Raw genomic sequence first — 112,623 nt, 5'->3', positions numbered from 1 at the left:
CGCATCATCACCGTCGAGGAGGCCAACGTCCACGGCGGGCTCGGCAGCGCCGTCGCGGAGTTCCTCGCCGCCCAGGGCCCCGTGCCGATGAAGCTCCTCGGCGTGCGCGACGAGTTCACCCCGACCGGCAGCCCGGCCTTCCTGTCCGAGTACTTCGGCATCGACGCCGAGGCCATCGTCCGCGCCGCGCGCGAGCTGACCGGCGCCGGGCAGGGAGCGGCGGCATGAGTGCCGTGGGCAGAGGCGCCGTCCTCGCCGTCGACCAGGGCACCAGCGGGACGAAGGGACTGCTCGTCACGGAGGACGGACGGGTCGTCGCCACCGCGCACCGGCCGCTGACCCAGCAGTACCCCGAGCCCGGGTGGGTCGAGCAGGACCCGGCCGTCCTGTGGCGTAGCGTCACCGGGGTGGCCGAGGAGCTGGCAGCCCAGGCCGCCACCGCGGGCACGCAAATCGTCGGTCTGGGGCTGAGTGTCCAGCGTGAGGCCGTACTGGTCTGGGACCCGGACACCGGCGCCGCGCTGTCGCCGCTCGTGAGCTGGCAGGACCGGCGCACCGCCGAGCGGTGCGCCAAGCTGGCCGCCTCGGCCGAGGGTGAGCTGATCAGCGACCGCACCGGTCTGCCGGTCGACCCTATGTTCTCCGCGACCAAGGCCGAGTGGCTGCTCAACCGGCTCGATCCTGACCGCGAGAGGTCGGCCGCCGGCCGGCTACGCGTCGGCACGGTCGACGCCTGGCTGCTGCACCGGCTCACCGGTGGCGCCACCGACGCCACGGAGACCGGCTGCGCCTCCCGCACCCAGCTCGTGCGCCTGGACAACGCCGACTGGGACCCCGACCTGCTCGACCTCTTCCGCGTTCCCCGCGCGGCACTGCCCCGCATCGCCGCCTCGGACGGTGCGGACGAGGAGCTGGGCCACACCCGGAACGTACCGGGCCTCGCGGACGGGCTGCCCGTCGCGGCGGTGCTCGGGGACTCGCACGCCGCGCTCTTCGCGCAGAGCCATGGCCGGCCGGGCGTGGTGAAGGCCACGTACGGCACCGGCGCCTCGCTCATGGTCCTCAACCCCGAGGGCCGCCGGCCCGCCGAGGGCATCGCCGCCACCCTGGCGTGGCGGCGCACCCGGGACGCGGGCGCCGCGCACGCCCTGGAGGCGAACATAGCCTCCGCCGGCACAGCGATCCGCTGGGCCGCCCAGCTGCTCGGGACCGATTCGGCCGGCATCGCCGCCCTGGCGGTCGACGGGCGGGAGGACACCGAGGTGTTCCTGGTCCCGGCGTTCTCCGGACTGGGCGCCCCGTACTGGGACCGCGGCGCCCGTGCGCTGCTGGTCGGCATGGACTTCGACACCGGCCCCGCCGAAGTGGCACGTGCCGCGGTCGAGTCGATGGCCTTCCAGGTGGCCGACACGCTCATGCGTTTCGACACCGTCCTCGATGGCTCGGTCGCGGAGCTGCGCGCGGACGGCGGTCCGACGGGCAACGACCGCCTCATGACGCTCCAGGCCGAGCTGATCGGCCGGCCGGTGCTTCGGGCCGGCCGCCCGGAGGTGTCCGCCCTGGGCGTCGCGTATCTCGCCGGCACCGCGCTCGGCATCTGGGACGACGCCGACCTGCCCGCGCTCACCCCGCAGGGCACCCGCTTCGCCTCGCACGAGGACGACGCCTGGCGGAACCGCCGCATGGCCGGATGGCACGACGCGGTCGCCTGCGCCCGTGGGAAGAGGACCTGACACCGGCCGGGACCGGTAGGCCCACCCACGAGTCGCGATCTCACCCGCCGCCCGGGCATGCCGAGGTCAAACAGGCCAGGCACCGGCGCCTGTTCTCCCTCACCCGCTCCACCACTGTCGAAAGAGCCGCATCATGACCTTCACCCCCGAAGCGTTCTCCCTCAAAGACAAGGCCGCGTTCATCACCGGCGCGGGCAGCGGCATCGGCCGGGCCATCGCCCTCGGCTTCGCCGCCTGCGGCGCCGACGTCGCCTGCTTCGACCGCGACGCCGAGGCCGCCCGGGTCACCGCCGACCAGATCGTCGCGGCGCGCGGCAGGGCTGTGGGCATCGGTGGAGACGTCACCTCCGCCGAGTCCCTGGCCGAGGCCGTCCGCACCGCCGTCGAATCGATCGGCCCGATCCGTACCGCGGTCAACTGCGCGGGCGTGGCCGGCGCCACCGCCGCCGAGGACATGTCGGCCGAGGACTTCCGCCGTGTCGTCGACATCAACCTCACCGGTGTGTTCCTCAGCGCCCAGGCAGAGGCCCGCGTGATGCTCGCCCACGGCGGCGGCTCGATCATCAACATCGCCTCCATGTCCGGGACCATCGCCAACCGCGGACTGCTGCAGGCCCACTACAACGCCTCCAAGGCCGGTGTCATGCACCTCACCAAGAGCCTGGCCACGGAGTGGGCCGACCGCGCAGTCCGGGTCAACTCGATCAGCCCTGGCTACACCCTCACGCCGATGAACAAGCGGCCAGAGGTGGCCGAACGTCTCAAGGCGTACGCCGCCGACACCCCGCTCGGCCGGATCGCCGAGGTCGAGGAGATGGTGGGCCCCGCGGTCTTCCTCGCCTCCGACGCCGCGTCCTTCGTCACCGGCTCCGACCTGATCGTCGACGGCGGTTACATCTGCTGGTGAGTGATCAGGCCATCAAGGCCGCAGCCGTCTCCTGATCGGTCACCAGCACGTCCACCAGGCCGCCCGCCACGGCCGACTGGATCGCCTTGTGCTTACGGCTGCCGCCCGCCACCCCTATCTTCCGGCGGGCGGCAGCAAGCTGCTCACGGGTGATGCCGACGACCCGGGAGTCCAGCTCGGACTCAACCGGTCGGCCCTTGGCGTCGTAGAACCGCAGACACACATCGCCCACCGCGCCCTGCTTCTCCAGTTCGGCGCGCTCCTCGTCGGAGAAGGCGTTACCGCTGCGGGCGAGCGTGCTGGACGGGGTGATCTCGCCGATGCCCACCAACGCCACGTCCAGGTCGCCCAGCTCGCCCAGAGCCGCCGACACGAACGGATCCGCGCGCAACGCCTGCGCGCTCTCCGCCGACCCGGCCACACCGGGCGCCTGCAGATAGACCGCCTCACCGTTCACCAACTGCGCCAGCTGGCCGGTCATGCGGGAGGCGTGGCCCGCCGCGGCAGGGTCACCGATGCCGCCCACCGCCTGCACGATGCGCACGTCCTTCAATCCGGGGACCGGCTGCATTGCCTGGACCGTGGCGAGCAGGCTGGCGCTCCACGACGAAATGCCCACGGTGTCGCTCGAGCGCAACGTCGTCTGAAGGTAGTAAGCGGCGGCCGCGCCGAGATCGCCGAGCATCGTGCGCTCGTTGTCCGGAGCGGTGTCGACGACCAGGGCGAGCTTCACCCCGTACCGCTCCTGCAGGCCGTCCTCCAGGTCCGGGTGGGTGCCGGAGGGCGGCGTCACGGTGATCCGCACAATGCCACGGTCCTGCGCCTTCTTCAGCAGCCGCGACACCTTCGCCTGCGACAGATCCAGCCGCGCCGCGATCTCCGGCTGCCGGACGCCCTGAAGGTGATACAGCCGGGCCACGTGCGTCATCATCCGCAGTTCCTCGCCGACGATCGCCACCGGACCCCTCTTCTGTCGTCTTGTGCCATCCGAGCCGCCGGAGCGCACGCATGCCCACGCTTGCTTCGACAGCCCTGCATAGATATTCGCATAGGCCAGGGCGGAGTCGGGTGGGCGCAGAACAAACGCAGGCTCGGCGACTGTGAGCAGGTGCAGCCGGCCTACGCCGGTCCGGCATGGGTCAGCCGTGGCTGGGCTCTCGACGGCTCCGTCGCGCGCGGACGCTGCGACAACCGGTGCGGGGCCGGGTCTCGACACCAGGGCCCAGGAAGGCGGCGCAGGCGAGGACGACGAGCATGGCGGGGCGCAGGACAACGTGATCGCCGAGGTAGCCGAGGCCGGGCGGTCCGGCGAGCAAGGCGACTACCGTGAAGCGGTTCTCGCCAACTTGATCGTCCAGATCCCACGGACCGTTGTGTCCGTACGTAACGAGCAGCTTCTTCTCGTCACGCATCTTGTAGCCCGTGTTAAGGCAGTCGACGACACGGCCCAGCCGTTCCGCACGCAGGGTAAGGAGATTCGACGGCCACCCCCAGGACGACCTTGCTCACCCCAGGAAGCTCAACCGCACATGACGGTTGGTATTGGAGATGTTGGTGTCGACCAGGCACACCGACTGCCAGGTCCCCAACTCGAGGCGGCCCCCAAGGACCGGCAGCGTGGCGTGCGGAGGCACGAGCGCGGGGAGTACGTGGTCACGACCGTGACCGGGGCTGCCGTGGCGGTGCTGCCAGCGGTCGTCGGCGGGGAGCAGGGTGTGGAGGGCGGCGAGGAGGTCGTCGTCGCTGCCGGCTCCGGTTTCGATGATCGCTACTCCGGCGGTGGCGTGGGGCACAAAAATGTTCAGCAGGCCGTCGCGGTCGCCCGCCGCCTCACTGAGGAAGGCCTCGCATTCGTGGGTGAGGTCTACGACCGTCTCCGAGGAACCGGTGGCGACGTTCAGTACGCGGGTGTTGAAGGCATCGGACATGAGTCAATCCTGGCGCACCGGCCGGCTTCGGTGCCCGGCCGGTCTCCCGACTCGGGAAGATCCGGACTCCCAGTCGAGTTAGTAGAAGCGTGAACGAAACCGGGGTACCAGAAGCGGCACGAGAAGTCGACGTGGTCGTCATCGGCGCTGGGCAGGCCGGACTGTCCAGCGCTTACCACTTGAGGCGCACCGGTTACGAGCCGGAGCGGGACTTCGTGGTTCTGGACCATGCGCCGCAGCCGGGCGGCGCATGGCAGTTCCGGTGGCCCTCGCTCACATACGGCAAGGTGCACGGGATGCACTCGCTGCCCGGCATGGAACTGACGGACGCGGACCCGCACCGCCCGTCCTCCGAGGTCATCTCGGAGTACTTCGACGCCTATGAGCGCGCCTTCGGTCTTCGGGTGCGGCGACCCGTCGACGTGCGGACCGTACGCGAGGGCACAGGCGGGCGCCTCCTCGTGGAGACCTCGACGGGGACCTGGTCGACGCGGGCGCTGATCAATGCGACGGGCACCTGGGACCGGCCGTTCTGGCCCCGCTATCCGGGCCAGGAGACCTTCCGAGGACGGCAGTTGCACACGGCTCAGTACCCCGGCCCCGAGGAGTTCGCCGGGCAGCGGGTCGTCGTCGTGGGCGGCGGCACCTCCGGCACGCAGCACCTGATGGAGATCGCGCCGTACGCGGCCGAGACCACGTGGGTGACACGGCGACCGCCGGTCTTCCACGAGGGGCCCTTCGACGAGGGCGCGGGGCGGTCCGCGGTCGCGCTGGTGGAGGAGCGGGTCCGGCGGGGGCTTCCGCCCCAGAGCGTCGTGTCGGTCACGGGGCTGCCGCTCAACGACACAATCCGGCAGGCGATCGACGACAGGGTCCTGGACCGTCTGCCGATGTTCGACCGGATCACTCCGGACGGCGTGGAATGGGACGACGGCCGTCGTGTGGACGCCGACGTCATTCTGTGGGCAACCGGTTTCCGCGCGGCGATCGACCATCTGGCACCCCTGCGGCTGCGTGAGCCGGGCGGTGGCATCCGGGCCGAGGGGACGCGTGCGGTCGCTGATCCGCGCGTCCATCTGGTCGGGTACGGGCCGTCGGCCAGCACGATCGGCGCCAACCGTGCGGGGCGCTCAGCGGTACGGGACATCCGCCGACTGCTGGCACAGGTGCCGGTCGCCGCGTGAGGTCCGCTGCGCCGCGGCTCAGCGGGACGCGGACGCGCTCGGGTGGTTCCGGTTGAACTCGGCGACGTTCTTCTGGTGTTCCGCGTAGTCGGCCGTGAAGCGTGTGTCGCCCGGCTTGACCGTGACGAAGTACAGCCAGTCGCCCTGCGCCGGACTGACCGCGGCACGCATCGCGTCCTCGCCGGGGTTGGCGATCGGCGTGGGCGGCAGACCCATCCGCTGGTACGTGTTGTACGGGCTGTTGAGCTTCGTGTCGCGCTCGCTGGTGCGGAGCGTGGTGCGGTTCAGCGCGTAGTTGATCGTCGAGTCCATCTGGAGCGGCATACCGCGGGCGAGGCGGTTGTAGATGACGCGCGCCACCTTGCCCATGTCCGCCTTGGTGTCCGCCTCGGCCTGGACCATGCTCGCGACGGTGACGGTCTGATAGACGTTCATCGCGTTCCGCTCGGCCCCGGCCGTGACCGTGCCGCCGCTGAACTTCTTGTTCGCCGTAGTGACCATGTACGAGAGCAGGGACGCCGGAGTCGACTTCTCGCCGATCGGATATGTGGCCGGGAAGAGGTAGCCCTCGGGGTTGCCGCTCGCGTCCTCGGGGAGCTCGAGGCGGGCCTTGTCCAGCGACTTCTTGGTGGTGCCCGCGGGCAGGGCGAGAGCCTTGTCGACGGCCTTGTACACCTGGCGGGCGCGCCAGCCCTCCGGGACAACGAGTCGCTCAGGTCCCTGGGCTTCGTCCGTGCTCAGCAGCGGCACCGCCACGGCGGTGGCCGCCATGACGGCTCCGGTCGCGATGAGAGCGATCCGGCCTCGGCGCGTCAGTCGAATCGTTCTCCGTGGCGGAGTGTGGGTCTGCATGCGGGCACGCTAACCCGCATAAAGACATAAACCCGGCATATCTTCATTTTGTTGGCTCCAGTTGGGCGTCCCGCCGCACCAGTGCGGCGTAACGGCCCTCGTGCTCCAGCAGCTCCTCGTGAGTGCCGCGCTCGACCGCGCGCCCGGAGTCCAGGACCACGATCTGGTCGGCGCCCCGAATGGTGGACAGCCGGTGCGCGATGGTGAGCGTGGTCCGGTTGGCAGAGAGGGCGTCGATGGCCTCCTGCACGGCACGCTCGGTGCGGGTGTCCAGGGCGCTGGTCGCCTCGTCGAGGATCAGTACGGGCGGGTCGCGCAGGATGGTGCGGGCGATGGCGAGGCGCTGCTTCTCGCCACCGGAGAAGCGGTGTCCCCGCTCGCCCACCATCGTGTCGTACCCCTCTGGCAGGGACGCGATGTGGTCGTGGATCTGGGCGGCCTTCGCGGCGGCGTGCAGTTCCTCGTCGGTGGCGTCCGGCTTGGCGAAGCGCAGGTTGTCGGCGACGGAGGCGTGGAAGAGGTACGTCTCCTGGGAGACGACGCCGACCGCGCGCGCGAGGGTGTCGAAGTCGAGGTCCCGGACGTCGACCCCGTCGAGTGTGACGCGGCCGCCGGTGACGTCGTACAGCCGTGGCACGAGATAGCTGAGCGTCGACTTTCCGGCGCCGGTGGTGCCGACGACGGCGAGACTGCCGCCCGCGGGGATGGTGATGTCGATGCCGTCGAGTATCGGACTGCTCTTGTCGTCGTAGCGGAACTCGACGTCCTCGAAGCGGACTTCGCCCTTGACCTGGTCGAGGTGGACCGGGCGCTCGGGCTCGGTGATGTCGATGGGCAGGTCGAGGTACTCGAAGATGCGCTGGAACAGGGCGAGCGAGGTCTGGATCTGCACACCGGTGGACAGCAGGCTGACGGTCGGCCGGAACAGGCCCTGCTGCAGCGATACGAAGGCGACGAGCGTGCCGATGGAGACGGCGGGTCCGCCGAACTGGACCGCCAGGCCCGCGGTCCAGTAGATGACGGCCGGCATGGCGGCCATGACGATCGAGATGACGGCCATGCGCCAGCGTCCCGCCATGTTCGACCGCACTTCGAGGTCGACGAGACCCTCGGACTCGTCCGCGAAGGACCGGGTGAGCGAGTCGGAACGGCCCATGGTGCGGCCGAGCAGGATGCCGCCGACGGAGAGCGATTCGGTGACGGTGGCGGCCATCACGGCCATCTGCTTCTGCCGCTGGGTGGTGATCTTCTTGCGTTCGTTGCCGACTCTGCGGCTGATCCATACGAACAGGGGCAGCAGAAGCAGCGAGACGACGGTCAGCCGCCAGTCCAGGGCGACCATCGCGACGATCGTGGCGATGACGCTGGTGAGATTGGAGACCAGTGAGGTGGCCGTCGAGGTGACCGTGGCCTGCATGCCGCCGATGTCGTTCGCGATACGCGACTGGACCTCGCCCGTGCGCGTTCTGGTGAAGAAGGCGAGCGACATGCGCTGCAGCCGGTCATAGACGGCGGTGCGCAGGTCGTGCATGACGCGCTGCCCGACCGTCGTGGAGATGAGGGTCTGCAGAACGCCGAAGACGCTGGTGAGTACGGCACTGAGGATCATCCCGAGCGCGAGCAGACTCAGCAGGCCGGTGCGGCCCTGCGGGATCGCGGTGTCGAGGATCTCCTTCAGCAGGAAGGGCGTGGCGACCGACACCAGCGACGCGGCGCCGACGAGCAGGCCGACGACGGCGAGCCGGCCGCGGTAGGGATGGAAGAGCTTCAGGATGCGGCGCACCTGCCGCGGCTGTCCGGGCTCAGCGGGCGGCGGCATCCAGGGGAGTTGGTCGGGAGGCATGGGCTCCTACGGGATGTGGGACGAAGATTGACTGAGGGAGCATAGCTCATTGTTACCTATACTCACAATGCACTACGTCCTGATATTGTTCCCGCATGGACACCCCCGACGCCGACGGCGTGCTCGCCGAGCAGCTGCTGCGGTTGACCCGTCGTGTGCACCGCATCCAGAAGCGTCATCTTCAGCAGCGCGGGCTCGGTATCACTCCGGCCCAGTCACGGCTGTTGCGCACCCTCGCGCCCTACGCTTCGCCGCCGCGCATGACCGATCTGGCCGAGCGTCTGGAAGTGGTGCCCCGGGCCGTGACGACGCTGGTCGACGGTCTGGAGGCCAGCGGCAAGGTGCGTCGCGTACCCGACCCGACCAATCGCCGGGTGATACGGATCGAGCTCACGGACGACGGGCGCCGGGCCCTGCGCGAGCTGCGCGGCGCGCGCCGGGCCGCGGCGGAGGACATCCTCGCCCCGCTGACGGACGAGCAGCGCAAGGTGCTGGGCGGGTTGCTGGACACACTGGTCGACGGGATGCCCGCAGTGGAGGACTGAACAGAGCGGGGCCCGGCGTGCGGTGAACGCCGGGCCCCGCTCTCTCAACTCACGCAGCCCGCGGGCTACTTGGCCGGTGTCTTGACCTCGGCGTCCTCGGGAGCGGTGCTCTCGACAGCGGCGCCCTCGGGAGCCGCGCCCTCAGGGGAGGGCTTCCCCGTCTGCGACGTGTCCTCGGAAGCGGGTGCCTCCGTCTTCGGCTTGCCCTCGTCGGCCTCGTCTTCCTCCACGAACGCGATCTCACCGTCGAGCATCTTCTTGGCCCGATCCGTGTCGAGCGCCCCCTCCCACTTCGACACCGCGAACACGGCGACGCAGTTGCCGAGCAGGTTGGTGACGACGCGCATCGAGTCCATGATGCGGTCGACGCCGAGCAGCAGGGCCACGGCCCCGGCGGGGATGGCACCGAGCGATGACGCGGTCGCCGACAGGGCGAGGAAGGCCGAACCGGGGATGCCGGCCATGCCCTTGCTGGTCAGCATGAGGACCAGGACCACGGTGATCTGCTGGCTCAGGCTGAGGTCCACGCCGACGGCCTGCGCGATGAACAGCGTGCCGATGGAGAGGTAGATGGAGGCGCCGTCGAGGTTGAACGAGTAGCCGGTGGGCAGCACCAGGCCCACGGCGTCGTCGCGGGCGCCTGCCTGGCGCAGCTTCTGCATCATGCGCGGCAGGACGGATTCGCTGGAGGCGGTGCCGAGCGCGAGCAGCATCTCCTCGCGCGTGTAGCGCACGAACTTCCACAGGCTGAGCCCGGTGACCAGCTTCAGCGCGACGCCGAGCAGCACGAGGAAGATCGCGGCAACGGCGTAGCAGAGGATGATGAGTTTGCCGTAGGTCTTCATCACCCCGAGGCCGTACTCCCCCACCAGGTGAACCATCGCGCCGAACACGGCGAGCGGTGCCAGCTTCATGACGAAGCCGACGATGGCGAAGATGACCTCCTGGGCCTGCTCGATGGCCGGGAGGATCTTGGGCACCTTGGTGTGGCCGAGGTGGAGCAGGGCGGCGCCGACCAGGCAGGCCAGCACCAGCACCTGGAGCAGCGAGTTCTCGGCGAACGCGCCGATCGCACTCTGCGGCAGCGCTTCCAGGATGAACTCGGTGGTCGACGGCAGTGAACCGCCGGCGGTCTTGTCGTCGACCGCCGAGGTGTCTAGCTGCGAGGGGTCGACGTTCATGCCGGAGCCGGGGCTGACCACATTGGCGGCGATCAGACCGATGAGCAGAGCGGCCGTGGACGCGACCTCGAACCAGATCAGGGCCTTGAGCCCGATCCGCCCGAAGGCCTTGAGGTTGCCGGCTTTGGCGATGCCGACGACGACCACGCAGAACACGAGCGGCGAGATCACCGTTTTGATGAGCCGGATGAAACCGTCGCCGAGCGGCTGGAAGGTCGTGGCCGTGTCCGGCCACAACCTTCCGACGACGATTCCGAGCACAAGGGCGACGGCGACCTGCGCGAACAATGAGGTACGCAATATGCGTGCGACGCGTCGCGTGGGGGACGGTACAGACGGCGGCACGGGGGCACTCCTCCGAACGGGACTTCTGGCATGCGGAAAAACACTTCCGCGCAGATCACTATCGGGGGCGTTTACTACCGCTGACAACGTCCATGTCACGTCCATGTAAATGATGGAGCGTGTGACACGTCACACATGCCCTCGTCTCAGCAGCGCTCGCGATCCTCGGTGAGCGTCCCCTGGACGGTGATCACGCTCCGGTCGTAGCATCCGCCCGACCCTCCCCCACTCTCGACTTCGCTCGAGCGGGGGGACCCCCACCGTCGGTAGCGCTCGCTCGTCGTGCCGACCGCGTGCCGCTGGTCGCGCGGCACATTCGCCGTATACGTCGCGTCGCCCGCATAGCTGTCGTCGAGCCGTGACCACGCGGTGCGTCGGCCGCCACGCATCTCCACGACGGCGGCCCGGTCCCCCAGCGACATGACGGTCCGCAGCCGGTCCCCGGCGCCCAGGGTCGTGGTGCCGTCCATCGTGTAAGTGCGCTGCGTGCGGGTCGACTTGGCCGGTCCGCGACCGTCGACGGTGACCGTCTCGTCGTCGGTCCAGGTCGCCTTCAGGGCGTCGGTGTTCTCGCCGTCGGTCCAGCGGTGTACGGAGGCATGGTCGAGCGATCGCTTGACGGTGGTCGCCACGCGGCCGTGCGAGGTGTCGACGTACCCGGACACGGTCAGCCGGTGACCGGCCTCGGTGTCCAGCCGATGCTCCGAACCGGGCGTGTACGTCGAGGAGTTGGCGAGGCCACCCACATGGTGCGCGGTCAGCTTTCCGGTCACCTGCTTGCTGTGGGCATCCTGCTGGACGAGGACGTTCACCGGGGTGCTCCAGCCGGTCTGCCCCTCCGGAACGCCGACGACGGAGACCTCGATCCGGTGCGGACGGCCGTCGTTGAGCAGCCCCGCGAAAGGCGTCAGGTCGTACTCGATGGGCTTGATGTCGAAGGCGCGGGGCCCCGGAATCACGTACCAGAGGAAGGGATTGGACCAGCCGCCGGTCCATACGGTCGGGAACGGCGTGGCGATGCCCGCCAGTTGGCCGTCGACCTTGATCTGCACCTCGCGGTAGGGGCCGTCGTCCGCCTTGCAGGAGTACGGCGCGGCATCGGGCACCGTCAGATACCAGTACTCCTCGCAGCCGCCGCCCGATCCCGTGGCGTAGACCTCGGCGACGATGCGTTCGCTGTTGCGGGGCGTGGTGAGGGTGCCGTCCTGGAGGGTGAGGACGCGGTCGGGGGTGGTGGCCGCGGGCCCGCCCTCGTAGAAGGTCAGCGTCACCTTGACGTCGATGATGCCCGTGTACGTGTCGTCGACGACGTTCCCGATGAGCATCTCGACGTCCTGGCTCTGCCGGAACGTGTCGCTGTAGCGCGTGACGTCCTTCTCCACCGACCACTCGATGCCGTCCGGCGAGGGCTGCGGGGTGGACGTACGGAAGACCTCGACTCCGCCGATGTGCAGATAGCCGAGCCGGTCGAACTGCCGTCCCTTCACCTTGCCGTCGAGTCGCAGCACGACCTTGCTCCATCGGTCGCCGCAGCCGCTCGGGGGTGCGTACGTGCCCTTGTACGGCGTGAAGTCGCGGAACTGCGCTTCGGCGACCGTCACTTCGCAGGACTCCGCGTCGGGTCTGGTGACCGGCGGGGCGGCGGTCAGGGGGTCGTGCCAGTCGGTGCCGAACTCCGCGGGCGGGGCGGCGGAATCGGCGGCGAGGGTGTGGGATGGCGCAGCCGGGGCTGGGGGCGCGCCGAGGAGGGTGCTCGCCGCGAGGGTCACTCCGGCGAGCATGGACATGATGATCCGTCTTCTCATGGCCGGTGTTCTACGGGGAGTTGGCGCTGCTCGCAATGAGCCCTCGGGCGATGACTCAGCCCTCTCGACGGGCTACTGCCATGTCAGTACGGTGGTGCGACCGGTTGGCGAGGGGGCGCTATGGATCCGGAACGGGACGATGACGCACCACACGAGTTGCCTCGTTTCGCCACCGTTCCGGTCGCCTCTCTGGCAGTCGGTTTCGCCGCCGTACTGACCGCGCTGTCCGGCCGGTACGGCTACCACCGGGACGAGTTGTACTTCCTCGCGGCCGGCGATCACTTGGCGTGGGGGTACGTCGACCAGCCGCCGCTGACTCCTCTCGTCGCGCGGGCGGCCACCGCGCTGTTCGGGGACTCGACGGTCGGGCTGCGGGTCGCGGCGACGCTTGCTTTCGTCGCCGTCGTCTTCGTGGTCGCCCTCCTTGCAAGGGAGTTGGGCGCCGACCGGGGGGCGCAAGTGCTCGCCGCGGGGCTCGCGGGTCTGGGCGCGCAGCCGCTGGCGGTCGGGCACATGGTGTCGACTGCCACCTTCGACCTGCTGGTGTGGCTGGTGATCTGCTGGCTGGTGCTGCGGCTCCTGCGTACCGGGGACGGGCGGTGGTGGCTGCCGGTCGGTCTGTGCGTCGGGGTCGGTCTGCTGAACAAGTACCTCGTGGCGCTGCTGGTCGTGGCGCTGCTCGCGGCTGTGTTCGCCGTGGGGCCGCGGCGGGTGTTGCGCAGTCCGTGGCTGCTCGCCGGGGCCGCTGTCGCCCTCGCGGTGGCGGCGCCCAACCTGTGGTGGCAGGCCGGTCACGACTGGCCGCAGTGGACCGTCGCGAAGGGGATCAGCTCGGACGACGGGACCGAGAACCGGATCCTGTTCGTCCCCCAGCAACTCATCTATCTCTCACCGCTGTTCGTGCCCGTCTGGGTCGCGGGGTGGCTGCGGCTGTGGCGTGATCCGGCACTGCGCTGGGCGCGGGCGACAGCCGTGGCGTATCCGCTGCTGTGTGGGCTTGTCCTTGGGCTGGGCGGCAAGGGGTACTACGCCGTGCCGCTGCTGATCGTGCTGCTGGTGGCGGGCTGCGAGCCGGTCCTCGCCTGGACGCGTCGGCATGGCCGTACATGGCCCGTGGTCGCCGTCGTGCTGAGCGCGGCGATCAACGCGATGGTGACGCTGCCCGTGCTGCCGCAGAGCGCGCTCGCCGTACCCATGGCGCTCAACAAGGAACAGGGAGAACAGGTCGGTTGGCCCGCGCTGGCCGACGCGGCGAGTGAAGGGTGGTCCGAGATACCCGCGCGTGAGCAGGAGCGCGCCGTGATTTTCACGCAGAACTACGGCGAGGCGGGTGCTCTCGACCGCTACGGGGCCGCACGCGGCCTGCCCAAGCCCTACTCCGGCCATATGAGCTACGCCGACTGGGGTCCTCCGCCGGACTCGGCAGACGGACCTGTGCTCCTCGTCCGGCAGGAGGACGCGCGCGACATCGAGCGGTACTTCACCGGCTGCCGTCAGGTCGCCCACGTCGACAACGGGCACGGCGTGGAGAACGAGGAGCAGGACGCGGCGATCGTCCTCTGCTCGGGAACGACCCAGCCGTGGTCAGGGCTGTGGCCCTCGCTCCGGCACTACTACTGAGGGCTTGGGCTGAGGGCTTGGACTTGTGGCTGGTGAGCTGGTGGGGCCGTGCCGACGGGGAAGTCGACGAAGGGCTTGTCAGGCCTTGAGATTCGCCTTGTCGCCCATCACCACGACCGGGTGCTTGGCCGGGTCGAGGGTGCGCAGCAGGTACTCCATGCCCGACTTGGACAGGCTCACGCAGGCCGACGTACCGCTGCCGTGGTCCATGTGCAGCCAGATGCCGCCGCCCTTGGACTGGCCCTGGGGGCGGGTCGGGTCGTTGGGCGAGGTGCCCTTGACGCGGTTGTAGTCGATGGCGATGACGTAATCGAAGTCGTGCCAGTGCGACTTGGCCCAGTAGCGCGGGGCCTGGAAGCCCGCGGACCGGGTGTACGGGAGCCCCGCGCCCGGATCGGGGAGGACGCCGCCCGCGTCGCTGAGGGTGAACACGCCGACGGGGCTGCGGTTGTCGCCCTCGCGGTGGTCGGCGGTCCAGCCCTTCTTGCCGTTGTGCCCCTGCCAGCTGCGCGTCTGGTCCCAGGTGGAACCGGACTTCGTGTAGAGGACGATCCTGGACTCCGCCGAGTCCTTGCCCTCGCCGTAGACCGCCACGACTTGACGGGAGTTGGCCGGAATCTGCTTCCGCAGCCTGTCCCCGACGTCGGGAATGCGCTTGAGGTCGACGGTGCGCGCCTGCGCCTGCCGCGGCCGGTCGCTCGACTTCGCTCCGCTCTCGCCGTCCGAACCGCCGCAGGCCGTCAGGGACATGAGAACGGCACCACAGGCCGCGGCCACAACTGTCGTACGCATCGCACCGCCGAATCGCATGCGATCCATCGTCGCACCGTGTTCCGGACTCTTGCGCCCGGCACCGGGGTATCCCGGCCATATGCGGACGGTCAGGGCCGAATCTTTGCCAGGCGGCGGAAAACCGTTTGCCTGCGGACACGCTGTGACGCGAACCTTGCACGGTTTGTTGCCTCCCCCCACCCCGTTCTACGAGCCCCCTGGGACGTCATGCAGATTCAAGACCTTCCGTATCCCGACCCGGGTGTGCCCGACGCCCGCTCGGGTCCCCGATTCCTGGTGTGGCTCGGCCGGAATCAACTCGGCGGACAGCTGAAGTCCCTGGCCTGGGGACTGCTGCACTTCCTCTCCGTGTGCGGGCTGCCCTTCTGTGTCGGTTTCGCCATCCAGGCCGTCGTGGACCGCTCCGGCACACGGCTGGCTCTGGCGGGTGGGCTGATCGCGCTGTGCGGGCTCGGTATCGCGGTGGGCGACACCATGCTGCACCGGAGCGCGGTCACCAACTGGATCACCGCCGCCGCCCGCGTCCAGCAGCTACTGGCCCGCAGGACCGCCCAGTTGGGCTCCGCGCTGACGCGGCGCGTGGCAGCCGGTGAGGTGGTCGCCGTATCGACCGGCGACGTGGAGAAGATCGGCTGGTTCGTGGAGGCCGTGTCACGGTTCACCGCGGCCGCCCTGACCATCGTCCTCGTCTGCGTCGCCCTGGTCGTGTACGAGCCCGCGCTCGGGATCGTCGTCGCCGTGGGCGTGCCCGTCCTGGCGCTCGCGGTGCTGCCACTGCTGCCGCGCGCCACCAGACGTGCCGACTTCCAGCGCGAGAAGGCGGGGCGCGCCACCGAGCTGGCCTCGGACACGGTCGCGGGTCTGCGCGTGCTGCGCGGCATCGGCGGCGAGGAGCTGTTCCTGGACCGGTACCGCAGGGCCTCGCAGGAGGTACGCCACGCCGCGGTCCGAAGCGCCAGGATGTGGTCGCTGATCGCCGCGGTGCAGGTGCTGCTGCCAGGTCTGCTGCTGATCGCGGTCGTCTGGCACGGCGTGAACCTGACCCGCGAGGGCCGGATCACCGTCGGCGAGATGGTCACCGTGTACAGCGCCGTCATGATCATGTCGTATCCCCTGCACCACTTCGTGGAGATCGCGATGGCGTACTCCTTCTCCCGGCCGTCCGCGAAACGTGCGGCCCGGGTGCTGGCGCTGGAGCGGGCGATGGACAGCAACGGCTCGCGCGAGGCGGTCGCGCCCGCCGGGGATCTGTACGACCCGGCGACCGGACTGCTCGCTCCGGCCGGAGTACTCACCGCCGTGGTGTGCGGTGACCCGGACGCGGCGGGGGTGCTGGCCGAGCGGCTCGGCGGGCACGCCGCGGACTCCTCGGAACTGCCGTCCGCGCTCCTCGGTGGCGTACCGCTGGACGAGCTGCCGCTCGACTCCGCCCGCACGGCTGTCCTCGTCCAGGACAAGGACCCGGTACTGCTGTCCGGAAGCCTTCGCGAACTGCTCGACGTGCCCGCCTCGGGCGGCGTCAGTGCCGAGGACGCGCTGGCCGCCGCGCAGTGCGGTGACGTCCTGGACGCGCTCGCCCAGGGATCGCTGGACGCCGAGGACCCGATGGACGTCCGGATCACCGAACGCGGGCGCTCGCTGTCCGGCGGCCAGCGCCAGCGCCTCGCGCTGGCACGGTCCCTGGTCACGGACCCGGAGGTGCTCGTCCTGGACGAGCCGACGTCCGCCGTCGACTCGCACACCGAAGCGCGGATCGCCGACGGCGTCCGGTCGCTGCGGCAGGGGCGTACGACGGTGGTCTTCACCTCGTCCCCGCTGCTCCTGGACCACGCGGACCGGGTCTTGCTCGTCCATGAGGGCGAGGTCGCCGCGGTCGGCCTGCACCGCGAACTGGTGCACAACGAACCCAGGTACCGCGCCGTGGTGACCCGTGAGACCGACGACGAGGCCGCCGCAGGCGACATGGACCACCTGGAAGCACTCGAAGAAATCGAGGAGACCGCATGATCGGCGTGGCGCCACCGGCCTACGACCCGGCTGCCCCGACGACGGCGAACACCCTGCCCGTCGGCGCCCCCGCGACCGTACGCGCCTACGTGAGCGAGCTGTTCCAACGGCACCGCCGGGCCTTCCTGCTGCTCATCACCGTCAACACGGTCGCCGTCGTCGCCTCGATGGTGGGCCCCTACCTGCTGGGCTCCCTCGTCGAGCGCGTCTCCGACAGCGCCGGCGCGGCGCGCGAACTGCATCTGGAACGCACCGCCGCGATCTTCGTCCTCGCGCTGGTCGTCCAGGCCGTCTTCGTACGCCAGGTGCGGCTGCGTGGCGCCATGCTCGGCGAGCGCATGCTGGCCGACCTGCGTGAGGACTTCCTCGTACGGTCGGTGGGGCTGCCGCCGGGTGTCCTGGAGCGGGCCGGGACGGGTGACCTGCTGTCCCGGATCACGACGGACATCGACCGGCTCGCCAACGCCATGCGCGAGGCCGTGCCCCAACTGGCCATCGGCGTGGTGTGGGTGGCGCTGCTGCTCGGCGGGCTCGCCGTGACCGCGCCGCCGCTCGCCCCCGCCGTGCTGGTCGCCGTCCCGCTCCTTGTGGCCGGCTGCCGCTGGTACTTCAAACGCGCGCCGTCGGCCTACCGCTCCGAGGCCGCCGGGTACGCGGCCGTGGCCGCCGTCCTCGCCGAGACCGTGGATGCCGGGCGCACCGTCGAGGCCCACCGCCTCGGCGAGCGTCGCATCGATCTGTCGGACCGACGGGTCAAGGAGTGGACCGCCTGGGAGCGGTACACCCTGTGGCTGCGTTCGGTGCTCTTCCCGGTCATCAACATCACGCATGTCACGGTCCTCGGTTCGGTCCTGATGATCGGCGGGTTCTTCGTCCTCCAGGGCTGGATCGGCGTCGGCCAGCTGACGACGGGCGCGCTCATCGCGCAGATGCTCGTCGACCCGGTCGGCCTGATCCTGCGCTGGTACGACGAGCTGCAGGTGGCCCATGTCTCGCTGGCCCGGCTGGTCGGCGTCCGCGACATCGAGCCGGACGCCGGTGACGGGTCGCTGGACCCGGACGGGCGCGAGGTGCGCGCCGACCGCGTGCACTTCGGCTACCGGGAAGGCGTCGACGTCCTGCGCAAGGTCTCGCTGGAGGTCGCGCCGGGCACCCGGCTGGCTTTGGTCGGCCCGTCCGGCGCGGGCAAGTCCACGCTGGGCAGGCTGCTCGCCGGCATCTACGCGCCCCGCGTCGGCCACATCACCCTGGGCGGCGCCGAACTGTCCGGGATGTCCGCCGAGCGCGTCCGCTCCCATGTGGCGCTGGTCAACCAGGAGCACCACGTTTTCGTGGGGTCCCTGCGCGACAACCTGCTGCTCGCCTGTACGGATGCCGATGACGCCGAGCTGTGGGCGGCTCTCGGCGCGGTGGACGCCGATGACTGGGCGCGGGCGCTGGACGACGGTCTGGACACCGAGGTCGGCTCGGGCGGGCTTGGCCTCACCCCGGCCCAGGCCCAGCAGATCGCGCTGGCCCGGCTGGTGCTCGCCGATCCGCACACGCTGGTCCTGGACGAGGCCACCTCGCTCCTCGACCCGCGCGCCGCCCGCCACCTGGAACGCTCCCTGGCCCGCGTCCTCGACGGGCGCACCGTGGTCGCCATCGCCCACCGGCTGCACACCGCGCATGACGCCGACGTCATCGCCGTCGTCGAGAACGGCCGCATCAGCGAACTCGGCAGCCACGACCAGTTGGTCACTGCCGACGGCGCGTACGCCGCGCTGTGGCGGTCCTGGCACGGGTGAGTCGGCGCTTCTCCGATCCCCGGTCCGCCTGTCTTCGGGCGGACCGGGCACCGCCCGCACCGGTGGCCGGGCAAGGCCCGTGCCCTCGTGTGCGGCCGGTGGTCGGCTCCGTGGCGTTGCGGTGTGTCGACAAGGGGTGGAAGGCTGGATATCGGCACGGGCTCGGGCAGCGCACAGGCACCACCCGGTTCCGTATGAGCGAGGCCTGAGCCCAGCGGCCCGCGCGCCTGCCGCCGAACGCGGTGGCAGCGGGTCGGCCCGCATCACCTGGAGGTACCCGTGGACAGCGCCGACGGATGGGGAGACGACGTCTACCAGCCCGATGAATCCGAGGTGCAGGACGACTCGGGGCTCCTCGACACCGAGGACACCCTGGAATCCGACGGTGTGAGCGACCCCCTGGACCGGGGCTGGTCGCCGCCGGAGCGGCCGTGGGCCGTGGAGCGCAGGGACGTGACCGCGGCCGAACGGCTTCGCGGCGAGACGCTGGACGAACGCCTCGCGGAAGAACTGCCGGAGGTGGCACCTCTCGACGGAGACGGTATCGGCGACAGCCAGGACTCGGACGGCGAGGCCCTCGACAACGAGGTGGGCACTATCCGCTCCGGACGTCTCGTGGCTCCGGACGAAGGTGCGCACGAGGACGAAGAGAGCAGGCTCATCGCCACGGATGTGGGCATCGACGGCGCCGCCGCCTCGGCGGAGGAGGCCGCCATGCACATCGTGGACGAGGACGCCCAGTACGGCTGATCCATAGTCCCGGGCCACTGCCCGCGCAGCGACTCCCCATGCGAGGAGCACATATGCAGGACAAGCAGCCCGACTACCACCCGGTCGTCTTCCGCGACCGTGCCGCCGGCTACGCCTTCCTCACCCGGTCCACCGCGACCAGCGACCAGACGATCGACTGGGACGACGGCGGGACGTACCCCGTCGTCGATGTGGAGATCTCCTCGGAGAGCCACCCCTTCTACACCGGCAAGGCACGCACCGTGGACACGGAGGGACGGATCGCCCGCTTCGAGAAGCGGTACGGCGACGGGGGCCCGGCCCCGGGCGGGGACGACGCGGCGTAGATCGCTCAGATGACGTTGAGCGCCGCCGCGCAACCGACTCCGCCGAGCAGCATGAAGGCAGGCATCAGCACCTTCAGCTCGACCCAGCTGCCCGCCCGGAACCGCATCGGCTTGGGCGGCCCCACCGGGTACCAGCGCTTGCGGCCTATGGGTATCGGCCACAGGATCGGGCAGCCTGACACGGTCAACGCGTCCCCGATGTCGTGCACCAGCGCGCCGAGGACGACGGGCAGCCCCAGCCACAGGTACTCCTGGCCCGGCGCCGTGAACAGCCAGTCGGAGCCGTTGCCCGGCTTGTCCAGGACACCGGCGAGGATCCAGGCGCTGGTCGCGGCCAGCAGCCAGACCAGGACGTCGGCGCTCTGGCCACGCGTCGCCCGCCACAGCAGACCCTCGATGGCGAGCACTATGTGCACGAAGAGGATCGCCAGGACCGCCCAGCGCTCCCCTGTGATCGCGATGACGGAGGTGCCCGCGCCGATCAACGCCGCCCACAGCCAGGTGTGCGTCAGGGTGCGGTGCCCGCCCGAGCGACGTGGATCGCCCTGCTTCTTCGTCCCCTTGTAGACGGCGTACGAGAGTTTGTCGACGATCTCGCACAGGCCCCGTGAGAGGGGCCCGAAGGCCCGCGAGATGGTGGCCGCCTTGTGGTCGAGGTCCGGGGCGAGCGCGGCGCCGGCGCAGATCAGCGCGCCGACCAGGAGGACCGGCCAGGGCATCGTGTGCCCGGCGGCGGCCGCCGCGGCTCCGACGCCCAGCCAGGCCGCGGCCCCCGACAGTGAGTGTGCTGGTCCCATCATGGCCGCGCCCCGCCCCATTCCTCATGTACTCGGTGTACTCGCGCCCAGTTGTCCATGTGCGCTGATGCCTCGTCGGCGCCACAGCGTAGCGTTCGTGATCTTCCGGTCGGCAACCGATTCCCTCATTGCCGGGGATCACAGGCAAGATGGGGACGTGACCCTTATCGATCAGCTACCGCAGACCGCAGATCCCGACGCCCTCTACGAAGCCTTCGAGTCGTGGACCGGGGAACGCGGTATCGCGCTCTACCCGCACCAGGAGGAGGCGCTGATCGAGGTGGTGTCGGGTGCGAACGTGATCGTGTCGACACCCACCGGATCGGGCAAGAGCCTGATCGCCGCCGGTGCGCACTTCGCGGCGCTCGCCCGTGACGAGGTCACTTTCTACACGGCACCGATCAAGGCGCTCGTCTCGGAGAAGTTCTTCGAGCTGTGCAAGCTCTTCGGCACCGAGAACGTCGGCATGCTGACCGGTGACGCGTCCGTGAACGCCGACGCCCCCGTCATCTGCTGCACAGCCGAGGTCCTGGCGTCCATCGCGCTGCGCGACGGCAAGCGGGCCGATGTCGGCCAGGTCGTCATGGACGAGTTCCACTTCTACGCCGAGGGTGACCGCGGCTGGGCCTGGCAGATCCCGATCCTCGAACTGCCGCATGCCCAGTTCATCCTGATGTCGGCCACGCTCGGCGATGTCTCGATGTTCGAGAAGGACCTCACCCGTCGGACCGGCCGCCCCACCGCGGTCGTCCGCTCGGCGACCCGGCCGGTGCCCCTCTCCTACGAGTACCGGCTGACGCCGCTCACGGAGACGCTCACCGAGCTCCTCGAGACCAAGCAGGCCCCCGTCTACATCGTGCACTTCACGCAGGCCCAGGCGGTGGAGCGGGCCCAGGCGCTGATGAGCATCAACATGTGCACGCGTGCGGAGAAGGACCAGATCGCCGAGCTGATCGGCAACTTCCGCTTCACCACCAAGTTCGGCCGCAATCTCTCCCGTTACGTGCGGCATGGCATCGGTGTGCATCACGCCGGCATGCTGCCCAAGTACCGGCGACTGGTGGAGAAGCTGGCGCAGGCCGGCCTCCTGAAGGTCATCTGCGGCACGGACACCCTCGGTGTCGGCGTCAACGTCCCCATCCGCACGGTGCTGTTCACCGCTCTGGCGAAGTACGACGGCAACCGTGTGCGGACGCTTCGTGCGCGTGAGTTCCACCAGATTGCGGGCCGTGCCGGCCGGGCGGGCTTCGACACGGCGGGATTCGTCGTCGCCCAGGCTCCCGAACACGTCGTCGAGAACGAGAAGGCGCTCGCCAAGGCCGGCGACGATCCGAAGAAGCGTCGCAAGGTGGTCCGCAAGAAGGCTCCCGAAGGGTTCGTCGGCTGGACGGAGAACACCTTCGAGAAGCTCATCGGATCCGATCCGGAGCCGCTCACCTCCCGCTTCCGGGTCACGCACACGATGCTTCTGTCGGTGATCGCCCGGCCCGGCAACGCTTTCGACGCGATGCGCAATCTGCTGGAGGACAATCACGAGCCGCGCAAGCAGCAGTTGCGGCACATCCGGCGCGCGATCGCCATCTACCGTTCGCTCCTGGACGGCGGCATCGTCGAGAAGCTCGACGAGCCGGACTCCCAGGGCCGCATCGTGCGCCTGACGGTCGATCTGCAGCAGGACTTCGCGCTCAACCAGCCGCTGTCCACCTTCGCCCTCGCCGCGTTCGAGCTCCTGGAACCGGAGTCCCCTTCCTACGCGCTGGACATGGTCTCCGTCGTCGAATCGACCCTGGACGACCCCCGGCAGATCCTCGCCGCCCAGCAGAACAAGGCCCGTGGCGAGGCCGTGGCGGCGATGAAGTCGGACGGCGTCGAGTACGAGGAGCGGATGGAGCGGCTCCAGGACGTGACGTACCCGAAGCCGCTGGAGGAGCTCCTCTTCCACGCGTACAACACCTACCGCAAGAGCCATCCGTGGGTCGGCGACCATCCGCTGTCACCGAAGTCCGTCATCCGCGACATGTACGAACGGGCCATGTCCTTCACGGAGTTCGTCTCCTTCTACGAACTCGCCCGCACCGAGGGCATCGTGCTGCGCTACCTCGCCAGTGCCTACAAGGCGCTTGATCACACCGTCCCGGACGACCTCAAGTCCGAGGATCTTCAGGACCTGATCGCCTGGCTCGGCGAGATGGTGCGGCAGGTCGACTCCAGCCTCCTCGACGAGTGGGAGCAGCTCGCCAACCCGGAGGAGATGACGGCCGAGGAAGCCCAGGAGAAGGCCGACCAGGTCAGGCCGGTCACCGCGAACGCGCGGGCCTTCCGCGTCCTCGTCCGCAACGCCATGTTCCGCCGTGTCGAGCTCGCCGCCCTCGACCAGGTCGAGGAACTCGGCGAGATGGACGCCGAGTCGGGCTGGGACGCCGATGCCTGGGGCGAGGCCATGGACAAGTACTGGGACGAGTACGACGACCTCGGCACGGGCCCCGACGCACGCGGCCCCAAGCTGCTGCTCATCGAGGAGGAGCCGCAGAACGGCCTGTGGCGGGTCCGGCAGACCTTCGCCGATCCGAACGGCGATCACGACTGGGGCATCAGCGCGGAGATCGACCTCACTGCCTCCGACGCCGAGGGACGTGCCGTCGTCAAGGTCACCGACGTCGGCCAGCTGTGAGCACAGGAGAACCTGACACATGACGAACCCAGCGGAACGACTCGTCGACCTGCTCGACCTGGAGCAGATCGAGGTCAACATCTTCCGTGGACGCAGCCCGCAGGAGTCCCTGCAGCGGGTCTTCGGCGGGCAGGTCGCGGGCCAGGCCCTCGTCGCCGCCGGCCGCACCACGGACGGGGACAGGCCTGTGCACTCGCTGCACGCGTACTTCCTGCGCCCGGGTCGGCCGGGTGTGCCGATCGTGTACCAGGTCGAACGGGTCCGCGACGGGCGGTCGTTCACCACGCGTCGCGTCACCGCCGTGCAGCAGGGCCGCACGATCTTCAATCTGACCGCCTCCTTCCACAAGCCTGAAGAGGGCGGCTTCGAGCACCAGTTGCCGCCGGCCCGCGAGGTCCCGGATCCCGAGTCGCTCCCGACCGTCACTCAGGAGATCAGGGAGCATCTGGGCGAGCTCCCCGAGACGTTGGAGCGCATGGCCCGGCGCCAGCCCTTCGACATCCGCTACGCGGACCGGCTGCGCTGGACCCCCGAGGAGGTCGAGCACGCCGAGCCGCGCAGCGCCGTGTGGATGCGCGCCGTCGGCCCCCTGGGCGACGACCCGCTGATCCACACGTGCGCGCTCACGTACGCGAGCGATATGACCCTCCTGGACGCCGTCCGCATCCCGGTGGAACCGCTCTGGGGCCCCCGCGGCTTCGACATGGCCTCTCTGGACCACGCCATGTGGTTCCACCGGCCGTTCCGCGCCGACGAATGGTTCCTGTACGACCAGGAGTCGCCGATCGCCACGGGTGGCCGGGGTCTGGCGCGCGGACGGATCTACAACCTCGACGGACAGCTGATCGTGTCCGTCGTGCAGGAGGGGTTGTTCAGGAAGCTGGGCTGAGGGCGGTCAGGCCGTGGGGTAAAAGGCGTTGACCTCGGCAGTCGTGGTCGGGTGCTTCGTGGACACGACTGACCAGCGTCGGCGACCGCGCGGCCGGTGTGCGTCCGGGGGCGGCACTCGCCACTCAACTGATTGACCCTTGGAAGGGCTCGCATGACAGACGCATTCGACGCCGATGTGGCAATCCTGGGACTCGGCCCTGTGGGTGCCACGGCCGCGAACCTGGCCGAGCGCGCGGCCAGCTGGCAGCAGCCCGGGCGGCAGCTGGTTGCGGTGGCGGCGCAGGATCTGCTGCATCGCACGGGCGCGGGTCGGGTACGGGCGGTGAGCCATGATCCCCAGCATGGCAGAGGGCTACGGCTCGTCCGGCCAACTCGTCAACGTCTCGCCCGTCTCCTCGTCGGTCAGGATGACACGGGCGCCCTCGATACTGCCGTGCTCGCCGATCCAGTCGCGGAACTTCCGCCGCGCGGTGGCCTCGTCTCCCCACCATCCGTGCGCGACAGACTTGTCGCCTGACGTGAGGGTGAGGCGGAAGCGCTCCGGATGCACGCTCGCAGGCTACGCCCGCGGCCACGTCGCGAGACCATGCTCCGCGCACAGGTCCACCCAGCGCGGCCCGTGCGGCGTGGCGATGATGCGGCAGGTGGGGCTCACGACGCCGCACAGCGTGCACGGAGGCGGTGTCGTGCCGCACACGCGGTCGAGGCGGTCCTGGAGGGACGGCTCGGCTGGCGCCGGGTCCAGGCCAGCCAGGTCCACGCGATGCTGTCGCAGTAGGTCGTTCAGGTTCAGGCGGTCACGCACGCAGCCTCCTTCCAAATGCACGGGGAACCATACAGCCTGGAATCGAACACATGAACGGTCGTCCGCCGTCCCGACTCGAGCAGCTGCGCTTCCTCGAACGCGTACAGCAGCAAGACCTCGAGCGCACCCGGCGGTGGATCGCCCAGGAGGCACGCCGCGAGCAGGAGCGGCAGTACGGCGAGCAGCACCGGCCGCCCGAACCCGAATGGCTCCTCCAGCACTCCCTCGGCGCACGCCACCCCGTCGCCGTCCACGTCGGCGGCTGCCGCACGGCAGGCAATACACACGGCCCCTCGAACGGGACCAGGCCGTGCGGGCGCTCGCCGACGGGATCGAAGCGTGCACGCACTGTCGGCCGGACACCGAGCTCGGGCTACTCGACGGGTAGATGCACCGGTTTCGGGTACTTCGTGCGGGAATCCACTAATTCGAACGGAGCACCATCATGGTCATCAAGAGACTCCACGACATGGGCATCCGCAGCGAACACGCCTACATGGCAGCCATAGGTTCCATCGGCCTCTCCGTGGCCAGCTGGTTCACCAGCCTCAATGCCGAACCCGTCGGCGGGCTAGGCTTCCGGCGGGGTCGCGGCCTCGCCCGCGCCGACCGATGGGGCATCTTCGTCGGCGAATGGGCGCCCACCTTCTTCGGCCTCGGCGTCGCCCTCTCCCATTACGAGCAGCAAGACGGCACGCTTGCGGCCAGCGTCCACGAAATCCGCGAACAGAAGAAGACCGGCTGACACACGCCCGCGCCCGCCTCGACGTGGGTGGCGAGGCGGGCGCTGCGGTCAGTGGCACGAGGCGGTCTAACCCTGGCGTGCTTCCGCTTCGGTCGGCGGTTTGACCGCAATCCGAACCACCATCTTGGGTTGGCCCGGTGCCGGGTCGACATCCGAATGAAGGCGGCGGTACTCGGTCGAGTGGACCAAGCGCCCGTTCTCGACGAAGACGGGCTCCGTCTCGTTGACCGTCTGACCGTCAACATAGACGCGCTTGACCAGCGCCCAGGCCACTACTGGGAACCAGGCCTCTTCATCAACTTCGGTCTTCCTCGACTCCGGGTCCGTCACCCGTTGCTGCATGTGCACCTGCCAGCCCGGATTGGCCGTCGTGAGCGAGAGAATCTCACTGCTGAAGCGAGCATCGTTGGGGTCCATCATTCGGCGTCTGCTCCGGAGTGCAGTCGTTCGCCCAGCCGTGCGGCGAGGGCGCATGCCGCGCCCGCGGCGTCGAGGCGGTTCGGATCGATGGCCGCGCGGCTGGGCCCATTCATGGAACGGGTCCCAGTAGCGCAGGGGAGCGCGGAGGATCCGCGCTCCCCTGCCGGTTGGCAGAGAAGCGGGGGCGTCGGTCATTCGCCGTCGTCGTCGGGCGGCGGGGGTAGGTCGGGCTCGAGGAACAGCCCTTCGTACTGGGGCTGCGCGGGTTCGGTGTCGTCGTCGGGCATAGGCGTCTCCCTACGGGTACTGGCGGCGTTGGGGGTCGAGGCCCGCGGAGAGCAGGCCGCCGTTGCCGTTGCCGGGCTCGTCAGGCTGGGGCGCGCCGTCCTTCCGGCACACCAGGGCGTCCGGGTCATACGACGGGGCTTGGAGACTGTAGCCCGGCGGGCAGGTCCGTCCGTCACTCCCGTCGCGGCCGTCTGTGCCGTCCTCGCCTGCTGGCCCCGGCCCGCCTGGGGGTCCGGCGGGTCCCGCTGGCTCTGCTGGTCCGGTGGGTCCGATGACCGTCTCGCCGTCCTGGCCAGGCGCTCCCGATGCGCCGGGCTGGCCAGGCTCGCCGGGCTCCCCCGTGGAGCTGGCTCCGTCGCCTCCGTCGCGGCCGTTCTTACCGGGCGGGCCGGACGCTCCGGGACTTCCAGGCGGACCGGTCGGCCCGGTGACCGCCGGCCCCGGCTCGCCGCGTGACCCTGGCGGTCCAGCGATGGGTTTCCCGCCGAGGTCCTGCACCTGGCGGGCGAGAGCATCTCGCGCAGCCTGCTCGCCGCGCAGGTCGTGCGACATGTCCACGAACAGAACGGCCATGCCCGCCAGCAGTCCAAGCGCGAGTACGCCGGTGATGGCGCCGAGCCATTCGGCGCGCGGAAGCCTCAGCGGCTTGCGCTTCTTGCGGACGCCGGTCATTTCGCAACCACCGCCCAGATCGCGATCGCCGCCGACACAGGGCCATCAGCACGGGCAGGATCATCTGGTACAGGCGGGCTTGGCGTTCCTGCTCCCGCCGGTCCCGCTCCTTCAGCCGGTACTGCTCGAACGCGGTCTCCAGCGCTTCACGGGCGTCGACGACCTTCTGGAGATCCTGCCCGAGCTGGTTGATCCGCTGGTCGGTGTAGGCAGGCTGAAGGGCGTACACCTCGGTCGACACCACTTTGTCGAGGCGAGAGTTGATGCCCTGCCCCATCGCCTGGACCTCCTGGCGGGGGGCGTTGACGGTGCGCCCGAGTTCGCCCACCGACAGCTCATCGGGCACCAGCTGCTCCGTTCAGTCAGGCATTGGAGCGCGGGGTGTGCGGTGCCGCCCATCCGGCGATCGCTGCTGTTGCTGCGGGCACGAGTGCGAGGATGAAGGGCTCCAGCGCGTCGGGCATGCCGGAGATGAGTGACGGGTCGTCGGTGACGGCGCCGAGGATCGCGCAGGGCCGCGAGGACCTCGGCGGCGGACAGTGGATCGGCCACGCTTCCTCGCCGATGACCTGCCACGTGTCCGACTCGTCCGACGGACACTCGCCCACACCGAGGCGTTCACGGGCATAGCCGTCCTTGCTGAGCGTCGAGCGCTCGTTGGCCACCTTCGCCAGCGTCAACCTCGCGACGCCTGCGGCATGCCGACCCGCTGCTGCCCCCGACGGGCGTTGTGCCAGCGGGCCGCGACGCGCTCCATCTCGGGTGACCGCATCGCTCCGATGCGTTGCATGACGATGTCGCGACCCGGATCGACGGTGACGATGCGCGCTTTCAGTCGCTTGTACTTCGCGAGAGCCTTCGCGCTGGGTTGCGTGTGGATCACGTACACATCGGTCGTGTCGAGGTGCTGATAAGCCTCGTTGAGGGCGGCGAAGCGGGCACGATGCACGACCTTGGTGAGTACCTCGCTGTGTGCGTGGTGGTCGGCACCTGGCCCGGCCATGGCCAACGCCATGAGGTCCAGGTCGATGACGATGTCGTCGGCCTTGGCGTGCGCCTTGGTCCAGCTGGACTTGCCTGCGGCTGGCGGGCCGGTCACGACGTACAGCACGCCTGTAACCTCCCACCAAGGGTGATCACGGCTGCTGGGTGCAGGGTGAGCCTGGCAGGTGGGGGTGCAGGTTGAGCATGAAGGCGCTGAAGGCCATCATCTGGACCACGTTGGGGACGGTCGGCGCCGTCGTCGCGGTCGTGATCGTTGGGCTGCTCCTGCTCACGATGCTGGCAGTCAGGGCTGATCACTGACGTTGCGTGCTACCACCTGCGCGAGGCCCGTTGCTGCGGGCGTGGCGCGGTCCTGTTCCCCCTGCTGCTGTTGCATCGCCGGTGCGCTGAGCGGGCGTCGGCGGGGTCGAGGAGGTCACCGCCTCGGCTGAGCGGTACGAGGTGGTCGAGGGTGAAGGCGAGCGGATGACGGCGGCCGTCGACGTTGGCGGGGATGTTGTGGCCACAGATCCAGCACGGATGACCCGCGGCTTCACTGCGGCGACGAGACGGCGGTAGGGGCGCCCGTTGCGCGGGTTGCCGGCCACGGGCGCCACCTCCTTACGGCTGGGCTGTGACGCCGCCGAGGGCGCCTTCGAGGCCCTCGTCGATCTGCTCTTTGATGATCTCGGCGGCGTACTTCTGCAGCGTTGCGTTGTCGACGCCGTTGCACGCGGGCGGGCGGTCGTCGGCCTCCTTGCCGGTGGCGGAATCTTCGTACTGCTTCTCTAGTGCGGCCTTGCAGGCGGCGGGGTCGGCCTTGCCGTCGCTGCTGCAGCCGGTCAGGGTTGTGAGGGCGAGCAGGACGGTTACGGCGGCTGTACGGATGTGCACGGTTCCCCCAGTACGTGGTGATGAGAGGGGCATCATGCGCCGTATGGAGACTCTGTGTTCGCCGTGTGGCCGTGTTGTGACCCGTGCGGGGTGGTCCCGCCGCCCGGCGCAACACGCCGTGCCGGCGGGGGGTGCTGGGCGGCGGGACGTCGGGGGCGGATGAGCGGCCGGCCCCGGTCTATGCGGCGCGTGCGCCTGCCGGTAGCGGGGGCGGGTCGCCGAGGTGCGTCTCACCGGTGAACTCGTCGACGGTCTTACGCGGAAGCTCACGCAGGTCGTAGCGGATCTGCTTGCCGTGCCCGTATCGGGTGATGCGGCCTTCGGAGGCCCCACCGCCAGATGGTGCCGACGGAGCGGCCGGTGTAGTAGGCGGCGTCGGCTGCGGTAGCGAGCGCTGGAGGCACGAGCACCTCCCGGAAATGGCGAAGGGCCACCCGGTGGGGTGGCCCTAGCGACACGTGAAGCAGATTGATCACGTGATGCTTCGGTGCAGGTGAACTGCCAAGTTGTGGTTGAGGCTTTGCCCGGTCCTGGAGCGGCTACTTGATGGGGCCGGTCCAGTGCGGGTCTTCGGCGAGGTACGCGGCGTCGTCTTTGAGGAAGGCGTCGTCCATGCGGGCCGCGGTGACGACGACTTCGGTGCCGTCGCTCTTCGGCAGCGAGTATTCGCCGGTGTAGGTACCGTTCCGGTCGGGGGCGAGACGGCCCGTCATCTGCTTGGAGCCCTTCTCGACGTAGAAGAACGTCACTTCGCCGCCGGTGGTGGCGCCTTGCGGGTTGATGCTCCACGAGTCGAGGTCGAGCGGTTTCGCGGTGCCGTTGGTGACGGTCCAGGTGACGCGGAATGCGGTGTCTTTGTTCTGGGGCGGTCGTCGTAGGTACCGGGAACCGTTGGCGTCGTCGAACGTGGCGGCGAGGGCCTTGCGTGAACCGTGCAGCTGGGCGTGCAGCTTGGGCGTCATGCCGGGGCTGCAGGTGCCGTGCTTGATCTCCCAGGCGGTGGCGAACGCCTCCTCGAAGGCGAGCTTGCCGTAGGGGGCTGCGGAGACCAGCTGCCTCGCCAGCTTCACCACGTCCTTGTGATGCCGACGGCGCTTCCGGTCGTGCTTCGCCCGCGCCTTCTCCTCAGCACGCTTCCGCGGATCGGTGGCGTCGGCGGTGAGAGTCAGAACCCACTGGCGGACTTCGAAGAACAGCGGCCCGAGCATGGTGACCGCGGCCAGACCCCACCCGACCAGCACCCCTTGCTCGGCGCCGTGCAGGTAGTTGATGCGGGCAGCGAACGCAGCGGCCGACACACAGAACGCGCGCAGCAGCCAGCGCACCCAGGCGGGCAGCTTCCGCTCGTCGGCGCAGGCCCCGGAGAGTCGACGCTAGTTGAGCCTGATTTGGTGTCTGACCTGCAAGAAGAGGCCGCTTGAGCTCGCGGCGAACTGCCGTAGTCCCTCGGCCAGATACAGCCAGACCACAGCGCGGTAACGATTCAAATACCACTTGACGGGCGCGATCAGGCCGAGGCGTGCGAACCGCGTGAACCGGGCTGCCGACACCCCCATGAGGGCCGCGCCCTCCGCGGTGCCCACGGCCTTGACGCGCTCGCGCAGTGCCTCGGGAAAACCGGTTTCGGAACGCACCCGGTCGATCTCCGTGCGGGCCACGCGACGGCCTCCGCCCCCTTCGTCGGGAACGGTCCTGATGCACCCGAGTCGGACGGCGAGGTCGAACTCGCCTCGCTTGAGGCCCAGTTCCCGCGCCGCGCGGCTCAGCGCGAGCGACGGCCGGACCACCGCCGCAGCGGCCGAGGGGGTGGTGGGCAGGGCAGACTGCGTGATGGTGTTGCCGCACATGGTGGTTCTCCCCCGTACAGCGACGTGCACTTGCGTGCCTTTGCCTTGCTTGCGCCGTATGTGTGCGCTCGCTTCGGGAAAAACCGTAGCCGGTTTGCCGCCCTGCCCGCCTGGCCTGTGGATAACTTGGGGCGGGTCAACGTCTTTGCAGGTCAGAGGTCTATGGCGGGTGCGTGTTCCGGCTGTCGCGCATCGATGTCGAGGTGTTCACCGACGCGGTTGACGAGAAGCGTCATCTCGTAGGCGACCTGGCCGATGTCCGCCTCGGCCGCGCTGAGCACGCACAGGCAGCTGCCGGTGCCCGCCGCCGTGACGAACAGGACAGCGTCATCGAACTCGATCATTGTCTGACGGACTTGGCCGGCGCCGAAGTGCCGGCCCGAGCCCTTGGCCAGGCTGTGCAGCCCCGAGGAAACGGCGGCGAGGTGTTCGGCGTCCTCGCGCCTGAGTCCCGTACTGGCCGCCGTGACCAGCCCGTCGTTGGACAGCACCAGCGCATGTCGTACGTGCTCGACGCGCTCGGTCAGGTCGTCCAGCAACCAGCCGAGTCCCTGGTTCGGCTCCATGATCCGTCTCCCCGTGTTGTGAGTCACCTCTGGCCTGAGGATCTGACGAGCCAGCCTTCCCCACAGCCGCCGTCCGGGCAAGCAGGATGGGTGCATGGCACAGAACATGACCGATGAGGAATGGCGGGCGTTCGTCTCGGACGGCACCCGCACCGGCAAGCTGTCGACTGTTCGAGCGGACGGAAGTCCGCATGTGGCACCGATCTGGTTCGTGCTCGACGGAGACGACCTTGTCTTCAACACCGGGAAGGGCAGCGTCAAGGGGCGGAATCTTGCCCGGGACGGTCGGGTCGCCCTGTGCGTGGACGACGACCGGCCCCCGTACGCCTTCGTGGTCCTGCGGGGGCGCGCCCGGATCTCGGAGGATCTCGATGAGGTCCGGCTCTGGGCCGGGCGGATAGGGGCGCGTTACATGGGTGAGGACCGGGCCGAGGAGTTCGCCGCCCGCAACGGCGTGCCGGGCGAACTCCTCGTGCGGGTGAGCATCGAGAAGGTCCTCGCCCAGGCCGCCGTCTCGGACTGAGCGAGCCGCAGCGTCAGCCGACGGAATCGAGCAGCCGGGCGGTGTGCATCCGCCCGGCGTACTCGACGAGACGTATCAGCACCTCCTTCCCCGAGTCCCGGTCACGGGCGTCGCAGAGCACCACGGGTGTGCCCCGGTCGAGGTCGAGGGCGCGGGACACCTCGTGGGCGCCATAAGTACGCGCATCCGCGAAGCAGTTGACGGCCACGACGAACGGGATGCGCCGGTGCTCGAAGTAGTCGACCGCGGGGAAGCAGTCCCCGAGCCGCCGGGTGTCCGCGAGGACGACGGCACCGAGGGCGCCCTGCGACAGTTCGTCCCACAGGAACCAGAACCGGTCCTGTCCCGGTGTGCCGAACAGATAGAGCGACAGGCCGGATCTGATGGTGATACGGCCGAAGTCCATGGCGACGGTGGTCGTGACCTTCTTGTCCACACCGTCGGTGTCGTCGACCGACTGGCCCACCTCACTGAGCAGTTCCTCGGTGCGCAGCGGCCTGATCTCACTGACGGCTCCTACGAGCGTGGTCTTGCCCACGCCGAATCCGCCGGCGACCAGGATCTTCAAGGCCAGTGGGGCCGTCTCGCCGTTCGGGGCGTCGGACTGCTCGGAGACCATCGATCACTTCTCTCGGGAGTGCCGGCCACGGCCGGTGTGGGTTCGGGTCCGTCATCACAGCGCTCTCAGTCCTTCGATGACCTCGCGCAGGATGCGCTCGTCGGGCAGCTGAGCGGGTGGCACCGGGCGGCTGACGGTGACGCTGCCCAGCTCCAGCAGGTCTCCGAGGAGCACCCGGACCACGCCGACGGGCAGGTCGGCGCCCGCGGCCAGTTCGGCGACGGACTGGGTCTCCGCCCGGCAGAGGTCGATGAGAGCCAGGTGTTCCGGGCCGAGCGAGGTGTCGTCGCCGACGTCCGGGGCGCCCGTGTCCAGCGTGACGAGCGCGATCAGGTCGAAGCGCACCCCTGTGACTCCGGGTTTGGTGCGCCCGCCTGTCATCGCGTACGGGCGGACGAGCGGCCCGGCCTCGTCGTCGTACCACTGGCTGCCCGGCTGCTCAGAGGGGCCGGCTCTGTCCTCGCTCATGTCCGTCGCCCTTCGCTCACCCGGACGCGGCCGGTCCCGCGGCGGCCCGCGGCGCCGTGGAGAGGTGCTCGCCCACCCGCTTGACCAGGAGCGCCATCTCGTAGGCGACCAGCCCGATGTCGGCCGTCACGGCGCTGAGGACGGCGAGGCAGGAGCCGTCGCCGGCAGCGGCCACGAACAGGAAGCCGTCGTCCATCTCCACCATGGTCTGGCGTACGCCGCCGACGCCGAAGTGCCGGCCCGCGCCCTTGGCCAGGCTGTTGAAGCCCGAGGCGACCGCGGCGAGGTGCTCGGCGTCCTCGCGCGTGAGGTCGCCGGACGCGCCCATCGCGAGCCCGTCGTTGGACAGCACCACGGCGTGCCGTACCTCACCGACGCGCGTCACCAAGTCGTCCAGCAGCCAGTCGAGTTCACCGGTCCGCTGAGTGGTCCCCATGCCCTGATCGTGGATCATGCGAGGTCTCCTTCACTGCCATCGCCGCCCGACGCCGGGCCGGGAGTCGCGCCGCGGCCGGGCGAGCGGCCGCCACCGCGGGCCCAGCCGGCGCGGTAGGCCGCCATACGGTCCCGTACCAGCTCAGGGGTGCGCTCCTCGTCGCCCTGCGGGTCCGCCGCTGCTGTGGGTTCGGCGGGGCGCTCCTCACGCAGCTGCGGGGCGAGGCTCGCCTGTCGTACGCGCCGTGGAAGCCCGTCCGATTCCTGGGTGTCGTCGGCCGGGCGGTGCAGCCGCAGAGTCGTGACGCCGGGCGGTGGGGCGTCGTGCGGGCCGTTCCCGTCGGCCCCCGGCCGGTCCTCGGAAGCCTGCATGGCCGCCTGCATGGGGGCCACCAGAGCGGGCCGTTCACTCAGGGGCTCTACGGAGTCCTGTTGAGGGGCGGCGGGCACGCGCGCGTACTCGCGTTCCGCGGGCGGTCCGGTCTGCTCCCGGTGAACACCGGAACGTTCTGCCGCGGTTGTCTGGAGCAGTGCGGTGGGCAGCAGGACCACCGCGGTTGTGCCGCCGTAGGGCGAGGTCCGCAGGTGCACCTTGATGCCGTGGCGGGCGGCGAGCCTGCTCACCACGAAGAGCCCGAGCCGGTCGCTGTCGAACAGGTCGAGAGCCTCGGACTGCTCGATGCGGCGGTTCGCTTCGGCGAGGGCCTCCTTGCCCATGCCGAGGCCCCGGTCCTCGATCTCCAGCGCGTAGCCGTTGCCGACCGGCTCGCCAGTGATGCGCACCTTGGTGTGGGGCGGCGAGAACTGGGCGGCGTTCTCGACGATTTCGGCAAGGAGGTGCGTGAGGTCGGCGACCGCGGCTCCGCCGACCGACGTCTCCGGGAGGTGCCGCACCTCCACGCGCGCGTAGTCCTCGACTTCGGATACGGCGGCACGGACGACGTTCGAGAGCGACACCGGCATCCGCCAGGCCCGGCCGGGAGCGGCTCCGGAGAGGATGATCAGGCTCTCCGCATGCCGGCGCATACGCGTGGTCAGGTGGTCGAGCCGGAACAAGTCGCTCAGTTCATCCGGATCCTCTGACCGGCGCTCCATGCTGTCCAGCAGGTTCAGCTGGCGGTGCACGAGGACCTGGCTGCGGCGGGCCAGATTGACGAAGACTCCGGAGATGCCACTGGCGAGCTCCGCGCGTTCGACCGCGGCGCGCAGGGCAGCGCGGTGCACGGTGCCCAGAGCCTCCGCGACCTGACCTGCCTCGTCCTCCGCCGGCGGGCCGGGAGGAGCCTCGGCACGGACGTCGATCTCCTCCCCTGCCCGCAGCCTGCGCATGGCGTGCGGGAGTTTGCGGCGGGCGATCTCCAGTGCTCTGTTGCGCAGGCTCACCAACTCGACGACGAGGCCGCGTCCGATGCGTACGGAGATGACGAGGGAAGCCGCCACAGCGATCAGGCCGAGGAGGACCGCGGCACCAGCCGGTGAGAGCAGGCCCCGCCGGAACGGGTCGGCGCGGTCCGCGACCCCATGGCCCGCGCCCGCCTCGATCGTCCGCATGTCGTCCTGCACGCGCGCGTGCGCTGCTTTCCAGTTCTCCTCGGGCGCGGCTTGGACGGCCCTGCGGCCGTGTCGGCTCGCGAGCACCTCGTCCTCGGCAGCGCGCAGTTCGGCGTACGCGCTGCCCTCGGCGACGGCACCCCACGCGGCCTGCTCGGGCCCGCGCAGGTCCGGGACAGCGGATTCGGTGAGCAACCGGCGGGTGTGGACGGCACCGTTGAACAGTCGCAGCCGCTCTCCGTCGAGGGTCCCGGTGAGCCGGGCGCCGGCGAGCACGGCGTCCTCCTGCGCCAGGGCCTCCCCCGCGCGGGCGAACTCGAGCACCACGCGCGCGTCGGAGCCGAGATCGGCGTCCTGGATGCCGGTGAGCGCACCGCCCACCGAGAAGGCCGTCGAAATGGTCTGCGTGTACTGCGCGTACGTCTCCTTCCATCCCGTCCGCCGTTCGAGCACCGCGGTCCGCAGGGAACGCAGTTGCTCGGCCTGGGTGACGAAGGTTTCGAGGCGCTGTGCCACTCCGGAGGGCAGCTCCTGGCTGTCGGCGACGGTGTTGTGCTCCCCGAGCCGCAGCTTCGCCACGGCCCGGTCGGTGCGTGCCGCAAGCTGCTTGAGGGCGCTCTCCTTCTCGGCAGCGGGGTCGGTCGCACGGCGTACGGCGGCTGTGCGCTCGGCCTGGAGCGCGGCGACGGCGGCGGCCACCGGGGCACGCACCTGGGAGTCCACCCGCTGCAACTGCCGCAGCCGTGCGACGTCCTGGGCCGTGGTGACGGTGGCGTACGCCCACAGCGCGAGCAAGGAGACAACGGGCACCATCAGCAGGCAGACGATCTTCGCTCGTACGGTGCGGGGGCGCGGACTCCAGCGTCCCGCGCGCGTGGGTATCTCACCCGGCGCGGCGCCGGCCTGCTCTTCCGGGGCGGAGCCTTCGTCGGCCGGTGGTCCGGCGTGCGCGCGGCGGCCCCGTGCGGGAGTCGGGGGCGGCGGCTGGGAGCCGCCTGCTGGGGTCCTACGGGGTGTACGCATGGCCTCCTCGCTCGGAGTGGTTCGGGGGCGCGCCTGCAGGTCGCGTTCCTCTGCGCTAGTGGGCAGCGCTCTCGACCGGTCGCTGGGCCGATGCGGAGGCCTCGCGTTCTCCAGCGGTCGGGGAGAGCGCGACGAACGCCGATGTCAGGAAGAGATAGGACCCGAGGCCGACGGCGAGGGGGAAGATGAACTGCATCGCCGTGGCCCCGGGCAGGGCCTCGCCCGAAGGGGAGACACGCACGCTGACCGCGATCATCCCGGTGTAGTGCATGCTGCTCACCGCCACTCCCATGACGAGGGAGGCGACGGCGACCGCGACGGGCGACTTGATGTTCAGTGCCGCCCAGAGTGCCGCGGTCGCCGCGACCACGGCGATCACGACGGAGATCCCCACCAGCACCGGGTCGTAGTTCACGTCACCGTGCAGCCGCAGGGCGACCATGCCCAGATAGTGCATGCTCGCCACGCCGAGGCCGGTGGTGAGGCCGCCGAGGACCAGTGCCCGGCCTCGGTCACGGCCGTAGCCGACGGCGAAGACACCCGCGCCGACGACGACCATGGCGACGATCAGACTGAGGATGGTCAGCGGTACGTCGTAGCGGATCTCGGTGCCGCTGACACTGAAGCCGAGCATCGCCACGAAGTGCATGGTCCAGATGCCCGTACCGATCGCGGAGGCCGCGGTGAGCAGCCAGTTGCGGCGCGATCGCCCCGAGGCGCCCAGCGCGCGGACCGTGCAGCGCAGCCCCAGGGCGGCGCCTATGCAGGCCATCACGTACGACAGCACGGGGGTCAGCCAGCCGAAGGTGGCGTGGTCCAGGTGTCCCATGGCTCCGGGACGCTAGCCCCCACCGGAGCGCACGAAGGGGGCTCATTTCGAAAACTGCTGGAATATGACGCCAAGGTGTACCTGAACGATCGCGTCACGCTCGAACGTGTACACCGCCTCGCGGTTCACGGCGGTGCGAGATCATGCGAAGCATGAGCGACGACCACGCACACGTGCAGGAGTTCTTCTCGGTCCGCGCGGCCGAGTGGGACGCCCGGTTTCCCGACGACGGTCCGGCATACGCTGCGGCGGTCGCAGACCTGGACCTGCGGAAGGGCGACCACGTACTGGACGCGGGCTGCGGCACAGGACGGGCCCTGCCGCCGCTGAGGGAGGCCGTGGGACCCTCCGGAGTGGTTCTGGGCGCGGACCTGACTCCCGCGATGCTGGAGGCCGCGGTGCGTGCGGGACGGGACGGCGCGGGAAGGCTGCTGCTGGCCGATGTGGCCGCGCTTCCCCTGCGCACGGCCTCGATCGATGCCGTCTTCGCGGCGGGCCTCGTCGCGCACCTGCCGAACCCTGCGGAGAATCTGCGGGAGTTGGCGCGCGTCGTACGGCCCGGCGGGAAGCTGGCTCTCTTCCACCCCATCGGTCGGGCGGCCCTCGCGGCCCGCCAGAGACGGCAGATCACACCGGCCGACTTGCGTGCGGAGGCCACTCTCGGCCCGCTCCTGTCCGGCTCCGGCTGGCGTATGACGTCGTACGTCGACGAGGACGCCCGGTTCCTCGCGCTCGCTGTACGAGACTCCTGAGGACGCTCCGGCGAGGCTGCGCCGGTAACCCCGGGTTGCGGTGCCGTGCCGGTTCACCGCACCGTCCCTCTTCTGGTGCCGGGACTTCAACTCTACGTTGATTACCAGCAGGTGAGCGATCAGCGATGGCACTCGCACAGGGGGAAGGTGGCCCGTATGTCCGGCATGTCAGCCAGACTCCGCAAGTTCCTTTCGCGCCCGGAAGCGGCCGGGTCTCAGCAGGACCGGCGTCCGGAGAAGCGCACTCACAACCTGTTCGAGGCGGCAGCGGCCTATGTGTCGGCGTGCGCCGACGACGACCAGGACCGGATCGACGAGGCCGCGGCCTGGGTGTCGCCGGAGGCGTTGTCGTTCGGAGTGAACGAGCTGGCGTGCAGGGCGGTCATCGCCCTCGCGCGGGAACGGGACGAGTCGCCCACGGCGGTGGCGCGGACGCTCCTCGGCCTGCCTGCCGTCTGACGCCGGCTGCTTGTACCAGAGGTGCCGAGGGCGTGGCGGACGGCCAGCCCGAACCGTGACGAGCGGCCGTTACGCCCCGTCCAGCCCCGACACCTGCGGCTCCGCGCGCGCCCGGGAGCCGTGACAACGGCCGCGCAATCGCACTAAGGTGCGCCGACGGATGTAGCAAATGGGGAGGCTGGGATGGCTGGGACGGATGAGACCACCGTCGCCGCCGTGGACGACGACGCGCTGTATGTGCTGACGGCGGTGCTCTTGACGCCCGCGCAGTTCCCCAGCGTGCTGGGGGACGACTACCCGGAGGCCTGCGCGGCGCTCGGACTGGCCCCCCTCGCCGACGGATACGGCCTGGTGCTCGGGCAGGACGGGGACGGAGCGCGGTGGACGGTCGTCGTGGACGACGTGTCGCTGGTCGCCGTCGCCATCGCGTCGTGGGACTGCGGCATGGAGTACGACCTCTCGCCCGACGACCGCTCGATGGTCGCGGCGCTGCCCGGGTGGCCGCTGGCCGTGGCCGTCGCCGCACCCCATGTGCCCGCCCCGCACGACCCCGCGCCCGAAATCGCCGAACAGGAACCGCTGTCCCCACCGGACACCTCAGTCTGGGGTCCGGCCCAACGGCGCCTCGGAGCCGATGAGATAGCGCTCCAGTGGGCGGCCTGGCGGGAACAGATCGACGACGAGGAGTTTGTGCGTCCGGGCGGCGAGACTGCCGACGGGGCGGCAGCGCAGAGGGACAACGACGCCAAGGAAGGCGGCGACGGCAGCAGCGAGCCGCGCAGCGGTGTCCGGCGGGTCCTCGCGGAGGTCCGCGCGTACGTGGACACGCCACCGCCCCTCGGTCGCGTGCGCTCGTCCTTCGCGCCGGGTGGCGCCCGGACACTGCGGGCCGACGGTCCGGGCTGGTCGATGGTGGCCAGGACCGACGACATCGCGTTCGTACTGCTCGACGAGAAGCCGGGAGAGATCCTGCCCGTGGGTCGCGGACCGGAGCTGCCCGGCCTGCTGGCCGCACTGGACAAAATGGCCGTACGCCCGCTCTGACTCGTACGCACTCACAGCCGGGGTGGAGCGCCGCTCGCGAACCGTGCCGTCGGCAGGTCCGCGAGCGGCGGTGTGGTCAACTCCTGTCCGCTGGAAGGGAACTGACCCGGTCGGTGCAGTCTCAGCGGCCGATCTCCTTGCGCGTGACGCGGCGCAGCCTGCGCCGCTGTGAGGGGTCCAGCGTCAGATACGCTGCCGCCGGAACCCCCACGATGATCAGAAAGGCAGCCCACCAGGGCAGCCAGATCAACAGGATGAGCCCGGCCGCCACGCCTCCCGCGGCGATCTTCGCGTTCTTCGACATCTTGTGTCGCCTCCTTCGCGGCCACTGCCGCTCTCTGTCCTGAGAACGGGTCCATGCCCTTCGCGGTTCCAGGACGCGACCCTGATACGACCCTGAGTCGCGACCCCTACTCGCCCCTGAGGGGCTCCCCGACCTCGTACATGTGGCGCAGGGCCTCACGGTAGGAGTCCACGATGCCCGTTTCCACGTAAGGGATACCCAACTCTCGGCAGTGGGCGCGCACCAGGGGCTGGGCCGCCTTCAGGTGGGGGCGCGGCATGCTCGGGAACAAGTGGTGCTCGATCTGGTAGTTGAGGCCGCCGAGAAACCAGTCGGTCAGAGCTCCGCCACGAATGTTGCGGGAGGTGAGCACCTGGCGGCGTAGATGACCCCAGCGCTCGCCTTCGGGGTCGGGCATTTCCATGCCCTTGTGGTTCGGCGCGAAGGCCAGGCCCAGGTGGAGGCCGAAGAGTGCCTGGTGGAGTGCGGCGAAGGCGAGGGCCTGACCGATCGGCATGGAGGTGAGCAGCAGCGTCGCGTAGGCGGCAACATGGACCATCAGCAGCAAGCCCTCCACCGTGCGCTCGCGCGAAGTCTGCCGACGCAGGTCCCTGAAGCCGTGGATCTTGAGGGCGATGCCTTCGAGGAGGGTGAGCGGGAAGAAGAGCCAGGCCTGGTTGCGGGTGAGCCAGCGACGGAAGCCGGCCCGGCTGCTCGCCTGTTCGCTGGTGAAGACCAGCACGTCGGCGGCGACGTCGGGGTCCTTGTCGATGTGGTTCGGGTTGGCATGGTGGCGGTTGTGCTTCTCGTTCCACCACGAGTAGCTCATGCCCAGCAGGAGGTTGCCGTGGACGAGCCCGATCAGGCGGCTCACGGACCGGTTGGCGGTGATCTGGGAGTGGCCCGCGTCGTGACCTATGAAGGCCGTCCGGGCGGACAGGAGGGCGAGTAGTGGGGCCAGGAGAAGCACCCACCAGGAGTGGCCGATCAGGACGATGCCGACTGCGACAGCGGCCAGGGCCAGTGCGTTGACGGTGATGCGCAGCGCGTACCAGCCGTGCCTGCGGCCGAGGAGACCCTGGCCCTTGACGGTGCGCAGGAGCGGCGTGAACTCGCTTCCGACGGTAGCTCCGGGAGGGCGTTCCGCGACGGCTGCGGCGGTCTGGGGCATGGTGGTCTCCGGTCTCTCCGGGAACGGGCTGACCTGAAGAAACGTACGGATCAGTGACCTTGGGCGACCATGGCGGCACCACCCGTGTTCGCCCTGGGGAACCCACCCGCCTTCAGGTAGACCTGACGACACCCCCTGGGAAAGTGACTCACGTCATAGCTTTGCCTCTCTCGCCAAGCGCCCTCGGTGCTGTACCTTCGGCAACCTTGCCTTCCAGTAGTCAAACTTGAGGAATAAGCTATTCCTGTGCAGAGGAATCCCGCGGCGACTCCCTCCGAGATCTCCGAACTGGCCCGCTGCTGCGCCGTGTTCGTGCCCGCCGAACCGGCCCGCACCGGCAGCGTCGCCTTCTGGCACCCCGACGGCGACAGCCCTCCTGGCGTCGGATCAGGCTCCGTCGAGGAGCTGACCGTCGTCCTGCCCGGCGAGGACGGCACCGAGCTGGTCACCGTGCTTGCCGTGCTGCTGCCGGTAAGAACCGCGCTGCCGGTCCTCACGCGCGCGCGTGCCGCCGCACACGCGCACAGGGCAGCCGCGTTCTGGGGCGCGGCAGCCGTGCTCGCGCTTCAACTGGCAGCGCGCGGCCTGCTCTTGCCCGGCCTGAGCGCCGCAGACCATGACGCGTGGCGTGTCGGTCCGCTGCGGGCGGAGGACGTGGAACGGATCCGTGAACTCGCCGCCGCGATGCCGCCGCACGCGCATGCGGTGCCGGTCGACGAGACCGAACCGCTGCGTCTGCCCGACCCGGAACGGCTGGTGCGTGCCTTCCTCGACGCGGTCGCCGACACGCTCCCCCGGTCTGCTGCGGCGCCACTCGCAACGGGCGGCGCGGCCTTCGCGGCGCCCGCACCGCAGCACATCCCCGAGCAGCGCGCCTGGGCCGCCGATGTCGCCGCGGGACACGACGCGGGCGTACGGATCTCGCTGCGCATCGAGGTTCCAGGCCTGGAGTCGGCCGTGGCGGACGAGCCACGGCTGCCCTTCCGTGCGGTGCTCCAGCTGCACAGTGTGAGCGACCCGGCTCTGATCGCGGACGCCGCCGAAGTGTGGGCCCAAACGGGCTCGTCGGGTCCGGCCTTCGGTCCGCGCGCGCGTCTGGACGCCTTGCTCGCCCTGCGCCGGGCCGCACGGGCCTGGGCTCCGCTCACGCCCCTGTTGTCGGCGGCCGTGCCCGACGCGATCGAACTCGCGGACGAGGAGATCACCGAGCTGCTCGGCGAAGGTGCGCGGACGCTCGCGGCTGCCGGGGTCGAGGTGCACTGGCCCAAGGAGCTGGCGCGCAAGCTGACGGCCCGCGCGGTCATCGGACCGCCGGATGACGAGCAAGGTTCGGGGCGGCTGTCGTCGGACGTGCCGTCGTTCCTGTCGGCCGACGCGCTGCTGGCCTTCAACTGGTCGTTCGCGCTGGGTGATCAGCAGCTGACGCGGCAGGAGCTGAACCGGCTCGCCGAGGCGAACCGTCCCATGGTGCGGCTGCGCGATCAGTGGGTGCTCGTCGACCCGCAGGAGGTGCACCGCGCCCGTGCGCAGCAGGACCACAAGGTCACACCCATCGACGCGCTGAGCGCCGCTCTCACGGGCTCCACGGAGGTCGACGGCCGCCCGGTCGACGTCCGGCCCACGGGGTGGCTGGCGACGCTGCGGGAGCGGCTCGCGGACCCGGAGGCGCAGGAGCCGGTCGGTCAGCCCGCAGCGCTCGCCGCGACCCTGCGGGACTACCAGCTGCGGGGCCTCAACTGGCTGGCCCGGATGACCTCGCTGGGGCTGGGCGGCTGCCTGGCCGACGACATGGGCCTGGGCAAGACGATCACACTGATCGCCCTGCATCTGCACCGGCAGAGCGACGAGTCGGCAGCGGGTCCCACTCTCGTCGTCTGCCCGACGTCCCTGATGGGCAACTGGCAGCGCGAGATCGAGAAGTTCGCTCCGGGCACCTCTGTGCGCCGTTTTCACGGGCCGCGACGGAGCCTGGAGGACCTGGCCGACGGTGAGTTCGTCCTCACGACGTACGGCACGATGCGGCTCGACGCCGAGCAGCTGGCCGGGGCGTCGTGGGGCATGGTCGTCGCGGACGAGGCGCAGCACGTGAAGAACCCGTACTCGGACACGGCACGCCGGCTGCGGACGATCGGCGCACGCGCGCGCGTGGCGCTCACCGGGACTCCGGTGGAGAACAACCTCTCCGAGCTGTGGGCGATTCTCGACTGGACGACTCCGGGGCTGCTCGGCAGGCTCGGCACGTTCCGCACCCGGTATGCGCAGGCCGTCGAGGGCGGGCAGGATCCCGGCGCTGCGGATCGGCTCGCCCAGCTCGTACGGCCGTTCCTGCTGCGCCGTCGCAAGTCTGACCCGGGCATCGCGCCCGAGCTGCCGCCGAAGACCGAGACCGACCGTGCCGTGTCGCTCACCAAGGAGCAGGCAGGCCTGTACGAGGCAGTGGTCCGCGAGACTCTGACGGAGATTTCGGGTGCCGACAGCATGGCCCGGCGCGGCCTGATCGTGAAGTTGCTGACCGGGTTGAAGCAGGTCTGCAATCACCCGGCGCAGTTCCTCAAGGAGGACAGTCCGGAGATCGCGGGTCGCTCCGGAAAGCTGGAACTGCTCGACGAACTGCTCGACACCATCCTCTCCGAGGGAGCGGCTGTTCTGGTGTTCACCCAGTACGTGCGGATGGCGCGGCTCATCGAGCGCCACCTGGCGGCGCGTGGGGTGCCCTCTCAGTTCCTGCACGGTGGCACGCCCGTCGCCGAGCGGGAGGCCATGGTGCATCGCTTCCAGGAGGGCGAAGTGCCGGTCTTCTTGTTGTCGTTGAAGGCCGCGGGCACGGGTCTGAACCTGACGCGGGCCGAGCATGTCGTGCACTACGACCGCTGGTGGAACCCGGCCGTCGAGGCACAGGCCACCGACCGCGCGTACCGCATCGGCCAGACCCAGCCCGTGCAGGTGCACCGGCTGATCGCCGAGGGGACGATCGAGGACCGTATCGCGCACATGCTGGCACGCAAGCAGGAGCTGGCGGACTCGGTGCTCGGCTCCGGGGAGTCGGCGCTCACCGAGCTGACCGACACGGAACTGGCTGACCTGGTGGAGCTGCGAGGAGGCGCCCGATGAGCGATCCGTACGAAGACAGCCCGGAGCGCACCTTCGCCGCGCTGCCGCCCGCGCGCGGACGGGGCTTCGCACAGACGTGGTGGGGGCAGGCCTGGCTGAAGGCGCTGGAGGACGCGGCACTGGATTCGGAGCAGGTGAAGACGGGCCGCAGGCTCGCGCGCGTGGGAGCCGTGGGAGCCGTGTCGGTGCGTCCTGGACGCATCACCGCGGTGGTCCAGGACCGCGACCGTACTCCGCATCGCGCTGATGTCCTGCTTCAGCAACTGTCCGAGGACCAGTGGGACCGTTTCCTGGACATGGCCGTCGAGCGGGCCGGGCATATCGCGGCGCTGCTCGACCGTGAGATGCCGCCGCATCTGGTCGAGGACGCGGAGACCGCAGGCGTCGAACTCCTGCCGGGGCTGGGCGATCTGGAGCCCGAGTGCGACTGCGGTGCCTGGGACCACTGTGGCCATACGGCAGCGCTGTGCTACCAGATGGCGCGGCTGCTGGACCAGGACCCGTTCGTGCTGCTGTTGATGCGCGGCCGGGCAGAGCGTGAACTGCTGGACGAGTTGCAGGAGCGCAGCGTCCCACGGGCCGAAGCGGCCCCCGTGCGGGATGAGCCGTACGAGGGCGTGGACGCCGCTGAGGCGTACGCAGCGGCGGACATCCTGCCCCCTCTGCCTGCCGCGCCTGTGCTGCCCGGAGAGCCGGGACAGCCGCCCTTGCTGGACACGGAGGCAGGGCCCGCAGCCGGCGTCGATCCGACTGCGCTGGCGTTCTTGGCGACGCAGACGGCTCGCGAGGCTCACCGGCTGCTCGCAGAGGCGCTGCGGCCCGATCACGAAGCGCATCCCGTGGAGTCGGAGTTGACGGCCGCGCAGGATGCGGTGCGGCTGGCCGTGGGCGCCGCCGAATCCCCGGAGTTCCCGGTGACCGCTCGGCTCGGCGAAGGGTCGGGCCGCGACCGTGAGGGGCTGGAGCTCGGCGTCCGCGCCTGGGAGTACGGGGGTGCGACGGCGCTCGACGTGCTCGAGGCCGAGTGGACGGTGGAGGCGGAAACGCTCGCACGCGCGCGTGCCGCCCTCGAATCGGCCTGGGAGGAGGACGAGCGGCCGCGACTGCGGGCGTCCCGCAATCGCTGGACCGTCGTCGATGGGCAGGCGCAACTGCGACTGGGGCGCGACGGCCGCTGGTGGCCGTATCGCAAGGAACGGGGACGATGGGCTCCCGTGGGCCCGGCCGCACAGGATCCGGCGACGGCCCTCGCTCTGGCGGAAGGCCGCGAATGATCCCAACTCCGCCCAGCAGATGAGTGGTTGACGCTCTGCGTTTACCTGTCGGCCGTACGGCGTTCGATGCGGGGGCGGAATCTGGCCGCTGTACACGCACCTGTGCCTCAGGAGGCCTGATGTCCCCGCATGCCGTCGGTCGGCGCCACGTCCACCGTTGTGTCGCTGTGGGTGTGCCGCTGGCCTTGCTGGCCACCCTCGTGGCGGCCGGCACGGCTGTCGGCACCCCCGCAGGGGACGCGCGGGTCACGCGTACCGCGACGCTCGGCGACATTCCGCTCGGCGCGTTCAGCAACGCGTCGCTGCCGGGCAGCGTGGACAACGACCGCGGTGTGGACCTCGGTGGCATCGGCAGCGACATCTACCCGACGGGCAGCAGCGGCGAGTTCTGGACGGTCACCGATCGCGGCCCCAACGGCCAGATCCCGGTGGACGGCAAGAAGCGCCGTACGTTCCCCGTGCCCGGCTTCGACCCGGCCATCGTGAAGATCCGCGTGTCCGGGGACACCGTGAAGGTGCTGGACGCGATCCCGATCACCACTTCCTCCGGGAAGCCCGTCACAGGTCTGCCCAACCAGAAGGGGCGCGACGAGGCGCCGTACTCGTACGACGCGAAGACGCCGCTCTCGTACAACCCGAACGGTGTGGACACCGAGGGCATCGTGCGCGCCAAGGACGGCAGCTTCTGGCTCGTGGACGAGTACGGGCCCTCGCTGATCCATGTCTCCGCGCGCGGGAAGGTCCTCACCCGCTACGTGCCGAAGGGGCTGAATCTGACCGGCACGGACTACCCGGTCGTCGAGGCACTGCCCTCGATCCTGCTGCACCGGAAGGTCAACCGGGGCTTCGAAGGGCTCGCCCAACTCCCGGGCGGGGAGCTGGTGATGGCCGTGCAGAGCCCGCTGTCCGTACCGGACAAGGACTCGGGTGAGGCATCGCTCACGACGCGCCTGCTGCGCTTCTCACCGAAGAAGCGGGCCGTCACCGCCGAGTACCCCTACCGCTTCGACCCGATGAACGTGGTCGACCCGGGCGAGGACGACACATCCGAGCTGAAGATCTCCTCCTTGGTCGCCGTCGGCCGTGACCGGCTGCTCGTCGAGGAGCGCACCGACAAGGCCGCCAGGTTGCAGGTCGTGAAGCTGAGCCGGGGCGCGGACATCCTCGGTGACGAGTGGGACGACGACACCACGTCCCCGTCCCTGGAGCAGCTCGACGATCCCGCCGCCTCCGGTGTTCCGGTGCTGCGCAAGCGCCTCGTCGTCGACCTCGGCAAGGTCGAGGGAGTGCCCGGCAAGATCGAGGGCGTCGCGCGCGTGGATCACGACACGCTCGCCCTGATCAACGACAACGACTTCGGGATGACGGACGGCGAGGGCGCGTTCGACGACCAGGGACGCCTGGTGGACAGCGGAGTCGAGACGACAGTGACGTACGTACGGCTGCCGCACGGAAGTGGAATCTGAACGCCCCACTCGCGTTTTCATCCGGATACGCGCGCGTGGCTGATGTTCGTGCTCCACGCGCGCGTGCCTCATGTCAGCGGCTTGGTGAGTTTGCGGTTCCCGCCCGGGTCGGCGGCCAGGCTGCACGCGACGTTGTCGATGCCGAGCTTGAAGCCGGTGGAGTCCGGATACTGCACCAGGGTGCCGCGCACGGTTCCGGCCGGCTGCTTGGCCGCCTTGGCCTGCAGGGGCTTCTCGCACAGGTCCGTTGCCGCCTTCTTGAGCGCGGCATCGGTCGAGTAAGTGCCTGCCAGCTCGGTCACCTTGACGACTTCGGCGTCATGCGCCGTACGGCACGACCGCTTCGCGGCCTGGCCGGGCTTGCTGCTGTCGACGTTGAAGCAGTCACCGGCCTTCAGCATGTAGTACGGCACCTCGTTGCCCGCGGGAGTCGGGAGCAGTGACTCCAGGTCGGTGGGCAGGCCGCTGGGCAGGTCAGTCGGCAGATCGGGCACTCCGGAGGGCAGGGAGGGCAGTTCGCTGGGCAGCTCCGACGGGATGCTCAGCGATGGCGTGGGCGTACTCCCTGTGGTGTCGCTGCTCTCCGCAGGTGACTGCTTGCCCGACGAGCCGTCGTCGCTGGTGGCCACCAGCACCACCGCGGCGACGGCCCCGAGCGCCACGATCACGGCGAGAACGATGAAGAGCGTGTTGCGGCGCCCTCTCGGACCGCCAGGTGGGCCAGGGGGCGGCGGTTGCTGCCAGTCCCCGCCGCCCTGCCATGGGGGGCCACCGCCTCCGGGCGGCGGCCCGTAGCCCCCGGGGGGCGGGCCAAAACCCCCGGAAGGCGTGCCGTAACCCTCGGGCGGCGGACCGAAGCCTTCGGGCAGCGGGCCGAAGCCGCCGTTGCCCGGAGGCGGCGTGTCGTCCGGCGGCCGGGGAGGCTGGGGCGGTAAGGGCGGCATGGCCATACCGACAAGAGTCGCCTCGAACCGGTCACCATGCGAGCCCTGCGCGGAACTTGATACGGACTCATGGCATGGATCGCACGATTCCGCAGAACTTCCGCGCAGACCTCACCCACGGAGGCGCATCAGCCCCGGGCGCCCAGCAGATGGTCCATGGCCAGCTGGTCCAGGCGCTCGAACGCCATCCCGCGCGCGGCAGCGGCCTCCACGTCGAACTCCTCGAAGGCCGCGCGGTCGGCGAGCAGCGCCTGAAGGCCGTCCGCGGCGGTGGGCTGTGCCAGTTCGTCCAGGCGTGAGGCGCGCAGGGCCTCCTGGACCTCCGGGTCGGCACGGAAGGCGGCCGAACGCTCCTTCAGGATGAGGTAGTTGCGCATGCAGCCCGCGGCCGATGCCCACACGCCGTCGAGGTCCTCGGTGCGCGGGGGCTTGAAGTCGAAGTGCCTCGGTCCCGCGTAGCCGGCGCTCTCCAAGAGGTCCACCAGCCAGAAGGCCGCCCGCAGATCGCCTGCTCCGAAGCGGAGGTCCTGGTCGTACTTGATGCCGGACTGGCCGTTGAGGTCGATGTGGAAGAGCTTGTCCGCCCACAGGGCCTGGGCGATGCCGTGCGGGAAGTTCAGCCCGGCCATCTGCTCGTGACCCACTTCGGGGTTGACGCCGTACATCTCCGGCCGCTCCAGGCGCTCGATGAACGCCAGGGCGTGGCCGACCGTCGGCAGGAGGATGTCGCCGCGGGGCTCGTTCGGCTTGGGCTCGATCGCGAAGCGCAGATCGTATCCCTGGGAGATCACGTACTCGCCGAGGAGATCGAAGGCCTCCTTCATGCGGTCGAGTGCGAGGCGTACGTCCTTGGCGCCGCCGGACTCGGCGCCTTCCCTGCCGCCCCAGGCGACGTAGGTCTTGGCGCCCAGCTCGACCGCGAGGTCGATGTTGCGGATCGTCTTGCGCAGTGCGTAGCGGCGCACATCACGGTCGTTGGCGGTGAACGCGCCGTCCTTGAAGACTGGGTGCGTGAACAGGTTCGTGGTGGCCATCGGCACGGTCATACCGGTCGTGTCGAGCGCCTGGCGGAAGCGCTTGATGTGCGACTCGCGCTCGGTGTCCGAGGACCCGAAGGGGATCAGGTCGTCGTCGTGGAAAGTCACTCCGTGAGCACCCAGTTCCGACAGGCGCTGCACCGTCTCGACCGGGTCAAGGGCACGCCGGGTGGCATCGCCGAACGGGTCCCTTCCCTGCCAGCCGACGGTCCACAGGCCGAAGGTGAACCTGTCCTCGGGGGTGGGCTGGTAGTTCATGCCGCGGCTCCTAGCTCGCTCCGACTATTTCGTCATGGCGCTTAACAAATTAGTATGCGGAGGCATCTCTGGGAAGAGACCAGGTGTGAAAGCCGGACCGTGTCGGTCCGGGCGCCCGGAAGCAGGCCGTATCCCGCGGAGCCGCGGAAAAGAGGGAGAGAGCCCGATGTCAGCAGCCCAGGGTCCGCTCGTCGTCGGCGTGGACACGTCCACCCAGTCCACCAAAGCGCTGGTCGTGGACGCGGCCACCGGAGAGGTGGTGGCGAGCGGACAGGCGCCGCACACCGTCTCCTCCGGAGCGGGCCGGGAGAGTGACCCCCGGCAGTGGTGGGACGCGCTGTGCGAGGCGCTGCACCAGTGCGGTGACGCGGCCCACGAGGCCGCGGCGGTGTCCGTGGGCGGCCAGCAGCACGGGCTCGTCACGCTGGACGCCCAGGGTGTTCCGGTGCGCCCCGCCCTGTTGTGGAACGACGTGCGGTCGGCCCCGCAGGCCCGGCGCCTGGTGGAGGAACTGGGCGGCCCGAAGACCTGGGCCGAGCGCACAGGCAGCGTGCCGGGCGCTTCTTTCACAATCACGAAGTGGGCGTGGCTCGCCGAGAACGAGCCCGAGGCGATCCGCGCGACCGCGGCCGTGCGGCTGCCCCACGACTACCTCACCGAGCGCCTCACGGGGCTGGGGACGACCGACCGGGGCGATGCGTCCGGTACGGGCTGGTGGGCGTCCGGGACCGAGGCGTACGACGAGGAGATCCTCCGCCACGTGGGCCTGGACCCGGCGTTGCTGCCGCGGGTGGTCCGGTCCGGCGAGGTGGTCGGGACCGTGCGCGACAGCGGTGAACTGCCCTTCTCCAAGGGCACGCTGGTCGCTCCGGGCACCGGGGACAATGCCGCCGCCGCGCTCGGGCTCGGGCTGCTGCCGGGCACCGCGGTGCTCAGCCTCGGCACGTCCGGCACGGTGTACGCGGTTTCGACGCGCCGCCCCACCGATCCGAGCGGGACCGTGGCGGGCTTCGCCGACGCGCGTGGCGACTGGCTGCCGCTGGCCTGCACCCTCAACTGCACGCTCGCCGTGGACCGCGTCGCCACTCTGCTGGGCATCGATCGCGAGGCCGTCGAGCCGGGCACGAGCGTGACCCTGCTCCCCTACCTGGACGGCGAACGGACCCCCGACCTGCCACACGCCTCGGGGCTTCTGCACGGACTGCGCCACGACACGACGCCCGGTCAGCTGCTGCAGGCCGCGTACGACGGCGCGGTCCACTCGCTGCTCGGCGCTCTCGACCTGGTGCTCGACGCGGACGCGGACCGCTCGGCTCCACTGCTGCTCATCGGCGGAGGCGCGCGCGGAACGGCATGGCAGCAGACCGTACGCCGGCTGTCGGGACGCCCCGTTCAAGTACCCGAGGCCAAGGAGCTGGTCGCACTCGGGGCCGCCGCGCAGGCCGCGGGCGTACTGACCGGCGAGGACCCGGCGGCGGTGGCCCGACGCTGGGACACCGCGCGCGGACCGGTGCTCGAGGCGGTGGAGCGGGACGAGGCGGCACTGGCGCGCATCGCCGGGGTACTCTCCGACGCGGCCCCGTTGCTGGAACGCCGACCGGATCAGCGCTGACAAGACCCACCTCCGCGGGCGTCGGCCCGCACTGACCAGGGCAGCCCTGACAGGGGTCGGCCGGACGAGGACTGACGGAGGCATGACCGCACCGCTGCACGAGGCCCACCCCAGCAGTCCCGGCCGCCGACTGCCCGACACCCAGCAGGGCATGCGCCGCCGCAACCTCTCGCGCGTGATGCACACCGTCAGCGCCGAGGGGCCGCTGTCCCGTGCCGCCGTCGCCTCCCGCATCGGGCTGACCCGCGCGGCCGTCTCCACCCTCGTGGACGAACTGATCCGCTCAGGGCTCCTCGAAGAGCTCGGCCCCGAGCGCCCCGGCCGGGTGGGGCGGCCCGGCTCGGCGCTGGCCGTCAGCGGGCACGGTCCCGCCGGGATCGGCGCCGAGGTGGGCGTCGACCATCTCGCCGTGTGCGCGGTGGATCTGCGCGGCGAGGTGCGGGCACGGGCGGTGCGCCACGGCGCCAACCGGGGCCGGTCGCCCGAACCGGTGCTGAGTGACCTGACCGCACTGGTACGCCAGGTCGTCGCCGACGCGGATCGGGAAGGCCTGTGGCCCGCGGGTCTCGCAGTCGCCGTGCCCGGACTGGTGGCCCGCGATGCCCGGACCGTGGTACGAGCCCCCAACCTCGACTGGCAGGACACGGACCTCGGCGCGCTGCTGCCCGGCGAACTCCCGCTGACGGTCGACAACGAGGCGAACTTCGGCGGGCTCGCCGAACTCTGGCTCAACGAGGCCGCACCGCGCGACTTTCTGCATGTCTCGGCGGAGATCGGTATTGGTGGAGCGGTGGTCGTGGACGGCCGGCTGCTGCGCGGCAGGCACGGGTTCGCGGGCGAGTTGGGGCATGTGCCGGTACGTCCCGACGGGCCGGCCTGTGCATGCGGCGGGCGGGGCTGTCTCGAGCAGTACGCGGGCGAGGAGGCCGTACTGCGCGCGGCAGGGCTGGAACCGGGCGAGGACCGCGTCGGGCTGCTGGCCGAGCGCGCCGCGCAGGATGACCAGGACGTACGGCGAGCTCTGCACGACGCCGGAACCGCGCTCGGCATCGCGCTGACCGGCGCGGTCAATCTGCTGGATCCCGAAGCCGTGGTGCTGGGCGGGGCCCTGTCCGAACTCGCGCCGTGGCTGTTGCCCTCGCTGGAACGGGAGTTGGCGCGGCGCACGGCCGGTCCCGCGTGCGCGGTGGCCGTCTCCAGGCTGGGGCCCGAGGGGCCGCTGCTGGGCGCCGCGCACTCGGTGGTGCGGGCTGTGCTCGATGATCCGGCGGCGGTCGCGAGCCGGGCATAGACCGGGGCTGCTCACCCGTGTGGAGCCTGTTCCAGCCCCCTCCGCCAGCCGTGTCTCCTGCCCCACTCCCCCTTATGGGTGACTGAGTTATCCACAATTCGTGTGTTATCCACGGATTTGGGCTACACACTTCCGTCTCAATCGGCAGGCGCCGTACCGTAATTCACGCGAGGCGCCCGATGTCCGGGCGGCGGAGACATTTCCATGGACCGTGTGTCCGAGGACCGGGGGATCGGGGGATTCACATGTCAGGAGTAGTACTGCTGCGGTGCCGGAACGGGTCGGTGGTGTGCGAGTTCCCGGGCGTGGCCAAGCTCCGCGAGGAGTGGCTGTCTGAACGCGAGATATCTCGCGGGCGGCACGCCCGGCTGCGCGAAACGGCTCACCACCACTGACCACCGAAAGGCAGTTCTTCCTTGAATCGTGCCGGCTTCTGGCCCCATTCGCTTCCCAGCAGGCGACGCGTCCTGCAGACAGCCGCCCTCGCCACATTCTCCACCGCTTTACTGCCCAGCACACGGGCGGGCGCCAGGACCCCGGCGTTCGACTACCCGCCCGCCGAGTGGATCCCGGCGAGCCCCTCCAACTACACGGCCTCCGACCGTCCGAGAAGCCATCCCATCGACTTCGTGATCATTCATGTGACGCAGGCGACCTATGCGACCACTCTGCGGATCTTCCAGAACCGGGAGAAGAACGTGTCCGCGCACTACGTCGTGCGGTCCGCCGACGGAGGTGTCGCGCAGATGGTGCGGGAACGCGACACCGCCTGGCACGCGGGCAACTGGGACTACAACACACGCAGCATCGGTATCGAGCACGAAGGCTGGGTGGACAAGCCCGGATACTTCACCGACGCCATGTATGAGGAGTCGGCGAGGCTGACCGCGGCGATCTGCGCCAAGTACGGCATCCCCAAGGACCGATCGCACGTCCTCGCGCACTATGAGGTGCCGGGCTCGGACCACACCGACCCGGGGCCGCACTGGGACTGGACACGGTATATGAGACTGGTCAACTCCGCCTGAGGGGAGGGCCCTTGAGGCCGCAAGGCCACCGGGTCCCGGGACGACCCGTACCGCGCCCGTACCAAGCCTGGTCGTGGCGCTTGTCCGCGCTCGTCACCGGAGTGACGATGTCCCCAACCGACATCGCATTCCGGGGAGGCCGAGTTGTCCGATCCATGGGTGGCCCTGGGACCGGGGTCCGATCCCCTCGAGAGGGTGCGGGTGCTGCGCCGCGCCCATGAGACGTTCACAGAGGCGGGCACGGTGCCATGGCCGGTGCGTTCCGTGGTGGCCGACTCGTGGCGTCGCTCGGCACGGGCCGGTGTAGGACCGGACGGCACCGCATCCGTGGAGCTCACGGACGGCGACCTGGGCTCCTACCGTGCGGAGCACCCACTGGCCCGGGTGATGCCGCTGTTCCGTGAGCTCATGGGCACGTTCGCGTCGGACGGCGAGCATCTCCTCGCGGTGTGCGACGCGCAGGGCAGGCTTCTGTGGGTCGAGGGCCACGCGGGGACCCGCCAGAAGGCGGACGGCATGAACTTCGTACCGGGTGCACGCTGGGCGGAGTCGGCGGTCGGTACGAACGCTCCGGGTACGGCGGTCGCTCTCGACCGGCCGGTGCAGGTGTTCGCGGCCGAGCACTTCATCCGGCGTGTGCAGCCGTGGACGTGCGCGGCGGCTCCTGTGCACGATCCGCGCACGGGGCGGCTGTTGGGCGCGGTCGACATCACCGGTGGGGACTGGCTCGCGCATCCGCACAGCCTGGGTTTCGTGCAGGCCGTGGCACGAGCGGCGGAGTCCCAACTGGCCCTGTTGACACCGGCCCCGACCACCACCGACACGCTCGGGCTGACCGCTCTGGGCCGTGATGAGGCGCTGCTCATGGCGGGCGGCCGCAAGCTGCGCCTGAGCCGCAGGCACAGTGAGATCGTGGTGCTCCTGTCCCGGCACCCGGAGGGTCTGACCGGCGATGAGCTGCTGTGCGCGCTGTACGAGGACGAGTCGGTGACGCCGGTGACCTTGCGTGCGGAGCTGGCCCGGTTGCGGCGGCTCCTCGGCGCGGGGCTGCTCGGCTCACGGCCGTACCGGCTGGCGGTTCCGGTGGAGTCCGACATCGCGGTCGTGGAGCGGGGGCTCAGCACTGGGGCGGTCACGGCTGCGGCGAGGGCGTACGCGGGTCCGCTGCTGCCCGGTTCGCAGGCACCGGAGGTGGTGCGGCTGCGCCGGAGGCTTGCCGACGGACTGCGCGCGGCACTCGTTGCCCGCCGCGATCCGGACCTGCTGGCGGACTGGGCGCACGCCGCGTGGGGCGAGGACGATCTCGACGTATGGCGGACACTCGCCGCGATACGCCCGGCGGCGCCCGTACGGGCTCGCCTCGAGGAACTGGAGGCCGAGCAGTCGGCGCCGCCCAGGTGGGCGGAACACTGACCCGCCCCAGGGGGTCCTGATCCGCGCAACGTACCTGCAACGTCTCCGCTCCTACCCTCGCGCCGAGAGCCGCCCAACGGCGGGGGGCCCTTCCCCGGGAGGCAGAAGAGCATGACCCGTTACGCAGCGCCCGGCACCGACGGCGCGATCGTCTCCTACCAGACGCGCTATGACCACTTCATCGGCGGCGAGTATGTGCCGCCGGCCCGCGGGCAGTACTTCGAGAACCCGAGCCCGGTGAACGGGCAGGCGTTCACGGAGATCGCGCGGGGCACGGCGGAGGACGTGGAGCGCGCGCTTGACGCGGCACACGCGGCCGCCCCGGCCTGGGGCCGCAGTTCGGTGACCGCACGCGCCGATGTCCTCCTCAAGATCGCCGACCGTATGGAGGCGAACCTGGAGAAGCTGGCGGTCGCCGAGACCTGGGAGAACGGCAAGCCGGTGCGCGAGACCCTGGCCGCCGACATCCCCCTCGCCATCGACCACTTCCGCTACTTCGCGGGGGCGATCCGTGCCCAGGAGGGCTCACTCAGCGAGCTGGACGACGACACCGTCGCGTACCACTTCCATGAGCCGCTGGGTGTGGTGGCGCAGATCATCCCGTGGAACTTCCCGATCCTGATGGCGGTGTGGAAGCTGGCCCCGGCGCTCGCCGCGGGCAACGCGGTCGTCATCAAGCCCGCCGAGCAGACTCCGGCGTCCATCCACTACTGGATGAGCCTGGTCGCGGATCTGCTGCCGCCGGGCGTGGTGAACATCGTCAACGGGTTCGGGGTCGAGGCGGGCAAGCCGCTCGCGTCCAGCCCGCGCGTGGCGAAGGTCGCCTTCACCGGGGAGACCACGACGGGGCGGCTGATCATGCAGTACGCCTCCGAGAACATCAAGCCGGTGACGCTGGAACTCGGCGGCAAGTCCCCGAACATCTTCTTCTACGACGTTTGGGCGCAGGACGACGACTTCCGCGACAAGGCGCTCGAGGGCTTCACGATGTTCGCGCTCAACCAGGGCGAGGTGTGCACCTGTCCTTCGCGGGCGCTCGTGCAGCAGGGCCACTACAGCGAGTTCCTCGACGCGGCCGTCGCGCGCACCGAGCAGATCAAGACCGGTCACCCGCTCGACACCGAGACGATGATCGGCGCCCAGGCCTCCAACGACCAGCTGGAGAAGATCCTTTCCTACCTGGACATCGGCCAGCAGGAGGGCGCCAAGGTACTGACGGGCGGTCACCGTATCGACTACGGCGGCGAGTTGGCGGGCGGCTACTACGTCCAGCCGACGATCTTCCAGGGCGACAACCGGATGCGGATCTTCCAGGAAGAGATCTTCGGCCCGGTCGTCTCGGTCACGTCGTTCGCCGACTTCGACGACGCCATCAAGATCGCCAACGACACGCTGTACGGGCTCGGGGCCGGCGTATGGACGCGGGACATGAACACGGCGTACCGCGCGGGCCGTTCGATCCAGGCGGGCCGGGTATGGACGAACTGCTACCACGCGTACCCGGCACACGCGGCGTTCGGCGGCTACAAGCAGTCCGGCATCGGCCGCGAGAATCACAAGATGATGCTGGAGCACTACCAGCAGACGAAGAACCTTCTTTGTTCCTACAGCCCAAAGAAACTTGGCTTCTTCTAGAGCGTGAAGTCGGTTGCCCGGAGGCATCGTTGCACGCCAGGCAACCCGACGAATAAACACGCTACGCGATCGACTCAACACCTTGCGCCACTGGGCGGACTCCAAGGGAATTCGCCCCGGGCCAACCGCGGCCCAACGGCGCCCCTGTGGAAGCACCATCGAGGGCTGCGTCCGGCGCAGTCACAGGTCGGCCCTCAGCCTGCGCGCCTCCCGGCGCGGACCTTGGCAGGGATAGACGTCGACGGAGTGGTGCCAGGATGATCCTGGCACCACTCCGTGGTGCGGGTGTGTCACTGGAACTGTGCGAAGAACCTCCAAATCTCTGCTTTGGTCCAGGTGGCGACGCCGCTTTCGTTGGGGGAGCCGTCGACCGGACCAGGTATGTGGCCTCCGTCGAACGCGGCCCATTGGACCGGGTATCCGGCACGGCAGCCCGAGTAGGTGGTGGTGATGTGCGTTCGGCTGCCCGGCGCGGGCTCGCGCGGGCTCTGGGGGGTGCAGCCGTTGTTGCTGACGAATCTGTCGCGCAGGGACCGTCCTTGCCCGATGTTGAGGACGGAGTCGCTGATGCCGTGGATTCCGAAGTAGGCGATGGGCTGGTTGCCGCCGCTGCACCCGCTGATCTGAGCGCCGGAGATGACCGCGACGGCCCTGAAGACGTTCGCCCGGCTGCATGCGAGTGCGTAGCTCATACCGCCGCCCCAGCTGAATCCCGTGGCGAAACGCTGTGCCGGGTTGACACAGAGGCCGCCCTCGATGCGCCGGATCATGTCGTCGACGAAGGTGATGTCCTCACCGCCCGAATTGGCCCAGCCGTTGCCGAGGCCCTGGGGGGCGACGAGGATCGCTCCGTTGTTCGACTGTTCCTGTTGGCCGTAGTAGGACCAGGCACTCCCGCTCGTGCCGCCCGAGGCGACGTCGCCGGCGGTTCCGCCCCGCCAGTGGAACGCGAAGATCAGCCGGTAGCGGTGGTTGCTGTCGTAGTTGGCGGGAACCCTGAGGATGAAGCTGCGGCTCTTGCCGCCGCTCTGAATCGTGTGCGTACCGCTCGCCAGTGTCGGGGCGCTGCCGCATGCGCCGCCGCCACCGGACGACAGCTTGACCATCTGCCATTGCTGGTTGGCGCCGCCCCAGTCGGTGTACTGGACGACGTTGCCGCCGTCGGCGGTGGAGGCGCCCTGCACCTCCACCGCCTTGCTGCTGGTGCGGTTGATCAGCCGGACGTGGCCCGCGTCGGAGTCGGCCAGGCGGAACTGCTGGTTGGCCCCGTTGTGGTCGGCCCACTGCTGGATCGCGGCACCGTCCGCGGTCGAGGTGCCGGCCACGTCGAGAACCTTGCCCGAATGCCGGGCCTTGAGGCGGTAGAAGCCGCCGCCGGAGTCCACGAACTGCCACTGCTGGTTGGCTCCGTCGTTGCGCGTCCACTGGCTGACCCGCGCGCCGTCGGCGGTGGACGTGCCGGAGACGTCCAGTGCCTTGCCGCTGTTGCGATTGACCAGGACATACCAGGCATTGGTGTCCACCGTCGCCGCCTCGGCGGGCGCCGGATTCACCGCGGCGAGCATGCCGATCGCGAGGGTCGCCGCCACCACGGCGGCGACCCGGGACCACCAGCGATGTCTGCGTGGAGGGGCGGGGGAAGCCGCACCGTAGGTCTTCATCGATTCACCCCTTCGTTTGTGGCATGTCCCATCAGGTGCGGGTCCAGCGTTGGTTGCTGCCGTTCGAGCAGGAGTAGAGCTGGATCAGGGTGCCGTTGGCGGTGCCGCTTGCGACGGCGTCGAGGCAGAGGCCGGACTGGACGCCGACGATGGATCCGTCGGAGTTGAGGCGCCATTTCTGGTTGTCGCCGCCCCAGCAGCTGTAGATCTGGACTTTGGTGCCGTTGCCGGTGCCTGCGGCGTCCAGGCACTTGTTGCCGTAGACCCTGAGCTCGCCGGCGGCGGTGTACGTCCACTGCTGGTTGGTGCCGTTGTGGCAGTCCCACAGGTTGAGCTGGGTGCCGTCGGTGGTACTGGTGCCGGGCACGTCCAGGCAGCGGCCCGAACCGACGCCCTTGATCGGCCCGGAATCCGAAGGGGGCGTAGAGGAGCCGCCGTTGAGTGCGTTGAGGACGGCGGTGTAGGCGGGCTTCTTGCTGCCGTCGCGGTTGAACAGCAGCGGCGTGTGCTCCGGCCGCCAGGAGTCGCTGTCACGCACACCCCAGACGGTGATGCCGAGGCAGCGCGGGACGGCCAGGCAGTCGTTGGTCACGTTCGCGTAGGTCGAGGCCGGGGCGCCCTGGATGTCGAGTTCGGTGATGGCCACGTCGACGCCGAGGGCGGCGAAGTTCTGCAGGGTGGTGCGGAAGTTGCTGTTGTAGGGGCTGCCGCTGTTGAAGTGCGACTGGAAACCGACGCAGTCGATCGGCACGCCGCGCTGCTTGAAGTCTCGGACCATGCGGTACATGGCCTGGGTTTTGGCCCAGGTCCAGTCCTCGACGTTGTAGTCGTTGTAGCAGAGCTTGGCGGCCGGGTCGGCGGCGCGCGCGGTGCGGAAGGCGACCTCGATCCAGTCGTTGCCGGTGCGTTGCAGGTTGGAGTCGCGCCGGGCTCCCGAACCGCCGTCCTCGAAGGCCTCGTTCACGACGTCCCACTGGGTGATCTTGCCCTTGTAGTGGGCCATCACGCCGTTGATGTGGCCGATCATCGCCTGGCGCAGCGCGCTGCCGCTGAGCCTCTGCATCCAGCCGGGCTGCTGGGAGTGCCAGGCCAGGGTGTGGCCGCGCACCTGCTTGCCGTTCTGCACCGCCCAGTTGTAGACGCGGTCACCGGCGGTGAAGTTGAACTGGCCCGGCTGCGGTTCGGTGGCGTCGATCTTCATCTCGTTCTCGGCCGTCACCGAGTTGAACTCACGGCTCGCGATCGACGTGTACGCCGAGTCGCCCAGCCTGCCCGAGGCGATGGCGGTGCCGAAGTAGCGGCCGCTCTGCGCCGCCGCGGCGCCGAGCGTGTTCTCGGCGGCGTGTGCGGTCGGCGGCGCGACCAGTGCGGCGGCCACGCCGAGGACGCCGACGACCAGCGCTAATAGCAGGCCGCGGATCTTCCGGCGGATAACGGGTCTGGGAAGGGCATACGAGCCCATGACTGTGCCTCCAAGGTAGAAATCACGGAAGGACTGAAGCGCAGGGGAATGCGTCGTCCGCTCCCCCTCGGCAGACGGACGGGGCGGGCCGGAACCCGGGCAGCACGGAATCACCGGACACCGCGGTCATGGGACCGGGACGATCTCAACCGGCACGGACGGCACCCGGTCGGCCGTCGGGTGAGGTATGGCGGGCGGCGGGCGGTGTTTTCGACACAGGCATGGGGGTACTCCATCGCGGCTCAGCCGGGGGACCACCACGCGTCGCCTACCTCTCCAACTGCGCGAAGAGCCAGGATGCGCTGGTGCGAACCTCACCGGAACGAAACGGGGTGGCGCAGGTGCTTCGGTGCGCGGATCTGTCGTGCAGCTGCGTGTGGATCTGCCGTGCAGCACAGATTGCCCAGGGCCGACGTGGGTCGATATCTCGAACTATGGCCGGGCTCTCAGACAGGGAAGATTGAGGTATTGACGATGAATCGTCAATACTCCCCGCACAAGAAATTTCGGTCCCTCTCCCGAAACATTCGGGACCCGGCGAGCCGGACGGCGAACCCCCGGCGCCACCGTCGACGGAGCCGTAGAGCCGGGGCCGGGGCCGGGGCCGGGACGAGTGTGCGGACGCTGCTTGCTCGACTTCTCTCCCTCCGTGCGGACGCCTTGGACTGGCGAGCTGCATCGCAAACTCCGGAGTGTTCCCGGTCGGCGCGACAGCTTGTCAAGCCCAAAGGGGAGGCGCTGTTTGTGGACAGATCGGCGACAGGCCTTGACCAGAGGGCCCCACATTCCTAGCTTGTGGCGTCAAAGCATTCGGGAATTCTTCGAAATGTTTCGAGATTGTCCCTGGCCCCCCGGCACGTCCGCTCCGCGGTTCATCGGGGTCACCTCACCCCCGCCCCCCAAAAGGAGGCCCTCTGATGTGGTTTCGCCACCCGTCCCCGGTCCGTCTAAGACGCTTACTCGCCGTCCTTGCGCCCTTGCTGCTCGTGGCTACCTTCCTCGGTGCCCAGCCCGCCGGCGCGGCGACCGTAGACCCCAACGCCTCGTATGTGCTGGTCAACCGCAACAGCGGCAAAGCCCTGGACGTCTACAACATGGCGACCAACGACGGCGCCCGCATCACCCAGTGGACCAGGAACGATCAGAACCAGCAGCAGTGGCAGTTCGTCGATTCCGGGGGCGGCTACTACCGCATCAAGTCCCGCCACTCGGGCAAGGTGCTGGACGTCCACAACTTCTCCACCGCGAACGGCGGCTCGATCGTCCAGTGGGCCGACCTGAACGGCACCAACCAGCAATGGCGGCTGGCCGACAGCTCGGACGGCTACGTGAGGCTCATCGCGCGCCACAGCAACAAGGCCCTCGAGGTACAAGGCGCCTCCACCACCGACAACGCGAACGTCGTCCAGTACGACGACTGGGGCGGCACCAACCAGCAGTGGCGGCTCGTCAAGGTCGGCGGCGACAATCCCGGCCAGTGCGATCTTCCGTCGACATACCGCTGGACATCAACGGGCGCGCTGGCGCAGCCCAAGCCGGGGTGGGTCTCGCTCAAGGACTTCACCGTCGCCCCCTACAACGGCAGGCAGCTCGTCTATGCGACGACGCACGACACGGGGACGAGTTGGGGTTCGATGAACTTCGGCCTGTTCACCAATTGGTCGGAGATGGCTTCGGCCAGCCAGAACGCGATGTCGAATTCCACCGTCTCGCCCACGCTCTTCTACTTCGCGCCGAAGAACATCTGGGTGCTCGCCTATCAGTGGGGTGGGACCGCCTTCTCCTACCGGACGTCGAGTGACCCCACCAACCCGAATGGCTGGTCATCCCAGCAGGTGCTCTCCACCGCCAGCATCAGCGACTCCGGGACAGGTCCCATCGACCAGACGCTCATCGGTGACGGCACGAACATGTACCTGTTCTTCGCCGGTGACAACGGCAAGATCTACCGGGCCAGTATGCCGATCGGGAACTTCCCGGGCAGCTTCGGCTCGACCGCGACAGTGGTCATGAGCGATACGAGGAACAACCTGTTCGAAGCCCCGCAGGTCTACAAGCTCCAGGGCCAGAACCGCTACCTCATGATCGTCGAGGCGATCGGTTCGCAGGGCCGCTACTTCCGCTCGTTCACGGCCACCAGTCTGAACGGCTCATGGACACCCCAGGCCGCGACCGAGAGCAACCCCTTCGCCGGCAAGGCCAACAGCGGCGCCACCTGGACCAACGACATCAGCCATGGCGAACTGATCCGCACCAGCGCCGATCAGACCTTCACCGTCGATCCCTGCAACCTGCAGTTCCTCTACCAGGGACGCGACCCCAACTCCGGCGGCGACTACGGCCAATGGCCCTACCGTCCGGGTCTGCTGACACTGCGGCGCTGACGGCGTGACACGACTCCGGCTCCGGTATGGAGGCGGCGTGGGGGGGGGGGGGGGGGGCCCCCCCCCCCCCCCGGGCGCCCCCCCCCCCCCCCCCCCCCCGGGGGGGGGGGGGGGGGGGGGCCCGGGGGGGGGGGGGGTTGGGGGGGGGGGGGGGGGGGGGGGGCGGCCGCCCCCCCCCGCCCGGGTCACGCGACACCGTCAGCGCTCATACGGTGACGGAGCACAGTGTCGGGCAACGCTCACCAGCCCGAGGGCCATCCCGTAACGCGGTGCCGCCGCCGGTGGCGCTTGCCAACGGTCCAGTCGCACCGGGTCGCCTGGTGCGCTGCGGCGGACGAGCCCGGCTTCGGTGATGTGGGTGAACATCGCCTCGGCCGCACCGCTCGGGTCGTGGGCGGCGATGCGCTCGTACACGCGGCGATGGCCGCGGTTGGAGGCGACGCACAAGGCGCTCGGGCCGGCCCATGTACCGCGCGGTGTTGACGACCTGGCTCTCCAACGCGCGGACCAGCCACGGGCGATGCGGTGTCCCGGCGCCTGCATGATGACGTCGTGGAAGGCGACCCAGCTCGCCCGGCGCGTCCGGTGAAGGGAATCCGCGCCTGACGAGTGTCGGGTTTGTCCTACGCCGATCGCAAAGTTGGTTGATCTTTGAGTGCCCAGGTGGTGGGCATGGACAAGTCCAGGGAGGACAGTGGCCTCCCCGGTCCGCACCGATGCGAGTTCTCACCCAACACGTCGTCGCGGACCAGCCAGGAGGCTCCACTGGCGGCGATACCAAGCCGGGGCAGTAGCGCCCTGATCGCGGCTCATGCCAAGAGACGTGTCTGCGGCGGAGTCTTGCCATCCCGCAGAGAACCCTTCGCCTCAAGGGGCCGCACCCATGAACGCCGGTCCGGCCGGCCCGAGGACGGTTGGATACAGTGCGCGAGACGGCAGCTTGGTCAGGGAGGGGAAGCGTGACCGACACCAGCGATACCCGACCCGCCGACAGCGAAGCGCAAGCTCCACGGCAGAGCCGACTGCACCGCCTGATGCGCTACATCCCCCTAATCGCCCCCGTCCTGCTGTGGGCCGTGCCCTGCTGGGTGCTCCTGCACACCGGCCAGCACTGGCCGCTGCCCGTCACTCTGATCGGCACCGCCCTGTTCGCCCTCGGCCTCGTCGGTATGCCGCTCGCGATGGTGCGCGGCCACGGCCGGCGCCAGCAGGACCGGGCGGCGATCGTCGGTGACACCCTGCTGGGCACCAGCTGGGTTCTGTTCACCTGGTCCATTCTGCTCGGCGTCCCATTGCGGCTCGCCCTGACCGTGGCCGGCATCGACGAGAGTCAGGACCGGGCCCGAATCGTCACTTGGGCCGTCCTCGGCATAACCGCCGTACTACTCGCCTGGGGATACGCCGAAGCCCGCCGCGTGCCGCGCGTGCGCCGACTCGACGTGCAACTCCCACGGCTGGGTGCCGGGTTGGACGGCATCCGCGTCGTCCTCATCACCGACACCCACTACGGCCCGCTCGATCGCACTCGCTGGTCGGCGCGGGTATGCGAGACGGTGAACACTCTGGAAGCCGACCTGGTCTGCCACACCGGCGACATCGCCGACGGCACGGCCGAACGCCGCCGCGCCCAGGCCCTCCCACTCGGTAGCGTGCGGGCCACCCGGGCCCGTGTATACGTCACCGGCAACCACGAGTACTACAGCGAGGCCCAGGGCTGGGTCGACCTAATGGGCGAGCTGGGCTGGGAGCCGCTGCGCAACCGCCATCTGCTGCTCGAACGCGGAGGCGACACCCTCGTGGTCGCCGGCGTGGATGACGTCACCGCCGAGTCCTCCGGCCTGGCAGGCCACCGCGCCCACCTCGCCGGAGCCTTGAACGGCGCCGCCCCCGACCTACCCGTCCTGCTCTTGGCACACCAGCCCAAGTTCGTCGACCGGGCGGCAGCCGACGGCATCGACCTCCAACTCTCCGGCCACACCCACGGCGGCCAGATCTGGCCCTTCCACCACCTGGTCCGCATCGACCAGCCCGCCCTCGCCGGCCTCAGCCACCACGGCACCCGCACCCTCCTCTACACCAGCCGCGGCACCGGCTTCTGGGGCCCGCCGTTCCGCGTCTTCGCCCCTAGCGAGATCACCCTGCTCGTGCTCCGCTCCCCGCACCTGCCCACCTCGCCGTAGCACTGGGCGGGCCAACACATCCGCTTGGAGCAGTCCACGAACCGAGGGATGCGGCGTCGACAGATGACCAGGCCCGTCTCGCTGAGGACAAGATCCGGACCATTCCCGGGCCTGAAGTCGGTTGCCTGGAGGCATCGTTGCGCTCCAGGCAACCCGACACGGCAATTACCCGATGTAATCTACTGAGTTCTTCTCGTTACTGTCTGGCGTCCAAGGGAGTTCCTTCCGGACCAGTCGCGGACTACATGGCGCCGGCGGACATCACCCCACGAGCCGCCCGCCCATGAGCGCAGCGACCCGCCTCATCTCTCACGACTGCCTATGACGGCGGTTATGCCTGTGTGGGTCTGACCAGGTGGAAGACCTCCCGGGCAGCGTAGCGAGATCCCGGCGTGCCGGAGATCGTACGGCCGCTCAGCCAGACCGGAGGCGCGCTCCGTCCGAGTCAGGTCGTGTTCTCGTGCCCGCGCCCACGTCTTGCCGTACGCCGCAGCGTCCACGTAGTTGCCAGCGTCGTTCCGGAACACCCGGCCGTCGGGGGCCACGCCGAAGCGTTCAAGATGAGCACGCAGCATGCGCACGAACTGCGGCGGGGTCGGGCGCCGCAGCTACGTCCCGCTCGAGACGACCGATCTCGACTCCGGGGAGTGGATCCCGTCGACGAGCTACCGACTGCCCCCTGAGGCCAAGCACGGCTCGGTGCTCCCCCTTTCCCAAGCGGAGTACGACCGGCTGCTGAGTGCTTACGGCGGTCAAGAGAGCGATTCCTGATCATGCACGATCAGTCGCGACGCCCTCCGCTGCAGGCGGGAGGCGAGGTCGGCCCAGCCGACGGCGCCTGCCACCAGGTCGGTTGGGCGTCCCTCGGCCATCCTCACGGTGCTGGGTATGAGCCTCCACCGTGGCGGCAGCGCCCCTCTCCCCCGGTCACTTCCGCGCTGTCGTCCCGAAGGGGAGGGGTTCGCCGGAGCGCAGGTGTTCCCTCAGCCACTGCTCGGTGTTGCTCACGTGGAGCAGTGCGGCGGCCTGGCTGAGGGCGGCGTCACGGGTGGACAGGGCTTGGAAGATCGCCTCGTGTTCGGCGAGGGTGCGGCCCGCGGCCTTGTCGTCGACCAGACCGCGCCAGATGCGGGCACGCAGGGTGCGGCCGGAGATGCCCTCCAGGAGGGTGAGGAGGGTCTCGTTGCCCGTGGCCGAGATGACGGCGCGGTGGAAGGCCGCGTCGTGGGCGTTGAGCTGTTCGACGTTGTCGCGGGCCTCGCGCATGGCGTCCAGGTGCCGCTTCACTTCGGCCAGTTGGGCGTCGGAGATCCGAGTGGCGGCAAGGGCCGTGGCGATCGGTTCGAGGAGCCGCCGTACCTCCATGAGGTCCTGCAGGGCGACCGAGTCGCCCTGCAGCAGCTCTACCGCACCGCCGAGCCCCTCCAGCAGCAGACTCGGCTGCAGGCTGGTCACATACGTGCCGTCGCCCCGCCGGACCTCCAGGACCCGCGCGACGGCCAGCGCCTTGACCGCTTCCCGGGCGAGATTGCGGGACAGGCCCAGCTGGGCGGCCAGGTCCAGCTCCGGTGGGAGCTTGGAGCCCGGCGGCAGGGCACCGGTCCGGATCAGTTCGCGGATCTGCTCGATGGCCTTGTCCGTCAGAGACAACGCGCCTCCCTCCCCCCACTGTGCCCCGGGAGCACGTCCGACCCGATCAGCCCCTGAGCGCGGAGATCGGCCCAGAGGCCGTCCGGGACTTGCTGATCATGGAGTTCCACGTTTCGTCCGACCTGTTCCGCAGTCCGCAGTCCGCATGCCGAGGCTGACGTTGATGATACTGGGATGCGTGTGCGGGAAGGCGATCGCGGAGGCGGGCAGGGTGGTTCCGTGCGCCGCGCAGACCTCGGCGATCGCCCGGGCACGGGCGACCGGAGCCGGCGGGGCGTCCAGGTAGTAGAACGCACCTCCGGGGCGCCGTGGAGCAGAAGCCGACCTAGGCTGGAAGCTGCGGCTGGAAGCCAGCCCTGACGGGCAAAGCTGTCCGGACGGAGGCGTAGCGCGTGGACATGGCCGGCAAGCAGGATGCCCGCACTGCCGCGCTTGTGGTGGGCCCGGACGGCGTGGTGAGCGGCTGGAGCGAGAGCGGGCGGCTGCTGCTCGGCTGGACGGCGGAGGACGCCGTCGGGCGCCCCGTGACCGACCTGCTGGCCGCTCCACCACCACCCGGCTTCCCCGGGAGCTACGGCAGCGGCCGCGACCACACGGGGCTCATCCCCCTGCGCCACCGGGACGGTTCCACCGTGGACGCTTTGGTGTCGGCTCACCCGCTGTTCGGCGCCGACGGCCGGGCGCTGGGCCATACGGTGACCGTCCACCGCTGGGAACGCCGCCCGGTGATCGCCGACCTGGCCTTCGAACAGTGCCCCTTCGCTCTGGGCGTCTACGACCCTGAACTGCGGTTTCTGTGGGTCAACGCCTCCGCTTGCCGGGTGATGGCGCACTCCGAGGAGCAAGTGCTCGGTGAGAAGTACCGCGAGCTGTTCCCCGAACTGGACGACAAGGCGTACACCAACCAGCTCTCCGAGGTGGCCAGGACGGGGGAGCCCGCGCGTCTCATCACCGTCTTCCGCCCGCTCGGCAGCGACTACGCCAATGCCTGGGCCACCAGCATGTGGCCCGTCCGGGATGCCGAGGGCAGGGTCCGCGCGGTCGCCAACTGGGGATTCGACATGAGCGCCGAGTACTGGGCACGGCAGCGCCTGCTCATCCTCAACGAGGCCAGTGGCGGCATCGGCCGGACGCTCGACGTGCTCGGCACCGCCCAGGAACTGGCCGCGACCCCGGTGCCGGGATTCGCCGACCTCGTCACCGTCGATCTCTTCGACGAGGTGCTGCGCGGAGAGGAACCGCCCCTTTCCCCCGCGTCCGCCTCCGGCGAAGCCATCGCGCTCAGCCGCGCCGCCCAGCACAGCGCGCAGTGTGACACCGACCGGGCTCCCGGGCACCCGATGCCGGTCAGCCACGCCCCCGGTTCCGTCGCCACCCGCTGCATGGCCACCGGCAGGTCCACGGTTCAGCTCGCAGCCGAACCCGGCCACGGCGGCGAATGGGCCTTCGGGCCCGGGCTCGCCGCCGACCCGGCCCACTGGCCGCCGGGCAACCCGTTGATCGACGAGTCCATCGCCGCGGACGGGCTGACCGGCCGGATCACCGTGCCGCTCCGGGCCCGCGGCGCGCTACTCGGCGTCGTCGTGTTCTCCCGCAGCGACCGGCCCGAGGCCTTCACCGCCGACGATCTGATCCTCGCCGAAGAGCTGACCGCCAAGGCAGCCGTCGCCATCGACAACGCCCGCCGGTACTCGCGCGAACGCACGACCGCGCTGACCCTGCAACGCAGTCTGCTGCTGCAGCAATTGCCAAGCCAGGAGGCGCTCGAGGTGGCATCCCGCTACCTGCCCGCCGGGACCGGCGCGGAAGTGGGTGGTGACTGGTTCGACGTCATTCCGCTCTCCGGTGCCCGGGTCGCCCTGGTCGTCGGCGATGTAGTCGGTCACGGCCTGCACGCCTCGGCCAGCATGGGCCGGTTGCGCACGGCGGTGCGCACGCTCGCCGACGTGGACCTGCCGCCGGACGAGTTGCTGACCCATCTGGACGACCTGGTCATCCACCTCGCCAGCGACGTCCAGCCCGTCGGCCACTTCCAGCCGACCGGCGAGTTCGGGGCCACCTGCCTGTACACCGTCTACGACCCTGTCTCCCGCCGCTTCACACTGGCGAGCGCGGGTCATCCGTTGCCGCTGATCATCTCCCCGGACGGCACCAGGACCCCGGCACCCGCACAGCCGGGACCACCGCTCGGCATCGGTGGGCTGCCTTTCGAGGCTACGGAACTCGAGCTGCCCGAGGGCAGCCTGCTCGCCCTCTACACCGACGGGCTGGTGGCGAGCCGCGAGCGTGACGTCGACCAGCGGATCGCCGAACTGCTGCGCGTCCTGAACCATTCGGCCACCTCGCTGGAAGGCCTCTGCGACACAGTGATGGACGCCATGCTTCCCGAACGCCGCACCGACGACGCCGCCCTGCTGCTCGCTCGCACTCACGCGCTGGATCCCCAGCATGTCGCTGACTGGGACGTCGTACCCGACCCCGCGCAGGTGCCGCGCGCCAGGAAGTTCACCCTCGAACAGCTGGAGGCCTGGGATCTGGAGGAGGCGTCATTCGTCACCGAACTGGTTGTCAGCGAGCTTGTCACCAACGCCATCAGATACGGCGAGCCCCCGATCAGGCTAAGGCTGATTCGCGACACCTCCCTGATCTGCGAGGTCTCCGACGCCAGCAACACCGCACCGCACCTACGCCGGGCGCGCGCCTTCGACGAGGGCGGCCGGGGCCTGCTGCTCGTCGCCCAGCTCACCCAGGGGTGGGGTACTCGGCACACCACCGACGGCAAGACGATCTGGTGCGCGCAGGCCCTCACCGAGCCCGAGCCGCGATGAGATCCGAGCCCGGCGGGCGGTCGCCGGGCTCCCGGCAGGGCGGCGACGGCCTGCGCCGCGTCAGTGGGCCCGCCGCCGCGTAGGGGTCGGTACCACGTCCGGCTGTGGGTCGATTTCCGCAGGCGTCGCCGGGATCCGAGACACTAGGTGCGGACACCCGGGAGCTGCCCGTGTCTCCACCAGACAGCCCGGCCAGCCAGTGCACGAGAGCATGAATGGCCCTTCGCCCACGCCCAGTTGCTCACAAACAGCGGCCACTTGCGCGGGGTCGTGCTCCCGCTGCGGTGGAAGCCGGGGCCTCAGCCGGTTCGGCGGTGAGAGGCTCGGCCACTTTCCAGGCGTGCCACCGGCCGAGCCATACGCCATCACGCCCCGGCAGCCCCGATGAACTCGCGCACGGCGCTGCGCGGGTCCCCCGAGCGGACCAGTGCCTCGCCGACCAGTACCACGTCGGCTCCCCAACCGCGGTACTCCGCGACGTCCTTCGGGCCCGTCACTCCTGATTCCGCGACCCTGACCGTGCCTTCGGGGATGCCCGTCACGAGGTCGGCGAACACGGTGCGATCCACGTCGAGCGTGGTCAGGTCCCGCGCGTTGATTCCGAGGAGCTCAGCTCCTGCGGCGGCAGCGCGCCGCACTTCGTCGGCCGTGTGCGCCTCCACGAGCGGCGTGAGACCCAACTCTTTGCACAGCCCCATCAAGTCCGTAAGCCGGCCGTCGTCCAGCGACACGGCCATGAGAAGCGCAAGATCGGCGCCGTGTGCGCGAGCTTCCCACAGCTGATAGGGGTCGACGGTGAAATCCTTGCGCAGGACGGGCACGTCGACCCGGGCACGTACGGCGTCCAGATCGGCGAGGGAGCCGCCGAAACGCCTGCTCTCGGTGAGCACGCTGATCGCGGCGGCACCGCCGGCCGCGTACTGGGCCGCGAGGGACGCAGGGTCGGGGATGTCTGCCAGCGCGCCCTTGCTGGGGCTCTTTCGCTTCACCTCGGCGATGATGGACACGCCAGGCGCGCGGAAAGCGGGCAGAGGGTCAAGCGCGGGTGCCGTGTCTGCTGCCCGGGAGCGCAGCTCCGCCAACGGCGTCGCACGCTTGCGTTGTTCCAAGTCTTCGCGAACTCCCGCGAGGATCCCATCGAGAACGGTCATTGCCCTCTCCCTGCCGAATCGTCTGACGCTCCGGACGTCCCGCGGCTTGTGTGAAGCCGTCCATCACCCACGTCCAAGCCGTCCTCAGAACGCAAGTTGGTCGCATCGATCATGGCGAGACTATCGGCCTGCCTCGGGGCGCGGGAATTGGACTTCTCGCGGATACCCGGTGAAGTGCGGTGATCCCGGACCTGGCGACCTCTGCGCCTGCCGGCGGCCATCAGTGAGGAAGCATGAGCCCGAACCGGGAATCATGGCGTCTGCCCCCTCAGGTTGCATGAAGTCGGCGCTCCCCATCGGCACACCAACCGCGTGCACCTCGGGCGGCCGGTCGGCCTTGTCTTCACCTCCGCGTCGGTCCCCCCGTCGCACCGCGCCCGTCGGACCAGGACCTGGCCGCTGCCCGCGACGGCTTCCGGGCGCAGCGGCTTCCGGGGCGCAGCGGGTCGGCGAGCCACTCGGCCAGGCAACAGGCGCTTCTCCAGGGCGAGTTCGGCCCCACCGCAGCCGGTCATGATGGCTTCCTCGGCAATGTCGATGGCCGCCCTTTACCCGATGTGCGGGTTGAGGGCGGTGACCAGGCCGATGGGGTTCTCCACGCTCGCGCGCAGTGCCTCGGTGTTGGCGGTGATCCCGTCGACGCACCCGCTCGGCCAGCGTCACGCACGCGCGCGACGTTGAGGGGCGCGTTCGTCGCCCAGTACAGGACGTAGTCGTTCGTGGCCGGGTTCCAGATCGCCTCCGGCGCCCTCGCGTTGCGCCCGTCGGGAATCGCGCCGGCGCCATCCCCCGCCGGCAGGCCGGACTCCGACCATCCCGAAGGGGGACCCGCGCCACCAGACGGTTCACCGGGAACGACCCTGCAAGCCGTCCGGATACGCCTACCGCGGAACTCCGGTACGCCCCAATGAGAAATCGAAGGCAACCTTTTCGCTCTCTGCGGTCACTGAGCAGTGAACCATCGGCTCGATCTTCCGAACGGACAGGTATGAAGACAGCGAGGCAGGCCGCGCGTCAGCGCAGGCAAAGACGCAGGCTTGTGCTGGGCACCACCTTGGCGGTGACCGTCACGGGGGTTCTCGCCTACCTGGTCATGGGGTCGTTCCCCGACCGCAAGGCGGAGGCAGGGCATGCCGCGGCCACACCCGCCGCCAGCACCCAGGTGAGAGCCACCACCACGACTGAGACGGGCACCCCGAGCGCGTCGGCGAAGCCGACCGCGATCGGCACCCCAACGCCGAAGGCTGCTGCGACGACCCCTCCAGCACGCCCTTCGGCCACAGCCACCCCGCGGCCCCCGCGCAGGGCGTCCACCACGTCACCGTCGGCAGGGCGGATTCGGCCCAACACCAGCTACACGGGGGTCGCCACCGCCTATGAGGCCGCCGACGGAGACGGCGCCTGCCTGTTCGGCCCGAGTCCCGACCTCATGATCGCGGCCATGAACGCCACGGACTACGAGATGTCCAGGGCGTGCGGCGCGTACGTGCTCGTCCGCGCGGCCAACGGCAAGTCGATCACGGTACGGATCACCAACGTATGCCCCCTGCCCTGCGCACCCGGGCAACTCGACCTCAGCCAACAGGCCTTCGCCAAACTCGCCGATCTCAAGCTCGGCCGGATATCCGTCACCTGGCAGCTGCTGAGTCCCAGCACGTCCGACACGATCTCCATCAGGTACAAGACCGGGTCCAGCCCTTATTGGTGCGGCATCCAGGCGATCGGCCACCGCAACCCGGTCGCGCGCCTCGAGGTCCGGACCAGCGGCGGCTGGCGGCAGTTGCCCCGCACCGAATACAACTACTTCATCTCCGCCAACGGCAGCGGGTGCGGCAGCTCGATCAGAGTCACGGACATCTACGGAGAACAACTGACGATGACCGGGATCGCGCTGCGGCCGAACGTCGTGCAACCGACCGGGGTTCAGTTCGCCCGGCATTGATCGCGCCGTCCTGGGCGACCAGCGCACCGAACTCCACGTGGCCCTCACGGCACTCGGCAAGGGCGCTCAGTCCTCGTGGCGTAAGTCGGTCGTCGCGCGCCCCGACGGTAGCTAATCCGACGGGCGATGCGTTGGCACAGGCCTGCAGACGAGTGAGGGCCGAGCCGTTGCGCTGGCTGTTCGACCTGTTGCGTGGCCCGGCCGCCGGCATCGGCACCGCCGGCGGCCGGCGGACGCCGGCACCGTGATAACGCCGCGGCCGTCGGCATCGTCCTGGGCAGCTAGGCCTCCCCGGGACTGAGCCGGCTGCGGTCGGCCAGGTGGACGGTCGCGACCGGAGGTACTGGCACCGGAGCCACTTACGTGGGCTGTCTGTGGTTCGACGGGCGGACCCCGCTTCTTGTCATTGCCGCGTTGCTGTGGGTGCAGGGTTTCGGCATGGGGCTGGTCGGTACGCCGGTCACGGCCGTGATGATGGGCCACGTACCGCAGCAGCTGGCGGGTGCCGGATCGGCCGTCAACAGTGTCACGCGGCAGGTGGGCGGGACCCTCGGCGTGGCGATGGCCGGCTCGGTTCTCTCCGGCGTGTACCGGGAGCGGATGGCCGGTGCCGCGCTGCCCGACGGTCCGCAGGGGCTGCTCCCCCGGGGCCCAGGAGCAGGCCCGGACCTCGGTGGAGGCGGCACGTTCGCCGGCCGATTCACTGCGTCTGCCGGAGCTGGCGGAGTTGGCCGACCGGGCCTTCCTCGTCGCGATGTACGCCGCCACGGTGCGGACCGCCGTACTGGCCTTCGCCGGCGTGCACTCACCCCAGAAAGCAAATCAGCGTGCTACCAGTAACTATTTTCAGGCCCCGATTAGCCGCTGGGCAGCCGGAGGGCGCGGCAGCCCAGGAGACACGGCGGCCTGGGGGACGCGGCGGCCGGGGGGGCTTCCTACGGAGACGATCGGCAAGGGCGGCAACCTGCTGCCCGGACCGGCTCGTCGGCGGTGCCGCTCACTTTTTTGTTATCGCTTGCTCCGTGTCCCGTCTCCCGTACGTAGGCACCGTCCCCACGAGAGCCTGAGGAACGACGCAGTGACACTTCGGATCAGCCGACGCAGCATGATCAAGGCCGCGGGAGCGGCGACCGGCGCGGTCGGTATCGGTATCGGCACGGGCGTGGCCGCCTCCCCCGCGACGGCGGCGAGCACGCCCTTCGCGCACCCCGGGATGCTCCACACCCGGGCCGATCTCAAGCGCATGGCCGCCAAGGTGAAGGCGGGCGCCGCCCCCTACAAGGCGGGTTTCGCCAAGCTCACCGCCAACCGCCACTCGCAGAGCACATGGCGGCCCAACCCGCAGGCGATCGTGGCCCGGGGAGGGGGCGAGGTCCAGAACTACCCGATCCTCTACCGCGACATCCACGCCGCCTACCAGAACGCGCTGCGCTGGAAGATCACCGGCGACACCGCACACGCCGACACCGCGCGGGACATCTGCAACGCCTGGTCGGGGACGCTGAAGGGCATCGCCGGAGGCTCCGACGTCGTGCTCCTGACGGGCATCTACGGGTACCAGTTCGCCAACGTCGGCGAGCTCATGCGCGGCTACCCCGGCTTCGACCTGGCCCGTTTCCAGGACATGATGGTCAAATACTTCTATCCGATGAACCACCGCTTCCTGAACCGCGAGACCAATTGCATCGGCCACTACTGGGCGAACTGGGACCTGTGCTCCATGGCCTCGCTCATGGCCATCGGGATCCTCTGCGACGACCGGGCCAAGTTCAACGAGACGGTGGACTACTTCCACAACGGCGCAGGCAACGGCTCGCTGGCCAAGGCGATCCCCTACGTCTACGACGACGTGGGCCTGGCCCAGTGGCAGGAGAGCGGGCGCGACCAGGCCCACAGCATGATGGGCATCGGCCTGATGGGCACCATCTGCGAGATGGCCTGGAACCAGGGCGTCGACCTCTACGCCGCGGACGACTCCAAGTTCCGCAAGGCGTGCGAGTACGTCGCCCGGTACAACCTCGGCCACGACGTGCCGTACACCACCTACACCTGGAGAAACGGCCCGCACTGCGTGCCAACGGAGCAGACCGTCATCTCCGAAGGCGCCCGTGGCCAGGGGCGCCCGGTCTGGGAGAGGGTCTACCACCACTACGCCATCAGGCGCGGCATGGCCATGCCGAACACCCGCGACATGGTGGCCCGCAACAGGCGCGAGGGAGGCGGCGGCGACTACGGCCCGAACAGCGGCGGATACGACGAACTCGGCTTCGGCGCACTGGCGTTCACTCTGGACAAGGCCACCGCGCCCGAGTCGGCTGCCGCGCCGTCCGGGTCGGCGCCGACGCCTGCCGCCAAGTCCGGTTCATCCGGGTCGTCCAGCTCGTCCGGGTCAGCCGGCTCGTCCGGGGACTCCGCCGCCGAGCCGCCCACCGGCCCCAGCGCCCAGGCCGGTAAGAGCGACGGCGATCTGGCGGCCACCGGTTCCTCCGACCTCCCGCTGTGGACGGCCGCGAGCGGCGTCACCGCCCTCGTCGGCGGCCTCCTCCTGTTCCGCCGCCGCGGCCGGGCCGCCGCGACGCCGAGCGACACCGCCGAGTGAGACCGCGGAGTGGCACCGGGAGTAACCGGGAGTGACACCACCGGGCCCGCCGGTCGCGTACGCGTACCGGCGACGGTGTCCCTGACCCGCTAACCAGTGCCGCGTCAGCCAAGGTTCGTCCCGTCGCGACGCCCGCCACGCCCTCTCGCCGCACCGGCCGAAAGCCCGAGTACGTCCAGTACGAGGACTTCCGGCCGGCACACCGAGAGCACCCACCGGACACCGCTCCTTGACCGGCAAACCTTGACTGACGAGGGCGTGGGGCTGATGTGGCGAGCCACCTGTAGCAGGGACGGAGCTCCTGCTGGAACCGTGCCAACCAAGATCACTGTTCAGCAGGAGCTCCGGTGGACGCCAAGTCTTGTCGTTTCTCATGAGGTAGCGGTTGCTGCGGGGCCGTTCGCGCCCGGCCATCTGGGCGAGTTGACGCGGGTTGTCCCGTTCGAGATGGTCGATGACGTGCTGGCCGAGACAGGCAGGACCCAGCAGCGGATACGGGAGCTTCCCCGCGTGTGGTGGTGCGGTGGAAGCCACGCAGTGCGTTGAACACGACGCCACCACAGAGTTGTCAGGGGCATGCATGCGTCCTACAGTCCGCCAGAAGCAGGGCATGGGAGCGCTCCCAGCATAGGGAGAGGAAGCGCCCCTCCCCCCATCTCCGGCCGTACCTCAGAAAGAGGCCCGCATGCGACCGTTACCGCAGCTTCCCCGCACCGTGCGCGGCACGTTGAGTACGCTCGTCACCGCGCTCGCCGCCGTCGCGGCGCTCTTCGCCGCCACGCCCCCGGCCCAGGCCGACACCACGGTGTGCGAACAGTTCGGCTCGGCTGTCATCCAGGGGCGATACGTCGTCCAGAACAACCGCTGGGGCACCAACGAGCCCCAGTGCGTCACCGCCACCGACACCGGCTTCCGGCTCGCCCGGGCCGACGGTTCCGTGCCCACGAACGGCGCGCCGAAGTCGTACCCGTCCCTCTTCAACGGCTGCCACTACACCAACTGCTCGCCCGGGACCAACCTCCCCGCGCGGCTCGCCGACATCTCCAGCGCGCCGAGCAGCATCTCGTACGGCTACGTCGGCGACGCCGTGTACAACGCCTCGTACGACATCTGGCTTGACCCGACGCCCCGCACCGACGGCGTGAACCGGACCGAGATCATGATCTGGTTCAACAAGGTGGGCCCGATCCAGCCCATCGGCTCCCAGGTCGGCACGGCCACCGTCGGCGGACGCACCTGGCAGGTGTGGTCGGGCAGCAACGGCTCCAACGACGTGCTGTCCTTCGTCGCCCCGTCGGCGATCGGCAGCTGGAGCTTCGACGTGATGGACTTCGTCCGGCAGGCCGTAGCCCGCGGACTGGCACAGAGCAGCTGGTACCTGACCAGCGTTCAGGCCGGCTTCGAACCCTGGCAGAACGGCACCGGGCTGACCGTGAACTCGTTCTCGTCGACCGTCAACACGGGTGGTGGACCGGGCGGCCCTGGCGGCGCCACGATCTGCGAGGTGTCGTACGCCACGAACGTGTGGCAGGGAGGCTTCGCCGCGAACGTCACCGTCGCCAACACCGGTTCGGCACCTGTCGACGGCTGGCGCCTCGCCTTCACCCTGCCCTCCGGGCAGCGCATCACCAGCGCCTGGAACGCCGCCGTCTCCCCGTCCTCGGAATCCGTCACGGCGAGCGGCCTGACGCACAACGCGAGCATCACCCCCGGCGGCAGGCAGACGTTCGGGTTCCAGGGCACCTACAGCGGCGCCTTCGCCGCGCCGGGTGGGTTCAGCCTGAACGGGACCACCTGCACCAGGACGTGACGTGACCGGCGCCGGACGCTTGCGTGCCGTCCGGCGCCACAACAGCCATCCGCGGCGAGGACCCTCGCCGCGGATGGCACCAAGAAGACAGACCCTCTGCTCAAGTCCACACACCTTGGCCGAACAGCCGGCGGCGCCCCTGGCTCCGATGTCTCCGGCCGAACCACCTGGTCACTTCGGTGCACTCCCTGTGACAGCACAGGCAGTGCCGTTTCATGCAACTCCCCTTCTCCTGCTGGAACATCGCCATGTGCGGAAAAGATCTGAAGTGCGCGACGCGCGAGGTCGCGAGGTCGCGAGGAGTAGCCGCTGCCGCCGGCGGCTGAGGCCACGCGCGTGGTGAAGGAGGAGGCGCCTGAGTCGTCGGCCGGTGTGCGGCGTCCCTCACACGCGGGTCCACTTCTGGTTGGCCTGGCCGTTGCAGGCCCACAGCACCAGCGGGGTCCCGTTGGCGGTGGCGGCGCCGTTGACGTCGAGGCACAGCCCGGCGTGGACGTTGCGGATCGACCCGTCGGAGCCGACGGTCCATTTCTGGTTGTTCTGGCCGTTGCAGGGCCAGGTGATGACGCGGGTGCCGTTGGTGATGCCCTGGTTGTAGGCGTCCAGGCACTTGTCGCCGAAGACGCGGATCTCGCCGCCGGCCCACGTGGTCCACAGCTGGTTGGCGGCCGTGTGGCAGTCCCAGATCAGTGCCGTGGACCCGGCCGCGGTGGAGGCGTTGTCCACGTCCAGGCAGCGGCCGGATGCGGTGCCGCGCAGCCGCGAGGTGGTGGCGGTCAGCTGGCTGCCCCCGGTCACCCGGAACACGGCCACGCCGTGCGCGGGGACGCTCGCCGAGATCTGCCCGGACGTGCTCGCCGTACCGCCGGTCCACAGATCCGTGAGCGTGAACGGCCCACCGGAGAGGCCGACTTGCGCTGCTGTCGTGGTGACTGTCGCGGTGCTGCCTCCCCGGTTGAACAGGCCCACCGCGACCGAGCCGTCGGACAGGGGCTTGGCGAACACCTCGGTGTTGCCGTCGTCGCGCACCCTGCGCCCGCCCGCCCCGAGCGGGTCCTGGTTCACCGCCAGCAGACGGGGGTTGCGCAGGATCGCGCTCACGTCGGCGGACATGGTGCGGAGGTCGTTGCCGGCCATGAGCGGGGCGCTCAGCAGCGCCCACAGGGCGAAGTGCGAGCGGGACTCGGTCAGTGACAGGCCGGGGCGGCCGACGACCAGCATGTCGGGGTCATTCCAGTGGCCCGGGCCCGACTGCGCGGCGAGCGGCGCGGTGACGTCCAGGACGTTGCCGACGCCCATCGGATAGCTGTTGGTGTTGCCGTTCTGCCAGATGTCGAGCAGGTCCTCGGTCGTCCGCCACAGGTCGGCGACCTCGCCCCAGTTGTACGTGGCGCCGGTGATGGCGTGGAAGCTGTTGGGGTTGATGCTGTAGACGATCGGCCGCCCGGTGGCACGCAGGGCGTCGCGCATGAGCGAGAACCGCGCGACCTGCTCGTCACGGGTGCCCTCGGAGGAACACCAGTCGTACTTGAGGTAGTCGACGCCCCACGAGGCGAACGTGTTGGCATCCTGGACCTCGTGCCCCCTGCTGCCCGTCGCCCCGGGATAGGCGCCGGTCGTCTGCGCGCAGGTGCGCTCGCCCGGCACCTGGTAGATGCCGAACTTGAGGCCCTTGCTGTGGATGTAGTCCCCGAGCGCCTTCATCCCGCTCGGGAACTTGGCCGGATTGGCCCGCAGGTTGCCTGCCGCGTCGCGCTGCGGGTCGAACCAGCAGTCGTCGACCACGACGTACCGGTAGCCGGCGTCCCGCATGCCGGAGGACACCATCGCGTCGGCGGCCTGGCGGACCTGTGCCTCGGTGATCCCGCACCCGAAGCTGTTCCAGCTGTTCCACCCGAGAGGTGGGGTGAGCGCGGGACTGCCCGGCGCGGCCGAGGCCGTGGGTTGAGAGGAGGCCGTCACGGACGCGGTGATCGTCAGCACAGCGGTCGCGAGGAGACGGAGCAATCGTCCGCCTGATCGTCTGGACACCTAGGGGCTCCTTTTCCGGGATCACGCAAGGGAGGGGTCCGAAATTTCGGATGTCATTCGGAAACTGAGAGCCTCACGGATACTAGAGAGGCGAGCGGTCATGTCAACACGTCCGGCAAACCTGCCACGCCTTGCACGCCAAGGACTGGGGATGCGGCACATCCGGGCTCATCCGACTGACTGACCTGCGCCGTTTCCCACCCAGAGGGTTCGAATGTTTCGCGACATCCTACGAATCATGCGAAAGCTCTTGACGGCGCCCACCGGCCCCCTATCATCCAGGTTGCTCGACAGCTCGACTTACATTCGAGATCCCGAACACGCCAGAGCCGCTCCACTCGAACCCGGCAGAGCATCTCCGGGTTGCGCCACCGCAACGGCCGAGCCGCAAGGAGCACGCCGCATATGGATATGTCATGGCCTCATCAATCTCTCTCTCGTCGTCGCGCGCTGGCGGCCGCCACCGGCCTGGCCACGGGCGCGGTCCTGCCTCTGGCCGCAGCCCAGGGGCCGGCCCGTGCAGCCGCCGCGGCGTACACGAACCCGGTGATCTGGCAGGACTTCGCGGACATCGACATCATCCGCGTCGGCGACACCTTCTACGCCTCGGCCTCGACGATGCACTATGCGCCGGGCGCGCCCGTCCTGCGGTCGTACGACCTGGTGAACTGGGAGATCGTCGGCCACTCGGTGCCCGTCCTCGACTTCGGCGCCAAGTACGACCTGAACGGCGCCCGTGGCTATGTCAGAGGGATCTGGGCGTCGTCGCTGGCCTACCGTCCGAGCAACAGGACGTTCTACTGGCTGGGCCAGATCGACTTCGCCCGGACCTACATCTACACCGCCACCGCCGTCGAGGGGCCGTGGAGCAGGCTGACGACGATCAGCACGCCGTACTACGACGCGGGTCTGCTCGTCGACAGCGACGACACCCTGTATGTGGCGTACGGGAACACCACCATCAGCGTGGCCCAGCTCTCGCCCGACGGGCGCAACCAGGTCCGCACGCAGCAGGTGTTCAGCACCCCATCGAGTGTCGGCACGCTTGAGGGAGCCCGCTTCTACAAGATCAACGGGCAGTACTACATCTTCCTGACCCGCCCGGCCAACGGCCAGTACATCCTGAAGTCGTCGAGCGGCCCCTTCGGTCCCTACACGATGCGTCAGGTCCTGCTCGACCTACGCGGGCCGATCCCCGGCGGAGGCGTCCCGCACCAGGGCGGACTGGTCCAGACGCAGAGCGGCGCCTGGTACTACATGGCCTTCGTGGACGCCTACCCCGGCGGCCGGATGCCTGCCCTGGCGCCGGTCACCTGGACCTCGGACGGCTGGCCCGTCGTGCAACTGGTGAACGGCGCATGGGGCACCTCGTATCCCAGCCCGACCGTACCCACTCCACCCCGCCAAGTCACCCCCATGATCGGCGTCGACACCTTCGACGGCACGACGCTCAGGCCGAAGTGGGAGTGGAACCACAACCCGGACAACACCAAGTGGTCGGTCAACAGCGGCCTGACCTTGCGGACCGCGACCGTCACCAATGACCTGTACTGGGCCCGCAACACCCTCACGCACCGCATCCAGGGTCCTACCTCCACCGCAACGGCCCTGCTCGACTTCTCGGCGATGCGGGACGGCGACCGGGCCGGACTCGCGCTGCTGCGGGACTCCTCCGCCTGGATCGGTGTCAAACGCGACGGTGGCGTGACACGGGTGGTGATGGTCAACGGGCTGACCATGGACGGCAACTGGAACACCACGGGCACCGGCACCGAGGTCGCGAGCGCGCCCGTGACCGGCAGCCGGATCTGGCTGCGCGCGAGCGCGGACATCCGCCCCGGCGCGGCACGCCCCGGCACCTTCTCCTACAGCACTGACGGCACCAACTTCACCCGCCTCGGCCCCTCCTTCTCCATGGGCAACGACTGGCGCTTCTTCATGGGCTACCGATTCGCCCTCTTCAACCACGCCACACAGGCACTCGGCGGCGCGGTCCGCGTCATGCGGTTCGAGCTGTCCGTGCCCTGAACCGATCGGATCCATCGCACACCCCACTCACACCCAACCGGTACGAGGAGAACCATGAACCCGCTGGAGTGGCTCGGCAGACGCCGAGCCTCGGTGTGGCGGCAAGGCGGTTGCCGCGCACAGGTGCCGCAGGAACGGGCACGGCTGGCGACCCCCTGCATCGGAGTAGCACGTGCCCGTCGACCAGCACTCGGGTCGGTCCGGCAGGAGTCGCAGTCGGACGCCGAGCAGTCGGACGCCCAGGGAGCAGCGCCTCAACCCAAGCCTCAGGGCCGCCGGGCGAAGGCGACGAAGCTGGCGGCGAAGAACCTGACCTCGCGCCACTCCTGTTCGGCCCTGCGGAAGGCCTCGTCCCAGCGGGCGATGTCCTCCGGCGTGATCAGACCTTCGGCGATCATGGCGTCGCGGGCAGCCCAGGCCGGACCACGCATACCCGGCGGCGGCGTGATCACATTGATGTGCCCTTCAAAGGCGACGAGCTCCAGGCCGGCCGCGGTGAGCAGTTCGTCGAGCCGGGTGCCGATGGTCAGGTCGTTGCCCCGGCGGCGGTGCAGTTCGCGGTACCGCTCGTCCATCTCCTCGTACGCTGCTGGGGCTCCGCGCAGCCGAAAGGAGCCGGCGTCGATGTCGTCGAGGTACACGGCACCGCCGCCAGGCCTGGCCAGCGTGGCGAGATGGTCGACGATCGCCTGCTCACGGCCACCGTTGTGGGCCAGGACATGCCGGAGCATCACCAGGTCGAAAGTGCCGGCGGGCAGCCCGGTGGCGTCGGCGGACCCTGTCGCTGTATGCACGCGCACCCCGGCTTTCTCGGCAAGAGCGGAGGCGACGGACAGCGCGCCTTCGTCCCGGTCGACCGCCCACACCGCTCCGTCCGGCCCGGCCTTCTCCGCCAGCCGCACCGCGATCGCGCCGGGTCCGCATCCCACATCCGCGATGCGCGCTCCGGGAACCGCTCCTGCGGCGACCCACAGGTCGCGTTCCCTCCGCTCGGCGGCTTCGGCCATGAGCTGGTACCGCGCGATCTCCGCGTCACTGAGAGCCAACGAGTACTCGGACATTTCGACCTCTCCCTTCTGTTTTGATCAGCAGGGCGGCTTACGGGCCGAGGTACGGGTCCGTGGTCTCGCGGAGCCTTGCGAGACCGTCGCGGAACTGGTCCATGCGGCGTTTGCCGAGGTGGGCGGTCCACTCGGCCTCGACCTCGGCGATCGTCGCAACGGCGATGGGGTGTATGGCCTGCGCCTTGCCGGTCTGGCGCATCAGCCGGGCGCGGGCTCCGTGGGATCCGGGCAGCGCTCAAAGAGTCGGAGAGACTGACTTTTTTGGTCAGAGTACTGGCCCTTGCCCCCGCGCGAAGCCGGTCTGATAGGCGATCACGACGAGTTGGGCGCGGTCCCGGGCGCCGAGTTTGACCATGGTGCGGTTCACGTGGGTCTTGGCGGTCCAGGGCGAGACGTGGAGACGTTCGGCGATGGCATCGTTGGAGAGACCGGCGGCCACGAGGACGAGTACTTCGCGCTCGCGTTCGGTCAGGCTCGTCAGCTCCGGCACCGGAGGGCCCTTGGGGTCCGGTGCGGCGAGGTAGCGGGCGATGAGCGCCTTGGTCGCCTTCGGTGACAGCAGTGCCTCGCCCTGCGCGACCAGACGGATGGCGTCGAGGAGGTCGGCGAGCTCCACGCCCTTGCCGAGGAAGCCGCTGGCTCCGGCACGCAGTGCCTGGAAGACGTACTCGTCGGCTTCGAAGGTCGTCAGGATCAGCACCCGTACGCCTGCGAGGTCGTCGTCGGCTGTGATGGCGCCGGTGGCGGCGAGGCCGTCCATCTCGGGCATCCGGATGTCCATCAGCACGACGTCGGCGAGGGTGCTGCGGGCCAGCCTGACCGCTTCGCCGCCCGTCGCCGCCTCTCCGATGACCTCCAGATCCGGCTCCGAGTCGATGATCAAGCGGAAGCTGGCACGGACGAGGGCCTGGTCGTCGGCGAGCAGGACTCGGATGGTCATGCGTGTCTCCCCTGCGCGCTGGTGGTATCCAGCTCTGTGTCAGATCCGCTCGGAGCATCCGCCGGTGTGTCGGCCTCCGGCAGCGGCAGACGCACGTCGAGGCGGAAACGACCGTCGGCGCCCGCTCCGGCGTGGAAGCTGCCGCCGACCGAGTGCGCACGCTCCCGCATGCCCGTCAGCCCGTGTCCGGTGCCTTGGGCGTCCGGGACCGGGCCGGTGCGTACCGGGTTGGAGATCTCGATGTGCAGCGCGTCGGTGCGGAAGTCGACGAGCAGCTCCGCCATGGCGCCGGCGCCATGCTTGTGGGCGTTGGTCAGCGCCTCCTGGATGACGCGGTAGGCGGCCAGGTCGACGGCGGTCGGCAGGGGGCGCGCCCGGCCGGTCTGCCGGTGGCGGACGCTCAGCCCGGCGGCGCCCAGCGATTCGAGGAGCCGTCCGAGGCGGGACAGGCCGGGCACGGGTTCCGTGGGTTGCGCCAAGTCCGTCTGATCTGTCTCGTCTGTCTCGTCGCCGGACTGTCGTAGTACGTGCAGCAGCGAGCCCAGTTCATCCAGCACCGTGCGGCCGCCTTCGCGGATGTGGCCGAGCGCCACGTCGGCCTGGTCCGGCCGGTCACGCAGGAAGTGCCCGGCGACGCCCGCCTGAATGGTGATCAGAGCGATGTGGTGGGCGACCACATCGTGGAGTTCCCGGGCGATACGCAGCCGCTCCTCGGCGACCCGGCGGCGGGCCTCCACTTCCTTGCTCGCCTCCGCACGAAGCGCCCGCTCCTCCATCGCGGCCGTGTAGTCGCGCCAGGTGCGCACGGTGCCACCGACAGCGGCGAACATGCCGACCCAGGCGAACACGGCGCCGCCCTCCGGGTCGGAGGCCGAGTCCATCGGATAGGCGACGACGACGTACAGCGCGGTGGCCGTGACGGCGGCGGCGATGACCGCGATCCGACGACGGACCGTACGGGCCACGGTGTAGACCGCGATCAGCGCGGTGACGGCGAGCACGGGTGATGGACGGGAGGCGAGGGCGGTGAAGGCGGTCTCGCCGAGCACTGTCAGTGCCAGGACCGGCAGTGGTGCCCGGCGGCGGGCCAGCAGCAGAAGAACCGCGGCCCCGGCGGCAACGGCGTCGGCGCACGACGGTGCTTCACCGTCGGGCCCTCGTCCGAACAGCAGGTAGAGCAGGCCGCCGGCGCCCACGACGGCGGCGAGGGCGGCATCCAGCAGGCGTGGCTCGATGCCGGTCACCCGTCGCCACGACGCCGGGCCGGTCACGGCTGCACCGTTCTCTCGTACCGAGTCACCTCGTACGGGAGGACGGGGCCACCCGCCCGTACGCCAGAGGGTGACGGGCGGGCAGCCGGAGTACCGACGGCGATGGACTCAGACATCGGACTCAGGCATCGCGCCGCTTGAGCACGATGGCCGCGCCGGCCAGGAGTACCACGATGTACACGGCGAACACCGCCAGTCCGGACCCGGGTGACAGCGAGTCGCTCTCCGTCTGCACCGTCATGAGGGCGTTCGCCGCGTTCGACGGCAGGTACGGACTGATGGTCTCGTTCCAGCTGCTGGGCAGCAGCTGGATCAGGCCGGGCACCACGAACAGCGCGCCCACCACGAGGGTGATCGCCCCGGCGGTGTTGCGCAGCAGCGCCCCGACCGCCAGACCGATCAGGCCGGCACCGGTCAGGTACATCGCCGCGCCGACGACCGCGCGGAACACCCCGGGATCGGACAGCGCGGCGGTGTCCATGCTGCGGGAGGACAGAACCGACTGGCCGACCAGGAAGGCACCCAGAGCCGCGACGAACATGAGCACGAAGCTCACCGCGGCGAAGACGACCACCTTGCCCCACAGCACCGGCAGGCGTGACGGGACTGCGGCGAGCGTGGCGCGGATGGTTCCGGTGGCGTACTCTCCGGCGCTCATCAGCACTCCGAGCACCGCGATGGCCAGCGCGGCGAGCATCACGCCGCCCAGGGTGATCGAGGTCGGGTCGCCGAAGTCCTCCTGGTCGGGGCCCTCTCCCGAGCCGACCACACTGCTGAACAACAGGCCGAAGCCGATGAGGAGGGCCACCGTGATCGCCAGCGTGAGGGTCGTCGAGCGCAGCGACCGCAGCTTGATCCATTCCATGTGGACGACCCGCGGAAAGGTGACCCGCTGACGGTCCACCGAGCGGCGGTCCGTCGTGTTCGTGTCCTGCGGGGCGAGGTCTGTGGTGCTCATCGGTTCGTCCTTCCCGTCGTGACGGGCTCGGCGGAGGTGGCGTGGTATTCGACTGCGTCATGGGTCAGCTCCATGAACGCCTCCTCCAGCGAGGCCTCCTGACGGAACAGCTCATGCAGGACCACGCCGGCGGCCGCGGCGCGTTCACCGATCTCGGCCGCCTCCAGTCCCGTGACCTCCAGCACGCCTGGCTCACTCGTGGAAACCGAGACGCCGTCGCCCAGCAGCAGGGCACGAAGGTCAGCGGCCTGCGGTGAGCGCACTCGTACGCTGCTGCTGGAGGATCCGGCGATGAATGCGGCGAGCGGACCGGCGGACAGCAGCCGCCCCCGTCCGATCACGATCAGGTCCTCGGCGATCAACGCCATCTCGGTCATCAGGTGAGAGGAGACGAAGACCGTCCGCCCCCGGTCCGCAAGGTCCTTCAACAGGTTGCGGATCCACAACACGCCTTCAGGATCCAGGCCGTTGACCGGCTCATCCAACATGACGACCTGCGGGTCGCCGAGCAGTGCCGAGGCGATGCCCAGCCGCTGCCCCATGCCCAGCGAGAACCCGCCCGCCCGCTTGCGGGTCACCTCCGTCAGGCCGACCATGTCGATCACATCCAGCACCCGCCGCTTGCCGATGCCGTTGCTCGCTGCCAGCGCCAGCAGATGGTTATATGCCGAACGTCCGGGGTGGATCGCCTTCGCCTCCAGCAGCGCCCCGATCTCCTGCAGCGGGGCCTTGTGCTGCTCGTACGGGCGGCCGTTGATACGCGTCGTGCCGGACGACGGACGGTCAAGGCCCATGATCATGCGCATCGTGGTCGACTTGCCCGCCCCGTTGGGCCCGAGGAACCCCGTCACCACACCGGGACGCACGGAGAAGCTCAGTTCATCGACGGCGAGCTTGTCGCCGTACCTCTTGCTGAGGTCGTTTACCTCGATCACGATCCACCTCACATTTTTTGAGGCTTCAAGGTTCTCGAGGAAAGCGGAATCCGGCGTCAGCCCACGGCGTGCACTGCGCGTACCACGATCGCAGTACGACATCGCTCTGGACCGCGACCGTGGGGCGATCCCGGCGTCTCGCCAGCGTGATGCAATTCAAATTCAAACCAATGTGGTCGGCGTCACACGCCTTGGCATTGTTCAAAATTTGAAGCACTAGGTATCGTTCAGGCATCGAGGTTCAAATCTGAACCGCCTTTGTCCGATCCTCGAGGAGCCCCGATGCACGCCTCCCTCTCAACAGGCCACACGCTTGTCGCCAACGCCTCCGTGCGCACCCGCGTGACCATCCCGCTGCGCTTCGCCGACGGCTACGAGGTCACGGCCGAGGCCGTCACCTTCCACGGCCTGGCCGACGGCAAGGAGCACCTGGCGCTCGTCCTCGGCGACCCCACGGCGGCCTCGGCCCCGCTGGTGCGGCTGCACTCCGAGTGCCTGACCGGGGACGTGTTCGGCTCGGCGCGCTGCGACTGCGGCCCGCAGCTGCGTGAAGCCGTGGAGCGCATCGCTGCCACCGGCGGCGTCCTGCTCTACCTCCGCCAGGAGGGTCGCGGTATCGGCCTCTACAACAAGCTGGACGCCTACGCCTTGCAGGACGCCGGCCTGGACACCTACGAGGCCAACACCGCGCTCGGCCTGCCCGAGGACGGCCGCGACTACACCGCCGCCGCCCAGATGCTCACAGCCCTCGACATCGCCGACCTGGACCTGCTCACCAACAACCCCGACAAAGCTCAGCAGTTGCGGGACCTGGGCGTCCCCGTTCGCTTCATCCGGCGTACCGGTGTCTTCGCCACCGACAGCAACGTCCGCTACCTGCACGCCAAGGCCCAGCACACCCACCACACCATCGCACTGCCCGAAACGGCCACGGTCCCCGCGCTGGTCGGCTGACCGCACCCCAAGCTGCGGGTGCACCGATCCCCTCACCCAGGAGTCATCCATGCCTTCCTCCCTCGGCCATGTCACCACCGACGCCGCCCCGCGCTACGCCAAGCAGTTCGCCTCGCACTTCGGCCGCAAGATCCCCGTCGAGGAGACCCCGGACGGCGGCCACCGCCTCACCTTCCAGGAGACCGAGGTCGTACTCCAGCCCGCGGACGACCACCTGCTGATCCGCGTCACCTCACCCGAGGCGACCACGCTCACCACCATCCAGGACGTGGTGAGCAGCCATCTCGAACGCTTCGGCCGCCGCAACGAGCTCACCGTCACCTGGGAGGCACAGTCATGAAAGCAGTCGTCGTCACCCGCTTCGGAGCCGAGCCGCAGCTCACCGATCTGCCCGTACCGCAGCCGGGCCCGGGTGAGCTGCTGGTCCGCCTGCATGCCGCCGCACTCAACCCCTTCGACTGGAAGGTCGTCGACGGCGCCCTGAAGAACGCCGTCGAGCACGACTTCCCCCTCGTCATGGGCTCGGACGGAGCGGGAGTCGTCGAGAGCATCGGCGCCGGCGTGACCCGCTTCCGGCCCGGCGACACCGTCTACGGCCAGTTCATGAACGTCCAGCACGGGCGGGGCTCGTACGCCGAGTACGTGCTGGCCGCCGAGGACGGCAAGATCGCCCGCATGCCCGACAGCCTGCCGTTCCCCGTCGCCGCGGCGCTGCCCACCGCCAGCATGACCGCCTACCAGGCCATCGAGACCGCCCGGCTCGACACCGGACACGTCATCCTCATCAACGGGGCCTCCGGAGGCGTCGGCCAGTCCGCCATCCAGTTCGCCGCCCTCCAGGGAGCCCGGGTGCTGGCCACCGCCACACCCGACATCGCCGGGCACCTCCGCGACCTCGGCGCCCACGAAACCATCGACTTCCGCGCCGCGCCCACCGCCGAACAGGTCCTGGCCGCTTACCCCGGCGGCATCGACGCCGTCCTCGACCTGGTCACCCAGCCCGGCGGCGACACCGACGCCCTGGCAGGCCTGCTCAAGCCCGGCGGCATCCTCATCAGCACCAACTACGCCGCCGAGCCCGACGCCCTGGCCGCCCGCGAGGTCCGCGGCGTCAATCTCGGCAACAACCCCAGCCGGGCAGAACTCGAAGCCCTTGCCGACCTCGCCGCCGCCGGGAAGCTCCGGGTCACGATCGACGCCGAGGTCCCCCTGGCCGACGCCCCCGCCGCGGTGGCCCGCGCCCGCTCCGGACCCGCCCGCGGCAAGACCGTCTTCCTTCCCTGACTCGTACGGAGTTCGACGCTGCCCTTCAGTCCCTGGTCGTTGACAGCAGATCCGCGGCCGTGACGCGATGGAGGTGTATCAGCACGTCGAAATGGCGCCCCAGCGAGGTTTGGTAGGGGTCCTCCGGCCAGGCGTTCCCGATGGAGCGGGTCAGCCGCTTGGCCATCAGCCAGTCTCGCGTCGGCTCGGGCACGGCCCGCAGATCGAGGTAGTAGTCCCGGTGCGAGACTCGCTCCAGCACCTCCTCGTTGCTGCCCGCGCCCAGCGGCTCCACGGAGAAGCGCCGGTAGGGCTCCTCCGGGTCCGCCAGATCCAGCGCGTTGAACGAGCCCTGCCCGAAGGTGTAGCCGATGTTCACGTACTCGGCCCCGGCCATCTCGCGTATGAACTCCCCCTGGGTCTTCGGATACTGCTCAGGATTGTCGGACTCGTAGGAGACATGGCCGTTGTGGGCCGACAGCAGCATCCGGTGGCCGGTGTGCCGCTGCCACCACACAGTGTTCTCCGCCATGATCTGGTCGCGGTAGAGCATGGCCCGAGCAATCTTCTCCGGGTCGGAGAAGTCGTAGTACGAGTAGAAGGTGCTGGTCTGGGAAATGGCCCTGGCGTGCTGGAGGACCCACTCGTACGCCTGCCGGTCCCCGTCCGGCCCCTGCGCCCGAAGCAGCTCGTAGGCGTCCCGGACAGCCGCGGCCGTCCGCTTGCGCTCGGCGATGGGCTTGGCCATGTTCTCGTTGACGGTCTCCTCCACGCTCCCCGTCGGCCGGAACTCGCGGTAAGAGCGGCGGAACTCCGGCAGCAGCTCCGGATGGTGCGCGGACACGTAGTCCGTGACTTCGTCGAAGAGCTCAGGTCCCGCGTAGCCGTTGTCCTCACCCATGAACTGCACGCGGTGGTCGGGGTGGCGGACGTTGTGGACGCGCATCCACCTCAGCAGATCGAGATACTCGCGGGTGTTCCATAGCCGGTACGAGCTCTGGAACTCCTTCCGCATGATCTTCTCCGGGTCGCCCTTCCCGTACAGCACGTACTCGTTGAGGACCAGGCCGGTGGACCAGGGCGCCTCCAGAGCGAACGTGGTGAAGCCCTTCTCCTCGACTAGGTACCGGAAGACGCGGTGCTTCATCGTGAAGAACTGCCGGGAGCTGTGCGTGGCCTCACCCAGCCCGACGATCTTCGCCGAGCCGATCATGCGGCCGAGCGGGCGCAGATCGCCGCCGGGGGCGCCGGGATCCGTGGAGCGCAGCGGCTCCGCGACCCGCGCCAGTTCGCGCACCGGATCGGCGGTGGTCGTCGCGTTCGCATGCGCCGACCGGGCGGCGACCGTCAGCATGCCGGCCTCGAGCGTCAGCGCCAGCAGGAGCAGCAGTAACCGATGCAATCGATGTGATCTGTGCAATACAGGCATGGATCAAGGCTGCCGAGGGCCGGCAGGTCCCGGACAGCCTGCCACCTTCAGTCTTGCTCCTGGGGACAACCACAGATCCGCTTTCGGCCACGAAATCAGAGACCCCGCACGGGTGGAAGCCCTCGGCGGGTGGACGCCGTGGCATCCACCCGCCGTTGGCTGTGGCACGCTCCGGACCGGTCTACTCGCCGGTGCGGTACACAGCGATCTCGGTCAGCGTCGGGGTGTACTGCTCCGTCGCGATCTGCCCGGTGAGCGCCACCCGGAGCCGGGAGCTCGTGACGCTGCCGAAGCCGGTCACGGTGCGGTCGTGGCCGATGCCGTCGTCGCGGCTTGCGAAGGTCACCCATGCGCCGGTTCCAGGGTCCCAGCGTTGCAGATCGAAGGACTGCACCCTTGGGTTGGTGCCCGAGTCGGTGTACTCGTCCAGGTACACCTCGTCGAAGCTGGTGTCCGCGCCGAAGTCGATGTCGAGCGTGATCGGGTAGGCCGCGTCATCGGCCGCCGCCCAGCGGGTGGTGAGGTCGCCGTCGGTCAGCTTGTCCGCGGTGAGGGTCCCGTTGGCCCCGGGGTGGGTCGAGTTCGCGGTGGCCGGTTTGCCGAGTGCGAGGTTGACCCGGTTGTCCGCCTCCTCCTCGATGGGGTCGTCGTCGACCGGGTTGGTGACCTGCGGACCGATCCGCGTCTCGGCGATGCCCATGTCCGGTGCGTCGCCGTAGTAGATGTGCCTGCCGAGGAAGTCCTTGGTGCCCAGGTGCGGGTTGTACCGGCCGGCATCGATGAGCGGCGAATCATCTCGGAGGGCGAAGTGCGCCGCGGACTTTCGGATTTGTTTCACGCCCGCCCCGGTGACGTAGTCGGCGGGGTCACCGACGAACCGTGGGTCGGCCCGGGAGCCCTTCGGGTCGGCCGGTTCCTGGGTGGAGTGGGTGCCGCTCGCCTCGTAGTAGTCGTTGTTGGAGAACACGGCCTGGCGCAGGGCGCCGGTCCGGCGGTACCACGGTGTCTGAGTCGTCTTCGAGGTGTTGTAGAAGATGTTGTTCAGGAAGTAGACGCGGCTCAGGAATGTCTCGTCGTGGACGTAGTCGAGGTCCGCGCCGTCGTAGACGAACGTGTTGTTCGTGAAATACGTCGGCGAGTAGTTCGTCGACAGCATGTTTTTCACGAGTACGCCGTTGTCGTTGACGCTCAGGTTGTAGCGGGCTGTGGAATTGGAGCTGTTGCCCATATAGGCCATCCAGCCCGCCGCGTTGTCGTGCGAGTAGTTGAACTGGTACGTGACGTTGAAGTTCGTGTACTCAAGATCCCAAGGGGTGCCGTCGAACTCGTTGTTCGGGCCGCCGTACACCTCGTTGAACTGCATGACCGAGTCGGCGCCCGCCCATAGGTAGAGCGCGCAGGACACCGCGTCGTAGCGCTCCAGATAGCCGTTGACCTCGTTGTACTCGACCTTCATGTTCTTGGTGTTGGCGAGCTGGATCGCGCCCTGGCCGATGCTCTCGGCGTAGTTGTGGCCGATGTAGACGTCGCGGCTGTACAGGTCCCGGGTGCGTACCCACAGCTGTTCCCAGCCCTCGTGCCACTTCCCGCTCTCGTCGTACTGGCCGGAGTCCGCTGAACGGTCGTAGAACCAGTTGAAGGCGAACTGGATGGCGTGCAGTTCGACGTTCTCGAAGGTGTTGTTCTCGATCCGGACGTTCTTGAAGTAATAGCCGCCGGTGTCGTACTCCTTGTAGCTGCGGTTGCCGAAGACCTGGAAGTTGACGCCGCCGTAGTGGATTCGCTGCCAGCTGCTCGGGCCGTCGAGGTTGTGGACGTACACGTCCGAGATGCGGAAGTGGTCCATGATGCTGTCCGCGCCGTCCTTCAGGAGGTCGGCATTGATCGACACCATGATTCCGTCGCGGACGTACGAACCTGTCGTGATGTCGGTCGCGAAGTCGTCGTCATTGGACAGCGCGACGTTGTTGATCTCCCAGTACTGCTGATTGCGCAGCACGATGGCGCCGGTCCTGCCGACGGTTTCGGGATTCTTCGTGCCGTCCGCGTTGAACGGGCTCGGTACCTTCCCGTTCGTCGCGATGTACGGCCGGGCGGCGCTCGGGTCGCCGTACGCCGAGATGGTGATCGGCTTGCCCGCGCTGCCCGAGCCCTTCGGCCACAACTGCTCGTCCTGCCACTGCTCACCGGCCTTCAGCAGGATGCGGTCGCCGGGCGCGAACGTCGTCGCGCCGGCCTTGGCCAGGGTGCGCCAGGCGGTCTTCGGCGAGGTCCCGGCCGCGTTGTCGCGACCGTTCGTGGCGTCGATGAAGTAGTCCTTGCCGCCGGTCATGTTCGGTGCGTTGCCGGGCCAGCTCGGCTTGGCGGCGGCGCGGGCGGGAGCACTGTCCGGGGCCGCGGCGGCGTGCGCGGCGGGGACGAGCGATCCGACGAGCAGCGCGGCGAGCAGCGCGGTGAGGACCGCGCGCAACACCCGCGCAGCGGGCGGTGATTCAGTATCGACGGGTCTCATTGCTGCACATCCTCTGCGTTGATGGCGTCCACCGCCGAGGTGTCGATCTCGGTGTCGCTGTTCTCGACCCGGCGCTGGAGGAACTGGGTGAACTTCTCCTCGACGAGCGACTGCCGGATCCGCCTGCGGTAGTCGGCGAACGCCTTGTCCTCGTCGACCTTCTTGCTGTCGAGCTCGTAGTAGGTGATCTGACCGGTTCCCGTGACCGGGGCGGAGCTCTCGCCCGGGGCGAGGTTCCCGAGCGCCGCCATCAGGTCCTGGTCGCGGGCGTTCAGCCCGGTCGAGCCGCTGCCGTCGTACGTGCCGGTCGAGAGCTTGGCTCCGGGCTCCCCGGCGGCGACGTCCGCGAGGTGCCCGGCGGCGGCCACTCGCCGCTGCAGGCCGGCCGGGTAGTCGGCGGAAGCATCGTCGGGCACCGGCACGACGAGCTGCGAGTACTTGTACGTGGTCGCGTTGGCGCTCCAGGCGTCCCGGTCGGCGTCGAACTCGCGCCGGATCTCGGCATCGGTGACCCGGAGGGGGTCGCCGGCGTCCTTGCTGAGCCGCTTCTTCAGGCTCGTGGTGAGCTCGGTGAGCCGGTGTGTGTAGTACTCCTCGGGAGAGAACTGCGCGACGCCGTAAACGGTTTGGCCCGCGGCGATGCCCTCGGCACGGGACTCGTTCTCCTCGGCCAGCTCGGCGAGGAAGTCCGCGTGGTCCACGGAGCCGATGAGCCCCAGCTCCTTCGCGAGGACGAGCGTGGTCTTGTCCCGCCAGATCTCGTCGAGCGCACGGGTCTCGAGCCGCTGGAGCGCGGTCTTGCCGCCGGCCTGCGCGTTCCAGTCGATCGCGCCCCGGAGGTGGTACTTGTTGCGCAGTTCGTTCTGCACGGTCGGTGCCAACCGCCGCATGTGGAAGAGCAGTTCGTCGCGGGTCACGGAGTGCCCGTCGAGAGAGGCGACTTCGCTGGTTCGGTCGTCGCGGAGCAACGTGATTCCGGTGACGACCAGCGCGACGAGGGCGAGGCACACGCCGGTGATCAGGGCGACGGCCCGGCGTGACGTCCTGCGCGAAGTACCTGGCCTGCGGGCGGTGTTCGGCTTGCGTGCCGTGCTTGGCTTGCCCGGCTTGCGTGAGGTGCTGGGCTTGCGAGAAGCGACCGGCTTACGTGAGGTGCCCTGCCTGGGCAAGGTGCCCTTCATGAGGCCGCCCCGATCGCGGCCACGCACGCCACGATGGGCGTGTCCCGCGCTTCCGGCACCTCGACCCGTAGGGCGTCGACCTCGACCGGCGGAAACGTCAGGATGCGCTGGTAGCCCACCGCGTGCGCGTCAGCGAGCATCGTCCACCGGCCGTCCCGAAGGCCCCGTACGACGACGTGCTCAATGCGCTGCCCCTGCGTGATGTTCTCGCCCACGACTACCGCCTCGACCAGACGGGGTCGTCCGAACTCGAGCGTCACGCCCGGCAGTTGGTCCATGTCGTGCGGTCGCCACGGCGTACGTCCTGTGCCCGGCCACGCGGTTGCGACGTCGCCCGCGGCCCCGGACGAGACCGTCACGCTCGCCTCGATACGCCGGGCCCGGAAGTCCTCGATACGCCGCCCGAGTTGCTCAAGGACCGCCACGTCGGCGTCCGGTATACGCCCGTCCCGAGCCGGAGGGACGTTGAGCAGGAAGCAGGAGTTGCCGCCGACGGCGCGCAGGTAGATGGTGAACAGCTCGTCCACGGAACGGACTTGAGCGTCCTGGGCCGGGTGGTGAAACCAGCCGGGACGGATCGAGGTGTTGACCTCGGCCGGGTACCAGACCAGGTCGTCCTCGTGCCCGGCCAGCGCCGCGCGGCTGCCGAGGTCTCGCTCGTCGCTGCGTACGAGCCGGGCGAAGGCGCCGTCATCCGCCTTCTGCGAGCGGTCCGCGGTCCGCTCGGCGTCCTGCAGGGCGCGCGGGACCACGCTCCACTCGTCGGGGCGGGTGTCCCCGGCCTCGTTGCCGCACCAGCGGACGTCGGGCCCGCACACGCTGATGACCGCGTCCGGCTGCAACTCGCGGACCACCGCGTAGTACCGCTCCCAGTCGTACACCTGGGTCTTGCCGCCCGGGCCCTCGCCGTTCGCGCCGTCCAGCCACACGGAGAACACCGGCCCGTACCGGGTGAGGAGTTCGGTGAGCTGGGCGACGTAGAAGTCGTCGTACGCGGTCCCGGAGCCGTAGGAGGCATCGGTGCGGTCCCAGGGGGACAGGTAGATCCCGAACCGCAGGCCGTGCCGTCGGGCCGCATCGGCGACCTCGGCGACCACGTCGCCCTGGCCGTCGCGCCACGGTGACGAGGCGACCGAGTAGGTCGTGACGTCGCTCGGCCACAGGCAGAACCCGTCGTGGTGCTTGCAGGTGAGGATCACACCGGTCATCCCGGCGCTCTTCAGTGCCGCGACCCACTGGTCGGCGTCGAGCCCGGCCGGGTCGAAGGCGGCGGGGTCGTCGTGTCCCTCGCCCCACTCCCGGTCCGTCATGGTGTTCATGCCGAAGTGGATGAACCCGTAGAACTCCATTGCCTGCCAGGCGAGTTGTCGCTCGCTCGGCCGGACCGCGGCCAGCGACGACGCCCGCGCCCGTCCGGACGCCGCTGCCGCCGCCGCGGTCACCGGAACCGCCGGTTGTACGCGGCGAGCAGGAACAGCAGCCCGGCCAGCGCGGCGAGCATGACCAGCAGGTTGCCCCACCCGACCGTCGTGCGCGCGGTGACGACGAGCGTGAGGCAGGCTGCCGCGACGAGCGTACGAGCGGTGACGAGCAGCGCCGTACGCGTCGGTTCCTTCATGAAGATTCCTTCCGCTGATGCCGCGAGCAACTGATGCCGCCGGGGGGCCGGTTCAGCCCTTCACTCCGCCGGAAGCGATGCCCTCGATGAGCCGACGCTGGATGACCGCGTAGAGGATGAGGACGGGAACGATGACGATGACCATGCCTGCGTAGAGACGCCCGTAGTCGGCCGCCGCCTTCTGCGCGGTGAACAGGTTGAGCAGGCCGACCTGCAGCGTCTTGCCCTCGCCGGGGAGCAGGGTGAGCGCGATGATGAAGTCGTTCCAGTAGGCCAGGAAGTTGAACAGGATCACGGTGGTGACCGCCGGGCGCGCCATCGGGAGCATGACCTGGGTCATGATCCGGAAGCGGGACGCTCCGTCGATCGCGGCGGCCTCCTCGTACTCGACCGGTATCGACCGGAAGTACGCGGTGAGCAGGTAGATGGTGAACGGGATCGACGTGGCCGCGTAGACGAGCGACAGGACTGAGGGGTTGTCGATGAAGAACCCGCCGGGGAAGACGTCGATGAGCGCGCGGTCCCAGTCGACGAGCATGAGGAAGATCGGTACGACGATGTAGTTGACGTTGACGAAGAGCCCGGCCAGGAGCGCGGTCTCCACGAGACGCCGGCCGCGGAACTCGTACCGGGCGATGACGTACGCCGCCGGCACGGAGACCGCCAGAACGAGCACCAGCCCGAGCACCGTGACGAACACCGACGTCAGGAAGTACTGACCCATGTGCGCGTCGACGAACGCCTCGACGTAGTTGGCGGCGTGCAGGCTCTTCGGCAGCGTCCAGGGGCTGCCGAAGAACTCGCTCTTCTGCTTGAGCGAGGCGAGCAGTACCCAGGCGACCGGGACCGCGATGGCGAGTGCGATCGCGGCGACAAGGGCGTAGGTGAGCGCCCGGCCCGTGCGGGGGCGGGACGACGACTTGATCGTAGTCATGGTGTCCGTCCTCAAGGAGCTCTCAGAACTGGAGGGGCTCGCGCCGCGTCGCCCGGCTCACCAGGAGCGACACGAGGAACGAGAACGCGAAGATGACGACACCGATGGCCATGCCGTAGCCGTACGACGAGTTCGTGTACGCCTGCTTGTACATGTAACTCAGCAGGACCTCGGAGGAACCGTCGGGCCCGCCGCCGGTCATCGCGCGGACGAGGACGAAGCTGAGGTTGACGGCGCTCATGATGAAGAAAGTCAGCGTGGTGCGGAGGTTCTGCCAGATGAGCGGCAGCGTGATGGCGAAGAACTGCCGGGCAGCGGAGGCCCCGTCGAGTGCGCTCGCCTCGTAGAGCTCCTCCGGGATGCTCGACATGCTCGCCATGTAGAGGACCATGTAGTAGCCCAGCGACTGCCAGACCATCGCGATCGCGACGGAGTAGACCACGAGTTTCTGGTTGCCGAGCCAGACTTGTTGCAGGCCGTCGAGCGACAGCAGCCGGAGCGTGCCGTTGAGCAGACCGTTCTTCTGGTCGTACACGGCGGAGAAGATCGCCGCGATCACGACCACCGAGAGCACGTTCGGGATGTAGAGAACGAAGCGGTACAGGTTCCGCGCGCGCAGCCGTTGCCGGGTCATGATCGCGGCGAGGAACAGGCCCATGCCCATCGTCACGACGGTCACCACGACCAGCAGCGCGACTGTGTTCTGGAATGCGCGCACGAACTGCTCGTCGTCGAGGAGGCGGGAGAAGTTGTCGAGCCCCACGAATCGCTTGTCCGGGGAGAACCCGCTCCAGGTGTAGAAGGACATCCGGAACACGTTCATGGTCGGGAGGACCATGAAGATCGAGAAGAGCACCAGCGCGGGAAGCAGGCAGGCGAGTACGAAGCGGGTGTTGCCGCGCCGTCGGGCGGGGGCCCGGGTGCCGCGCCGCGAACTCCCGCTGGACGGTGCCGGTTTGGATGCGCGGTTCGTCGAGCCTGGGGGTGGGGTGGGGGTGCGGAGGGTCGTCACCGTGCCGGTCCTTGGGTCGCTCGAGGGGTGCTCGAGGGCGTCGAAGGTGAGCGGAAAGGGTCTGCCAGGTCAGGGGGCACCGGTGGCGGCCCGGACCGGCCGGGCCGCCACCGGGCACGTCAGCCGCCCGCCTCGCGCAGCTTCTCGCTGGCGTCGTTCAGCGCGTCCTGCCACTTGTCCTCGGTGGTGTCGCCGCTGATGATGCTGTTGGCGGTGTCGAAGAGCGTGGCCTTGATGTCGACGCCCTCGACGGGCGCGGTGCTCGCGAATCCGCCGACGAGCGGGGCGACCGAGGGGTCCTCGTACACCTTGTAGAACTCGGCGTTCTCCCCGGACAGGCTGCTCACAATGCCGTCGATCGGCTGGATCGCGTTCGACTTGGCGAAGGTCTTCGCCGCTTCGTCGGAGTACAGGTAGGCGATGAACTCCTTTGCCGCGTCCTTGTTTTCGGCGGCGCTGGGTATCCAGGCCGACTCGACCGACGTCGTGATGTAGCGCTTGCTGCCCGCGGTGACCGCCGGCAACGGGGTCAGACCCCACTGGAAACCGTCCGCGCGTGGAGCATCCGCCATCTCGCCGACGATCCAGGTTCCGTTCGGCATGAACAGCGCCTTGTTGTCGAGGACGAGCTGCTGGTTCTTGGTGAAGTCCTGCTCGTTGGCGTAGCCGACGGTGGCCGGCGCGGCGTAGCTCAGCAGCCGGGTGGTGATGTCGAGAGCCTCCCGCGCGTTCGCCGTCTTCCAGACGTCCTTCTTGTACGTCATGACGTCGGTGTAGAACTGCTCCCCGCCGACGTCGGCAAGGAGCGCGAAGAAGTACGAGTCGAGGTAACCGGCGGTCGGGTAGGTGAAGAGCGGTATGCCCTGCTTCTTGGCCGTGTCGCCGAGCGCGAACATCTCGTCCCAGGTGCCCGGGACCTTCCACCCCTCCTGCTCGAACAGGCCCTTGTTGTAGAAGAGCCCGGTCGGCGCGTAGTACATCGGCATGAGGTACGTCTGATCCGTGCGGTACGGATTGGTGTTGAGGTTGCCGACGATGCCCTCTGTGAGCTTGTCCCCCACGGTCGTGTCCTCGCCGGGGACCTGCTCCTTCAGTACCGGCGTGAGGTCCTCGAGGGCCTTGTCCTTGATGAGGGTCTCGGTGAGGGCGGCCTTGCGGCCCTGGCCGAGCACGACGACGTCCGGGTACCGTCCCGCCTTCATGTTCGGGGTGATCTCGTCTTCGATGCTCTTCGAGATCTGCAACTGGACATCGATGTCAGGGTGCGAGGCCTCGTACGCCTTGATGACCTGCGCGTACATGTCCCGGCCGTAGCCGCCTTCCAGGGCGGCGACCTTGAGGGTCGTCTTACCGGAGTCCGAGCCACTCCCGCCGGACGAACAGCCGGCGAGCAGTCCGAGCACCGTGACCGCGGCGCCCGCGAGGACGAGCGATCTCCTCATGGGGGTCCTTCCCGTGGACAGTTGCCCACCTTGCTCATGCCGATCCCGGCGTTGTTATGGTGGCACCGATAACATGACGGGCTTACGGTGGCACCGACTGACACGAAGGCGCAAGGGGCCCACGAGAGGCATTTCTGCGAACGGACGGCCCGAGGCTCAGAGAGAGCGCGGCGGTGCCGTAGAGGCGCGTACCGACAGTGACGCGGTGACGACGGATTCGTCGACGTCGGCATCGTCGCCCTGCAGCAGGAGGGCGACAGCCGCCGCGCCGTAGCGGTAGAAGTCCTGCCGGACGGTCGTCAGCGGCGGATAGCAGTAGGCCGCCAGGGCGATGTCGTCGACGCTCACGATGGACACGTCGTCGGGCACCGACCGGCCGCGCTCGCGCAGGGCGCGGATCACCCCGAAGGCCATCTCGTCGCTGGCGGCGAAGACCGCGGTCACCTCCGGGATCATCGCGATGATCTGCCCCTGCCGGTGTCCCGAGTCCGGCGACCAGTCGCCCTCGAGAGGCGGCGGCGCCTCTATCCCGGCAGCGGCCAGGCACTCCTGCCACCCCTGCCGCCGCTGACGCGCCTCGATCCATTCGTCGGGCCCGGAGATGTGCCAGACCTGGCGATGTCCGAGGTCGAGCAGGTGCTGTGTGGCGACGCGGCCCGCCTCCTGCTGGTCTATCCCGAGCACCCGGGCGCCCGCCGTCCGTGAACCGTCGAGGGTGACGGTCGGGATGTCGCGGGTGATGTCCTCCATCTTCGGTGTCACGGAGATGAGGGGTACGGCGATGACGAAGCCGTCGACTCCCTGGTCGGCGAGCTTGGACAGGGCCCGCTCCATCAGTCCGGTGTCGAGCGCGGCGATGGTCGCGATGCTCACCGCGTACCCGGCCGCACCGGCGGCTGCCTCCACGCCGGCGGTCACCGCCGAGCGCGAGTAGTACCCGCCGGACGCCAGCAGCACGAGCCCGATGGTGTGGCTTCGCCCGGAGGACAGCGCCCTGGCGGCGCTGTTGAACCGGTAGCCGACCTGGTCCACGGCGGCGAGCACGCGCCGCTTGGTCTCGGGGTTGACGTTCGGCGAGTCGCGGAGCGCGCGCGAGACGGTCTGCGCCGACACCCCGGCGGTCCGGGCCACGTCGCTCATGCTCGGCTGCCTCGGCCTCGCGGTGTCCTCGGTCATGGCGCTCCTCTCCCCCGATGTCCTCGTCCACCAGATCATATCCGGGCCTGTTACGCGTGGCATCGATAACATACGCTCGTACGGTGACTGAGCCCCCCATGACGCACATCTCTCCGGCACTCACCACAACCGATGCGCAGGCCGACGGCGCCACCGGCGCGCTCAGCCGGCGCGGGGGCCGCCTGTACCGGCACGGCGTCCCCCATCGCATCCTGTCCGGGGCACTGCACTACTTCCGTGTCCACCCCGGCCTCTGGCGGGACCGGATCCGCAGGCTCGCCGACCTCGGCCTCAACACGGTCGACACCTACGTGCCGTGGAATTTCCATCAGCCCCGCGAGAACGAGGCGCCACGCTTCGACGGCTGGCGGGATGTCGAACGGTTCATCCGCATGGTTGGCGAGGAGGGGCTCGACGTCATCGTCCGGCCCGGCCCGTACATCTGCGCGGAGTGGTCCAACGGCGGCTTGCCGAGCTGGCTCACCGGCCGGGACGTCGCCGTCCGCAGCTCGGATCCGGGTTTCACCTCCGCCGTCGGCCGCTGGTTCGACGAGCTGGTCCCGCGCATCGCCGCGCTCCAGACCGGCGAAGGCGGGCCGGTCGTGGCGGTACAGGTGGAGAACGAGTTCGGCAGCTTCGGCGACGACCATGCCTACCTGCACTGGAACCGCCAGGCCCTGAGTCAAAGGGGCATCCGGGAGCTGCTGTTCACCGCCGACGGCCCCACCGAGCTCATGCTGGACGGCGGAACCCTGCCCGGGACCCTGGCTGCCATCACCCTGGGCTCCCAGCCCGACGCCGCCCGGCAGCTCCTCGCCACGCGGCGACCGGACGAACCGTTCGTGGTGGCCGAGTTCTGGAACGGCTGGTTCGACCACTGGGGCAAGCGGCACCACGTCCGTGGGGTGGACAGCGCGATCCGTACACTCCGCGGCATCATCGCCGACGGCGGCAGCGTGAGCATCTACATGGCACACGGCGGCACCAACTTCGGCCTCTGGGCAGGCGCCAACGAGCACGAGGGCCGACTCCAGCCCATCGTGACCAGCTACGACTCCGACGCCCCGATCGCCGAGGACGGCAGCCTCACCGCCAAGTTCTTCGCCGTACGCGAGGCTCTCGGCGCCCGCGGCCCCCTCCGCTCCCCCGAGCGGATGCCGACGCTATCGCCCACCCGCGTCCCACTCGCCCACCGCGCCGACCTCCTCGCCGGCCTCCGCGCCGTGCCGGCCCCGATCCCGACCTTGACCGCCCCGCGCCCCGCCTCGTTCGAGCAGCTCGGGCTGGACGCGGGGATGGTCCTGCACACCGCGCACCCGCGCATCCCGGCCGGCGAGCACCGGCTGGTCCTCACCGATGTACGCGACCGGGCGCTGGTCTTCGCCGACGGCACCCCCCTCGGCGTAGCCGACCCCGACAAGCCGGAACTCCCCATCCACGGAACCGGAGTCGCCGTACGCCTGGAGGTCCTGGTCGAGAACCTCGGCCGGGTGAACTACGGCCCGGGCATCGGCGGGCACAAGGGCCTGCTCGGCCCCGTCCTCGTCGACCGGCGCATCGTGCAGGGCTGGGACAGCACACCGGTCGCGCTGCAGGAGTGGTCGTCAACAGACCTGGCCGCCGCGGTCGCCCCCGGCCCCGCGACCACACAGGCCGGCTTCGCCGTCACGACGTTCGACGTCGACACACCCGCGGACACCTTCCTCGCACTGCCCGGATCGAGCCGCGGCCTCGTCTGGATCAACGGCTTCCTGCTCGGCCGCTACTGGGAGATCGGCCCGCAGGTCACCCTCTACTGCCCGGCACCGCTGCTGCGCGCCGGCGAGAACACCGTGACGGTCCTCGAACTGGAACGACTCGGCGGAACCCTGGAGTTGCGGGACCGCCCCGAGCTGGGACCGTCTGAGGAGTACGTCGAGGAGTTCGACTGACTGGCCGCTGCCTCCGGCCTCCGGCCGTTGGGGGTGCCTACGGGGGTGGTGGGTTCGGTTCGTTGGCGCATGCGGACCCGTCGTGGCTGGTCACGCCCGCGGCGGAGCCGCTGACGTCACAGCCCCGCGCCCCTGAAAAGCAAAGGCCTGCGACTCCCGGCGCCCGAGGCCGTATGCCCACCTTGCGACGGGCTGACGCACCGGTTCGCGGCCCCGACCCACCCACGGACCCCAGGGGCGCGGGGCTGTGTCAATATGCGGCTCCGCCGCGTGGGCGCGACCAGCCACCCACCAACCCGCAGCTTCTAACCGCCCTACCAGCGGAGCGCACGGCCGAAAGATCTTCTCCCAACGCTCACTTTCCGTTAGGCAAAGAACCAAGCCTCTGCACCTAGGGTGACGCGCGCCGCCCCCTCGTTCGTCGCATCGATTCGTCGTATCGAGAGGACCCCCATGTCAGCCAAGTCCGCCGGAAGACCCACCAGTTCCGGTCCTGAACGACGCACCCTCCTGCGCGGGGCGGCCGTGGCCGCGGCCGCGTCCGTGCCCTTCCAGGCCCTCGCGGCGCGGACGGCGGCAGCCGCGCCGGTCAAGCTCGAATTCGACGCCGGGTACGGCCCGCTGAGCCCGGTCAAGGACCAGGCGACCGGACTGGAACTGCTGCAGCTGCCGCGCGGGTTCGAGTACATCTCCTACGGCTGGACCAACGACCTCATGGACGACGGGGTACGCACCCCGGGCTCGCACGACGGCATGGCGGCCTTCCGATACGACGACAAGCTCCACATCGTCCGCAACCACGAGCGCGGCGCCGGCCCCGCCTTCACCGCCCCCGCCTACAACCCCGCGGCCGGCGGCGGCACCACCACCCTGGTCTTCGACACAAACGCCGGCCAGTGGCTGGAGTCCTACGGCAGCCTCGGCGGCACCGTGCGCAACTGCGCCGGTGGACCCACCCCCTGGAACACCTGGCTCACCTGCGAGGAAACCTTCTCCACGGTCGCCGACAAGCGCCACGGCTACATCTTCGAAGTGGCCTCCGAGGGCAAGGGCAACCCCGAGCCCTACAAGGCCATGGGCCGGTTCAACCACGAGGCCATCGCCATCGACCCGGCGACCGGCTACGTCTACGAGACCGAGGACCGCGGCGACGCGTCGCTGTACCGCTTCCTTCCGGCGGTTCCCGGCGACCTGTCCAAGGGCGGTCGGCTCGAGGCCATGAGCATCGGCACCGCGTCGTACGACACCCGCCTCGACGGGGAGAAGGCCTACGGCACCGTCTCCTGGGTGCCCGTGGACGACGCCGACCCGGCAACGGACACGGTGCGGCTCCAGGCGCAGGCGAACGGCGCCGCTGTCTTCAGCCGCCTCGAGGGCGCCTGGTACGGCAACGACCGCATCTACGTGATCACGACCGACGGTGGCCCGGCCCGCCAGGGGCAGGTCTTCGAACTCGACCCGGCCACCGACGAGTTCCGGGTGCTCTTCGCCTCCCCCGGCGCCGACGTGCTCAACGCCCCGGACAACATGTGCGTCAGCCCCCGCGGAGGCCTGGTGCTCTGCGAGGACGGCGGCGGCACCGAGTACGTCCACGGGCTGACCACGGACGGCGAGATCTTCCGCTTCGCGGTCAACAACGTCGACCTGCGTGGCGGCACCGCGGGCAAGAACGTCCCGGCCGCCGACCACAGGGGCTCCGAGTGGGCCGGATCCGTGTTCGAACCGAAGAACGGCAATTGGCTGTTCGTCAACATCCAGACGCCCGGCATCACGTTCGCGATCACCGGACCCTGGACCCAGGGCGCGCTCTGATCCATCGGCAGGGCACGGCCTGCCCGCAGGGTTGCCGGACCGGAATCAGAACCGGTCCGGCTCACCCGGTCGCCCGGCTGCCCCGAGCTGCCTAGGCTGACGTGTGGTGAGCCGCCCATGAACTCCGTACCCAGTACGCCCGAAGATCTCGTGCGAGCCCTCGCAGCCGCCGGGATCAGGGACGAGCGGTTGCTCGAGGCCGTACGGACGACGCCCCGGGCGGAATTCGTTCCGGCTGGTCACGTGGCCGCCGCCTACCGCGACGAACCCGTTGCGATCGGGGAGGGGCAAGTCACGACTCAGCCGTCGCTGTCCGCCATGATGATCGAGGTCCTTGGCCTGGGCGGAAGCGAGCATGTCCTTGAGATCGGTACCGGTCTCGGTTTCCAGACGGCGCTGCTCGCCCGGCTGGCCGCCGACGTGGTCAGCATCGAGATGCGGCCGGACCTCGCCCTCCAGGCTCGCGGCAATCTCACGCGGCAGGGGGTACGGAACGTGGACCTTCGGGTCGGTGACGGCAGCGGTGGCGTGCCGGACCGTGCTCCGTACGACGCGGTCGTCGTGTCGGCCGCGTTCCCGGAGGTTCCCGCACCGCTGATCGCGCAGGTGCGGCCGTCCGGTCGCCTGGTGCAGCCGATCGGGCGGGGCGGACATGAGCGGGTCGTGTGCTTCGTGCGCACGACGTCGGGGCTGGAGCAGCGGCGGATTGTGACCGCGGCCCGCTTCGTCCGGCTTCAGGGACGATATGGCTTTCCGCAGGAGGACGCGGGTCCTCCGTGACGGGGCCGCGGTGACGCCGGAGAACGAGGTGCCAGAGAACGAGGCACGGCCTCGGACCGTGCCCCGTTCGGTCAGGCGTCGGCCTGTAGTTGTGCGAGCTCGGCCTCAAGGTGGGCCATGGCCTCGCCCCCGGCCATGAGGTCGGTGATCTCTTCCCGGGTGCGCTCACCCTTGTGGAAGTCGTCGGCCTTCTGGCCGCGGATGAGGACGGCGAAGGGGTCGCCGACCATCATGGCCTGGCGGACGTTGTGGGTGACGAGGATGACCGCGACGCCCTTGGCGCGGGCCTGCATGACGATCCGCAGGACGTGGGCCGCCTCCTTGACGCCGAGCGCGGCCGTGGGCTCGTCGAGGATCAGAACGTTGGCGCCGAAGTAGACGGCACGCGCGATCGCCAATGCCTGGCGCTCACCGCTGGACAGGCTGCCCACGAGGCGGTTGAGACGGCCTGTGATGCTTGATCAGCGCGGCTGAGCCGTGGTGCCCCGTATGACCAGGGAAGGAGCGAGGACGATCTCGCGGGGAGCGGTGCGGCCCTGGTCGAGGCGCTCGACGGCGGCCGTCACGGCCTGACGGGCCTGTTCCCCGGCGTTCTGGCTGACGGTGGTCAGGTCGAAGGCGGCCAGCCGGGACAGGGTGTCGTCGTCGTAGCCGGCGACGGAGACGGTGCCGGGCACGTCGATCCCGGCCCGCCGGAAGGCGGTGAGCAGGCCGATGGCGCTCTGGTCGTTGTAGGCCACGACGGCGGTCGGCAGGTCGCCGTCGTCGAGGAGGTGCCGGCCGGCCTTCTCGCCGGCCTCCTCCGTGATGTCCCCGTGCAGGACGCTGATCTGTCGGTCGAGACCGTGGCGGCGCATGGCGCTCCGGTAGCCGCGGCGCCGGTCGGTGGCGATGACACCCTTGCCACCGTCGACGTACGAGATCGTGCGGTGACCGAGGCCCACCAGGTGGTCGACGATCTGGCCGACTCCGTCGTCATCGGCGGTGCGGACGACGTCGAGTTCGGCGCCGGAGATCCGGCGGCCCACGGAGATGACGGGCGCCCTGCGGTCGAGTTCGGCGAGGACGGAGGCGGGGGCCACCGGGCCGAGGAGGAGCAGTGCCTCGCAGCGGAAGGCCAGGAGCGTCTCGACGGCCGTGCTCTCGTCGCGGGTCCGGGTCTGGGTGCTCAGGACGAGGTCGTAGCCGACCTCCTCGGCGGCGGTGTGCAGGTACTCGACCAGCTCGGCATGGAAGGGGCTGTGGATGTCGACCATGACGCCGAGCAGCCGGCTGCGCCTGCTGGCCAGGGCACTGGCCGTGCGGTCGGGGCGGTAGCCGAGTTCGGCGGCGGCCTTCAGGACGCGCTGCCGGGTGCGCTCGCTGGGCCCTGGCACGCCCCGCAGCACCAGCGACACCGACGCCGTCGACAGGCCGACGCGCGCGGCGACGTCCTCAAGGCGGGGGCGCGGAGTCGCGCCGTTGCCGCCCGCGGAGGCACCGGAGCCGAGCTCGTCCACACGACCTCCCGTGGTTTTGGGGCAGCACCCTTGACATCTGTCTGTGACGCCGCCGATAGTACCAGCACTTAAAGCGCTTTAATCGAGGAGTACGCACCATGAAGATCGCCCTCGACCCGTACATGATCCGCAGCACCCCGCTGCTCGAACTGCCCGCTGTGGTGGCCGAGTTGGGCTACGAGTGGATCGAGCTGTCGCCGCGGGAGGACTTCATGCCGTTCTTCCGCCACCCGCGCGTCGACGACGGCACGGTCGCGAAGTTCCGCAAGGCCCTGGAGTCCGCCGGCGTCGGTATCTCCTCCGTACTCCCGCTGTTCCGCTGGTCGGGTCCGGACGAGGACGCGCGGCAGGCCGCCGTACGGTACTGGAAGCGGGCCATCCAGATCACCGCGGACCTCGGCGTCACCAGCATGATCTCCGAGTTCAACGGCCGCCCGGAGGACCCGGACCGCAGCGAGGCCCAGTTCTGGAAGTCGATGGACGAACTGCTGCCGCTCTTCGAACGCGAGGGCATCCACCTCGCCCTGGAGCCGCATCCGGACGACTTCATCGAGGACGGCCACGACGCGATCAACTTCATCCGCGGCATCAACCACCCGAACGTCAGCTTCCTCTACTGCGCCCCGCACACCTTCCACATCGGCAACGACGCCCCCGGAATCATCGAGTACGCGGGCGACCTGCTCACCCACGTGCACCTCGCCGACGCCTTCGACCACACCGCGTCCTCCGGCAACCGCTACATCCTCAACCCGCCCGGCACCCCGGCCCGCATTCACCAGCACCTGAACATGGGTGAGGGCGAGGTCGACTTCGGCGAACTCTTCCGCGAACTCGACGCAGGCGGCTTCGACGGCACCCTCACCGCCTGTGTGTTCGCCTGGGAGGAGAAGGCGAAGGAGTCCTCCGTATTCATGCGGGAGAAGATCGGCGAATACCTGGCCACTTGGAAGTGACACCAATCCACCTGGCATGCGCCCCTCACATCGCAGGCCGGTCGTCGTCGGCATGGCGGACGCAGGAAGCGACGACCACGAAAGGCCAGACGGACTGGATGCAGGTCACGACGCGCTCGGCGACACCCGGAGCACCGTGACGGTGCAATTCGAGCAGGAACCATGCCGCGCCGACGGTCATCAGAGCGGTCGCCGCGAGCGAGGGCGCGGGCCGAAGTCCCCAAGGCGTGCCCGTTCTACGATCGGCGGCCAGGACCGGCCACACCGCCAGGAGAGCGAATCCGGCCCCGGCAACGAACCCGTGCCGCAGGGACCCCCCACTGCTCGGCGCCGGGCACAGTGCCACTCCCAGCGTCGCCACTCCCCCGCCGGCCAGCGCCACACGCCCGGCGAGTGCGGCCGGGCGCAGTCCCAGGGCGGTCAGCAGGTGGCAGACGCCCAGGGCGAGCAGTCCTCCGGTCATCACCCAGAATCCGGCAGCCCCGTACGCGGCCAGGACACTGATCGTCTGACTGACAGGGTCGTAGGCGGGCCCCTCCAGCACTGCCGCGATCGCCCAGCCTCCGGCCAGCAGGACGGGCGCACACCCCGATGAGAGCACGGCCCATCTAGGAACAAGTCGCATCAGGACACCGTAAAACGCCCATTCACGAAGATACGGTTCCTGTTCCGGTCAGTCCTCCACCTTCATTCCGGGTATGGCGTCACACGCGATCCGAGGCGAAAGCCGCCCACACCGCGTGCCCCCCGGTGAGAGCGGAGCGCTCGGCGCCCCACTCGTGCGCGAAGTGCTCCACGAGTAACAGGCCGCGCCCGCCTTCATCCTCCGGGCTCGGGTTGCGTGGGGGCAGGTTCCGCACCGTGAGGTCCTCGTCGTGCACTTCGAGGTGGAGCAGCCCGTCCGCGGTGAGGCCGGCGCAGCAGAGGATCCGGGTACTGGGGGTGTGGCGTATCGCGTTGGTGACCAGCTCGGACAGGATCAGGAGCGCGTCCTGGCGTAACTGCTCGGGCAGTCGCCAGGTGCGCAGCTGCTCACCCATCGCACAACGGGCTTCACCGACGCCGGCCGGGCATGCCTTGAGTTCGAGCCAGTGGACTCTGGCCGGGGTGGTGCCGACCAGGAGCTGGGGGGAGGGAGGGGACGTAAGGGAGGGCACAGTGGTCGCCTTCCGTCGGGGGACGGGTAGTGCGAAGAGCTGAGGGGGGAGCCTCACCGGGGCGGCGCGGAGACCTGTCGGTGCGGCAGCTAGTGCCCGATCCGGCCGCAATGCGCACCAAGTCCCGGACTGTGTCCAGGACTTGACGGGGACTGCCATCGCGGTCGGTGAGATCGGTCATGCTGACACTATGCTTGCCGGTCCGTTCAACCTGCAACCTCCTGCCTGATAATTTCAGGTAGCCGGTATCCGTCTGGCGTCATCACCAAGTCGCTGTCAGACTCATGCAGGTGACACCTATTCAGCTACGCCGGTGACACTCATTCAGGAGGTAAGGCCGTGAGCGAAGCCCGTTCGGGCGCCGGCACCGGCGCTCCCACCGTTCTCCGCATGATCCTCGGCAAGCGGCTGCAGGACCTGCGGCTCGGCGCCGGGGTGTCGCTGGACGAGGCGGCCAAGGCCCTGCGTGTGAAGCCCTTGACGATCCGGCGGCTGGAGAAGGCCGAGGTCAGCCTCAAGATCCTGTACGTGGAGCTGCTGTTGCAGACGTACGGGGTCGGCCGGCAGGAGATCGACGAGTTCATCGAGCTGGCCGAACAGGCCAACCGCCCGGGCTGGTGGCACCGCTACCGCGATGTGCTGCCCGGCTGGTTCACCGCCTACGTCAGCCTGGAGAGCGGCGCCAAGACGCTGCGTACGTACGAGCCCCACTACGTCACGGGCGTCCTGCAGACACACGCGTACGCCAGGGCCGTCCTGCGCGCCGGCTTCCCCAACGACAGCGACGAGGAACTCGAGCGAAGAGTCGGTCTGCGCCTGCGCCGTCAGAGCCTGCTGACGAAGCCGTCGGCGCCGACCCTGTGGGTGGTGATGGAAGAGGCCGTACTGCACCGGGTCGTCGGCGGGCCGGAAGTGATGCGCGAGCAGATCGACGAGCTGCTGGCGGCGGCCGAACTGGACCATGTCAGTCTCGACATCGTGCCGTTCAGCGCAGGCGCGCACACCGGCGCGTTCGCCCCCTTCACCTACTTCCGTTTCGAAGAGCCGGAGCTGCCGGACATCGTCTACACCGAGCTCCTCTCCGGCGCCGTCTACCTCGACCAGCGCTCCGACGTGGCCGCCCACCTCGAGGCGCACAACCGGATGTCCCTGCTGACGTCGACCACCGAGAGCAAGGCTCTCCTGAACCGCATGCGCAAGGAGTACACATGAGCAGCACCGGTACCTACAACGGCATGCCCGCGACGGAACTCGGTGAGCAGGGCTGGGAGTGCCCGTGGAGCGGTACCAGCGGCGGGCAGTGCGTGGAGACGAAGCGGCTCGCCGACGGCCGGGTGGCCTTTCGGCAGTCGACGGATCCGGCCGGTCCCGCGCTGATCTACACGCCCGAGGAGTTCAGCGCGTTCGTCACGGGGATCAAGAACGGGCTGGCCGATCACCTGACCAAGAGCTGAACCAGACCGGCCTCGGACCCCCACCTTGCCTGCTGCCACCTGGCCGGCATGCCGAAGCACACCTCTGAAGGGACAAGATGACCTCCCCCCACACCGCGCGGCACATCGACACCAGCAGGCCGCACTCGGCCCGCATGTACGACTACTACCTCGGCGGCAAAGACCACTTCGACGTCGACAAGGAGGCTGCCGAGAGGGTTGCGGCGGCGTACCCCGGCATCTTCGTGTGCGCCAGGGAGAACCGCGCCTTCATGCACCGCGCCACCCGTGTCCTCGCCCGGGAGCACGGCATCCGGCAGTGGCTCGACATAGGCACCGGCATTCCGACCGAGCCCAATCTGCACCAGGTGGCCCAGGCCGTCGTCCCGCAGGCCAGGGTCGTGTACGCCGACAATGATCCCCTCGTCCTCAAGTACGCCGAGACTCTGATGCACAGCGCCCCTGAGGGCCGTACGACCTATATCGAGGCGGACGTCAACGACCCCGAAACGCTCCTGAACGCCCCGGAGTTGGCGGAAGTCCTGGACCTGACCGAGCCGGTCGCGCTGTCCCTCAACGCCCTCATGCACTTCGTCCCCGACTCCCAGGACCCGTACGGAATCGTCGGCCGCCTCATGAGTGCCCTCCCCTCGGGCAGCGCCCTCGCCCTGACCCACTGCACCCCGGACTTCGACCCCACCACGTGGGAGAACGTCACGAAGATCTACACCGGTGCCGGAACCCCCGTGCAGTTCCGCTCCAAGGCCGACGTCTCACGCTTCTTCGACGGCCTCGACCTCCTCTCCCCCGGCATCGCCCTCGGTCACCGCTGGCGCCCGGAGGCCGCGGACGGCAGCTCCGAGGGGCCCGCGCCGGAGCCCACGGATGCCGAGGTCAGCCTGTGGACAGGGGTAGCCATCAAGCCGTAGTGCTTACTGTCTGGGCCTTCGCTCTCGCCTGCGAGGACCCTACAGAGTGACGGTCACGCGGGGTCGGCGGGCCGGAGGGCGTCGAGCAGCCGGGGCGAGGCCTGGAGTGCCGTGCGCTGCATCAGGTCCAGAACGCCCCGCGTGCCCGCCATCTCCGAGCCGCCGCCCGCCCGGCCGGGGCCACCGTGCCTCAGGGCGGGGAGCGGTGAGCCGTGCCCGGTGGTCTGCGCCATGTTCGCCGAGTCCATCAGGTGCAGCCGTCCGTGCCAGGGAGCGGCGTCCTGGACGAAGGCAAGCGTCCAGGCGAGATCGTCGCTGACGACGGAGGCCGCGAGGCTGCCCCGGCCGCGTGCCACCAGGTCCGTCGCGTGGGTCGTGTCGCGGTACGCCATGACCGTGGCGGCCGGTCCGAACGGCTCGACCTCGTGGGGTGCGGCGGCGTCCGGGTCGGCGGAGATGAGCATGGTGTCCAGGAAGGCCCCTCGCTCGGGGTCGGCGTCGACCACCCGCACCTTGTCCGGGTCGCCGTGGACGAAGCGGCCGGAGTCGGCGATCGCCCGCGCGGCCCGGCGTACGTCCTCGCGTTGCTCGAGGCTGACGACCGCGCCCATCCGGACGCCCTCCGCGGCCGGGTTGCCGATGCTCACCCCGGCCAATTCGGCGGAGATCGCGTCCAGCGCGGCGAGTTCGTGCTCCTGCGGGACGAGCACGCGGCGGATCGCCGTGCACTTCTGGCCGGCCTTGACCGTCATCTCGGTCACGGCCTCGCGGACGAAGGCCTCGAAGAGGGGTGATCCGGGCTGTACGTCGGGGGCGAGGACGATGGCGTTGACGGAGTCGGCCTCCGCGTTGAACCGGATGGAGCGGGCGACCAGGTTCGGCTGCGTGCGCAGTGTCTCGGCGGTGGCGGCGGAGCCGGTGAAGGACAGCACGTCCTGCTCCAGGAGCAGGTCGAGTGCGGGCCGGACCGAGCCCACGATCATCTGCAGGGCGCCGGGCGGCAGGGCTCCGGCCTCGGTGACGATCCGGACGAGGTGTTCGGTGAGGTACGCGGTGGGGGTGGCCGGCTTCACCACGCTGGGCATACCGGCCAGCAGCGCCTGGGCCAGCTTCTCCAGCGGGGCCCAGACGGGGAAGTTGAAGGCGTTCACCTGAAGCATCAGGCCCGGGGAGGGGGTGCAGAGGTGGACGCCGAGGAAGTCGTCGCCGCGTGCGAGGCGTTCGGCGGGGCCCTCGACCAGGTACGGCGCGTCCGGCAGTTCGCGGCGCGCGCGGGTGGCGTAGTCGCGCAGGACGCGGATGCCGCCGTCGACGTCGTACCGGGCGTCGAACAGGGTCGCTCCGGCGCGGGCCGACAGCGCGTACAACTCCTCGCGGCGGGCACGGACAGCTGAGGCGAGCGCGTCCAGAAGGTCGGCCCGCTGGTGAAAGGTGAGGGCGCGCAACGCGGGGCCGCCGACGCCGCGGGCATGGTCCAACGCTCCGGCGAGGTCGAGGCCTTGGGAGGAGACGTGGCAGACCAGGTCACCGGTGATCGCGTCGCGCACCTCGGCCGCCGACGCGTCCGTGGCCGTGGGGGTGACCCAGGTGTCCTGAAGATGGCTCTGGAGCATGGATACGGCTGCTTTCGTCGGAGAGGGCTGCAGGGGGAACGTACGACATGGTCCGTCACACGACGGGGTGGTGCCCCCAGATGTCGGCGGTGTACACGCGGCTGACCCAGGTGCTCTCGTCCACCTGCACGCCGCCCGCGCCGATCTCGATGCCGAATCCGGCGGGCGAGGTCATGTAGAAGGAGAACATTCCGTCGTTGGCGTGTTTGCCGAGCGTCGCCATGAGTTCGACGTCGTGCTCGCGCGTGCGGTCGAGGGCGCGGCCGACTTCTTCCGCGGTGGTCACCTCGCACAGGATGTGGTGGGTTCCCTCGTTCTTGTGCGAGCGGATGAAGGCGACGCTGTGATGCCGCGGGTTGCAGCCGAGGAAGTAGAACGTGCCCCAGGGGTAGTCGGCGGTGTCGCTGAGCCGGAACCCCAGGACGTCGCAGTAGAAGTCGACCGCCTCCTGCACGTGCGGTGTCTTCATCACGACGTGCCCGAGGCCCTGTTCACCGGTCACGAAGTCGACGCCGAGCGGTGAGACGAACTGGCTCGGGGCTAGGCGGCGGCCGCAGAACAGCTCGGTGCGGATGCCGAGCGGGCCGGTGAAGTGCACCATCCGGGCCACCTGGCGGTCGTGGCACTCCTCGTCCGTGCCGACGGCCACGTCGACGTCGGCCTCCTTGAGCCGCACCGTCATCTCGTCGATCGCGGCCCCGTCCCGGACCTCCCAGCCGATGACCGTCACGCCGCCCGTCGGGGCCTCGGTGAGCCACATACGGAAGGGGTGCTGGTCCATGCGCAGGCGATAGCGCACCTGCCCCTCGGGGTCGGCGGGTTCGACCGCGAGGCCTATCACTGTCCGGGCGTACTCCGCCCATGCTGTCGGGTCGGGCGTGCCGATGCCCACGTACCCAAGGCTCTGGATCGTCATGACGACGACGATATTTGTCAGACCCTTGACGGTCAAGGGTCATACGAATACGTTGACGTCATCGAGCCGAGGAGGACTCCGATGCCGGGAGATGTGCCCGAGAAAGCCCGCGTACGGCCGGTCGACGAGGCCGACCTGCAGGAGAAAACGCTGGCGGCACTGGCGCCGTACCGCGATCAGAACGGCCGGATCTACACGATCTGGGCAACCCTGGCGCACCACGAGGACGCACTGCGCCGCTTCCTCGTCTTCAGCAACCACGTGCTGGGCAAGAACACCCTGCCGCCGGCGTCCCGCGAGCTGATGATCCTGCGGATCGCGGCCCGTGCGCAGGCGGCGTACGAGTGGGATCAGCACGTCAGGATCGCCCGCCGGGCGGGCCTGGCCGACGAGTCGATCCTCGCCGCGGCGACCGGCGTATGGGACGTCCTCGACGCACTCGACCAGGACCTGCTCGCCGCAACGGACTCGCTCGTCGACCGCCAGTCCGTGGACGACGAACTGTGGGGCCGACTCGAAGCGCACCTGAGCGTCGAGCAGATCATCGACGTCCTCTACACCGTCGGCCAGTACCTGACCATCGCCACCGTCATCAACACGCTCGGCGTGCAGACAGAGGGCGACCTCGCGCTCCCCCTCCCCCAGCTCTCCGACCAGAAGGAAGTACCCGCATGAAGCTCGCCAACCTCGCCGGCCGCCCCGTCGCCGTGCGCGGGGACCGCGCCCTCGATCTCGCGGACGCCGGCAAGGGAGCGATCGAGCCGCGCCTCGAGGTCCTCTCCGACCTCTCACTCCACGACGAGCTGCGCACTCTCGCCGAGCGTGCCGCGGACGCCGACTGGAGGCCGTTCGACCCGCAGGATCTGGGCCGCGTCGCCAAGCCGTACAAGGCGATCGGGGTAGCCCTCAACTACCGTGCGCACGCCGAGGAGTCCAACCTCCCGGTCCCGGACGAGCCGTCGGTGTTCGCCAAGTTCGCCTCGTCGGTGGTCGGCCCGTACGACTCCGTCGTGGTGGAGCCTCAGTACGACAAGGTCGACTACGAAGCCGAGCTCGTGGTGGTCATGGGGAAGACCGGCAAGAACATCCCCGAGGCCGACGCCTGGTCTTACGTGGCGGGTGTCACCGCGGGTCAGGACATCAGTGACCGCAAGGAGCAGTGGCGCAAGCCGATCAACCAGTTCACGCTGCCGAAGTCGTACGACACCTTCAGCCCGATCGGCCCGTACCTGGTCACCGTCGACGAGTTCGAGGACCCGGACGACATCGAGGTGGCCGGCTGGGTCGACGACCTCGAGGTGCAGCGGGGCCGCACCTCGGATCTCATCTTCAGCGTGCCCGAGCTGATCGCCTGGCTGTCGAAGCGGGTGACGTTCGAGCCGGGCGACCTCATCTTCACCGGCACCCCGGCCGGCTGCGGTGTCCGCCGCACCCCTCGGCTGTACCTCACCGAAGGTAAGGTCCTGCGGACCGAGGTCACGGGCGTGGGCACTATGGTCAATCCGATCGTCGCCGGCTGACACAAGTCCGGCCGTACGAGGAAGGGTGGGAGATCGTGACGGACACCACGCGTGAACCGGACACCACGAATGTGCAGCGGACCCGCGAGTTCGCGGAGCTGCTGCGCCATCACCACCGAGAGCTGGGGACGACCGACCCCAGGGATCTCGACGCGATCGAGATGGTCACCGACCTCACCCGCCTCGAAGCCCGGCTCACCAAGGACTTCGAACGGCACGTACACCGGCCACTGGGCCTGACCTGGGCGGGC

Annotated in this window: 103 protein-coding genes and 4 pseudogenes (2 of these 107 only partly in view); 48 read left to right on the top strand and 59 right to left on the bottom strand. The window is 69.5% G+C overall.

What is annotated here, in order from left to right; all coding sequences use genetic code 11:
• From ACGFNK_RS17360 to ACGFNK_RS17350, 3 genes are all read left to right on the top strand, one after another.
• On the top strand, positions 1-228 hold the final stretch of the coding sequence (locus ACGFNK_RS17360) for a transketolase family protein (protein WP_393416658.1). Its footprint begins 780 nt before the window's first position; only the last 228 of its 1,008 coding nucleotides appear in the window; its start codon lies beyond the left edge, outside the window; the stop codon is at positions 226-228.
• Entirely contained in the window at positions 225-1,733 is a 1,509-nt protein-coding gene (locus tag ACGFNK_RS17355; RefSeq protein WP_393416656.1) for a glycerol kinase, read from the top strand. Before ACGFNK_RS17360 ends, ACGFNK_RS17355 begins: the two co-directional genes overlap by 4 nt.
• Positions 1,734-1,866: 133 nt before the next feature.
• Positions 1,867-2,640, top strand: coding sequence for an SDR family oxidoreductase (locus tag ACGFNK_RS17350; RefSeq protein ID WP_393416654.1), 774 nt, complete (start codon positions 1,867-1,869; stop codon positions 2,638-2,640).
• Between the two features lie 4 nt (positions 2,641-2,644).
• On the opposite strand, the gene ACGFNK_RS17345 is transcribed toward ACGFNK_RS17350, so the two are convergent.
• The 3 genes from ACGFNK_RS17345 to ACGFNK_RS17335 all read right to left on the bottom strand — a co-directional run bounded on the left by ACGFNK_RS17345 (position 2,645) and on the right by ACGFNK_RS17335 (position 4,568).
• Entirely contained in the window at positions 2,645-3,598 is a 954-nt protein-coding gene (locus ACGFNK_RS17345) for a sugar-binding transcriptional regulator (protein WP_393416652.1), read from the bottom strand.
• Positions 3,599-3,779: 181 nt separating this feature from the next.
• Complete coding sequence (locus ACGFNK_RS17340; RefSeq protein WP_393416650.1) at positions 3,780-4,052, bottom strand: hypothetical protein; 273 nt, start codon at positions 4,050-4,052, stop codon at positions 3,780-3,782.
• 93 nt (positions 4,053-4,145) lie between these two features.
• A complete protein-coding gene (locus ACGFNK_RS17335; protein WP_393416648.1) occupies positions 4,146-4,568 on the bottom strand; it encodes a secondary thiamine-phosphate synthase enzyme YjbQ in 423 nt (140 codons plus the stop codon).
• Positions 4,569-4,657: 89 nt separating this feature from the next.
• Here ACGFNK_RS17335 and ACGFNK_RS17330 point away from each other — a divergent pair, with 89 nt between their 5' ends.
• A complete protein-coding gene (locus ACGFNK_RS17330; RefSeq protein WP_393416646.1) occupies positions 4,658-5,752 on the top strand; it encodes an NAD(P)-binding domain-containing protein in 1,095 nt (364 codons plus the stop codon).
• Between the two features lie 18 nt (positions 5,753-5,770).
• Here the strand turns inward: ACGFNK_RS17330 and mltG are convergent, their stop codons facing one another.
• Both mltG and ACGFNK_RS17320 read right to left on the bottom strand, forming a co-directional pair.
• Positions 5,771-6,604, bottom strand: coding sequence for an endolytic transglycosylase MltG (gene mltG, locus ACGFNK_RS17325; RefSeq protein ID WP_393416644.1), 834 nt, complete (start codon positions 6,602-6,604; stop codon positions 5,771-5,773).
• A 43-nt stretch (positions 6,605-6,647) separates the two neighbouring features.
• Positions 6,648-8,447, bottom strand: a complete 1,800-nt coding sequence (locus ACGFNK_RS17320) for an ABC transporter ATP-binding protein (protein WP_393416642.1) — start codon at positions 8,445-8,447, stop codon at positions 6,648-6,650.
• A 95-nt stretch (positions 8,448-8,542) separates the two neighbouring features.
• On the opposite strand from ACGFNK_RS17320, the gene ACGFNK_RS17315 reads away from it, so the two are divergent.
• Positions 8,543-8,992: a MarR family winged helix-turn-helix transcriptional regulator gene (locus ACGFNK_RS17315; RefSeq protein WP_393416640.1), complete on the top strand. Its 450-nt coding sequence runs from the start codon at positions 8,543-8,545 to the stop codon at positions 8,990-8,992.
• A 65-nt stretch (positions 8,993-9,057) separates the two neighbouring features.
• Here the strand turns inward: ACGFNK_RS17315 and ACGFNK_RS17310 are convergent, their stop codons facing one another.
• Positions 9,058-10,518 carry a cation:dicarboxylate symporter family transporter gene (locus ACGFNK_RS17310; protein WP_393416638.1) on the bottom strand — a complete coding sequence of 487 codons (1,461 nt, stop codon included), beginning with the start codon at positions 10,516-10,518 and terminating at the stop codon, positions 9,058-9,060.
• Positions 10,519-10,664: 146 nt separating this feature from the next.
• Positions 10,665-12,323 carry a peptide-N4-asparagine amidase gene (locus tag ACGFNK_RS17305; protein WP_393416636.1) on the bottom strand — a complete coding sequence of 553 codons (1,659 nt, stop codon included), beginning with the start codon at positions 12,321-12,323 and terminating at the stop codon, positions 10,665-10,667.
• 120 nt (positions 12,324-12,443) lie between these two features.
• On the opposite strand from ACGFNK_RS17305, the gene ACGFNK_RS17300 reads away from it, so the two are divergent.
• Positions 12,444-13,943 (top strand): glycosyltransferase family 39 protein, encoded by a 1,500-nt coding sequence (locus tag ACGFNK_RS17300; protein WP_393416634.1) that lies wholly within the window; start codon positions 12,444-12,446, stop codon positions 13,941-13,943.
• A gap of 78 nt (positions 13,944-14,021) precedes the next feature.
• Here the strand turns inward: ACGFNK_RS17300 and ACGFNK_RS17295 are convergent, their stop codons facing one another.
• Positions 14,022-14,753: a hypothetical protein gene (locus tag ACGFNK_RS17295; protein ID WP_393416990.1), complete on the bottom strand. Its 732-nt coding sequence runs from the start codon at positions 14,751-14,753 to the stop codon at positions 14,022-14,024.
• A gap of 189 nt (positions 14,754-14,942) precedes the next feature.
• Here ACGFNK_RS17295 and ACGFNK_RS17290 point away from each other — a divergent pair, with 189 nt between their 5' ends.
• The 4 genes from ACGFNK_RS17290 to ACGFNK_RS17275 all read left to right on the top strand — a co-directional run bounded on the left by ACGFNK_RS17290 (position 14,943) and on the right by ACGFNK_RS17275 (position 19,605).
• Complete coding sequence (locus ACGFNK_RS17290) at positions 14,943-16,742, top strand: ABC transporter transmembrane domain-containing protein (protein WP_393416632.1); 1,800 nt, start codon at positions 14,943-14,945, stop codon at positions 16,740-16,742.
• Positions 16,739-18,529 (top strand): ABC transporter ATP-binding protein, encoded by a 1,791-nt coding sequence (locus tag ACGFNK_RS17285; protein WP_393416630.1) that lies wholly within the window; start codon positions 16,739-16,741, stop codon positions 18,527-18,529. Before ACGFNK_RS17290 ends, ACGFNK_RS17285 begins: the two co-directional genes overlap by 4 nt.
• 279 nt (positions 18,530-18,808) lie before the next feature.
• Positions 18,809-19,279: a DUF5709 domain-containing protein gene (locus ACGFNK_RS17280; protein WP_393416628.1), complete on the top strand. Its 471-nt coding sequence runs from the start codon at positions 18,809-18,811 to the stop codon at positions 19,277-19,279.
• A gap of 53 nt (positions 19,280-19,332) precedes the next feature.
• Complete coding sequence (locus tag ACGFNK_RS17275; protein ID WP_393416626.1) at positions 19,333-19,605, top strand: type B 50S ribosomal protein L31; 273 nt, start codon at positions 19,333-19,335, stop codon at positions 19,603-19,605.
• A 5-nt stretch (positions 19,606-19,610) separates the two neighbouring features.
• Here the strand turns inward: ACGFNK_RS17275 and ACGFNK_RS17270 are convergent, their stop codons facing one another.
• Positions 19,611-20,405: a metal-dependent hydrolase gene (locus ACGFNK_RS17270; protein ID WP_344388611.1), complete on the bottom strand. Its 795-nt coding sequence runs from the start codon at positions 20,403-20,405 to the stop codon at positions 19,611-19,613.
• A 154-nt stretch (positions 20,406-20,559) separates the two neighbouring features.
• Between ACGFNK_RS17270 and ACGFNK_RS17265 the strand changes: the two genes are divergently transcribed.
• Positions 20,560-23,073 carry a DUF3516 domain-containing protein gene (locus ACGFNK_RS17265; protein WP_393416624.1) on the top strand — a complete coding sequence of 838 codons (2,514 nt, stop codon included), beginning with the start codon at positions 20,560-20,562 and terminating at the stop codon, positions 23,071-23,073.
• Positions 23,074-23,092: 19 nt separating this feature from the next.
• Positions 23,093-23,962 carry an acyl-CoA thioesterase gene (locus tag ACGFNK_RS17260; RefSeq protein WP_386336352.1) on the top strand — a complete coding sequence of 290 codons (870 nt, stop codon included), beginning with the start codon at positions 23,093-23,095 and terminating at the stop codon, positions 23,960-23,962.
• Positions 23,963-24,316: 354 nt separating this feature from the next.
• Here the strand turns inward: ACGFNK_RS17260 and ACGFNK_RS17255 are convergent, their stop codons facing one another.
• The 3 genes from ACGFNK_RS17255 to ACGFNK_RS17245 are packed head-to-tail and all read right to left on the bottom strand — an operon-like array spanning position 24,317 to position 25,056.
• Entirely contained in the window at positions 24,317-24,514 is a 198-nt protein-coding gene (locus tag ACGFNK_RS17255; RefSeq protein WP_393416622.1) for a hypothetical protein, read from the bottom strand.
• A 9-nt stretch (positions 24,515-24,523) separates the two neighbouring features.
• A complete protein-coding gene (locus ACGFNK_RS17250) occupies positions 24,524-24,769 on the bottom strand; it encodes a hypothetical protein (RefSeq protein WP_393416620.1) in 246 nt (81 codons plus the stop codon).
• On the bottom strand, positions 24,754-25,056 hold the full coding sequence (locus tag ACGFNK_RS17245; RefSeq protein ID WP_393417003.1) for a hypothetical protein: 303 nt from the start codon (positions 25,054-25,056) through the stop codon (positions 24,754-24,756). The genes ACGFNK_RS17250 and ACGFNK_RS17245 overlap by 16 nt, the downstream gene beginning before the upstream one ends.
• Here ACGFNK_RS17245 and ACGFNK_RS17240 point away from each other — a divergent pair.
• Together ACGFNK_RS17240 and ACGFNK_RS17235 are read left to right on the top strand one after the other, a co-directional pair.
• Complete coding sequence (locus ACGFNK_RS17240; RefSeq protein ID WP_393416618.1) at positions 24,975-25,157, top strand: DUF6233 domain-containing protein; 183 nt, start codon at positions 24,975-24,977, stop codon at positions 25,155-25,157. The genes ACGFNK_RS17245 and ACGFNK_RS17240 overlap by 82 nt on opposite strands.
• A gap of 57 nt (positions 25,158-25,214) precedes the next feature.
• On the top strand, positions 25,215-25,514 hold the full coding sequence (locus tag ACGFNK_RS17235; protein WP_393416616.1) for a hypothetical protein: 300 nt from the start codon (positions 25,215-25,217) through the stop codon (positions 25,512-25,514).
• 66 nt (positions 25,515-25,580) lie between these two features.
• On the opposite strand, the gene ACGFNK_RS17230 is transcribed toward ACGFNK_RS17235, so the two are convergent.
• From ACGFNK_RS17230 to ACGFNK_RS17190, 9 genes and pseudogenes are all read right to left on the bottom strand, one after another.
• Positions 25,581-25,934, bottom strand: coding sequence for a hypothetical protein (locus ACGFNK_RS17230; protein ID WP_393416614.1), 354 nt, complete (start codon positions 25,932-25,934; stop codon positions 25,581-25,583).
• Positions 25,935-26,231: 297 nt separating this feature from the next.
• Positions 26,232-26,894, bottom strand: a complete 663-nt coding sequence (locus ACGFNK_RS17225) for a collagen-like protein (RefSeq protein ID WP_393416612.1) — start codon at positions 26,892-26,894, stop codon at positions 26,232-26,234.
• A gap of 362 nt (positions 26,895-27,256) precedes the next feature.
• A complete protein-coding gene (locus ACGFNK_RS17220; RefSeq protein ID WP_393416610.1) occupies positions 27,257-27,559 on the bottom strand; it encodes a hypothetical protein in 303 nt (100 codons plus the stop codon).
• An 11-nt stretch (positions 27,560-27,570) separates the two neighbouring features.
• Positions 27,571-28,005 carry an AAA family ATPase gene (locus ACGFNK_RS17215; protein WP_393416608.1) on the bottom strand — a complete coding sequence of 145 codons (435 nt, stop codon included), beginning with the start codon at positions 28,003-28,005 and terminating at the stop codon, positions 27,571-27,573.
• A gap of 203 nt (positions 28,006-28,208) precedes the next feature.
• Positions 28,209-28,394, bottom strand: coding sequence for an HNH endonuclease (locus tag ACGFNK_RS17210; protein WP_393416988.1), 186 nt, complete (start codon positions 28,392-28,394; stop codon positions 28,209-28,211).
• Positions 28,395-28,499: 105 nt separating this feature from the next.
• Positions 28,500-28,772 (bottom strand): hypothetical protein, encoded by a 273-nt coding sequence (locus ACGFNK_RS17205; RefSeq protein ID WP_393416606.1) that lies wholly within the window; start codon positions 28,770-28,772, stop codon positions 28,500-28,502.
• Positions 28,773-29,311: 539 nt separating this feature from the next.
• Complete coding sequence (locus tag ACGFNK_RS17200; RefSeq protein WP_393416604.1) at positions 29,312-30,097, bottom strand: hypothetical protein; 786 nt, start codon at positions 30,095-30,097, stop codon at positions 29,312-29,314.
• A 90-nt stretch (positions 30,098-30,187) separates the two neighbouring features.
• Positions 30,188-30,619: pseudogene (locus tag ACGFNK_RS17195) on the bottom strand (DUF6397 family protein); the annotation flags it as partial.
• A 152-nt stretch (positions 30,620-30,771) separates the two neighbouring features.
• Positions 30,772-31,185, bottom strand: coding sequence for a roadblock/LC7 domain-containing protein (locus ACGFNK_RS17190; RefSeq protein ID WP_386336346.1), 414 nt, complete (start codon positions 31,183-31,185; stop codon positions 30,772-30,774).
• A 94-nt stretch (positions 31,186-31,279) separates the two neighbouring features.
• On the opposite strand from ACGFNK_RS17190, the gene ACGFNK_RS17185 reads away from it, so the two are divergent.
• Complete coding sequence (locus ACGFNK_RS17185) at positions 31,280-31,708, top strand: PPOX class F420-dependent oxidoreductase (RefSeq protein WP_393416602.1); 429 nt, start codon at positions 31,280-31,282, stop codon at positions 31,706-31,708.
• 13 nt (positions 31,709-31,721) lie between these two features.
• Here the strand turns inward: ACGFNK_RS17185 and ACGFNK_RS17180 are convergent, their stop codons facing one another.
• From ACGFNK_RS17180 to ACGFNK_RS17160, 5 genes are read right to left on the bottom strand one after another with little or no spacing between them, the layout of a single operon-like run.
• Positions 31,722-32,327 (bottom strand): ATP/GTP-binding protein, encoded by a 606-nt coding sequence (locus ACGFNK_RS17180; RefSeq protein WP_344389421.1) that lies wholly within the window; start codon positions 32,325-32,327, stop codon positions 31,722-31,724.
• 54 nt (positions 32,328-32,381) lie between these two features.
• Positions 32,382-32,795, bottom strand: coding sequence for a DUF742 domain-containing protein (locus tag ACGFNK_RS17175; RefSeq protein ID WP_393416600.1), 414 nt, complete (start codon positions 32,793-32,795; stop codon positions 32,382-32,384).
• Positions 32,796-32,811: 16 nt separating this feature from the next.
• Complete coding sequence (locus ACGFNK_RS17170) at positions 32,812-33,249, bottom strand: roadblock/LC7 domain-containing protein (RefSeq protein ID WP_386336339.1); 438 nt, start codon at positions 33,247-33,249, stop codon at positions 32,812-32,814.
• Complete coding sequence (locus ACGFNK_RS17165; protein WP_393416598.1) at positions 33,246-35,804, bottom strand: nitrate- and nitrite sensing domain-containing protein; 2,559 nt, start codon at positions 35,802-35,804, stop codon at positions 33,246-33,248. Before ACGFNK_RS17165 ends, ACGFNK_RS17170 begins: the two co-directional genes overlap by 4 nt.
• Before the next feature lie 55 nt (positions 35,805-35,859).
• The gene (locus tag ACGFNK_RS17160; protein ID WP_386336335.1) at positions 35,860-36,633 is read right to left on the bottom strand and encodes an MHYT domain-containing protein; all 774 of its coding nucleotides are present in this window, start codon (positions 36,631-36,633) and stop codon (positions 35,860-35,862) included.
• 143 nt (positions 36,634-36,776) lie between these two features.
• Here ACGFNK_RS17160 and ACGFNK_RS17155 point away from each other — a divergent pair, with 143 nt between their 5' ends.
• From ACGFNK_RS17155 to ACGFNK_RS17145, 3 genes are all read left to right on the top strand, one after another.
• A complete protein-coding gene (locus tag ACGFNK_RS17155) occupies positions 36,777-37,385 on the top strand; it encodes a class I SAM-dependent methyltransferase (protein ID WP_393416596.1) in 609 nt (202 codons plus the stop codon).
• Between the two features lie 165 nt (positions 37,386-37,550).
• Entirely contained in the window at positions 37,551-37,844 is a 294-nt protein-coding gene (locus tag ACGFNK_RS17150; RefSeq protein WP_393416986.1) for a hypothetical protein, read from the top strand.
• A gap of 183 nt (positions 37,845-38,027) precedes the next feature.
• A complete protein-coding gene (locus tag ACGFNK_RS17145; protein WP_393416594.1) occupies positions 38,028-38,888 on the top strand; it encodes a hypothetical protein in 861 nt (286 codons plus the stop codon).
• Between the two features lie 121 nt (positions 38,889-39,009).
• Here the strand turns inward: ACGFNK_RS17145 and ACGFNK_RS17140 are convergent, their stop codons facing one another.
• Complete coding sequence (locus ACGFNK_RS17140) at positions 39,010-39,192, bottom strand: hypothetical protein (protein WP_386336319.1); 183 nt, start codon at positions 39,190-39,192, stop codon at positions 39,010-39,012.
• A 106-nt stretch (positions 39,193-39,298) separates the two neighbouring features.
• Positions 39,299-40,342 carry an acyl-CoA desaturase gene (locus ACGFNK_RS17135; RefSeq protein WP_393416592.1) on the bottom strand — a complete coding sequence of 348 codons (1,044 nt, stop codon included), beginning with the start codon at positions 40,340-40,342 and terminating at the stop codon, positions 39,299-39,301.
• A gap of 246 nt (positions 40,343-40,588) precedes the next feature.
• On the opposite strand from ACGFNK_RS17135, the gene ACGFNK_RS17130 reads away from it, so the two are divergent.
• The 3 genes from ACGFNK_RS17130 (at position 40,589) to ACGFNK_RS17120 (ending at position 46,193) form a co-directional block, all read left to right on the top strand.
• Positions 40,589-43,453 carry a DEAD/DEAH box helicase gene (locus ACGFNK_RS17130; RefSeq protein WP_393416590.1) on the top strand — a complete coding sequence of 955 codons (2,865 nt, stop codon included), beginning with the start codon at positions 40,589-40,591 and terminating at the stop codon, positions 43,451-43,453.
• Positions 43,450-44,727: an SWF or SNF family helicase gene (locus tag ACGFNK_RS17125; RefSeq protein ID WP_393416588.1), complete on the top strand. Its 1,278-nt coding sequence runs from the start codon at positions 43,450-43,452 to the stop codon at positions 44,725-44,727. The genes ACGFNK_RS17130 and ACGFNK_RS17125 overlap by 4 nt, the downstream gene beginning before the upstream one ends.
• A 119-nt stretch (positions 44,728-44,846) precedes the next feature.
• On the top strand, positions 44,847-46,193 hold the full coding sequence (locus ACGFNK_RS17120) for an esterase-like activity of phytase family protein (protein ID WP_393416586.1): 1,347 nt from the start codon (positions 44,847-44,849) through the stop codon (positions 46,191-46,193).
• Between the two features lie 68 nt (positions 46,194-46,261).
• Here the strand turns inward: ACGFNK_RS17120 and ACGFNK_RS17115 are convergent, their stop codons facing one another.
• Together ACGFNK_RS17115 and xylA are read right to left on the bottom strand one after the other, a co-directional pair.
• Positions 46,262-46,861 carry a hypothetical protein gene (locus ACGFNK_RS17115; RefSeq protein WP_393416584.1) on the bottom strand — a complete coding sequence of 200 codons (600 nt, stop codon included), beginning with the start codon at positions 46,859-46,861 and terminating at the stop codon, positions 46,262-46,264.
• 404 nt (positions 46,862-47,265) lie between these two features.
• Positions 47,266-48,432: a xylose isomerase gene (xylA, locus tag ACGFNK_RS17110; protein WP_393416582.1), complete on the bottom strand. Its 1,167-nt coding sequence runs from the start codon at positions 48,430-48,432 to the stop codon at positions 47,266-47,268.
• Positions 48,433-48,598: 166 nt separating this feature from the next.
• Between xylA and xylB the strand changes: the two genes are divergently transcribed.
• The 5 genes from xylB to ACGFNK_RS17085 all read left to right on the top strand — a co-directional run bounded on the left by xylB (position 48,599) and on the right by ACGFNK_RS17085 (position 55,411).
• The gene (gene xylB / locus ACGFNK_RS17105; RefSeq protein WP_393416580.1) at positions 48,599-50,044 is read left to right on the top strand and encodes a xylulokinase; all 1,446 of its coding nucleotides are present in this window, start codon (positions 48,599-48,601) and stop codon (positions 50,042-50,044) included.
• 82 nt (positions 50,045-50,126) lie between these two features.
• Positions 50,127-51,335 carry an ROK family protein gene (locus ACGFNK_RS17100; RefSeq protein ID WP_393416578.1) on the top strand — a complete coding sequence of 403 codons (1,209 nt, stop codon included), beginning with the start codon at positions 50,127-50,129 and terminating at the stop codon, positions 51,333-51,335.
• A gap of 416 nt (positions 51,336-51,751) precedes the next feature.
• Positions 51,752-52,363: an N-acetylmuramoyl-L-alanine amidase gene (locus tag ACGFNK_RS17095; RefSeq protein ID WP_393416576.1), complete on the top strand. Its 612-nt coding sequence runs from the start codon at positions 51,752-51,754 to the stop codon at positions 52,361-52,363.
• Between the two features lie 144 nt (positions 52,364-52,507).
• Positions 52,508-53,776, top strand: coding sequence for a GAF domain-containing protein (locus tag ACGFNK_RS17090; RefSeq protein ID WP_393416575.1), 1,269 nt, complete (start codon positions 52,508-52,510; stop codon positions 53,774-53,776).
• 111 nt (positions 53,777-53,887) lie between these two features.
• Entirely contained in the window at positions 53,888-55,411 is a 1,524-nt protein-coding gene (locus tag ACGFNK_RS17085; protein WP_393416573.1) for an aldehyde dehydrogenase family protein, read from the top strand.
• A 290-nt stretch (positions 55,412-55,701) separates the two neighbouring features.
• Here ACGFNK_RS17085 and ACGFNK_RS17080 read toward each other — a convergent pair whose 3' ends face one another.
• The gene (locus ACGFNK_RS17080; RefSeq protein WP_393416571.1) at positions 55,702-57,072 is read right to left on the bottom strand and encodes an RICIN domain-containing protein; all 1,371 of its coding nucleotides are present in this window, start codon (positions 57,070-57,072) and stop codon (positions 55,702-55,704) included.
• A 31-nt stretch (positions 57,073-57,103) separates the two neighbouring features.
• Positions 57,104-58,534 carry an endo-1,4-beta-xylanase gene (locus ACGFNK_RS17075; RefSeq protein WP_393416569.1) on the bottom strand — a complete coding sequence of 477 codons (1,431 nt, stop codon included), beginning with the start codon at positions 58,532-58,534 and terminating at the stop codon, positions 57,104-57,106.
• 917 nt (positions 58,535-59,451) lie between these two features.
• On the opposite strand from ACGFNK_RS17075, the gene ACGFNK_RS17070 reads away from it, so the two are divergent.
• Entirely contained in the window at positions 59,452-60,918 is a 1,467-nt protein-coding gene (locus ACGFNK_RS17070; RefSeq protein ID WP_393416567.1) for a non-reducing end alpha-L-arabinofuranosidase family hydrolase, read from the top strand.
• A gap of 198 nt (positions 60,919-61,116) precedes the next feature.
• On the opposite strand, the gene ACGFNK_RS17065 is transcribed toward ACGFNK_RS17070, so the two are convergent.
• Complete coding sequence (locus ACGFNK_RS17065) at positions 61,117-61,461, bottom strand: hypothetical protein (RefSeq protein WP_393416565.1); 345 nt, start codon at positions 61,459-61,461, stop codon at positions 61,117-61,119.
• A gap of 416 nt (positions 61,462-61,877) precedes the next feature.
• Here ACGFNK_RS17065 and ACGFNK_RS17060 point away from each other — a divergent pair, with 416 nt between their 5' ends.
• Both ACGFNK_RS17060 and ACGFNK_RS17055 read left to right on the top strand, forming a co-directional pair.
• Entirely contained in the window at positions 61,878-63,098 is a 1,221-nt protein-coding gene (locus tag ACGFNK_RS17060; RefSeq protein ID WP_393416563.1) for a metallophosphoesterase, read from the top strand.
• 573 nt (positions 63,099-63,671) lie between these two features.
• Positions 63,672-63,869 carry a hypothetical protein gene (locus ACGFNK_RS17055; RefSeq protein ID WP_393416561.1) on the top strand — a complete coding sequence of 66 codons (198 nt, stop codon included), beginning with the start codon at positions 63,672-63,674 and terminating at the stop codon, positions 63,867-63,869.
• Positions 63,870-64,025: 156 nt separating this feature from the next.
• Here the strand turns inward: ACGFNK_RS17055 and ACGFNK_RS17050 are convergent, their stop codons facing one another.
• Positions 64,026-64,748, bottom strand: coding sequence for a FadR/GntR family transcriptional regulator (locus ACGFNK_RS17050; RefSeq protein ID WP_393416559.1), 723 nt, complete (start codon positions 64,746-64,748; stop codon positions 64,026-64,028).
• A pseudogene (locus ACGFNK_RS17045) lies at positions 64,739-65,033 on the bottom strand (aldo/keto reductase); the annotation flags it as partial. The gene ACGFNK_RS17050 and the pseudogene ACGFNK_RS17045, both read right to left, overlap by 10 nt.
• 113 nt (positions 65,034-65,146) lie before the next feature.
• Here ACGFNK_RS17045 and ACGFNK_RS17040 point away from each other — a divergent pair.
• Positions 65,147-67,576 carry a SpoIIE family protein phosphatase gene (locus ACGFNK_RS17040; protein ID WP_393416557.1) on the top strand — a complete coding sequence of 810 codons (2,430 nt, stop codon included), beginning with the start codon at positions 65,147-65,149 and terminating at the stop codon, positions 67,574-67,576.
• A 365-nt stretch (positions 67,577-67,941) separates the two neighbouring features.
• On the opposite strand, the gene trpC is transcribed toward ACGFNK_RS17040, so the two are convergent.
• Positions 67,942-68,727, bottom strand: a complete 786-nt coding sequence (gene trpC / locus ACGFNK_RS17035; RefSeq protein WP_393416555.1) for an indole-3-glycerol phosphate synthase TrpC — start codon at positions 68,725-68,727, stop codon at positions 67,942-67,944.
• A gap of 395 nt (positions 68,728-69,122) precedes the next feature.
• Positions 69,123-69,396 (bottom strand): annotated as a pseudogene (gene aspA, locus ACGFNK_RS17030) (aspartate ammonia-lyase); the annotation flags it as partial.
• 319 nt (positions 69,397-69,715) lie between these two features.
• On the opposite strand from aspA, the gene ACGFNK_RS17025 reads away from it, so the two are divergent.
• From ACGFNK_RS17025 to ACGFNK_RS17010, 4 genes and pseudogenes are all read left to right on the top strand, one after another.
• A complete protein-coding gene (locus ACGFNK_RS17025; protein WP_393416553.1) occupies positions 69,716-70,669 on the top strand; it encodes an expansin EXLX1 family cellulose-binding protein in 954 nt (317 codons plus the stop codon).
• Between the two features lie 1,078 nt (positions 70,670-71,747).
• Positions 71,748-73,268, top strand: coding sequence for an alginate lyase family protein (locus ACGFNK_RS17020; protein ID WP_393416551.1), 1,521 nt, complete (start codon positions 71,748-71,750; stop codon positions 73,266-73,268).
• Positions 73,269-73,592: 324 nt separating this feature from the next.
• A pseudogene (locus tag ACGFNK_RS17015) lies at positions 73,593-73,775 on the top strand (transposase domain-containing protein); the annotation flags it as partial.
• 178 nt (positions 73,776-73,953) lie between these two features.
• Positions 73,954-75,078, top strand: coding sequence for a cellulose binding domain-containing protein (locus tag ACGFNK_RS17010; protein WP_393416549.1), 1,125 nt, complete (start codon positions 73,954-73,956; stop codon positions 75,076-75,078).
• Positions 75,079-75,462: 384 nt separating this feature from the next.
• Here ACGFNK_RS17010 and ACGFNK_RS17005 read toward each other — a convergent pair whose 3' ends face one another.
• Positions 75,463-77,109, bottom strand: coding sequence for a glycoside hydrolase family 27 protein (locus ACGFNK_RS17005; RefSeq protein WP_393416547.1), 1,647 nt, complete (start codon positions 77,107-77,109; stop codon positions 75,463-75,465).
• A 405-nt stretch (positions 77,110-77,514) separates the two neighbouring features.
• On the opposite strand from ACGFNK_RS17005, the gene ACGFNK_RS17000 reads away from it, so the two are divergent.
• A complete protein-coding gene (locus tag ACGFNK_RS17000) occupies positions 77,515-79,137 on the top strand; it encodes a glycoside hydrolase 43 family protein (RefSeq protein WP_393416545.1) in 1,623 nt (540 codons plus the stop codon).
• 266 nt (positions 79,138-79,403) lie between these two features.
• Here ACGFNK_RS17000 and ACGFNK_RS16995 read toward each other — a convergent pair whose 3' ends face one another.
• The 6 genes from ACGFNK_RS16995 to ACGFNK_RS16970 form a co-directional block, all read right to left on the bottom strand.
• Entirely contained in the window at positions 79,404-80,198 is a 795-nt protein-coding gene (locus ACGFNK_RS16995; RefSeq protein WP_393416543.1) for a class I SAM-dependent methyltransferase, read from the bottom strand.
• A 37-nt stretch (positions 80,199-80,235) separates the two neighbouring features.
• Positions 80,236-80,400, bottom strand: coding sequence for a hypothetical protein (locus tag ACGFNK_RS16990; RefSeq protein ID WP_393416541.1), 165 nt, complete (start codon positions 80,398-80,400; stop codon positions 80,236-80,238).
• A gap of 66 nt (positions 80,401-80,466) precedes the next feature.
• Positions 80,467-81,141, bottom strand: coding sequence for a response regulator (locus ACGFNK_RS16985; RefSeq protein ID WP_393416539.1), 675 nt, complete (start codon positions 81,139-81,141; stop codon positions 80,467-80,469).
• The gene (locus ACGFNK_RS16980) at positions 81,138-82,412 is read right to left on the bottom strand and encodes a sensor histidine kinase (protein ID WP_393416537.1); all 1,275 of its coding nucleotides are present in this window, start codon (positions 82,410-82,412) and stop codon (positions 81,138-81,140) included. Before ACGFNK_RS16980 ends, ACGFNK_RS16985 begins: the two co-directional genes overlap by 4 nt.
• A 121-nt stretch (positions 82,413-82,533) precedes the next feature.
• Positions 82,534-83,370, bottom strand: coding sequence for an ABC transporter permease subunit (locus ACGFNK_RS16975; RefSeq protein ID WP_393416535.1), 837 nt, complete (start codon positions 83,368-83,370; stop codon positions 82,534-82,536).
• Positions 83,367-84,305, bottom strand: a complete 939-nt coding sequence (locus ACGFNK_RS16970; RefSeq protein ID WP_386335938.1) for an ABC transporter ATP-binding protein — start codon at positions 84,303-84,305, stop codon at positions 83,367-83,369. Before ACGFNK_RS16970 ends, ACGFNK_RS16975 begins: the two co-directional genes overlap by 4 nt.
• A 282-nt stretch (positions 84,306-84,587) precedes the next feature.
• On the opposite strand from ACGFNK_RS16970, the gene ribA reads away from it, so the two are divergent.
• The 3 genes from ribA to ACGFNK_RS16955 are packed head-to-tail and all read left to right on the top strand — an operon-like array spanning position 84,588 to position 86,543.
• Entirely contained in the window at positions 84,588-85,259 is a 672-nt protein-coding gene (gene ribA, locus ACGFNK_RS16965; protein ID WP_393416533.1) for a GTP cyclohydrolase II, read from the top strand.
• A 49-nt stretch (positions 85,260-85,308) separates the two neighbouring features.
• Positions 85,309-85,599: a DUF2218 domain-containing protein gene (locus ACGFNK_RS16960; RefSeq protein ID WP_393416531.1), complete on the top strand. Its 291-nt coding sequence runs from the start codon at positions 85,309-85,311 to the stop codon at positions 85,597-85,599.
• Positions 85,596-86,543, top strand: a complete 948-nt coding sequence (locus ACGFNK_RS16955; RefSeq protein WP_393416529.1) for an NADP-dependent oxidoreductase — start codon at positions 85,596-85,598, stop codon at positions 86,541-86,543. Before ACGFNK_RS16960 ends, ACGFNK_RS16955 begins: the two co-directional genes overlap by 4 nt.
• A gap of 25 nt (positions 86,544-86,568) precedes the next feature.
• On the opposite strand, the gene ACGFNK_RS16950 is transcribed toward ACGFNK_RS16955, so the two are convergent.
• The 9 genes from ACGFNK_RS16950 to ACGFNK_RS16910 all read right to left on the bottom strand — a co-directional run bounded on the left by ACGFNK_RS16950 (position 86,569) and on the right by ACGFNK_RS16910 (position 97,826).
• A complete protein-coding gene (locus ACGFNK_RS16950; protein ID WP_393416527.1) occupies positions 86,569-87,951 on the bottom strand; it encodes an erythromycin esterase family protein in 1,383 nt (460 codons plus the stop codon).
• 181 nt (positions 87,952-88,132) lie between these two features.
• Positions 88,133-90,463, bottom strand: a complete 2,331-nt coding sequence (locus ACGFNK_RS16945) for a discoidin domain-containing protein (protein ID WP_393416525.1) — start codon at positions 90,461-90,463, stop codon at positions 88,133-88,135.
• Entirely contained in the window at positions 90,460-91,644 is a 1,185-nt protein-coding gene (locus tag ACGFNK_RS16940) for a hypothetical protein (protein ID WP_393416523.1), read from the bottom strand. Before ACGFNK_RS16940 ends, ACGFNK_RS16945 begins: the two co-directional genes overlap by 4 nt.
• Positions 91,641-93,086 carry an alpha-L-fucosidase gene (locus ACGFNK_RS16935; protein WP_393416521.1) on the bottom strand — a complete coding sequence of 482 codons (1,446 nt, stop codon included), beginning with the start codon at positions 93,084-93,086 and terminating at the stop codon, positions 91,641-91,643. The genes ACGFNK_RS16940 and ACGFNK_RS16935 overlap by 4 nt, the downstream gene beginning before the upstream one ends.
• Positions 93,083-93,262, bottom strand: a complete 180-nt coding sequence (locus ACGFNK_RS16930; protein ID WP_393416519.1) for a DUF6903 family protein — start codon at positions 93,260-93,262, stop codon at positions 93,083-93,085. The genes ACGFNK_RS16935 and ACGFNK_RS16930 overlap by 4 nt, the downstream gene beginning before the upstream one ends.
• A 52-nt stretch (positions 93,263-93,314) precedes the next feature.
• Complete coding sequence (locus ACGFNK_RS16925) at positions 93,315-94,196, bottom strand: carbohydrate ABC transporter permease (RefSeq protein WP_393416517.1); 882 nt, start codon at positions 94,194-94,196, stop codon at positions 93,315-93,317.
• A 22-nt stretch (positions 94,197-94,218) separates the two neighbouring features.
• The gene (locus ACGFNK_RS16920; protein ID WP_393416515.1) at positions 94,219-95,208 is read right to left on the bottom strand and encodes a carbohydrate ABC transporter permease; all 990 of its coding nucleotides are present in this window, start codon (positions 95,206-95,208) and stop codon (positions 94,219-94,221) included.
• Between the two features lie 119 nt (positions 95,209-95,327).
• A complete protein-coding gene (locus ACGFNK_RS16915) occupies positions 95,328-96,650 on the bottom strand; it encodes a carbohydrate ABC transporter substrate-binding protein (protein ID WP_393416513.1) in 1,323 nt (440 codons plus the stop codon).
• Positions 96,651-96,806: 156 nt separating this feature from the next.
• Positions 96,807-97,826, bottom strand: a complete 1,020-nt coding sequence (locus tag ACGFNK_RS16910) for a LacI family DNA-binding transcriptional regulator (RefSeq protein ID WP_393416511.1) — start codon at positions 97,824-97,826, stop codon at positions 96,807-96,809.
• A gap of 98 nt (positions 97,827-97,924) precedes the next feature.
• Here ACGFNK_RS16910 and ACGFNK_RS16905 point away from each other — a divergent pair, with 98 nt between their 5' ends.
• From ACGFNK_RS16905 to ACGFNK_RS16895, 3 genes are all read left to right on the top strand, one after another.
• Complete coding sequence (locus tag ACGFNK_RS16905) at positions 97,925-99,757, top strand: beta-galactosidase (RefSeq protein WP_393416984.1); 1,833 nt, start codon at positions 97,925-97,927, stop codon at positions 99,755-99,757.
• Positions 99,758-100,210: 453 nt separating this feature from the next.
• Positions 100,211-101,569 carry an alkaline phosphatase PhoX gene (locus tag ACGFNK_RS16900; protein WP_393416509.1) on the top strand — a complete coding sequence of 453 codons (1,359 nt, stop codon included), beginning with the start codon at positions 100,211-100,213 and terminating at the stop codon, positions 101,567-101,569.
• Positions 101,570-101,686: 117 nt separating this feature from the next.
• Entirely contained in the window at positions 101,687-102,349 is a 663-nt protein-coding gene (locus ACGFNK_RS16895) for a protein-L-isoaspartate(D-aspartate) O-methyltransferase (RefSeq protein ID WP_393416507.1), read from the top strand.
• Between the two features lie 71 nt (positions 102,350-102,420).
• Here ACGFNK_RS16895 and ACGFNK_RS16890 read toward each other — a convergent pair whose 3' ends face one another.
• Complete coding sequence (locus tag ACGFNK_RS16890; RefSeq protein ID WP_393416505.1) at positions 102,421-102,780, bottom strand: ATP-binding cassette domain-containing protein; 360 nt, start codon at positions 102,778-102,780, stop codon at positions 102,421-102,423.
• Between the two features lie 30 nt (positions 102,781-102,810).
• Positions 102,811-103,848, bottom strand: a complete 1,038-nt coding sequence (locus ACGFNK_RS16885; protein ID WP_393416503.1) for a LacI family DNA-binding transcriptional regulator — start codon at positions 103,846-103,848, stop codon at positions 102,811-102,813.
• A 98-nt stretch (positions 103,849-103,946) separates the two neighbouring features.
• Between ACGFNK_RS16885 and ACGFNK_RS16880 the strand changes: the two genes are divergently transcribed.
• Complete coding sequence (locus ACGFNK_RS16880; protein WP_393416501.1) at positions 103,947-104,804, top strand: sugar phosphate isomerase/epimerase family protein; 858 nt, start codon at positions 103,947-103,949, stop codon at positions 104,802-104,804.
• A 25-nt stretch (positions 104,805-104,829) separates the two neighbouring features.
• Here the strand turns inward: ACGFNK_RS16880 and ACGFNK_RS16875 are convergent, their stop codons facing one another.
• Both ACGFNK_RS16875 and ACGFNK_RS16870 read right to left on the bottom strand, forming a co-directional pair.
• Positions 104,830-105,429, bottom strand: coding sequence for a DUF998 domain-containing protein (locus ACGFNK_RS16875; protein WP_393416499.1), 600 nt, complete (start codon positions 105,427-105,429; stop codon positions 104,830-104,832).
• A gap of 79 nt (positions 105,430-105,508) precedes the next feature.
• A complete protein-coding gene (locus ACGFNK_RS16870) occupies positions 105,509-106,120 on the bottom strand; it encodes an ATP-binding protein (RefSeq protein ID WP_393416497.1) in 612 nt (203 codons plus the stop codon).
• A 180-nt stretch (positions 106,121-106,300) separates the two neighbouring features.
• On the opposite strand from ACGFNK_RS16870, the gene ACGFNK_RS16865 reads away from it, so the two are divergent.
• From ACGFNK_RS16865 to ACGFNK_RS16855, 3 genes are all read left to right on the top strand, one after another.
• Positions 106,301-107,173 carry a helix-turn-helix domain-containing protein gene (locus tag ACGFNK_RS16865; protein ID WP_393416495.1) on the top strand — a complete coding sequence of 291 codons (873 nt, stop codon included), beginning with the start codon at positions 106,301-106,303 and terminating at the stop codon, positions 107,171-107,173.
• Positions 107,170-107,415 (top strand): DUF397 domain-containing protein, encoded by a 246-nt coding sequence (locus ACGFNK_RS16860; RefSeq protein ID WP_388674159.1) that lies wholly within the window; start codon positions 107,170-107,172, stop codon positions 107,413-107,415. Before ACGFNK_RS16865 ends, ACGFNK_RS16860 begins: the two co-directional genes overlap by 4 nt.
• Positions 107,416-107,492: 77 nt before the next feature.
• Positions 107,493-108,323: an SAM-dependent methyltransferase gene (locus ACGFNK_RS16855; RefSeq protein WP_393416493.1), complete on the top strand. Its 831-nt coding sequence runs from the start codon at positions 107,493-107,495 to the stop codon at positions 108,321-108,323.
• A 53-nt stretch (positions 108,324-108,376) separates the two neighbouring features.
• Here the strand turns inward: ACGFNK_RS16855 and paaZ are convergent, their stop codons facing one another.
• Positions 108,377-109,936 carry a phenylacetic acid degradation bifunctional protein PaaZ gene (paaZ, locus tag ACGFNK_RS16850; protein WP_393416491.1) on the bottom strand — a complete coding sequence of 520 codons (1,560 nt, stop codon included), beginning with the start codon at positions 109,934-109,936 and terminating at the stop codon, positions 108,377-108,379.
• Positions 109,937-109,991: 55 nt separating this feature from the next.
• Positions 109,992-110,852 (bottom strand): VOC family protein, encoded by an 861-nt coding sequence (locus ACGFNK_RS16845; protein WP_393416489.1) that lies wholly within the window; start codon positions 110,850-110,852, stop codon positions 109,992-109,994.
• Between the two features lie 81 nt (positions 110,853-110,933).
• Here ACGFNK_RS16845 and ACGFNK_RS16840 point away from each other — a divergent pair, with 81 nt between their 5' ends.
• The 3 genes in view from ACGFNK_RS16840 to ACGFNK_RS16830 are tightly spaced (at most 35 nt apart) and all read left to right on the top strand, a layout consistent with a single transcriptional unit that may run on beyond the window.
• Positions 110,934-111,527 carry a carboxymuconolactone decarboxylase family protein gene (locus ACGFNK_RS16840; RefSeq protein WP_393416487.1) on the top strand — a complete coding sequence of 198 codons (594 nt, stop codon included), beginning with the start codon at positions 110,934-110,936 and terminating at the stop codon, positions 111,525-111,527.
• Entirely contained in the window at positions 111,524-112,372 is an 849-nt protein-coding gene (locus ACGFNK_RS16835; protein ID WP_393416485.1) for a fumarylacetoacetate hydrolase family protein, read from the top strand. Before ACGFNK_RS16840 ends, ACGFNK_RS16835 begins: the two co-directional genes overlap by 4 nt.
• Before the next feature lie 35 nt (positions 112,373-112,407).
• Positions 112,408-112,623, top strand: partial view of a MarR family winged helix-turn-helix transcriptional regulator gene (locus ACGFNK_RS16830; protein ID WP_393416483.1) — the 5' end (the start) only. The gene runs 327 nt beyond the window's last position; the window shows 216 of its 543 coding nt (coding positions 1-216); the start codon lies at positions 112,408-112,410; its stop codon lies beyond the right edge, outside the window.

The sequence above is a fragment of the Streptomyces sp. NPDC048825 genome (genome assembly GCF_043198355.1).
Lineage (GTDB): Bacteria > Actinomycetota > Actinomycetes > Streptomycetales > Streptomycetaceae > Streptomyces > Streptomyces xiangluensis.
Note: the sequence above shows the minus strand (reverse complement) of the source record. Positions and strands in the feature narration are given on the sequence as shown.

Excerpts from the sequence above, each read along its gene's own strand:
- ACGFNK_RS17355 (WP_393416656.1), top strand. The coding sequence starts at position 225 with ATGAGTGCCGTGGGCAGAGGCGCCGTCCTCGCCGTCGACCAGGGCACC.
- ACGFNK_RS17350 (WP_393416654.1), top strand. The coding sequence starts at position 1,867 with ATGACCTTCACCCCCGAAGCGTTCTCCCTCAAAGACAAGGCCGCGTTC.
- ACGFNK_RS17340 (WP_393416650.1), bottom strand. The coding sequence starts at position 4,052 with ATGCGTGACGAGAAGAAGCTGCTCGTTACGTACGGACACAACGGTCCG.
- ACGFNK_RS17335 (WP_393416648.1), bottom strand. The coding sequence starts at position 4,568 with ATGTCCGATGCCTTCAACACCCGCGTACTGAACGTCGCCACCGGTTCC.
- mltG (WP_393416644.1), bottom strand. The coding sequence starts at position 6,604 with ATGCAGACCCACACTCCGCCACGGAGAACGATTCGACTGACGCGCCGA.
- ACGFNK_RS17320 (WP_393416642.1), bottom strand. The coding sequence starts at position 8,447 with ATGCCTCCCGACCAACTCCCCTGGATGCCGCCGCCCGCTGAGCCCGGA.
- ACGFNK_RS17315 (WP_393416640.1), top strand. The coding sequence starts at position 8,543 with ATGGACACCCCCGACGCCGACGGCGTGCTCGCCGAGCAGCTGCTGCGG.
- ACGFNK_RS17305 (WP_393416636.1), bottom strand. The coding sequence starts at position 12,323 with ATGAGAAGACGGATCATCATGTCCATGCTCGCCGGAGTGACCCTCGCG.
- ACGFNK_RS17300 (WP_393416634.1), top strand. The coding sequence starts at position 12,444 with ATGGATCCGGAACGGGACGATGACGCACCACACGAGTTGCCTCGTTTC.
- ACGFNK_RS17295 (WP_393416990.1), bottom strand. The coding sequence starts at position 14,753 with ATGCGATTCGGCGGTGCGATGCGTACGACAGTTGTGGCCGCGGCCTGT.
- ACGFNK_RS17290 (WP_393416632.1), top strand. The coding sequence starts at position 14,943 with ATGCAGATTCAAGACCTTCCGTATCCCGACCCGGGTGTGCCCGACGCC.
- ACGFNK_RS17285 (WP_393416630.1), top strand. The coding sequence starts at position 16,739 with ATGATCGGCGTGGCGCCACCGGCCTACGACCCGGCTGCCCCGACGACG.
- ACGFNK_RS17275 (WP_393416626.1), top strand. The coding sequence starts at position 19,333 with ATGCAGGACAAGCAGCCCGACTACCACCCGGTCGTCTTCCGCGACCGT.
- ACGFNK_RS17270 (WP_344388611.1), bottom strand. The coding sequence starts at position 20,405 with ATGATGGGACCAGCACACTCACTGTCGGGGGCCGCGGCCTGGCTGGGC.
- ACGFNK_RS17260 (WP_386336352.1), top strand. The coding sequence starts at position 23,093 with ATGACGAACCCAGCGGAACGACTCGTCGACCTGCTCGACCTGGAGCAG.
- ACGFNK_RS17240 (WP_393416618.1), top strand. The coding sequence starts at position 24,975 with ATGGCTCCTCCAGCACTCCCTCGGCGCACGCCACCCCGTCGCCGTCCA.
- ACGFNK_RS17235 (WP_393416616.1), top strand. The coding sequence starts at position 25,215 with ATGGTCATCAAGAGACTCCACGACATGGGCATCCGCAGCGAACACGCC.
- ACGFNK_RS17230 (WP_393416614.1), bottom strand. The coding sequence starts at position 25,934 with ATGATGGACCCCAACGATGCTCGCTTCAGCAGTGAGATTCTCTCGCTC.
- ACGFNK_RS17225 (WP_393416612.1), bottom strand. The coding sequence starts at position 26,894 with ATGACCGGCGTCCGCAAGAAGCGCAAGCCGCTGAGGCTTCCGCGCGCC.
- ACGFNK_RS17190 (WP_386336346.1), bottom strand. The coding sequence starts at position 31,185 with ATGGAGCCGAACCAGGGACTCGGCTGGTTGCTGGACGACCTGACCGAG.
- ACGFNK_RS17185 (WP_393416602.1), top strand. The coding sequence starts at position 31,280 with ATGGCACAGAACATGACCGATGAGGAATGGCGGGCGTTCGTCTCGGAC.
- ACGFNK_RS17180 (WP_344389421.1), bottom strand. The coding sequence starts at position 32,327 with ATGGTCTCCGAGCAGTCCGACGCCCCGAACGGCGAGACGGCCCCACTG.
- ACGFNK_RS17175 (WP_393416600.1), bottom strand. The coding sequence starts at position 32,795 with ATGAGCGAGGACAGAGCCGGCCCCTCTGAGCAGCCGGGCAGCCAGTGG.
- ACGFNK_RS17170 (WP_386336339.1), bottom strand. The coding sequence starts at position 33,249 with ATGATCCACGATCAGGGCATGGGGACCACTCAGCGGACCGGTGAACTC.
- ACGFNK_RS17165 (WP_393416598.1), bottom strand. The coding sequence starts at position 35,804 with ATGCGTACACCCCGTAGGACCCCAGCAGGCGGCTCCCAGCCGCCGCCC.
- ACGFNK_RS17160 (WP_386336335.1), bottom strand. The coding sequence starts at position 36,633 with ATGGGACACCTGGACCACGCCACCTTCGGCTGGCTGACCCCCGTGCTG.
- ACGFNK_RS17155 (WP_393416596.1), top strand. The coding sequence starts at position 36,777 with ATGCGAAGCATGAGCGACGACCACGCACACGTGCAGGAGTTCTTCTCG.
- ACGFNK_RS17150 (WP_393416986.1), top strand. The coding sequence starts at position 37,551 with ATGTCAGCCAGACTCCGCAAGTTCCTTTCGCGCCCGGAAGCGGCCGGG.
- ACGFNK_RS17145 (WP_393416594.1), top strand. The coding sequence starts at position 38,028 with ATGGCTGGGACGGATGAGACCACCGTCGCCGCCGTGGACGACGACGCG.
- ACGFNK_RS17140 (WP_386336319.1), bottom strand. The coding sequence starts at position 39,192 with ATGTCGAAGAACGCGAAGATCGCCGCGGGAGGCGTGGCGGCCGGGCTC.
- ACGFNK_RS17135 (WP_393416592.1), bottom strand. The coding sequence starts at position 40,342 with ATGCCCCAGACCGCCGCAGCCGTCGCGGAACGCCCTCCCGGAGCTACC.
- ACGFNK_RS17125 (WP_393416588.1), top strand. The coding sequence starts at position 43,450 with ATGAGCGATCCGTACGAAGACAGCCCGGAGCGCACCTTCGCCGCGCTG.
- ACGFNK_RS17120 (WP_393416586.1), top strand. The coding sequence starts at position 44,847 with ATGTCCCCGCATGCCGTCGGTCGGCGCCACGTCCACCGTTGTGTCGCT.
- xylA (WP_393416582.1), bottom strand. The coding sequence starts at position 48,432 with ATGAACTACCAGCCCACCCCCGAGGACAGGTTCACCTTCGGCCTGTGG.
- xylB (WP_393416580.1), top strand. The coding sequence starts at position 48,599 with ATGTCAGCAGCCCAGGGTCCGCTCGTCGTCGGCGTGGACACGTCCACC.
- ACGFNK_RS17100 (WP_393416578.1), top strand. The coding sequence starts at position 50,127 with ATGACCGCACCGCTGCACGAGGCCCACCCCAGCAGTCCCGGCCGCCGA.
- ACGFNK_RS17085 (WP_393416573.1), top strand. The coding sequence starts at position 53,888 with ATGACCCGTTACGCAGCGCCCGGCACCGACGGCGCGATCGTCTCCTAC.
- ACGFNK_RS17080 (WP_393416571.1), bottom strand. The coding sequence starts at position 57,072 with ATGAAGACCTACGGTGCGGCTTCCCCCGCCCCTCCACGCAGACATCGC.
- ACGFNK_RS17075 (WP_393416569.1), bottom strand. The coding sequence starts at position 58,534 with ATGGGCTCGTATGCCCTTCCCAGACCCGTTATCCGCCGGAAGATCCGC.
- ACGFNK_RS17070 (WP_393416567.1), top strand. The coding sequence starts at position 59,452 with ATGTGGTTTCGCCACCCGTCCCCGGTCCGTCTAAGACGCTTACTCGCC.
- ACGFNK_RS17065 (WP_393416565.1), bottom strand. The coding sequence starts at position 61,461 with ATGCAGGCGCCGGGACACCGCATCGCCCGTGGCTGGTCCGCGCGTTGG.
- ACGFNK_RS17055 (WP_393416561.1), top strand. The coding sequence starts at position 63,672 with ATGCGCACGAACTGCGGCGGGGTCGGGCGCCGCAGCTACGTCCCGCTC.
- ACGFNK_RS17040 (WP_393416557.1), top strand. The coding sequence starts at position 65,147 with ATGGCCGGCAAGCAGGATGCCCGCACTGCCGCGCTTGTGGTGGGCCCG.
- trpC (WP_393416555.1), bottom strand. The coding sequence starts at position 68,727 with ATGACCGTTCTCGATGGGATCCTCGCGGGAGTTCGCGAAGACTTGGAA.
- ACGFNK_RS17025 (WP_393416553.1), top strand. The coding sequence starts at position 69,716 with ATGAAGACAGCGAGGCAGGCCGCGCGTCAGCGCAGGCAAAGACGCAGG.
- ACGFNK_RS17010 (WP_393416549.1), top strand. The coding sequence starts at position 73,954 with ATGCGACCGTTACCGCAGCTTCCCCGCACCGTGCGCGGCACGTTGAGT.
- ACGFNK_RS17000 (WP_393416545.1), top strand. The coding sequence starts at position 77,515 with ATGGATATGTCATGGCCTCATCAATCTCTCTCTCGTCGTCGCGCGCTG.
- ACGFNK_RS16995 (WP_393416543.1), bottom strand. The coding sequence starts at position 80,198 with ATGTCCGAGTACTCGTTGGCTCTCAGTGACGCGGAGATCGCGCGGTAC.
- ACGFNK_RS16990 (WP_393416541.1), bottom strand. The coding sequence starts at position 80,400 with ATGCGCCAGACCGGCAAGGCGCAGGCCATACACCCCATCGCCGTTGCG.
- ACGFNK_RS16985 (WP_393416539.1), bottom strand. The coding sequence starts at position 81,141 with ATGACCATCCGAGTCCTGCTCGCCGACGACCAGGCCCTCGTCCGTGCC.
- ACGFNK_RS16975 (WP_393416535.1), bottom strand. The coding sequence starts at position 83,370 with ATGAGCACCACAGACCTCGCCCCGCAGGACACGAACACGACGGACCGC.
- ribA (WP_393416533.1), top strand. The coding sequence starts at position 84,588 with ATGCACGCCTCCCTCTCAACAGGCCACACGCTTGTCGCCAACGCCTCC.
- ACGFNK_RS16960 (WP_393416531.1), top strand. The coding sequence starts at position 85,309 with ATGCCTTCCTCCCTCGGCCATGTCACCACCGACGCCGCCCCGCGCTAC.
- ACGFNK_RS16955 (WP_393416529.1), top strand. The coding sequence starts at position 85,596 with ATGAAAGCAGTCGTCGTCACCCGCTTCGGAGCCGAGCCGCAGCTCACC.
- ACGFNK_RS16950 (WP_393416527.1), bottom strand. The coding sequence starts at position 87,951 with ATGCCTGTATTGCACAGATCACATCGATTGCATCGGTTACTGCTGCTC.
- ACGFNK_RS16945 (WP_393416525.1), bottom strand. The coding sequence starts at position 90,463 with ATGAGACCCGTCGATACTGAATCACCGCCCGCTGCGCGGGTGTTGCGC.
- ACGFNK_RS16940 (WP_393416523.1), bottom strand. The coding sequence starts at position 91,644 with ATGAAGGGCACCTTGCCCAGGCAGGGCACCTCACGTAAGCCGGTCGCT.
- ACGFNK_RS16930 (WP_393416519.1), bottom strand. The coding sequence starts at position 93,262 with ATGAAGGAACCGACGCGTACGGCGCTGCTCGTCACCGCTCGTACGCTC.
- ACGFNK_RS16925 (WP_393416517.1), bottom strand. The coding sequence starts at position 94,196 with ATGACTACGATCAAGTCGTCGTCCCGCCCCCGCACGGGCCGGGCGCTC.
- ACGFNK_RS16915 (WP_393416513.1), bottom strand. The coding sequence starts at position 96,650 with ATGAGGAGATCGCTCGTCCTCGCGGGCGCCGCGGTCACGGTGCTCGGA.
- ACGFNK_RS16910 (WP_393416511.1), bottom strand. The coding sequence starts at position 97,826 with ATGACCGAGGACACCGCGAGGCCGAGGCAGCCGAGCATGAGCGACGTG.
- ACGFNK_RS16905 (WP_393416984.1), top strand. The coding sequence starts at position 97,925 with ATGACGCACATCTCTCCGGCACTCACCACAACCGATGCGCAGGCCGAC.
- ACGFNK_RS16900 (WP_393416509.1), top strand. The coding sequence starts at position 100,211 with ATGTCAGCCAAGTCCGCCGGAAGACCCACCAGTTCCGGTCCTGAACGA.
- ACGFNK_RS16895 (WP_393416507.1), top strand. The coding sequence starts at position 101,687 with ATGAACTCCGTACCCAGTACGCCCGAAGATCTCGTGCGAGCCCTCGCA.
- ACGFNK_RS16880 (WP_393416501.1), top strand. The coding sequence starts at position 103,947 with ATGAAGATCGCCCTCGACCCGTACATGATCCGCAGCACCCCGCTGCTC.
- ACGFNK_RS16875 (WP_393416499.1), bottom strand. The coding sequence starts at position 105,429 with ATGCGACTTGTTCCTAGATGGGCCGTGCTCTCATCGGGGTGTGCGCCC.
- ACGFNK_RS16870 (WP_393416497.1), bottom strand. The coding sequence starts at position 106,120 with ATGGCAGTCCCCGTCAAGTCCTGGACACAGTCCGGGACTTGGTGCGCA.
- ACGFNK_RS16860 (WP_388674159.1), top strand. The coding sequence starts at position 107,170 with ATGAGCAGCACCGGTACCTACAACGGCATGCCCGCGACGGAACTCGGT.
- ACGFNK_RS16855 (WP_393416493.1), top strand. The coding sequence starts at position 107,493 with ATGACCTCCCCCCACACCGCGCGGCACATCGACACCAGCAGGCCGCAC.
- paaZ (WP_393416491.1), bottom strand. The coding sequence starts at position 109,936 with ATGCTCCAGAGCCATCTTCAGGACACCTGGGTCACCCCCACGGCCACG.
- ACGFNK_RS16845 (WP_393416489.1), bottom strand. The coding sequence starts at position 110,852 with ATGACGATCCAGAGCCTTGGGTACGTGGGCATCGGCACGCCCGACCCG.
- ACGFNK_RS16840 (WP_393416487.1), top strand. The coding sequence starts at position 110,934 with ATGCCGGGAGATGTGCCCGAGAAAGCCCGCGTACGGCCGGTCGACGAG.
- ACGFNK_RS16835 (WP_393416485.1), top strand. The coding sequence starts at position 111,524 with ATGAAGCTCGCCAACCTCGCCGGCCGCCCCGTCGCCGTGCGCGGGGAC.